At 66.9% G+C, this 99,265-nt stretch carries 99 protein-coding genes, 5 tRNA genes and 2 pseudogenes; 78 read left to right on the top strand and 28 right to left on the bottom strand.

Translation table 11 applies throughout. The features are described 5' to 3' along the window. Positions 1–764: 764 nt before the first annotated feature. From DX912_RS15680 to DX912_RS15660, 5 genes are all read right to left on the bottom strand, one after another. Positions 765–1,901 (bottom strand): NAD(P) transhydrogenase subunit alpha, encoded by a 1,137-nt coding sequence (locus DX912_RS15680; RefSeq protein WP_115843972.1) that lies wholly within the window; start codon positions 1,899–1,901, stop codon positions 765–767. A gap of 149 nt (positions 1,902–2,050) precedes the next feature. After that, positions 2,051–2,512: a DUF3106 domain-containing protein gene (locus DX912_RS15675; protein WP_115843970.1), complete on the bottom strand. Its 462-nt coding sequence runs from the start codon at positions 2,510–2,512 to the stop codon at positions 2,051–2,053. Between the two features lies 1 nt (position 2,513). Continuing rightward, entirely contained in the window at positions 2,514–2,906 is a 393-nt protein-coding gene (locus DX912_RS15670; protein ID WP_115843968.1) for a hypothetical protein, read from the bottom strand. 19 nt (positions 2,907–2,925) lie between these two features. After that, a complete protein-coding gene (locus DX912_RS15665; RefSeq protein ID WP_232338579.1) occupies positions 2,926–3,441 on the bottom strand; it encodes an RNA polymerase sigma factor in 516 nt (171 codons plus the stop codon). 126 nt (positions 3,442–3,567) lie between these two features. Continuing rightward, positions 3,568–3,924 (bottom strand): hypothetical protein, encoded by a 357-nt coding sequence (locus DX912_RS15660; RefSeq protein WP_147298661.1) that lies wholly within the window; start codon positions 3,922–3,924, stop codon positions 3,568–3,570. 129 nt (positions 3,925–4,053) lie between these two features. Between DX912_RS15660 and DX912_RS15655 the strand changes: the two genes are divergently transcribed. Together DX912_RS15655 and DX912_RS15650 are read left to right on the top strand one after the other, a co-directional pair. Next, the gene (locus tag DX912_RS15655; RefSeq protein WP_115843961.1) at positions 4,054–4,368 is read left to right on the top strand and encodes an NAD(P) transhydrogenase subunit alpha part 2; all 315 of its coding nucleotides are present in this window, start codon (positions 4,054–4,056) and stop codon (positions 4,366–4,368) included. After that, a complete protein-coding gene (locus tag DX912_RS15650) occupies positions 4,365–5,756 on the top strand; it encodes an NAD(P)(+) transhydrogenase (Re/Si-specific) subunit beta (protein ID WP_115843959.1) in 1,392 nt (463 codons plus the stop codon). Before DX912_RS15655 ends, DX912_RS15650 begins: the two co-directional genes overlap by 4 nt. 227 nt (positions 5,757–5,983) lie before the next feature. Here DX912_RS15650 and DX912_RS15645 read toward each other — a convergent pair whose 3' ends face one another. From DX912_RS15645 to DX912_RS15630, 4 genes are all read right to left on the bottom strand, one after another. Next, a complete protein-coding gene (locus DX912_RS15645) occupies positions 5,984–6,466 on the bottom strand; it encodes a hypothetical protein (RefSeq protein ID WP_115843957.1) in 483 nt (160 codons plus the stop codon). Between the two features lie 98 nt (positions 6,467–6,564). Further along, positions 6,565–7,086 (bottom strand): hypothetical protein, encoded by a 522-nt coding sequence (locus DX912_RS15640; protein ID WP_115843955.1) that lies wholly within the window; start codon positions 7,084–7,086, stop codon positions 6,565–6,567. Beyond that, on the bottom strand, positions 7,074–7,913 hold the full coding sequence (locus tag DX912_RS15635) for a helix-turn-helix transcriptional regulator (RefSeq protein ID WP_181902861.1): 840 nt from the start codon (positions 7,911–7,913) through the stop codon (positions 7,074–7,076). The genes DX912_RS15640 and DX912_RS15635 overlap by 13 nt, the downstream gene beginning before the upstream one ends. 265 nt (positions 7,914–8,178) lie before the next feature. After that, positions 8,179–8,694, bottom strand: coding sequence for a hypothetical protein (locus DX912_RS15630; RefSeq protein WP_147298660.1), 516 nt, complete (start codon positions 8,692–8,694; stop codon positions 8,179–8,181). A gap of 122 nt (positions 8,695–8,816) precedes the next feature. On the opposite strand from DX912_RS15630, the gene pdxR reads away from it, so the two are divergent. Next, positions 8,817–10,262, top strand: coding sequence for a MocR-like pyridoxine biosynthesis transcription factor PdxR (pdxR, locus tag DX912_RS15625; RefSeq protein ID WP_115843949.1), 1,446 nt, complete (start codon positions 8,817–8,819; stop codon positions 10,260–10,262). A 54-nt stretch (positions 10,263–10,316) separates the two neighbouring features. On the opposite strand, the gene DX912_RS15620 is transcribed toward pdxR, so the two are convergent. Beyond that, complete coding sequence (locus tag DX912_RS15620; protein ID WP_147298659.1) at positions 10,317–10,736, bottom strand: hypothetical protein; 420 nt, start codon at positions 10,734–10,736, stop codon at positions 10,317–10,319. A gap of 178 nt (positions 10,737–10,914) precedes the next feature. Between DX912_RS15620 and sufT the strand changes: the two genes are divergently transcribed. From sufT to DX912_RS18735, 5 genes and pseudogenes are all read left to right on the top strand, one after another. Beyond that, complete coding sequence (gene sufT, locus DX912_RS15615; RefSeq protein WP_115843945.1) at positions 10,915–11,472, top strand: putative Fe-S cluster assembly protein SufT; 558 nt, start codon at positions 10,915–10,917, stop codon at positions 11,470–11,472. A 507-nt stretch (positions 11,473–11,979) separates the two neighbouring features. Then, positions 11,980–13,716, top strand: a pseudogene (locus DX912_RS15610) (S8 family peptidase); the annotation flags it as partial. Further along, positions 13,696–14,079, top strand: a complete 384-nt coding sequence (locus DX912_RS18710; RefSeq protein ID WP_267896527.1) for a proprotein convertase P-domain-containing protein — start codon at positions 13,696–13,698, stop codon at positions 14,077–14,079. The pseudogene DX912_RS15610 and the gene DX912_RS18710, both read left to right, overlap by 21 nt. A 212-nt stretch (positions 14,080–14,291) precedes the next feature. Further along, a pseudogene (locus tag DX912_RS15605) lies at positions 14,292–15,539 on the top strand (M12 family metallo-peptidase); the annotation flags it as partial. 90 nt (positions 15,540–15,629) lie between these two features. Beyond that, a complete protein-coding gene (locus tag DX912_RS18735; RefSeq protein WP_325050591.1) occupies positions 15,630–15,902 on the top strand; it encodes a proprotein convertase P-domain-containing protein in 273 nt (90 codons plus the stop codon). Positions 15,903–16,010: 108 nt separating this feature from the next. Here DX912_RS18735 and DX912_RS15600 read toward each other — a convergent pair whose 3' ends face one another. The 3 genes from DX912_RS15600 to wrbA are packed head-to-tail and all read right to left on the bottom strand — an operon-like array spanning position 16,011 to position 17,463. Next, complete coding sequence (locus DX912_RS15600; protein WP_115843941.1) at positions 16,011–16,499, bottom strand: asparaginase domain-containing protein; 489 nt, start codon at positions 16,497–16,499, stop codon at positions 16,011–16,013. Between the two features lie 41 nt (positions 16,500–16,540). Beyond that, positions 16,541–16,873, bottom strand: coding sequence for a DUF2069 domain-containing protein (locus DX912_RS15595; protein WP_115843939.1), 333 nt, complete (start codon positions 16,871–16,873; stop codon positions 16,541–16,543). Then, entirely contained in the window at positions 16,870–17,463 is a 594-nt protein-coding gene (gene wrbA, locus DX912_RS15590; RefSeq protein ID WP_115843937.1) for an NAD(P)H:quinone oxidoreductase, read from the bottom strand. The genes DX912_RS15595 and wrbA overlap by 4 nt, the downstream gene beginning before the upstream one ends. 184 nt (positions 17,464–17,647) lie before the next feature. Here wrbA and DX912_RS15585 point away from each other — a divergent pair, with 184 nt between their 5' ends. From DX912_RS15585 to DX912_RS15570, 4 genes are all read left to right on the top strand, one after another. Next, a complete protein-coding gene (locus DX912_RS15585; protein WP_115843935.1) occupies positions 17,648–18,913 on the top strand; it encodes a YihY family inner membrane protein in 1,266 nt (421 codons plus the stop codon). Between the two features lies 1 nt (position 18,914). Then, the gene (locus DX912_RS15580; protein ID WP_115843933.1) at positions 18,915–19,523 is read left to right on the top strand and encodes a TlpA family protein disulfide reductase; all 609 of its coding nucleotides are present in this window, start codon (positions 18,915–18,917) and stop codon (positions 19,521–19,523) included. Then, positions 19,520–19,789 carry an acylphosphatase gene (locus DX912_RS15575; RefSeq protein WP_115843931.1) on the top strand — a complete coding sequence of 90 codons (270 nt, stop codon included), beginning with the start codon at positions 19,520–19,522 and terminating at the stop codon, positions 19,787–19,789. The genes DX912_RS15580 and DX912_RS15575 overlap by 4 nt, the downstream gene beginning before the upstream one ends. 159 nt (positions 19,790–19,948) lie before the next feature. Continuing rightward, on the top strand, positions 19,949–23,422 hold the full coding sequence (locus DX912_RS15570) for an autotransporter outer membrane beta-barrel domain-containing protein (RefSeq protein ID WP_181902860.1): 3,474 nt from the start codon (positions 19,949–19,951) through the stop codon (positions 23,420–23,422). Between the two features lie 4 nt (positions 23,423–23,426). Here DX912_RS15570 and ppk2 read toward each other — a convergent pair whose 3' ends face one another. The 7 genes from ppk2 to hemA all read right to left on the bottom strand — a co-directional run bounded on the left by ppk2 (position 23,427) and on the right by hemA (position 29,931). Next, on the bottom strand, positions 23,427–24,212 hold the full coding sequence (gene ppk2, locus DX912_RS15565) for a polyphosphate kinase 2 (protein ID WP_115843927.1): 786 nt from the start codon (positions 24,210–24,212) through the stop codon (positions 23,427–23,429). Next, positions 24,212–24,601: a helix-turn-helix domain-containing protein gene (locus DX912_RS15560; protein WP_115843924.1), complete on the bottom strand. Its 390-nt coding sequence runs from the start codon at positions 24,599–24,601 to the stop codon at positions 24,212–24,214. Before DX912_RS15560 ends, ppk2 begins: the two co-directional genes overlap by 1 nt. Before the next feature lie 65 nt (positions 24,602–24,666). Beyond that, positions 24,667–25,188 carry a molybdenum cofactor biosynthesis protein B gene (gene moaB / locus DX912_RS15555; RefSeq protein ID WP_115843922.1) on the bottom strand — a complete coding sequence of 174 codons (522 nt, stop codon included), beginning with the start codon at positions 25,186–25,188 and terminating at the stop codon, positions 24,667–24,669. Between the two features lie 15 nt (positions 25,189–25,203). Beyond that, positions 25,204–26,898, bottom strand: a complete 1,695-nt coding sequence (locus DX912_RS15550; protein WP_115843920.1) for an O-linked N-acetylglucosamine transferase, SPINDLY family protein — start codon at positions 26,896–26,898, stop codon at positions 25,204–25,206. Then, positions 26,895–27,356: a GNAT family N-acetyltransferase gene (locus DX912_RS15545; protein WP_115843918.1), complete on the bottom strand. Its 462-nt coding sequence runs from the start codon at positions 27,354–27,356 to the stop codon at positions 26,895–26,897. Before DX912_RS15545 ends, DX912_RS15550 begins: the two co-directional genes overlap by 4 nt. A gap of 136 nt (positions 27,357–27,492) precedes the next feature. After that, positions 27,493–28,578 (bottom strand): peptide chain release factor 1, encoded by a 1,086-nt coding sequence (gene prfA, locus DX912_RS15540; protein ID WP_115843916.1) that lies wholly within the window; start codon positions 28,576–28,578, stop codon positions 27,493–27,495. Between the two features lie 57 nt (positions 28,579–28,635). Then, complete coding sequence (gene hemA, locus DX912_RS15535; protein ID WP_115843914.1) at positions 28,636–29,931, bottom strand: glutamyl-tRNA reductase; 1,296 nt, start codon at positions 29,929–29,931, stop codon at positions 28,636–28,638. 104 nt (positions 29,932–30,035) lie between these two features. Between hemA and DX912_RS15530 the strand changes: the two genes are divergently transcribed. The 54 genes from DX912_RS15530 to DX912_RS15265 all read left to right on the top strand — a co-directional run bounded on the left by DX912_RS15530 (position 30,036) and on the right by DX912_RS15265 (position 72,897). Further along, entirely contained in the window at positions 30,036–31,718 is a 1,683-nt protein-coding gene (locus tag DX912_RS15530) for a tetratricopeptide repeat protein (RefSeq protein WP_115843911.1), read from the top strand. Further along, positions 31,715–32,350 carry a lipoprotein insertase outer membrane protein LolB gene (gene lolB, locus DX912_RS15525; protein WP_115843909.1) on the top strand — a complete coding sequence of 212 codons (636 nt, stop codon included), beginning with the start codon at positions 31,715–31,717 and terminating at the stop codon, positions 32,348–32,350. The genes DX912_RS15530 and lolB overlap by 4 nt, the downstream gene beginning before the upstream one ends. Then, a complete protein-coding gene (gene ispE, locus DX912_RS15520; protein WP_115843907.1) occupies positions 32,347–33,240 on the top strand; it encodes a 4-(cytidine 5'-diphospho)-2-C-methyl-D-erythritol kinase in 894 nt (297 codons plus the stop codon). Before lolB ends, ispE begins: the two co-directional genes overlap by 4 nt. Positions 33,241–33,253: 13 nt before the next feature. After that, positions 33,254–33,330: transfer RNA gene (locus DX912_RS15515), tRNA-Gln, on the top strand. Between the two features lie 108 nt (positions 33,331–33,438). Next, the gene (locus tag DX912_RS15510; RefSeq protein ID WP_115843905.1) at positions 33,439–34,398 is read left to right on the top strand and encodes a ribose-phosphate diphosphokinase; all 960 of its coding nucleotides are present in this window, start codon (positions 33,439–33,441) and stop codon (positions 34,396–34,398) included. A 106-nt stretch (positions 34,399–34,504) separates the two neighbouring features. Further along, a complete protein-coding gene (locus DX912_RS15505) occupies positions 34,505–35,158 on the top strand; it encodes a 50S ribosomal protein L25/general stress protein Ctc (RefSeq protein WP_115843903.1) in 654 nt (217 codons plus the stop codon). 54 nt (positions 35,159–35,212) lie between these two features. Then, the gene (gene pth, locus DX912_RS15500) at positions 35,213–35,791 is read left to right on the top strand and encodes an aminoacyl-tRNA hydrolase (protein ID WP_115843901.1); all 579 of its coding nucleotides are present in this window, start codon (positions 35,213–35,215) and stop codon (positions 35,789–35,791) included. A 77-nt stretch (positions 35,792–35,868) separates the two neighbouring features. Beyond that, on the top strand, positions 35,869–36,960 hold the full coding sequence (gene ychF, locus DX912_RS15495; protein WP_115843899.1) for a redox-regulated ATPase YchF: 1,092 nt from the start codon (positions 35,869–35,871) through the stop codon (positions 36,958–36,960). A 128-nt stretch (positions 36,961–37,088) separates the two neighbouring features. Next, positions 37,089–37,174, top strand: a tRNA-Tyr gene (locus tag DX912_RS15490). Positions 37,175–37,259: 85 nt separating this feature from the next. Beyond that, positions 37,260–37,333 (top strand) — tRNA-Gly (locus tag DX912_RS15485). A 35-nt stretch (positions 37,334–37,368) separates the two neighbouring features. Further along, a tRNA-Thr gene (locus DX912_RS15480) sits at positions 37,369–37,444 on the top strand. A gap of 48 nt (positions 37,445–37,492) precedes the next feature. After that, a complete protein-coding gene (gene tuf / locus DX912_RS15475) occupies positions 37,493–38,683 on the top strand; it encodes an elongation factor Tu (RefSeq protein ID WP_115843879.1) in 1,191 nt (396 codons plus the stop codon). Between the two features lie 156 nt (positions 38,684–38,839). Then, positions 38,840–38,915, top strand: a tRNA-Trp gene (locus tag DX912_RS15470). A gap of 88 nt (positions 38,916–39,003) precedes the next feature. After that, positions 39,004–39,381, top strand: coding sequence for a preprotein translocase subunit SecE (secE, locus tag DX912_RS15465; protein WP_115843981.1), 378 nt, complete (start codon positions 39,004–39,006; stop codon positions 39,379–39,381). Between the two features lie 4 nt (positions 39,382–39,385). Further along, positions 39,386–39,955, top strand: coding sequence for a transcription termination/antitermination protein NusG (gene nusG / locus DX912_RS15460; protein ID WP_115843897.1), 570 nt, complete (start codon positions 39,386–39,388; stop codon positions 39,953–39,955). Positions 39,956–40,131: 176 nt separating this feature from the next. Continuing rightward, on the top strand, positions 40,132–40,560 hold the full coding sequence (gene rplK, locus DX912_RS15455) for a 50S ribosomal protein L11 (RefSeq protein ID WP_115843895.1): 429 nt from the start codon (positions 40,132–40,134) through the stop codon (positions 40,558–40,560). Positions 40,561–40,563: 3 nt separating this feature from the next. Further along, complete coding sequence (gene rplA / locus DX912_RS15450; protein WP_115843893.1) at positions 40,564–41,262, top strand: 50S ribosomal protein L1; 699 nt, start codon at positions 40,564–40,566, stop codon at positions 41,260–41,262. A gap of 379 nt (positions 41,263–41,641) precedes the next feature. Next, positions 41,642–42,172, top strand: coding sequence for a 50S ribosomal protein L10 (gene rplJ / locus DX912_RS15445; protein ID WP_115843891.1), 531 nt, complete (start codon positions 41,642–41,644; stop codon positions 42,170–42,172). A gap of 60 nt (positions 42,173–42,232) precedes the next feature. Continuing rightward, positions 42,233–42,604: a 50S ribosomal protein L7/L12 gene (rplL, locus tag DX912_RS15440; RefSeq protein ID WP_115843889.1), complete on the top strand. Its 372-nt coding sequence runs from the start codon at positions 42,233–42,235 to the stop codon at positions 42,602–42,604. Between the two features lie 362 nt (positions 42,605–42,966). Further along, positions 42,967–47,136 carry a DNA-directed RNA polymerase subunit beta gene (gene rpoB / locus DX912_RS15435; protein ID WP_115843887.1) on the top strand — a complete coding sequence of 1,390 codons (4,170 nt, stop codon included), beginning with the start codon at positions 42,967–42,969 and terminating at the stop codon, positions 47,134–47,136. 95 nt (positions 47,137–47,231) lie between these two features. Next, complete coding sequence (gene rpoC, locus DX912_RS15430) at positions 47,232–51,461, top strand: DNA-directed RNA polymerase subunit beta' (protein WP_115843885.1); 4,230 nt, start codon at positions 47,232–47,234, stop codon at positions 51,459–51,461. 316 nt (positions 51,462–51,777) lie between these two features. Next, positions 51,778–52,152, top strand: a complete 375-nt coding sequence (gene rpsL / locus DX912_RS15425; protein ID WP_115843883.1) for a 30S ribosomal protein S12 — start codon at positions 51,778–51,780, stop codon at positions 52,150–52,152. Positions 52,153–52,208: 56 nt separating this feature from the next. Next, positions 52,209–52,676 carry a 30S ribosomal protein S7 gene (rpsG, locus tag DX912_RS15420; RefSeq protein WP_055902462.1) on the top strand — a complete coding sequence of 156 codons (468 nt, stop codon included), beginning with the start codon at positions 52,209–52,211 and terminating at the stop codon, positions 52,674–52,676. 147 nt (positions 52,677–52,823) lie between these two features. Further along, positions 52,824–54,944, top strand: a complete 2,121-nt coding sequence (fusA, locus tag DX912_RS15415; protein WP_115843881.1) for an elongation factor G — start codon at positions 52,824–52,826, stop codon at positions 54,942–54,944. A gap of 81 nt (positions 54,945–55,025) precedes the next feature. Continuing rightward, positions 55,026–56,216, top strand: a complete 1,191-nt coding sequence (gene tuf, locus DX912_RS15410) for an elongation factor Tu (RefSeq protein ID WP_115843879.1) — start codon at positions 55,026–55,028, stop codon at positions 56,214–56,216. Positions 56,217–56,619: 403 nt separating this feature from the next. Beyond that, positions 56,620–56,931 carry a 30S ribosomal protein S10 gene (rpsJ, locus tag DX912_RS15405; protein WP_036137876.1) on the top strand — a complete coding sequence of 104 codons (312 nt, stop codon included), beginning with the start codon at positions 56,620–56,622 and terminating at the stop codon, positions 56,929–56,931. A gap of 10 nt (positions 56,932–56,941) precedes the next feature. Continuing rightward, positions 56,942–57,595, top strand: a complete 654-nt coding sequence (gene rplC, locus DX912_RS15400; protein ID WP_115843877.1) for a 50S ribosomal protein L3 — start codon at positions 56,942–56,944, stop codon at positions 57,593–57,595. Positions 57,596–57,607: 12 nt separating this feature from the next. Next, on the top strand, positions 57,608–58,213 hold the full coding sequence (rplD, locus tag DX912_RS15395; protein ID WP_115843979.1) for a 50S ribosomal protein L4: 606 nt from the start codon (positions 57,608–57,610) through the stop codon (positions 58,211–58,213). After that, positions 58,210–58,506, top strand: coding sequence for a 50S ribosomal protein L23 (gene rplW / locus DX912_RS15390; RefSeq protein ID WP_115843875.1), 297 nt, complete (start codon positions 58,210–58,212; stop codon positions 58,504–58,506). The genes rplD and rplW overlap by 4 nt, the downstream gene beginning before the upstream one ends. A gap of 10 nt (positions 58,507–58,516) precedes the next feature. After that, positions 58,517–59,344, top strand: a complete 828-nt coding sequence (rplB, locus tag DX912_RS15385) for a 50S ribosomal protein L2 (RefSeq protein WP_115843872.1) — start codon at positions 58,517–58,519, stop codon at positions 59,342–59,344. Positions 59,345–59,350: 6 nt separating this feature from the next. Beyond that, positions 59,351–59,620: a 30S ribosomal protein S19 gene (rpsS, locus tag DX912_RS15380; RefSeq protein ID WP_057943874.1), complete on the top strand. Its 270-nt coding sequence runs from the start codon at positions 59,351–59,353 to the stop codon at positions 59,618–59,620. A 10-nt stretch (positions 59,621–59,630) separates the two neighbouring features. Beyond that, positions 59,631–59,966: a 50S ribosomal protein L22 gene (gene rplV, locus DX912_RS15375; protein WP_115843977.1), complete on the top strand. Its 336-nt coding sequence runs from the start codon at positions 59,631–59,633 to the stop codon at positions 59,964–59,966. A 14-nt stretch (positions 59,967–59,980) separates the two neighbouring features. Beyond that, positions 59,981–60,709, top strand: a complete 729-nt coding sequence (gene rpsC / locus DX912_RS15370; protein WP_115843870.1) for a 30S ribosomal protein S3 — start codon at positions 59,981–59,983, stop codon at positions 60,707–60,709. Positions 60,710–60,712: 3 nt separating this feature from the next. After that, the gene (gene rplP, locus DX912_RS15365; protein WP_055902334.1) at positions 60,713–61,126 is read left to right on the top strand and encodes a 50S ribosomal protein L16; all 414 of its coding nucleotides are present in this window, start codon (positions 60,713–60,715) and stop codon (positions 61,124–61,126) included. Further along, positions 61,126–61,311 carry a 50S ribosomal protein L29 gene (gene rpmC, locus DX912_RS15360; protein WP_115843868.1) on the top strand — a complete coding sequence of 62 codons (186 nt, stop codon included), beginning with the start codon at positions 61,126–61,128 and terminating at the stop codon, positions 61,309–61,311. Before rplP ends, rpmC begins: the two co-directional genes overlap by 1 nt. A gap of 10 nt (positions 61,312–61,321) precedes the next feature. Continuing rightward, entirely contained in the window at positions 61,322–61,591 is a 270-nt protein-coding gene (rpsQ, locus tag DX912_RS15355) for a 30S ribosomal protein S17 (RefSeq protein ID WP_115843866.1), read from the top strand. Between the two features lie 14 nt (positions 61,592–61,605). Then, positions 61,606–61,974 (top strand): 50S ribosomal protein L14, encoded by a 369-nt coding sequence (gene rplN / locus DX912_RS15350; RefSeq protein ID WP_056136003.1) that lies wholly within the window; start codon positions 61,606–61,608, stop codon positions 61,972–61,974. A 13-nt stretch (positions 61,975–61,987) separates the two neighbouring features. Further along, complete coding sequence (gene rplX, locus DX912_RS15345) at positions 61,988–62,302, top strand: 50S ribosomal protein L24 (RefSeq protein WP_115843864.1); 315 nt, start codon at positions 61,988–61,990, stop codon at positions 62,300–62,302. An 11-nt stretch (positions 62,303–62,313) separates the two neighbouring features. Continuing rightward, positions 62,314–62,856, top strand: coding sequence for a 50S ribosomal protein L5 (gene rplE, locus DX912_RS15340; RefSeq protein ID WP_115843862.1), 543 nt, complete (start codon positions 62,314–62,316; stop codon positions 62,854–62,856). Positions 62,857–62,871: 15 nt separating this feature from the next. Beyond that, complete coding sequence (gene rpsN / locus DX912_RS15335; protein ID WP_115843859.1) at positions 62,872–63,177, top strand: 30S ribosomal protein S14; 306 nt, start codon at positions 62,872–62,874, stop codon at positions 63,175–63,177. A gap of 159 nt (positions 63,178–63,336) precedes the next feature. Beyond that, the gene (gene rpsH / locus DX912_RS15330) at positions 63,337–63,735 is read left to right on the top strand and encodes a 30S ribosomal protein S8 (protein ID WP_115843857.1); all 399 of its coding nucleotides are present in this window, start codon (positions 63,337–63,339) and stop codon (positions 63,733–63,735) included. Between the two features lie 13 nt (positions 63,736–63,748). Beyond that, the gene (rplF, locus tag DX912_RS15325) at positions 63,749–64,276 is read left to right on the top strand and encodes a 50S ribosomal protein L6 (protein WP_115843855.1); all 528 of its coding nucleotides are present in this window, start codon (positions 63,749–63,751) and stop codon (positions 64,274–64,276) included. Positions 64,277–64,305: 29 nt separating this feature from the next. Next, complete coding sequence (gene rplR / locus DX912_RS15320; protein ID WP_115843852.1) at positions 64,306–64,659, top strand: 50S ribosomal protein L18; 354 nt, start codon at positions 64,306–64,308, stop codon at positions 64,657–64,659. 161 nt (positions 64,660–64,820) lie between these two features. Further along, positions 64,821–65,363 (top strand): 30S ribosomal protein S5, encoded by a 543-nt coding sequence (rpsE, locus tag DX912_RS15315; protein WP_115843850.1) that lies wholly within the window; start codon positions 64,821–64,823, stop codon positions 65,361–65,363. Next, the gene (rpmD, locus tag DX912_RS15310; protein WP_115843848.1) at positions 65,356–65,556 is read left to right on the top strand and encodes a 50S ribosomal protein L30; all 201 of its coding nucleotides are present in this window, start codon (positions 65,356–65,358) and stop codon (positions 65,554–65,556) included. The genes rpsE and rpmD overlap by 8 nt, the downstream gene beginning before the upstream one ends. Next, a complete protein-coding gene (gene rplO, locus DX912_RS15305) occupies positions 65,556–65,999 on the top strand; it encodes a 50S ribosomal protein L15 (protein WP_181902862.1) in 444 nt (147 codons plus the stop codon). Before rpmD ends, rplO begins: the two co-directional genes overlap by 1 nt. A gap of 7 nt (positions 66,000–66,006) precedes the next feature. Beyond that, on the top strand, positions 66,007–67,371 hold the full coding sequence (gene secY / locus DX912_RS15300) for a preprotein translocase subunit SecY (RefSeq protein ID WP_115843843.1): 1,365 nt from the start codon (positions 66,007–66,009) through the stop codon (positions 67,369–67,371). Between the two features lie 234 nt (positions 67,372–67,605). Next, positions 67,606–67,962, top strand: a complete 357-nt coding sequence (gene rpsM, locus DX912_RS15295) for a 30S ribosomal protein S13 (RefSeq protein WP_115843841.1) — start codon at positions 67,606–67,608, stop codon at positions 67,960–67,962. Positions 67,963–67,973: 11 nt separating this feature from the next. After that, positions 67,974–68,366 carry a 30S ribosomal protein S11 gene (gene rpsK / locus DX912_RS15290; RefSeq protein ID WP_115843839.1) on the top strand — a complete coding sequence of 131 codons (393 nt, stop codon included), beginning with the start codon at positions 67,974–67,976 and terminating at the stop codon, positions 68,364–68,366. A 14-nt stretch (positions 68,367–68,380) separates the two neighbouring features. After that, entirely contained in the window at positions 68,381–69,010 is a 630-nt protein-coding gene (gene rpsD, locus DX912_RS15285; RefSeq protein ID WP_115843837.1) for a 30S ribosomal protein S4, read from the top strand. Between the two features lie 19 nt (positions 69,011–69,029). Beyond that, on the top strand, positions 69,030–70,028 hold the full coding sequence (locus DX912_RS15280) for a DNA-directed RNA polymerase subunit alpha (protein ID WP_115843835.1): 999 nt from the start codon (positions 69,030–69,032) through the stop codon (positions 70,026–70,028). A 282-nt stretch (positions 70,029–70,310) separates the two neighbouring features. After that, positions 70,311–70,685, top strand: coding sequence for a 50S ribosomal protein L17 (rplQ, locus tag DX912_RS15275; protein ID WP_115843833.1), 375 nt, complete (start codon positions 70,311–70,313; stop codon positions 70,683–70,685). Between the two features lie 201 nt (positions 70,686–70,886). Beyond that, the gene (locus DX912_RS15270) at positions 70,887–71,390 is read left to right on the top strand and encodes a disulfide bond formation protein B (RefSeq protein WP_115843831.1); all 504 of its coding nucleotides are present in this window, start codon (positions 70,887–70,889) and stop codon (positions 71,388–71,390) included. 118 nt (positions 71,391–71,508) lie between these two features. Further along, a complete protein-coding gene (locus DX912_RS15265; RefSeq protein ID WP_115843829.1) occupies positions 71,509–72,897 on the top strand; it encodes a class II 3-deoxy-7-phosphoheptulonate synthase in 1,389 nt (462 codons plus the stop codon). Between the two features lie 70 nt (positions 72,898–72,967). Here the strand turns inward: DX912_RS15265 and DX912_RS15260 are convergent, their stop codons facing one another. From DX912_RS15260 to typA, 3 genes are all read right to left on the bottom strand, one after another. Further along, entirely contained in the window at positions 72,968–74,620 is a 1,653-nt protein-coding gene (locus DX912_RS15260; RefSeq protein WP_115843827.1) for an amidase, read from the bottom strand. A 62-nt stretch (positions 74,621–74,682) separates the two neighbouring features. Continuing rightward, positions 74,683–75,150: a DUF2127 domain-containing protein gene (locus tag DX912_RS15255; RefSeq protein ID WP_115843825.1), complete on the bottom strand. Its 468-nt coding sequence runs from the start codon at positions 75,148–75,150 to the stop codon at positions 74,683–74,685. Positions 75,151–75,182: 32 nt separating this feature from the next. Further along, on the bottom strand, positions 75,183–77,012 hold the full coding sequence (gene typA, locus DX912_RS15250; protein WP_115843823.1) for a translational GTPase TypA: 1,830 nt from the start codon (positions 77,010–77,012) through the stop codon (positions 75,183–75,185). A 205-nt stretch (positions 77,013–77,217) separates the two neighbouring features. On the opposite strand from typA, the gene DX912_RS15245 reads away from it, so the two are divergent. From DX912_RS15245 to prpC, 6 genes are all read left to right on the top strand, one after another. Further along, a complete protein-coding gene (locus DX912_RS15245; RefSeq protein WP_115843821.1) occupies positions 77,218–77,715 on the top strand; it encodes a peptidylprolyl isomerase in 498 nt (165 codons plus the stop codon). A gap of 323 nt (positions 77,716–78,038) precedes the next feature. Next, on the top strand, positions 78,039–79,244 hold the full coding sequence (locus DX912_RS15240) for a pyridoxal phosphate-dependent aminotransferase (protein WP_115843819.1): 1,206 nt from the start codon (positions 78,039–78,041) through the stop codon (positions 79,242–79,244). A 48-nt stretch (positions 79,245–79,292) separates the two neighbouring features. Further along, the gene (locus DX912_RS15235; RefSeq protein ID WP_115843817.1) at positions 79,293–80,276 is read left to right on the top strand and encodes a malate dehydrogenase; all 984 of its coding nucleotides are present in this window, start codon (positions 79,293–79,295) and stop codon (positions 80,274–80,276) included. Between the two features lie 152 nt (positions 80,277–80,428). Further along, on the top strand, positions 80,429–82,321 hold the full coding sequence (gene prpE / locus DX912_RS15230) for a propionate--CoA ligase (RefSeq protein WP_115843815.1): 1,893 nt from the start codon (positions 80,429–80,431) through the stop codon (positions 82,319–82,321). A gap of 96 nt (positions 82,322–82,417) precedes the next feature. Next, positions 82,418–83,305 carry a methylisocitrate lyase gene (gene prpB / locus DX912_RS15225; RefSeq protein WP_115843813.1) on the top strand — a complete coding sequence of 296 codons (888 nt, stop codon included), beginning with the start codon at positions 82,418–82,420 and terminating at the stop codon, positions 83,303–83,305. Between the two features lie 254 nt (positions 83,306–83,559). Continuing rightward, complete coding sequence (gene prpC / locus DX912_RS15220; protein ID WP_115843811.1) at positions 83,560–84,711, top strand: bifunctional 2-methylcitrate synthase/citrate synthase; 1,152 nt, start codon at positions 83,560–83,562, stop codon at positions 84,709–84,711. Positions 84,712–84,789: 78 nt separating this feature from the next. On the opposite strand, the gene DX912_RS15215 is transcribed toward prpC, so the two are convergent. Further along, positions 84,790–87,393 (bottom strand): TonB-dependent receptor plug domain-containing protein, encoded by a 2,604-nt coding sequence (locus DX912_RS15215; RefSeq protein ID WP_233433613.1) that lies wholly within the window; start codon positions 87,391–87,393, stop codon positions 84,790–84,792. Between the two features lie 375 nt (positions 87,394–87,768). On the opposite strand from DX912_RS15215, the gene DX912_RS15210 reads away from it, so the two are divergent. Continuing rightward, a complete protein-coding gene (locus DX912_RS15210) occupies positions 87,769–88,320 on the top strand; it encodes a hypothetical protein (RefSeq protein WP_115843809.1) in 552 nt (183 codons plus the stop codon). Between the two features lie 72 nt (positions 88,321–88,392). Here DX912_RS15210 and DX912_RS15205 read toward each other — a convergent pair whose 3' ends face one another. The 4 genes from DX912_RS15205 to DX912_RS15190 form a co-directional block, all read right to left on the bottom strand. Beyond that, positions 88,393–89,004: a glutathione S-transferase N-terminal domain-containing protein gene (locus DX912_RS15205; protein WP_115843807.1), complete on the bottom strand. Its 612-nt coding sequence runs from the start codon at positions 89,002–89,004 to the stop codon at positions 88,393–88,395. A 136-nt stretch (positions 89,005–89,140) separates the two neighbouring features. After that, positions 89,141–89,599: a cell wall hydrolase gene (locus DX912_RS15200; RefSeq protein ID WP_115843805.1), complete on the bottom strand. Its 459-nt coding sequence runs from the start codon at positions 89,597–89,599 to the stop codon at positions 89,141–89,143. A 466-nt stretch (positions 89,600–90,065) separates the two neighbouring features. Continuing rightward, positions 90,066–92,135 (bottom strand): NADPH-dependent 2,4-dienoyl-CoA reductase, encoded by a 2,070-nt coding sequence (locus DX912_RS15195; RefSeq protein ID WP_115843803.1) that lies wholly within the window; start codon positions 92,133–92,135, stop codon positions 90,066–90,068. Between the two features lie 404 nt (positions 92,136–92,539). Next, positions 92,540–92,899: a hypothetical protein gene (locus tag DX912_RS15190; RefSeq protein WP_115843801.1), complete on the bottom strand. Its 360-nt coding sequence runs from the start codon at positions 92,897–92,899 to the stop codon at positions 92,540–92,542. 190 nt (positions 92,900–93,089) lie between these two features. Here DX912_RS15190 and DX912_RS15185 point away from each other — a divergent pair, with 190 nt between their 5' ends. The 5 genes from DX912_RS15185 to DX912_RS18525 form a co-directional block, all read left to right on the top strand. Further along, positions 93,090–94,613 carry a hypothetical protein gene (locus DX912_RS15185; RefSeq protein ID WP_115843799.1) on the top strand — a complete coding sequence of 508 codons (1,524 nt, stop codon included), beginning with the start codon at positions 93,090–93,092 and terminating at the stop codon, positions 94,611–94,613. Next, positions 94,610–95,353: a hypothetical protein gene (locus DX912_RS15180; protein WP_115843797.1), complete on the top strand. Its 744-nt coding sequence runs from the start codon at positions 94,610–94,612 to the stop codon at positions 95,351–95,353. The genes DX912_RS15185 and DX912_RS15180 overlap by 4 nt, the downstream gene beginning before the upstream one ends. Next, positions 95,346–98,153 (top strand): AAA family ATPase, encoded by a 2,808-nt coding sequence (locus DX912_RS15175; protein WP_181902859.1) that lies wholly within the window; start codon positions 95,346–95,348, stop codon positions 98,151–98,153. Before DX912_RS15180 ends, DX912_RS15175 begins: the two co-directional genes overlap by 8 nt. Before the next feature lie 10 nt (positions 98,154–98,163). Next, positions 98,164–98,943: a fructosamine kinase family protein gene (locus DX912_RS15170; protein WP_181902858.1), complete on the top strand. Its 780-nt coding sequence runs from the start codon at positions 98,164–98,166 to the stop codon at positions 98,941–98,943. A gap of 104 nt (positions 98,944–99,047) precedes the next feature. Then, a partial coding sequence (locus DX912_RS18525; protein ID WP_220340816.1) for a hypothetical protein occupies positions 99,048–99,265 on the top strand: 218 nt, incomplete at its 3' end.

The raw sequence follows: 99,265 nt of genomic DNA, 5'->3' as shown, positions 1-99,265 counted from the left end.
CGTCATCCCGGCGAAAGCCGGGATCCAGGCCCGTAACATCCGGGCACTCCGGCAGCGGTGAGTTACATCACCGTCATCCCGGCGAAAGCCGGGATCCAGGCCCGTAACATCCGGGCACTCCGGCAGCGGTGAGTTACATCACCGTCATCCCGGCGAAAGCCGGGATCCAGGCCCGTAACATCCGGGCACTCCGGCAGCGGTGAGTTACATCACCGTCATTCCAGCGAAAGCTGGAATCCATCTTGATCTTGTCGTTGCGGTTGCGCGTTGCTCTTGCTCGTCATTCCCGCGAAGGCGGGCCGCTTCTGGGCCGCCGAATGGCGGCACCATCCAGGGACTTTCCACGCTTTCCCGGTAACGTTCGAAGAGCAAAGAAGAATCACCAGCAAGCTTCCGATCGCCTGCGGCGCTCGGGTCACTTTTCTTTGCTCGCACAAAGAAAAGTAACCCAAAGAAAGTGCGTACAAGTCCAACCCAGTCCTACGACCGTAAAGCGAAAGGGCGCGTTCGCGATTCGTTTAGCCCGCGCTTGCGGCGCGGGCGTTCGGGCGATGCGCGAGCCAGTGGCTCGCAAGCACGCATCGCCCTCACTCCATGGCTCAGCGCTCACCGCCGCACGTCCTGTGCGGCGCCCTTCGGGGCTAGCAACGAACAGGCTGTTCGACAGCAGCAGCAAAAACAGCGACGCACCTCGGTCGAGGCGACGCCGCCAGATCGGTGATGTTTGATTCGCCGCCGAACGCGATGGTTCGACGCAGCGCTTCCTACGTCGTCGCAGCTGCCACCGGCGCCACGACCCGCTCCGGCCATACCGTTCTGGCCAGCAATTCGTCGTCCCAATCGAAGGCAAGCCGTCCTTCGCGCGACGCCTCTTCGGTGACGAACAGGCTCACGAAATTGAGGACGTTGCGTGCGTACATCTCGCTGGCGTGCACGGCGCCCATGCTGGCGATATTGAGCGGGCCTGAGATGGTGACGCCGCCGCTGTCGACGGTTTCGCCGGGACGGGTGAGTTCGCAGTTGCCGCCGGTCTCCGCGGCGAGGTCGACGATCACACTGCCCGGACGCATGCCGGCAACCATTGCGGCGGTGATGATCTTCGGCGCCGGGCGGCCCGGGACCGCGGCGGTGCAGACGATGACGTCCACGTTCTTGAGGTGTTCGGCCAGGCGACGCTGCTGTTCGGCGCGTTCCTCGTCGGTGAGCGCGCGCGCGTAGCCGCCTTCGCCCGCCGCGCTCACGCCCAGATCCAGGAAGCGGCCACCCAGCGATTCGATCTGCTCGCGCGTTTCCGGGCGCACGTCGAAACCTTCGACCTGCGCGCCCAGGCGCTTGGCGGTGGCGATCGCCTGCAAGCCGGCGACGCCCGCACCGACGATCAGCACCTTCGACGGCCGGATCGTGCCCGCCGCGGTGGTGAGCATCGGGAAGAAACGCGGCGCGAGTTGCGCGGCGATCAGCACCGCCTTGTAACCGGCCATGCCGGCCTGCGAACTGAGCACGTCCATCGCCTGCGCGCGCGTCGTGCGCGGGAGGCGTTCGAGCGGAAAGGCGAGCAGGTGGCGTGCGTTGATCGCTTCGCCGCGCGCGGCATCGGCTTGCGGCGCGAGCAGGCCGACGAGCGCCGCACCCTCGCGCAGGCCCATCAACGTCGCCGATGACGGCGGCTGCACGCACAGCACCAGGTCGGCATCGCGCAGTGCGGTATCGGCATCGTCGACGAGTTCTGCGCCCGCATCGGCGTACGCATCATCGGTGAAAGCGGCCTGCTGGCCGGCGCCGCGCTGCACGCGCACCTTCGCGCCGCGGGCGACAAGTTTCTTGCAGGTTTCGGGCGTCAGTGCGACGCGGCGCTCGCCGCTTGCGGTTTCGCTTGCCACGCCAATGGTGATGCCCGCCATCGCTGCTCCCCGTCCCGGTTGTTTCCGCATCGTAGCGGAAGGTCCGGCGGGGCGGGGAAGGCTGGGCTGTCAGATGGATCGTGGGCGGTGCGGGCCTGGGTCCCGGCTTTCGCCGGGATGACTTCGGTTCGGAAGGCAGTGCAGCCCGATCAATCGCGATCGCGCGGCGGCGGGCCGGGGGGCATGTCGGCCGGGGCGGGGTTGGCCTGCACCCACGCCTTGCGTTCCTCGGGCGACATCGCGCGCCACTTCGCCTTGAGGTCCCGACGCTGCGCGTCGTCGAGCGTGCGCATCTTCGCGAACAGCGCACGCGTCTGCTCACGTTGCTCGGGGCTCATGCTTTCCCAGCGCTGCATGCCGTGGCGCGCGCGCTTGCGCTGCTCGGGCGTCATCTGTTGCCAGCGCTGGGCGCGTTCGAGCATGCGCGCGCGTTCGTCGGGCTGCGTGTTCCAGCGGTCGCGGATCGGCGCCATCAACGTCTCGCGCTGCGCCGGCGTCAGCTGTTCCCACGCCGGCAGCGGCTTGGCGGGAGTGGTCGGCGGATCGGCCGCGAGCGCCGGCGCGCTGGCGATCAGCAGGGCGAAGGCGAGGGAAGTCAGGGCGTTGCGCATGTCACGGCTCCAGGGACGGCACGGCGTCGTCGTTCGACGCCAGCCAGAGGTAGAGATCGGGGTTCTCGTCGAGCGCGGCGATGGCCGTGTCGGCGTCGAAGGACGTGGCATTGGCCGGCGTACCGGTCGTCGCCACCAGCGGCGGTGCCGATGCCGTCGGCGCGGGCGCCTGCGCCGGACGCAACTGCAGGCCGATGGCGACGGCGAACACGGCTGCCAGGCCGCTGCCCAGCACCCAGGTGAAGCCGCGTCGCGGCTCGCGTTCGCCCGTCGGGCGCGCGGCCGCGTGGCGAGCAACACGCAGGCGTGCGCGCGTCGCGGAAGACACCTGCGAGACCGCCTGCGCGTGCAGGTCGCGCATGGCGTTGTCGAAGCGGTCGTCGGAAGTGTTCATCGTGTCGTCTCGCGGGATGTCATCGCCAATCCTCCAATTGCCGCTGCAGCGCTTCGCGCGCACGCGACAGATGGGTCTTCACCGCGCCTTCGCTGCAACCCATCGCCCGCGCGGTCGTGGCAACGTCGAGTTCTTCCAGCACGCGCAGCGTGAACGCCTCGCGCTGCCGGGCCGGCAAGGTCGCCAACGCATCGGCGAGCTTGCCGTAGGCCTCGCGGCCCTCATGCGCACGCGAGGGATCGGGCGCGTCGTCGGCCCAGTCGATCGCGCTTTCCTCGCGCTCCGGCGCCGGCATCAACCAGCGCAGGCGGAACGTGCGGCGACGCTGCACGTCGATGATGCGGCTGCGCAGGATGCTCCAGAACAGCGGTGTCCATTCCGCCGCCGGGCGCTCGCGGTAGGCGAGCATCTTCATCATCGCGTCCTGCACCGCATCGAGCGCGTCGTCGCGATTGCGCAGGCCGAGTTCGGCGAAGCGGAACGCCCGCGTGCCGATGCCGGCGAGGAATTCCTCCAGCGACGCGGGCAGCCGCACCGGGGCCGCTTCGTCTTCGGACGAAACGGCTTCGGCGGCGCCACGGGCGTGCGCGTCGGCCGCCGACAGCGGCGGCAGCTCGTCTTCGATCTCGCGATTCACGCGTCGGAGCATACGGGGTCGGCGTCAATGGCCGCGCCAACGGTCCCAGCGGCGCTCGACGCGATCGCCGCGACGATCCCATCGCGCGTCGGCCAGGTCGCCGCGGCGGTCCAGGCGTTGATCGATCCGGTCGCCCTTGCGGTCCAGGCGCACGGCGTTGTTCCCGTGCCCGAGTGCGGCCTGGCGATCGGCGCGCAGATCTAGGCGATGGTCGATGCGGTCGCCCTTTCGGTCCAGGCGCGCCTCGATGCGATCGCCATGCCGGTCGAACCGGCGATCGACGCGATCGCCGAAATCCCCCGCGCTGGCCGCCGACACGGCGCCCAGCGCGCACACGCCCAATACCGCCATCAGCACACGACTGCGCAATGCGTGGTTCATGGGTTTCCTCCGGTGGGCCCGGTCGGGCCTTGCGGAGGGGGAAACGCCCCGGATCCCGCCCGGTTGACACGACTGGCGCCGCATTCATCCGCGGTTATGATGCGGAAGACAACTCGATGGGGATGATCGATGGGCGACGGGTTCGTGGCTTTGTACATCTTCATGCTGGCGGCCATCGCCGGCCACGTGATCATCTCGCGCGTGCCAGTCATCCTGCACACGCCGCTGATGTCGGGTTCCAACTTCATCCACGGCATCGTGCTGATCGGTGCGATGGTGGTGCTCGGGCACGCCGACACCACGCTGGAGAAGGTCATCGGCTTCATCGCGGTGCTGCTGGGCGCCGGCAACGCCGCCGGCGGTTACGTCGTCACCGAGCGGATGCTCGACATGTTCAAGAGCAGCCGGAAGCCGGCCGGCGGCACGTCCGGGGGCAAGGCATGAGCGCGCTCGCCTGGGTCGCGTCCGCCAGCTACTTCGTCGCCGCCACGCTCTTCCTGCTGGGCCTGCAGCGCATGGCGTCGCCGGTGACCGCGCGCAGCGGCATCCGGTGGGCGGGGCTGGGCATGGTGATCGCCACCGTCGCCACTTTCCTGCTGCCGGGGCTGCACAACCTGCCGCTGATCGTGACCGCGCTGGTGATCGGCACCGCCGCCGCGTGGATCTCCGGCAAGAAGGTCGCCATCACCGACATGCCGCAGATGGTCGCGCTCTACAACGGCATGGGCGGCGGCTCGGCGGCGGCGATCGGCGCGGTGGAACTGCTGCGGTTCTCCGCGCTCGGTCAGGCGCCGTCGGGGACCGCGCTGGTGCTGGCGGTGATCGGTGCTGCCATCGGCGCGATCTCGCTGTCGGGTTCGATCATCGCGTGGGCGAAGCTCGACGGCCGGCTCGACAAGCGCGTGGTGTTCCCGGGGCAGCAGCTGTTCAACCTCGCGGTGTTCGTCGCGATGCTCGTGCTCGGCGGCATCGTCGTGCAGTCACTGAGCGTGCCGGCGATCATCGGTTTCTTCGTCCTCGCGCTCGCGCTGGGCGTGCTGATGACGTTGCCCATCGGCGGCGCCGACATGCCGGTGGTGATCTCGCTCTACAACGCGCTCACCGGCCTCGCGGTGGCGTTCGAAGGCTACGTGCTGGGCAACGAGGCGCTGATCATCGCCGGCACCATGGTCGGCGCGGCCGGCACGCTGCTCACGCAGCTGATGGCCAAGGCGATGAACCGCCCGATCCGCAACGTGCTGTTCGGCAGCTTCGGCGGTGGCGGGCAGGCTCAGGAAATCAGCGGCTCGCAGAAGCCCATCGAAGCCGGCGACGTCGCCGCGATGATGGCCTACGCCGAACGCGTGGTGATCGTGCCCGGCTACGGCATGGCCGTGGCGCAGGCGCAGCACAAGATCTGGGAGCTTACGCAGAAGCTGATGGAGCGCGGGGTCAAGGTGAAGTTCGCCATCCATCCCGTCGCCGGCCGCATGCCGGGTCACATGAACGTGCTGCTCGCCGAAGCGGGCGTGCCGTACGACCTCATCGCCGACATGGACGACATCAACCCCGAGTTCCCCAACACCGATGTATCGCTGGTGATCGGCGCGAACGACGTGGTGAACCCGGTGGCCAAGACCGATCCGGCCTCGCCGATCTACGGCATGCCGATCCTGGACGTCGCCAATTCGAAGAACACCATCGTGATCAAGCGCGGCAAGGGCACGGGTTTCGCGGGCATCGAGAACGCGCTGTTCTACCAGGACAACACGCGCATGCTCTACGGCGACGGCGCGGAAATGGCCAGCGCGCTGGTGAGCGAGTTGAAGGCGCTGGATGGGGGCGGGCACTGAGGTGCATGACGGGCGGCGATTCTTCGCTCGTCATTCCCGCGAAGGCGGGAATCCATGGACTTTTCACGCTTCACCGGTGAGCGTCGAAAGCACGAACGCGCGCGCCGGAAGCCGAATGCCGTCGGGAAAACATGTAACGTCGCTGGATTCCCGCCTTCGCGGGAATGACGAGCAGGAGCAAACGCTCCCGCTCGCCATGTACGTATCGGCACCCGCAGCGCAACGCGTCACCGCGCCCCGCAGATCTCCCCGTTGACGAACGTCTCCACCGTCCCGCCGGTCTTGTGCCCGCTGACAAAGAAATGGCCCGTCGCGCCGGCGAAGTCGCCGGTGCCCGACACGATCTGCTGGTACGCCGTCACCACGCCTTCGCTGCCGCGGGTGGTCACGCCGGTTTCGCGAACCGTGATGTTGCCGCGGCCGGTGCGGTATTCGAACGGGCCGCTGTAGATGAGGAAATTCGGCGAGGTCGACGGGCTCGTCGACACCGCGCTGTCGGCGGCGAAATGCGTGGTGCCGCGCAGGCCGTGGTTGCCGTCGACTTCGCCCAGGAAGCAGCTGGTCAGACCGGGATTGCAGCCTTGCGAGGACTGGATCTCGTCGAGGTCGGCGTGGATCTTCTTGCATCCATCGCCGCCGGCGCGAACCGGCGTGGTGGCGAGCACAAGCGAAACGGCGAGGACGAGCAGGGCAGGCTTCACAACGTTCATGTCGAAACTCCATGCGTGTGCGGGCCGCAGCGCGCAGTGCGGCGCCGCGCGTGCTCCCTGCGGGCGCGCGAGCGAAGGTGGAGCGCGATGTGGGTGCGTCAGATCGCCGGGTCGGCGAGTACCGGCGAAGGCGATGTTCGCGACGATCGCCAGCGGCCGTCCCAGCCGCGGCGCGCGAACCACGCGCATGGCCAGCCCACGAGCACGACGTGCGCGATCACGCTGCACACCGTCCACGACATCGGCAGCGCACCGCCGCGCGGCGATGCCGACAGCGGCACGACGACGAAATTCATGAAGGCGTACAGCGCCAGGCCGTAGAGCGCGCCGTAACGCCACGGGCGATCGCGCAGCGGTGGGACGTCGCGCGCGGCGAACGCGTACGCCACGCCCATCGCGGCGGCGATCAGGTAATGCAGCGACAGTCCGAGCATCGCCGTCGGCCAGCCGCCGGTGAAGGCCGCACGCCCCAGCGCGCCCGCGGCGATGCTCTGGAAGATGCGCTGCGCCGGCACATCGCGCAGCGCCCAGAAGCTGGTGGCGTAGAGGATGTCGAGCGTCCCGGCGAGGAGCCCGCCGAACGCGCCCCACGCCAGCGCGCGTGCCGTCATGCCGCGCATGCGTCGGCCTCCCGGCGCGCCTGCGTCGCGGTCATCCCGAAGGCGTGCTTGAACGCGCGGCAGAACGCGCTCTGGCTTTCGAAGCCGAGCCGGTGCGTGATCGTCGCCACCGGCATGTCGGTTTCGCGCACCAGCTCCCACGCGCGTGCCTGGCGAAGCCGCGTGAAGTAGTCGCTCGGCGTTTCGCCGAACACGGCGCGATGCAGCCGGATCAGGTGGCCCGGCGAGTAATGCGCGCGCGAGGCGAGCCACGGCACGTCGATGCTCGCGTCATCGTCCGCTTCGACATGGCATTGCATCAGGTGCCGAAGATTGAGCAAGCGCAGCAGCGCCTGGCGGCGATGAGCGAGCGTGCGTCCGCGACAGCGCGGCAGGCATGCGGCGACGTCGCGCTGGCGGTCGATCAGCGCGGGGACCAGTATCGCGAGCGCATCGTCGTCGTGCGCGAGGGCTTCCATTGCCTCGTGCACGCCGTCGCCCGGATCGCCGCGCCACGGCAGCGGCTCTTCGTCGTGGGCCGAACTGGCGAACGCGGCGTTCCACACGGTCGGCGCGGCGACGAGCGCGAGCCAGCGCGATTCGTGCGAGGCCTGCACGTTCAGCGCGCCCGCGCGCCACAGCTGGCCTTCGCCGCCGAAGAGCGTCCAGTGTGCGTCCTGCGCCTGCATCGAAAGTCGACCGCGCATCGGAAGCCACAGCGACGGCCAATGCGCCGGAAGCTGCAGCGTGGCCGCACCGCGCCCGGCGATCACATGCCAGCCGTCGGCGGCAAGCGCATCGCCATGCGGCGGAAGCGAGAACGGCGGGACGTAGCGATGCAGCATCATGTCGTCATTCCGGTCGGCGCATCGCGCCATTGGCTCCACGCTAGTCGCGCGTGCGATGCGTTTGGAGAACCAATCCACTGCGCGGCGAAGGAGCCATTCGCGCGGTCGACGCAAGACGAAGCCGCCGGCCCCACGGCCGGCGAATGCTTAGATCAAGCTCATGTCGCGCGCTCTTGTAGCAGGGGACGAGGTATCCGAGAGCGGAAGGCGAACCCCGATGCGCTTCGCCTATCCGGTCTGCAAGCGCATCGCGGTCGGGAGGCGCTCAGCGCATGCCGTACCAGCGACGCGACATCCACGCGGCGGGAATGCCGATCAGCACCATGTGCGCCAGCAGGCAGGCGAGGTACCAATCGGGGATGAAGCGCTTGGGCGGTGCCGCCGAGAACAGCGGCACGACGATCAGGTGCAGCAGCACGAACCACGCCGCGCCATACAGGGCGCCGAGCAGGATCGGGCGTTCGCGCAGCACGCGGTGCTCGCGCGCCGCGGCGTGGTAGATCGCGACGATCGCCGACATCAGTACGAAGTAGAGCGCCGCACCGGCGAAGGCGGTCGCGGCTCCGCCGCCGAAAGCCGCCTCGCGGCCGACGATCCATGCCCAGACCGACTGCAGGATCCGCGCCGGCGGGGTGTCGGACTGCGCCCACCAGGCCATCGCGAACAGCATGTCCGCGCTGCCGACAGCCAGGCCGCCCAGGGCAATCCAGGCCCACAGGGCCGGGCGCGAGGACGCCGCGCGGACGCGGGACGGGGCGAACGGGCGGGCACTGGCTTTCATCGACGCACTCCGGCGGGCGAATGGCCCTATGAGGCCGCGCGCAATTGGCACTGGCAAGGGCCAATTCAGGGGGGTTGAATGGGGCCATTCGACCGACGCCACATTCATCCGGAGAGTCCGCCATGCACCTGCAGCTCGACGGCCGCGGCCCGCTCCACGCACAACTGACGCGGGCGCTGAAGAGTGCCGTCTTCGCGGGGCGCGTCAGCGAGGGCGCGCGACTGCCGGCGACGCGCCAGCTCGCGCGCGAACTCGGCCTGTCGCGCAACACCGTGCTCGCCGCGTACGAACAGCTGCGGGCGGAAGGCTTCGTCGATGGCCGCGTCGGTTCCGGCAGCTACGTGACGCCGCCGCTGCAGGATGCCCGCCCGCTGCACGCGGTGGACTCGCCGCTGCCGGCGCAGTCGCAGTTCGCCCGACGCGCGCGCATCGTGCACGACCACCTGCGCATTCCGGGCCGCGCGATTCCCGGCGTGCGCTACGCCTTCCAGTACGGCGTGCCGCTGACCAACCCCGCGCTCACGAGCGCGTGGGCGCGCGAACTCGCGCATGCGGCCGCGTACACCTCGACGAACTATCCCGCCTCCCAGGGCGTGCCGGCGCTGCGCGAGGCGGTGTGTGACTACCTCGCGCGGCGGCGCGGCATCCAGGCCGAACCGCAGGACGTGGTGATCGTCGCCGGCACGCAGCAGGCCGTCGCGCTGACCGCGCGCGTGCTGCTCGACCAGAACGACGAGGTGTTGCTGGAGGAGCCGCACTACTCGGCGATGCGCGAAGCGCTGCAGATCCACGGCGCGAAGGTGAGCACGCTCGACGTCGACGAACACGGCCTGAAGGTCGATGAGCTGCCGTCTACGCCTCCCAAGCTCATCTGCGTGACACCGTCGCACCAGTTCCCCACCGGCGCCGTGCTCTCGCTGCCTCGCCGGCTGCAGTTGCTCGACTACGCGCGACGCAACGGCAGCTGGATCCTCGAGGACGACTACGACGGCGAGTTCCGCTACGACGCGCGCCCGCTGGCGGCGCTGCGATCGCTGGACGATGCCGACCGCGTCATCTACGTCGGCACGTTCTCCAAGGCGATGTTCCCGTCGCTGCGGCTGGGTTACCTCGTGGTGCCGGCGGGCCTGCGCGGCGATTACGTCAACGCCAAGTGGCAGGACGATTTCGGCTCCTGCGGCATCGAGCAGGCAGCGCTGGCGCGGTTCATCGTCGACGGCGGTTTCGAACGCCACCTGCGCCGCGCGTGGAAGACGCTGAAGGAACGGCGCGACGCGCTGCTCGACGGCCTGCATCGCTGCAGCCGAGGGCGGCTGACGATCAACGATTCGCATGCGGGCATGCATCTGGTCGTGTGGCTGACCGATCGCACCGCGGCCGACGGCGAAGCCTTCATCGCCCGCGCGCGCAGCCTGGGCCTGGGGCTGTACCCGATCGCGCCGTACTACCTCGCGCCGCCAGACCGCGCCGGCCTCTTGTTGGGCTACTGCGGGCTGTCGGTGGCGGAGATCGAGCAGGCGGTGTCGGTGTTCGAGACGTGCCTGGACGAGTTCGACGCCGTGAACTAGCCCTCTCCCGCTCGCGGGAGAAGGGCTAATCCTCTGGTCGCAAGGATGGAGGCCTCAGCGCGACAACCACGCCGCGACGAGCAGCCCCACCGTGATCCAGACCGCGTCCATCGCGTGGTTCGCCAGCGTCACCAGGATCCACGCGTGGTGCCAGCCCAGGCGCATTGCCGAGTCCCACGGATCCAGTCCGAGCATCCCGCCCAGCTGCGTGGCGGCGATGAACCAGTTCGAGGCGATCACGATGGCGGCCGTCGCGCCGACGCCGGCGAGCATGCGTCCCCACCCGCGCTGCCAGCCGCCCAGGCGCAGCATCCAGGCGATGTCGAGCGCGCCGAGCACCGCCATCCAGCCGAGCTGGCGGCCCGTGTAGAGGCTCGCGAGGACCCAGACCGCCGCGAAACCGAAAGCGCCCAGCAGCAACAGCAGCCACGAGAACCAGGTGGCGCGGCGGGCGGGCGGGGCAACTGCGGTCATCGAACGCTCTGGCGGCGGGAGGCCGCACAGCATAGCCGGCAAGCCCCCAGCGCACGGCAGGAACCGGCGGAAACCGCATCCGGCACGCTGCGTCGCGCTGGCGGGCGGTCGTGGCGCGGGTGCTGCCGGTAGAATGCGCGCTCTTGTGCCGCCACCGCGCACCCCCAATCTTCCCGGCATGTATTCCCGCAGCAGCGAACCCGTCCGATTCGAGCGCGATTGCGCCGTTGTCATGGTGCCCCAGGGCGAGCAGGTGACCCTGCCGGCCGGCAGCGTCGGTTACATCACGCAGGGTCTGGGCGGCAGCTACACCGTCTTCGTCGAAGGCAACCTGTTCCGTGTGGCCGGGCGCGATGCCGACGCCATCGGCAAGGAACCGCCCGAACCGCTCGAACTGCCCGAAGGCGCCGACGACGAGGCAGTCGAGCAGATGGTGTGGCGCCAGCTGCGCACCTGCTTCGATCCGGAAATCCCGATCAACGTCGTGGACCTGGGCCTGGTGTACGAGGCGCGCATCCTTCCGCATCCGGAAAACCCCGGCCAGCGCCGCGTCGAAGTGCGCATGACGCTGACCGCGCCGGCCTGCGGCATGGGCGACATCCTCGTCGCCGACGTGCGCGACAAGCTGGAGATGATCCCGACCGTCGCCGAAGCCGACGTCGACCTGGTGTTCGACCCGCCGTGGAACCGGACGATGATGTCCGAGGCGGCGCGGCTCGAAACCGGCATGTTCTAGCCCGATTCCCGACCCGTTCGACGGCCCGCCTTCACGCCGCCGTCATGCTGCAACGCAGAGCGCCCCGCACCGCGGGGCGTTCGCGTTTGTGATGTCCACCGGGCGCACTCTTCACATCCCGACCGCTGAACAGTGACGCCGTCCGCAGTTGGCGACTTTGCGTTAACAGTTGCTTCGATGAACGGTGGGGCGTCGGGTACATGTCGCGTTGTGTTGAAACGCCCTCCGGTTCCGGCCAAGGGCGGACCCCATCCGGTACCGGGCCGGAGAAGGGTGAAGTCCCGGCAACTGCGCAGGCAGGGTCGCGGAACAGGGGGCGGGAAACCGCCGAGACCCCGGATTGCGTGATGCCGGGCTGTCGCAGTCTCTGCGGCACCGGGGGTGTCAGCTGGAAGAACGGTCGACCGCCTCGATGCGGCGCCCGTACACAAGGCCGGCCGCACGGCGCGTTCGCGCGCCGGTAGGCGGGCCTTCCATCACGCAGTCCAACTTCGGGGGTTCCACCAGATGTCTTCGAATGACCGTCGTCGTAACCGTGGTCTCCGCGCGCACGCGCTTTCGATCGCCACCGCCATCGCCCTGTCGTCCGCGCTGGCGGCGCCGGCGCTTGCGCAGCAGGCCCGCGTCAACCTGTCCGGGCTGGATGCCCAGGCCGGGAGCGACCGCTTCATCGTGAAGTACAAGGACGGCAGCGCCGAACGCGCCAACGTCTCCACGCTGCAGAGCGCCCTCAGCTCCGCCGCCCGCACCGCCGGTGCCGGCAAGGCACTGGGCGTGCGCCACGTCCGACGCATCGCCACCGGCGCCGACGTCGTGCGCGCCGACCGCAAGCTGGACCGCGTCGAGGCCGAAAGCCTGATGCGCCAGATCGCCGCGGACCCCAACGTCGAATACGTCGAGGTCGACAAGCTCAACAAGCCGTACCTCACGCCCAACGACACGCGCTATTCCGAGCAGTGGGGCTATTCGGGCACCTACGGCATCAAGGCCAACCAGGCGTGGGACGTGACCAATGGCGCGGGCTCGGTCGTCGCCGTGCTCGATACCGGCATCACCAGCCACAGCGACCTGTCGGCGAACGTGCTGCCGGGCTACGACTTCATCATCGACACCACCGTCTCCAACGACGGCAACGGCCGCGACAGCGACCCGAGCGATCCGGGCGACTGGGTCAGCGCGAACCAGTGCGGCGGCTCGCACGCCGCGCAACCGTCGAGCTGGCACGGCACGCACGTGGCCGGCACGATCGCCGCGGTGACCAACAACGCCAAGGGCGTGGCCGGCGTGGCATACGGCGCGAAGATCGTGCCGGTGCGCGTGCTGGGCACCTGCGGCGGTTACGACTCCGACATCGCCGACGCGATCATCTGGGCCTCCGGCGGCACCGTCAGCGGCGTCCCGGCGAACGCGAACCCGGCCGAGGTCATCAACCTCAGCCTCGGCGGCAGCGGTGCCTGCGGCACCACCACGCAGACCGCGATCAACGGCGCCGTCTCGCGCGGCACCACGCTGGTGATCGCCGCCGGCAACGACAACACCAACGTGTCCAATGCCTCGCCGGCGAACTGCAACAACGTCATCGCGGTGGCGTCGATCACCAGCACCGGTGCGCGTTCGAGCTTCTCCAACTACGGCTCGCTGATCGACATCGCAGCGCCCGGCTCGAACATCCTGTCCACGCTCAACAGCGGTTCGACGACGCCGGGCGCGGAAACCTACGCGTCCTACAACGGCACCTCGATGGCGACGCCGCATGTCGCGGGCGTGGTCGCGCTGCTGCAGGCCGCGGCGACGACGCCGAAGACGCCGGCGCAGGTGGAGTCGATCATCAAGGCGAACGTCACCCCGTTCCCGTCCACGCCGTCGCAGTCGATCGGTCCGGGCATCCTCAACGCGAAGGCCGTGGTTGATGCCGCCAACGGCACCACGCCGCCGCCGACCGGCACGCTCACCAACGGCACGCCGGTGACCGGGCTGTCGGGCAGCGCCGGCACCGAACTGCGCTACACGCTGGCCGTGCCGGCCGGCGCCACCGGGCTGAAGTTCGTCACCTCCGGCGGCAGCGGCGATGCGGACCTGTTCGTGAAGTTCGGCAGCGCGCCGACCACGACCAGCTACGACTGCAAGTCGGAAGGCAGCACCAACGCCGAGACCTGCAACATCGCCACGGCCCAGGCTGGCACGTACCACGTGCTGGTGCGCGGCTACTCGACGTTCTCCGGCCTGAGCCTCACCGGCAGCTACACCGCCGGCGGTGGCGGCGGCACGCAGACCTACAGCAACGCCACGGACTACACGATCAGCGACAACGCCACGGTCGACAGCCCGATCACGGTCTCCGGCCGCACCGGCAACGCGCCGACCAACGCGTCGGTCACCGTCGCGATCGTGCACACCTACCAGGGCGACCTGAAGGTGGACCTCGTCGCGCCGGACGGCAGCCTCTACAACGTGCACAACCGCACCGGCGGCAGCGCGGACAACGTCAACAAGACGGTGACGTTCAACCTGTCCACCGAGCCGCTCAACGGCACGTGGAAGCTGCGCGTGAACGACAACGCGGCCGGCGACACCGGCTACATCAACAGCTGGTCGGTGACGTTCTGATCGACCGATAGATGCCAGTGCGACACCCGCTCCCGGAGTTCACAAAGTTCCGGGAGCGGTCTCTCTGCCGCAGCGCTTTGGTTTGCTTGAGCCCCTCTCCCTCCGGGAGAGGGGTTGGGGTGAGGGTCGGCGAAGTGTCGACGCCAGCACTCGAGCGAACCCCTGGAAGCGCCGCGGGAAAGGACATCCCATCCCAGCAGGAGAACGCATCCATGAACCGCAACGCTTCGCTTCGCGCACGGCTGGCGATCGCCGCCGGCGCCTTCCTCGTATCCGGCGCGGCCTTCGCCGCCCAACCGCTGTTCCTCGGCCCCGCGCAGGTGCAGGCCGAATCGGCGCGCACCGCCGGCGCGCTCGCAGCGCGACCGGCGTCCACGTCGGTGCGCGCGCTGCGTGCCGATCCGAACGCCGTCGCCGCGCAGAACAGCGAAATCGGCCTGGACCTCGGCCTGAAGAACGTCACCGCCGTGCTTGAGAAAGCCACGGCCAATCCGGACGGCAGCCTCACCTGGATCGGCCATGTGCGCGAGACCAGCAAGGCCCGCAACATGACCGCGCGCGAAGTGCGCCATGACGAGAACAACTCGGTGATCCTCGTCCGCCACGGGCAGGGCGTCACCGGCAACGTGCGCGTGAACGGCCAGCTGTACCGCATCCGCCCGCTGCCCGATGGCAGCCACGCGGTGATCGAAGTCAACGAACGCGCGATGCCGCCGGATCACCCGGCCGCGTTCCGCGACCTGCCACAGATCAACATGGCCGCGCCGTCGGGCATGGTCGGCGCGCTCGCCATCGATCCCGGCGCCACCGCGACCATCCGCGTGCTCGTCGTCGCGACGAACGCCGCGGTGTCCGCCTATGGCGGCGACATGCAGGCGCTGGCGCAGCTGGCCGTGGCCGAATCGAACCAGGGCTACGTGAACTCCAACGTCGGCATCAACATGGAACTGGCCGGCTACACCGCCGTGACCTACAGCGAAGTGGGCATGAGCACCGACCTGTCGCGTTTCCGCGGCACGTCGGATGGCTACATGGACAACATCCACGCATTGCGCGACAGCACGGGTGCGGACGTCGCCGTGCTGATCGGCAACGACGGTTCCGCGTGCGGCCTCGCGTCGGGCATTGGTTCCACCGCGACGACGGCGTTCGCCACCGCGTACTGGGATTGCGCGACGGGCTATTACTCCTTCGCGCATGAAGTCGGCCACCTGCAGTCGGCGCGCCACGATCCGGCAACCGATCCGAGCACGTCGCCGTACGCGTACGGCCACGGCTATCGCGCGCCGAACAACGCCTGGCGCACGATCATGGCCTACGACTGCACCGGCGGCTGCCCGCGCCTGAACTACTGGTCGAATCCGGACGTCACCTATGGCGGCGTCGCGATGGGCACGGCAGCCACCAGCCACAACCAGCGCGTGCTGGTGAACACCAAGGCGACCATCGCCGCGTTCCGTGGCGGCAGCACCGGTGGCGGCACGCAGACCTACAGCAACGCTGCCGACTACACGATCAGCGACAACGCCACCGTCGACAGCCCGATCACCGTGTCCGGCCGCACCGGCAACGCGTCGGCGACCTCGTCGATCAACGTCAACATCGTCCACACGTATCGAGGCGACCTGAAGGTGGACCTCGTCGCGCCGGACGGCACGCTCTACAACATCCACAACCGCACCGGCGGAAGCGCCGACAACCTCACCGGCACGTACTCGAAGAACCTGTCGAGCGAGGCGCTCAACGGTACGTGGAAGCTGCGCGTGAACGACAACGCGGCCGGCGACACCGGCTACATCAACAGCTGGTCGATCACGTTCTGAGGAAGACGCTCAAAGCGCGCCTGCACACGCCATCCTCCCGGCCGCGATCTCCGCGCGGCATTCAGCCCCGGCAACCGCCGGGGCTTTTCTTGTCGGGCGATCGGACGATCAGGCGTTCGGTTCGAAGCGGTTCGCTTCAACATTCTTGCGGACCTTGGTCGGGTCCCAGATGCGGCCGTTCATGGCGATGTACACGCCCGGCGGCAGCGACTGCACCGCGCCGACGGCGCAGCCGACGTTGAATTCGGCATCCGAACCGCGGAAGCGCGCGGGGCTCAATGCGCCGGTCAGCACGATGGTCTTGTCCGTCAGGCTCGACAGCACTTTCGCGGTTTCGACCATCGTGTCGGTGCCGTGCGTCAGCAGCACGTGCTTGGCCGGCTGGGCGGCGATCGTCGCGCGGATGAGCTCGCGATCCTCGGCGGTGATGTGCAGCGAATCCTTGCGCAGGATCGGGATCACGTTGAAGCGGAACGCCACGCCCAGTTCGCGCAGGATGCCGCCGATCTGCGGCTCGCCGATCTGGTAGTCCGACTTGTCGTCGAAGTAGATCTTGTCGATCGTGCCGCCGGTGGTGACGATGCAGAGCTGGTCCATCGAAGTGCGCGCGCTGTGGATTGCGCGCAATTGTACAGGCGCTACGCCTTCTTCTTCGCGAACCGCGCCCGCAGCCCGGGCAGGCTCGCGGCGAAGATGACCACCAGCGCCAGCAGGACTTCGGCCAGCGCGAAGCCGCGTTCGGCGGGGCGCGACCAGGCGACCATCACGCCGTGGCTGAACCACGCCAGCCCCAGCACGCCGGCCCAGAACGGCGCCGTCCGCCTGCGGCGCAGCACGCCCATCGCCAGCGCCAGCGGCGGGAAGGCGAAGACCAGCAGTTCGGCGACGGGCGAGGGATGCGGCGCGAACCAGGCGATGAACAGCGCCGCCAGCGCGAGCAGCCCGATCACCAGCACGTGGCGGGCGTTCACGACGACACCTTGGCGACCAGCGTCGCCAGCCGGCGACCGAGCGCGCGTGCGAGCTGCGCTTCCTCGTCGGTGGGTTGCGGGTCGTCGGAATTGCCGGCCACGTGCGATGCGCCGTACGGCGTGCCGCCGCTGCGGGTGGTGCTCAGCGCCGGCTCGGTGTAGGGAATGCCCATCAGCACGCAGCCGTGGTGCAGCAGCGGGACCATCATCGTCAGCAGCGTGGATTCCTGGCCGCCATGCATCGTCGCGGTGGAGGTGAACACCGCCGCCGGCTTGCCGACCAGCGTGCCGCTGGTCCATTCGCCGACCAGGCCATCGAGCCAGTACTTCACCGGCGCGGCCATGTTGCCGAAGCGCGTCGGGCTGCCCAGCGCCAGGCCGGCGCATTCGACCAGATCGCGCGGCTCGACGTAGGGCGCGCCGTCTTCGGGCACCGGCGGCGCGGCCGACTGGGTCACCGCCGATACCGGCGGCACGGTGCGGATGCGCGCGGACATGCCGTCGACCTCGCCGATGCCGCGCGCGATCTGCCGCGCCAACCGCGCCACCGAACCGCCGCGGCTGTAATAGAGCACCAGGATCTCGGGCATTGCGTCCTCCTCATCGAGACGGGAAGGATAGTGGGAGCGGGGAGCGGTGTGGAAACCAGAGCGTTGCGAGCGCATGGGGACGTCGATGCCGTCTCTTCGTCGCCCCTCACCCCAACCCCTTTCCAATGGGAGAGGGGCTGGACGCTGACTCCGCAGCGCAGTCCCATCGGTTACCCTCCGCCGAATGGAGCCACTGGATTCCCTGTATCGCTGGAGCGAACGCGCGCGCGACCGCGCCCGCGTGGGCACGTTCTTCCGTTTCCTCGCGCGCCGCTTCCTCGAGGACAACCTGTTCCAGGCCGCGGGCGCGCTGGCCTACACGACAGTGTTCGCGCTGGTGCCGCTGTCGATGGTGGTCTTCGGCGTGCTGTCGGCGTTCCCGGTGTTCGGCGAGTGGAGCGACCGGCTGAGCGATTACATCTTCTCGAACTTCGTGCCCAGCGCGGCGCGGTCGGTCGAGGCGTACCTGAAGCAGTTCTCGGCCAATGCCGGCCAGCTCACCGCGGCCGGCATCATCGCGCTGGTGGTGTCGCTGCTGATCACGCTCAACGGCGTGGAGTCGGCGTTCAACCGCATCTGGCGCGTGGAGTCCGCGCGGCCGCGCATCGGGCGCTTCCTCGTCTACTGGACGGTGCTGACGCTGGGCGCGCTGATGGCCGCCGCGAGCCTGGCGCTGTCGGCGAAGTTCTTCGCGATGTCGATGTTCGAGACCGACGCCGGCCGCACGCTGCAGACGCTGATGCTGCGCCTGTCGCCGATGACGCTGGAGTGGCTGGCGTTCGCGGCGATCTACCGCGTCGTGCCGCATCGCACGATCCACTGGCGCCACGCGTTCGCCGGCGCGGCGCTGGCGGCAGTGCTGTTCGAGATCGTGAAGTGGGGCATCGGCCTGTACCTGGGCAACTTCAATTCGTATTCGAAGATCTACGGCACGCTCGCGTTCGTGCCGATCTTCCTGCTGTGGATCTACCTCAGCTGGGTCGCCATCCTGCTCGGCGCGTCGCTGGCCTCGTCGATGTCGGAATTCCGCTACCAGCCGGTCGGCATGCGCCTGCCGCTCGGCTTCGAGATCTACGGCCTGCTGCGCCTGCTCGCGCGCTTCAACGACAGCCGCAAGCAGGGCCGCGGCCTGCACAGCGACGAGATCGAGGAAATGGAGCCGATGCTCACCGATGCGCTGGTGCAGCAGATGCTCGCGCAACTGAACACCATCAACGTCGTGCGCCGCGCCGAAACCGGCGAATGGCTGCTCACGCGCAACCTGGACGAACTTTCGCTGGCCGAGTTGTACGAAGCCTGCCAGCTGCGCATTCCGGTGACCGAGGCGGTGCTGCCGTGCCGCGACGATGCACTGGGACGCTCCGCGATCGCCGCGCTCGACGAACTGCGCCTTCCCCTGCGCGAGCTGCTCAAGCGGCGCGCGTCCTCCATCCAATCCGACGAGGTCTGACATGCACAGCCGCGCGAACCCGCGTTCCTTTCTTGCCGCTGCCGTCGTCACGGCCGCGCTGCTGGCCGGCTGCCAGAAGGACAAACCCGCCGACACCGACCTCGCCGCGCCGCAGACCCCGTCCGACACCGGCGCCCTGACGCTGCCGCAGACGGCCGACCATCCGCTCAGCGAAGGCGGCGTGGAGGTGCCCAAGCTCGTCATCGCCACCGTCGACGGCAAGCAGTACGACCTCGCAACGCGCCGCGGCAAGTGGGTCGTGGTGAACTTCTGGGCGACGTGGTGCAAGCCGTGCCTCAAGGAAATGCCCGAGCTCTCGGCGCTCGATGCGATGCGCGAACACGTCGAGGTGCTCGGCCTCGCGTACGAGGACATCAGCGCCGACGACATGAAGGTGTTCCTGAAGCTGCATCCGGTGGTGTATCCGATCGCGGTCGTCGACACGTTCAATCCGCCGGCCGATTTCGCCACGCCGCGCGGCTTGCCGATGACCTACCTGATCGCGCCCGATGGCCGCGTCGCCGACAAGTTCCTCGGCCCGGTCACCGCGAAGGACATCGAAGCGGCGATCGCGAAAGCAGGCGGCCCGCAGGCGGCCGGTCAGTCATGAGCGCCGCGCGCTTCGTGGTGAGCGGCAAGGTGCAGGGCGTGTTCTTCCGCGCGTCCGCGCGCGATCGCGCGCTGGCGCTGGGGTTGCGCGGTTTCGCGAAGAACCTGCCCGATGGCCGCGTCGAAGTGCTCGCCGCCGGCGATGACGCGGCGATCGATGAACTCGCCGCCTGGTTGCGCGAAGGCCCCCCGATGGCGCGCGTGGACGACCTGGAGCGCATGCCGGCGCGCGACGACGAAGCCGGCGAGGGCTTCGTGACCGGCTGAGCCCGGTTCGGTTTTGTGAGGCCCGGTTTCACCGAACCTGCTGGACACTGACTGCGCGACGACCACGCCGGTCGCCACGGATCGAGGGATCGCTCCATGGAACAGGCCCCGGTGCCGCGCGCGCATGCGACGCGGACACAGCGACGTTTGAGTCTCGCGATGCACACCGCGCTTCGGAATCGGCGAAAGGATTGGGCAGGCGCCCTCCTGTTCGCGTGCGCGCCGCCCGCGCTGGCGATCGGGCCGGGCGCGATCACCGGGCCGGTCAACGTCACGGATGGTTCCGAACAGGTCGTGGTCAGCGGCACGACCGTGACATCGACCGGAAGCAATACAGGTGCCAACGTCACCAACGGCACGCTGCGCATCGACTCGTCGATCGGCGGTTCCGGCGCGATCCGCTTCATCACCGCCAGCGGCAACGCGCTGCAGGCCAGCGGGACGGGCCAGATTGTCACGACGGGATCGCTTGCGCTGACGACCACCAGCGGTCATGCAGTGCTCGCGAACGGAGCCAATGCGTTCGTGTCGCTGACCGGCGCGAACATCGTCGGCAGCGGCGTCGGCGGCGGGCTGATCGCAATCGGGGGGCGCATCGACGCGTCCGACAGCGCATACCTCAACAACGCGACCGCATCCAATCCCGTGTTGAACGGGCAGGGCGCCATCGCCGAAAGCGGCGGGCGCATCAACCTGCTGGGCAACGTCAGCATCGAGTCGCGCGCGACGCAGGCCGTCGGGCTAGGCGCATCGGGGGCGGGCAGCGTCATCACCGTATCCGCACCGACACTGCTGACCTTGAGCGGCGGCAACGCGATGGGCGTGTATCTGCACGACGGCGGCCAGTTGAACCTGCCCACCGGCTTCAACATCCGGATGTCCGGCACGGGCGGCGTGGGCGTCACGGTGGACAACACCACCGCCACGCTCGCCAGCGGGCTGACGCTCGATTTCCCCACCTCTCCCGCGTCAGTCGGCACGACGTCGAACTCCGGTCTGGGCGTGATCGCCGTGAACAACGCCGACGCCTCGTTCTCGAACCTCACCGTCCAGGGTCCCGGCCTCGGTGCCGGCGTGTGGGCCTTGTCAGGCAGCCAGGGGGCCGGCGGCAATACGTCCGCCGATGCCACCGTCAGGATCACCGGCAACAGCCGGATCGCGCTCGGCGACGTCTACGTCAGCAACAACGAAACGCACAACCCGGCGTATCGCATCCTGTCGCCGTCGAGCCCGAACCTCGTCAATGCCAACCCCTCGCTCGGGCCTTCCTTCCAGGCGTTCGCCGCGAGCCAGATCGCCGCGCTGCGCGCCAGCACCGGCAACGGCGGCGGAACCGCCGATGCGCAGGCGCTGATCGTCAGCAACGGGACGACGATCACCGTGCCCACCATCACCGGTGTGGGCGCATACGCGGGGCAGAACGGTGCGGGCGACAGTCGCATCGAACTGACCAACAACACCATCACTACGACCGGCACCAATTCGCGCGGCCTGATGGTGATTTCCAACGGCACGATCGATGCCACCGGCACCACGGTGAACACCTCCGGCGGCAGCGCGGCGTTGCGACTGGAAACCTTCACCGCGCCGGGCGTCATCAACCTGACGAACAGCACCGTGCGCGCGACGGGCGCGAACACGCGCGGCATCTCGTCCACGGGCCTGGGCGCTGCGAACGTCAATCGCGTCACGATGAGCGGCGGCACGCTGTCGAGCCAGCTCGGCAACACCCTCGTGGCCGACGGCCTGTTCGACATGGCGATGTCAGGCGGCGCGAGCGTGGCATCCGACGCCGGCTTCGTGCTGTATTCGGTGGCGCGCACGACGGGCACGCAGACGCTGGTGAACCTCGGTCTCACCGGAAACAGCCGCCTGCGCGGCAACGCCTATGCCGATGCCGGCGCGGAGACGAACATCTCGCTGGCCGACCGGTCGCAATGGAACGGCGCGGCGTATCGCGTCACCGACGTGACCGTCGATGCGAGCAGCCAGTGGACCGTCACCGCCGATTCGCTGCTGACCGGCGACCTGAGGAACACCGGCGTGGTGGCGTTCGCGCCGCCGGTGAACGGCAATTTCAAGCGGCTCGCCACGCACAACTACTTCGCCGGCAGCGGCACGCTCGCGGTGAACACGTTCCTCGACACGGACGGCTCGCCATCGGACGTGCTGATCATCGACGGCGGTCAGGCGACGACCGGGACCGCGAGCCTGATGGTCGCCAACGCCGGCGGCGCCGGCGCGCTGACGTCGGGCGACGGCATCCTGGTGATCGATGCCGTCAACGGCGGCATCACCGGTACCAACGCATTCGCGCTCGGCTCGCTGGTGCTGGCCGGCGCGTACGAATACACCTTGCAGCGCGGCAGTCGCGACGGTTCCAGCCCGTCGAACTGGTACCTGCGCTCCACGCTGGACTGCACACTCGATCCCTCCGCGCCCGGGTGCGACATCCCGCCGGATCCGCCGCCGCCCGACCCCGATCCGCCGGATCCGGACCCGCCGGACCCGCCGCCGACGCCCCCGGATCCACCCGAGCCGCCGACACCGCCCACGCCGCCGGATCCCCCGGTGCCGCCGACGCCGACGCCGCCGGATCCGCCCACGCCGTTCCCGCCGGTGCCGAACTATCGCGCCGAAGTGTCGCTGTACGCCGCGTTGCCGGCGATGGCGCTGCGCTTCGGCTGGACGACGCTGGGCAACCTGCACGAGCGCGTCGGCGAGGAAGAACAACTACGCGACCGCGACGACCTGCAATCGCGCACGTCGTTCAACGGCGCGTGGGTGCGCGTGATCGCCGAGGACGGCGACGTCGAAGGCGACCGTCGCGGCATCCTCGGCACCGGACCGAAGTACGAATTCGACGTGCTCGCGCTGCAGATCGGTACCGACGTGTGGCGCGAACAGCACGACGACGACCATCGCGACCACGCGGGCCTCTACGTCGGGCAGGGGCGCATCAAAAGTGAAGTGACGCACTACAACCGCCTGCGCGTGGGCAAGGACAAGGTCGAAGGCACGTCGCTCGGCGGCTACTGGACGCATTTCTGGCCGTGCGGCAGCTACGTCGACACCGTCCTGCAGGGCACCTGGAGCGACATGGAATCGCATTCGGTGCGCGGCCTGCGCCTGAAGTCCGACAGCTTCGGCTGGGCGGCGTCGGTCGAAGGCGGCATGCGGCTGAAGTGCGAACGCGCCGAGGAGGAATCGCGCTTCGAACCGCAGGCGCAGATCGTCTACCAGCGCGTGGACGATTTCGAAGGCGACGACGTCGTCGCGCAGGTGCGCTTCCGCGAGGCCGAATCGCTCGCCGCACGCCTGGGCGTGCGCTGGGCGCGCGACTGGCGGCTGGAGCCGGCCAGCGACGGCGCGCCACGCCTGATGAGCGGCTGGCTGCGCGCGAACGTGTGGCACGAGTTCAAGGGCGAGCCGTTGACGCTGTTCTCCTCCGGCAACGGCGACCTGCCGTTCCAGGCCGACATTTCCGGCACGTGGTGGCAGTTGAACGCCGGCATGACGCGCGAACTCGGTCGCACTACGTCGCTCTACGCGAACATCGGCTACCAGCGCAGTTTCGGCGGCAACCGCTTCGACGCGTGGGACGGCAAGCTCGGGCTGCGCTGGAACTGGTGACCGCTCAGTCGGCGTCGTCGTCGTCCGGGACGATCGGCTTGATCACCGAGTAGCGTTCCTTCTTCGGCTTGCCTTCCAGCGGCGGGAACTCGATGCAGTGCTCCGGCGTGCGCTTGTCCGGGACGCGCGAGAGCAGGTCGCGGATCAGCGCGAGCCGGCCGCGACGCTGGTCGTTGAAATCCACCAGCGTCCACGGCGCGTGCTCGGTGTGCGTGGCCTTGAGCATCGCCTCGCGGGCCTTGGTGTAGTCGTCGTAGTGCTCGCGCGAGGCGGCATCGATCGGCGAAAGCTTCCAGCGCTTGAGCGGATCCTGCAGCCGTTCGGCGAAGCGTTCCTCCTGCTTGGCCTGGTCGCAGCACAGCCAGTACTTGAACAGCAGCACGCCGTCGTCGACGAGCAGCTGTTCGAACACCGGCGTCTGGCGCAGGAAGGTGCGCACCTGTTCGGCGTCGGCGTAGCCCATGACCCGCTCGACGCCGGCGCGGTTGTACCAGCTGCGATCGAACAGCGCGATCTCGCCACCCGCCGGCAGGTGCGGCACGTAGCGCTGGAAGTACCACTGCGTCTGTTCGCGGTCGGTGGGCTTGGGCAGCGCGACGATGCGGCACTGGCGCGGGTTGAGGTGTTCGGCGATGGCCTCGATCGCGCCGCCCTTGCCGGCGGTGTCGCGGCCTTCGAACAGCACCACCAGCCGCTTGCCGGTGTCGCTCAGCCAGCGCGCCATCTCGACCAGTTCGATCTGCAGCGGCTCCAGTGCCGCTTCGTATTCCTTGCGCTTGAGCTTGGCCATCACGTCGTGCTCCGGCGGGTGCGGGCGCGCGACGTGCCGCCCGCGTTGGACTTCGGCGTACTGCGGCGACGCGTGCCGGCCATGCTGCGCGCGACTTCCAGCAATGCGCCCTGCTGGCGCGTGTCGAGCGCGCGATAGGCGGCGAGCAGGTCGTGTTCGCCCTGCGTGCGCGCCGGATCCAGCGTGCTCGCCAGTTCCGAGAGCAGCGCGCCAGCGGGCACGCCGAACGCGCGCGCCAGTGCGTCGAGCTGTTCGCGGCCGGGAAGCTTCTCGCCGCGAAGCCAGGCGCTCACCGTTGCAACGCCGGCGCGCGGGATCGCGGTGGCGATGTCGGCGGCGCTCATGCCGCTGGCCTTGGCGAGCAAACGCAGGGTGGTGTCCAGCGACATGTCTCACTCCGGCTTGATGTGGATCGAACAATGGCGACGGTGACGCCGCGCCGGTGACGCGCGCGTCAGCGCTCGCGCAGGCGCGGACGCAGCGTCGCGAGGTTGCAGGGTTTCGTACGCGAATCCAGCTGCGCGCGGATGATCTTCTCCCACGCGGTGCGGCAGGCCGACGTCGAGCCCGGCAGCGCGAACACGAACGTGCCGTTCGCCAGCCCGGCGAACGCGCGCGACTGCAGCGTCGAGGTGCCGATCTCGTCGAAACTCACCGCGCGGAACAGTTCGCCGAAGCCATCCATCTGCTTGTCGAGCAGCGGAAGCAGCGCCTCGGGCGTGGAATCGCGGCCGGTGAAACCGGTGCCGCCGGTGACGAGCACGCCGTCGACGTTCTCGTCGGCGATCCAGCGCGATACCACGGCGCGCAGCTGGTAACGATCGTCCTTGAGCAGGGCGCGTTCGGCCAGGCGATGTCCCGCCTCGACAAGCGACTGCACGAGGTAATCGCCCGAACTGTCCTCGGCCAGCGTCCGCGTGTCGGACACGGTGAGCACGCACAGGTTGAGCGGGATGAGGTCGGCGGTGGCGGTCATGGGGGCAGGGTACTCCTACGTACTGGAGGAACGCGCCATGCGTTGCACGGCGTCGGTGAAATCTCGCGCGAAGCCGGCCATGTCGAACAGGCCGCTCTCGCGACGACGCTGCGCGAGCTGCGCACGCAGGGCCTGCAAGGACGCCGGATCGCGGCCCAGCGCGACGCCCCGCGCGACGAAGGCCTCGTCGCTGTCGACGTTCATCGCGTCCAGGCCGAGATGGTGGTTCAGGCTGCCGGCGACGCGCGCGGCGAACGTCGCGCCCGGTCGTGTCAGCACCGGGCAGCCGGCCCACAGTGCATCGGATGCGGTGGTGTGCGCGTTGTACGGTTCGGTGTCGAGGAACAGGTCCGCGTGCTGCAGGCGCGCCATGTATGCGGCGTGCGGCTGCTTCAGCATGAACACCAGACGCTGCGGGTCCACGCCGCTGGACTGGGCGGCCGCTCGCAGTCGCGCATCCGCGTTTCCCGGACCCGAGAGCAGCCAGAGCACGCTGCCGGGGACCTCGCGCAACACCGCGAACGCACGCGCCATGCTGCGGGGGTTGAGCTTGTAGCTGTTGTTGAAGCAGCAGAACACGACCGCGTCCTCGGGCAGCCCGCACTCGGCTCGCGTGGGCGGCGGCAGGATGGCGCGCGTCGTGTCCGACGGCTGGAAGCAGCGCGGCAGTCGCACGACGCGTTCGCTGAAATCGCGCTCGATGCCGTCCGGCAGCACGAATGCATCGGCCAGCACGAAGTCGATCCACGGCGCGCCGGACGTGCCGGGATAGGCGAGCCAGTTCACCTGCACGCGCGCCGGACGCATCGCGAGCACTTCCGGCGTGCCGCCGCCGCCCCAGCCGCGCAGGTCGAACAGCACGTCGATGCCGGCGTCGCGTATGCGCTGCGCCACCCGCGCATGCGGCTGCTGCGCGACGTCGTGCAGTGCGTGCGCCGCGGCCTGCAGGCGCGCGCGGATCGGGCTGCCATCGTCGGCATTCAGTGCGAACAGGTGAACGTCCAGTTCGTCGAGTTCGCGCAGCTGCTCGAACAGCGCGGCGGTCAGCAGTCCGGTGGGATGCGCGCCGAATCCGTTCGATAGGAAACCCACGCGAAGGCGCTCGTGCGTGCGCGGCGGCGCGGGCGGCATCGGGCGTATCTGGCGGGCGAGCATGTCGGCGCGAAGGCGCGCGCAGCGCAGCTGTTCGGCGGCGCTGGCGTCCTCGCTCAGAAAGGCGAACGGCTCGACCGACGCCGTGCCGTCGTTCACCGCGGCACGCACCTGCGCGGCGAGTGCGTCGAGATCGCGCCAGTCGCACAGCTTGCGCCGCCACGCCAGCAGGTACGCAGCGATCTGCGGCTCCTGCGGCGCAAGCGCATACGCGCGGGCATACGCGTCGGACGCGGCCTCTGCTTCGCCGACATCCTCGAGCACGTGGCCGAGCCACAGCGCGATGCCGGGGTGATCCGGTGCATTCGTGGCCGCGGCCCGCAGGCTCGCCGCAGCGTCGCTCTTGCGACCGAGCATCCACTGCGCACGGCCGAGGCGCGCAAGCGCTTCCGGATGCCCGGGACGCAACGCGAGCGCGCGTCGCGCCGCGGCTTCGCCGGCCGCCGCGTCGCCGCGATCGAGCTCGTGTTCGGCCAGCAGGATCCACGCGAAGCCGTCGCCCGGATTGCGCTCCAGTGCGCGGCGCAGCTCGGTGCGTGGATCGACGGCGTGGTTCATGCGTTCGAATGCGCCGTGAAGGACAGCGAGTACCACTGCGTGTCCGCTTCCTCCCAGCCCGCGCCGCGATAGAGCGCGCGGGCTGTGGCGTTGTCGCGCGTGGTTTCCAGCACGATGCCGACCGCGCCGTCGTTTTGCGCGAACGCGGCGGCGGCATCGAGCAGGGCGCGGCCCGCGCCGCTGCGACGCGCGCCGGCATCGACGTAGAGATCATTGAGGATCCACAGTCGCCCGGTTCGCACGGACGAGAACATCGGATAAAGCTGGGTGAAGCCGACGGCACGGCCTTCGTCGGTGGCGAGCAGGATCACCGACTCGTCCGCGCGAAGTCGTGCTTCGAGGAACCCGCGACCGCGCGCTTCATCGGACGGCTGTTCGTAGAAACGACGGTAGGCGTCGAACAGCGGTACGACGGCGTCCAGGTCGTCCAGCGTGGCGCGTTTGATCGCGAGGGGCATGGGGCGGGTCCGTGCTCGGGGGTTTCGCGATTGTAGTCAACGCGCGAGGGAGCGCCTGGCGTCGATCGTATCGGTGCACGGTTTCCGGTTTGCCTCACCCCAGCTGTCCAGCAGGCGGAGAGGGGCTGAAGCAGGATCAACTTTCCTGCGTGAGCCGCGCCAGTTCGTCGGCCTGATGCTCGTGCTGCAGGCGCGCGACGAGCTCGTCCAGGTCGCCCTGGATCACGTTGGGCAGGTCGTACAGCGTCAGGCCTTCGACGCGATGGTCGGTGATGCGGCCCTGCGGAAAGTTGTAGGTGCGGATGCGCTGGCTGCGGTCACCACTGCCGACCTGCAGCTTGCGCATCGACGCCTGGGCCGCCGCGGCCTTCGCCGCCTGCGCTTCGGCCAGGATCGCGGTGAGGCGCTTCATCGCCTTGTCGCGGTTGGCGTGCTGACTGCGTTCGGTCTGGCTTTCGACCACGACACCGCTGGGCACGTGCGTGATGCGGATCGCCGATTCGGTCTTGTTGACGTGCTGGCCGCCCGCCCCGCTGGAGCGGAACGTGTCGACCTTGAGGTCGGCGGGATTGATCTCGATCGGCTCGCCTTCGGCTTCCAGCGGGATGATCGCCACCGTCGCGGCCGAGGTGTGGATGCGGCCCTGCGATTCGGTTTCCGGCACGCGTTGCACGCGATGCGTTCCTGACTCGAATTTCAGCTTCGAATACGCGCCGCGGCCTTCCACGCGCGCGATGACTTCCTTGAAGCCGCCGTGTTCGCCCGGGCTGCCCGACTCGATCTCGACCTTCCAGCCCTGCCGTTCCGCATAGCGCGCGTACATGCGGAACAGGTCGCCGGCGAAGATCGCCGCTTCGTCGCCGCCGGTGCCGGCGCGCACTTCCAGGTACAGGTCGCCTTCGTCGCGCGGGTCCTTCGGGATCAGGTGCGCGAGCAGTTCGGCGTCGAGGCGCTCAAGGCGTTCCTGAGCCGCGGCGATTTCGTCCTGTGCGAGTTCGGCGAGTTCGGGGTCGTCGCGCATTGCCTGCGCAGCGGCCAGGTCGTCCTTCGCCTGTGCTTCGGCCTTCAGCGCGTTCGCCACCGGTTCGAGCTGCGCGAACTCGCGCGAGAAGCGGCGGAAGCGGTCCGCATCGCCGATGACGCCGGGATCGGACAGCAGGCGTTCGAGTTCGTCGCGGCGTTCGGCGAGGGCTTCGAGTTTGCGGCGCAGGCTGGGTGTCATGGGCGAAGACCGGTGCGAGGAACGAGAGGCGGGCGAAGCGGACGCGGTTGCGCGTCGCTAGGCCTCGCGCTTGTCGTGTCCTTCGACCGGGGTTTCGTTGCGCGCGACGTCGCCCTCGGCGAAGAGCTTTTCCGCCGCGCGCGCCAGTTCCGCGTTGCCGGTGAGCGCCGCCTCGCGCAGGGCGATCGTCGGCGCGTGCAGCAGGCGGTTGGTCAGCGTGTGCGCGAGGTAGTTCAGCACTTCGGCCGGATCCTGGCCGGCGGCGAGCTGCTGCTGTGCGCGCGAGAGCACGTCGGCTTTTGCCGCCTCGCCGTGCGCGCGCAGGCGCTTGAGCGGCTCGGTGCGCGTGCTGGCGACCATCGATTCGGTGAAGCGCGCAACCTGCAACTCGACGATCGCCTCGGCTTCCGTCGCGGCTTCGCGGCGGCTGCGGCGGTTGTCCTCGATGGCGCGTTCCAGGTCGTCGACCGTGTAGAGGAACACGTCTTTCAGCTCGGCCACGTCGGGCGCGATGTCGCGCGGCACGGCGAGATCGAGCAGCAGCATCGGCCGGTGCTTGCGCGTGGCGAGCGCGGCGGCGACGTGCGGGCGCTGCAGGATCGGATCGCGGCTGGCGGTGGCGGAAATCACCACGTCGGCCTCGCCCAGGTGTTTGTCGATCTCGCTTAGCGGTAGCGCGAAACCGCCGTGCCGGCTGGCCAGTTCCTGCGCGTGGGCGAGGGTGCGGTTGGCGACGAGCAGCCGCTTGGCGCGCGCCTGCACGAGGTGGCGCGCTGCCAGCTCGATGGTCTCGCCGGCGCCGATCATCAGCACCGTGGAATCTTCCAGCCGGGCGAAGGATTCCTGCGCCAGGCGCACCGCGGCGGAAGCGACCGACACCGGATTGGCGCCGATGCGCGTGTCGGTGCGCGCGCGCTTGGCGGTGGTGAAGGCGTGCTGGAACAGGCGGTCGAGCTGGCTGCCCAGCGTGCCGGCGTGGCGCGCGGTGGCCCATGCATCCTTCACCTGGCCGAGGATCTGCGGCTCGCCCAGGACCAACGAATCGAGCCCGGTCGCGACGCGGAACAGATGACGCACCGCGTCGGCGTCGCGATGGCGGTAGAGGTAGGCGTGCAGATCGCCGATGTCGTCCGGATGCGTGGCAAGCCAGTCGGCCAGCGCCTGGCCGTCGTCGTTCGAAACGGCGTAAAGCTCGGTCCGGTTGCAGGTGGAGAGTAGGGCGACTTCCTGCACCTGCGGAAGCGTCTTCAGGGCATCCAGCGCGGCCGGCACCGTCTCGGCCGAAAACGCCACGCGCTCGCGCAGGCTGACCGGCGCGGTCTGGTGATTGATGCCTAGTACGAACAAACTCATTGACGCCGGACCTTCGTTCAGGTGCTTGCGATAAGCTGCTGGCTACCCGGAGGCCGATATTCTACCGGCCCCGTTCCGTCCCGGCTTCCATCAGGCCCGTTCGAATGCCCGCTGCCTCGCGCACGCTCTGTTTCGCCCTTGTCGCCGCCCTCGTCTTCACGCCGCTGCTCGCGGCCGAGAAGGCGTCACCTACCTCCCCGGACGATCCCACCAGCGCCTCGCTGGAAGCCTTGCTGGCGGGCGAGTTCGCGCTGCAGTCCGGCCGCCTGGACGACGCGGCGCAGGCGTACTTGGACGCCGCGCGGCAGGCCGACGACGTCGCCCTGGCCGAGCGCGCGACGCGCATCGCATTGCTCGCGAAGGACGACAAACGCGCCGCGCAGGCGCTGGACCTGTGGCGCAAGCAGGGCGGGGAGGGCTTGAACCTGGCCGCCGCCGAAGCCGTGCTGGCCATCCGCCGCGGCAACGAGCGCGAGGCCCGCAAACATCTGACCGAGCTGCTGCAGACCCCCGGCGACGCCGGCTGGCGGCAGGCGCTGGGCGTGCTGTCCGGTGGTGCGCGCGATCCGAAGCAGGCGGCGCGCCTGCTCGACAAGCTCGTCGACAGCGGCCGCATCCCGAACAAGCTGCAGGCGTGGCTGGCCTTCGGCGGACTGGCGCAGGCGCTGGAGCAGCCGGAGCTCGTCGAGCGCATCGTGGCCGAGGTCGTGGAGCGCTTCCCGGGCGAGGCGCGCGTGGGCCTGCTTCGTGCGAGCCAGCTCCGCGAGAACGGCAAGACCGACGAGGCCCGCAAGCTGCTCGAGTCGCTTGCCGCACAGGCCGGCGACGACGCCGAGCTGCGTCGTGCGATCGCCGACGAATACCACCGCATGGCCGATTACGCCGCCGCCGAGGCCGTGCTGGCGAAGGGCCCGCAGGACGACCAGAGCTACTCGCTGCGCGCGGCGCTGCTCGCCCAGGCCGAAGACAAGACCTCCCTCGCGCGGCTCTACGACGAACTGCGTGCGCGGTCGAACGATCCGGATCCGCAGCGTCGCCTGTTGCTCGGCCAGATCGCCGAGTTCCTCGAGCGCTACGACGAAGCGCTGACGTGGTATCGCGGAGTTCCCGGCGGAGGCCAGCGCTGGTCGGCGCGCCTGCGCGCGGCGAACGTGCTGCACGAACTCAAGCGCGGCGACGAAGCCTACAAGTCGCTGCGCGAACTGCAGTCCGATGCGTCGGCCGACGACGAAGCGCGCCGCGATGCCTATCTGCTGGAAGCCTCGCTGCGCTCCAAGGACGACGATGCCGCCGGCGAGATGGAAGCCTTCGCGCGCGGGCTTGCGGCCTTCCCGGACGATCCTGAAATCCTCTACGCGCGCGGCCTGAGCTGGGAGCGCCGCGACGACATCCCGCGCGCCGAGGCCGACCTTCGCAAGATCCTCGTCGCCGAGCCCGACAACGTCGCCGCGCTCAACGCGCTGGGTTACACGCTGGCCGATCGCACGACGCGCTACCAGGAAGCGCTGCAGCTGATCGAGCGCGCGCGCACCGCCGAACCGGACAACGCCGCGATCATCGACAGCTACGGCTGGGTGCTCTATCGCATGGGCCGCAAGGAAGAGGCGCTGGTCGAACTGCGTCGCGCGCTGACCTTGCAGAAGGATGCGGAAATCGCCTCGCACGTGGGTGAGGTGCTGTGGTCGCTGGGTCGCAAGGACGAGGCGCGCAAGTACTTCGAACAAGCCCGCAAGATCGATCCCGACAACCGCTCGCTCAAGCGCGCGCTGGAGAAGACCGGCGCATGAGGCTTCGCAACCTTTTCGCGCCGCTGGTTGCTGCGGTGCTGCTCGCCGGTTGCGTCTCGCAACCGACCCGTGTGCCGTCCGTGCCCGTCGACGAGGCCCAGGCGCGCGCGCAGGACGAGCGTCGTGCGGCGCTGACCGAGTGGTCATTGTCCGGGCGAATTGCGGTGTCGAATGGCAAGCAGGGCGGAAGCGGGCGCATCGACTGGCAGCAGTCGGGCGATCGCTATGCCGTGTCGCTCAGCGCGCCGGTCACCCGCCAGAGCTGGCGCCTGAGCGGCGACGACAGCGGCGGCCGACTGGAGGGCATCGAGGGTGGTCCGCGCGAAGGCGCCGACATCGAGGCGCTGCTTCGCGAGACCACCGGCTGGAACATCCCCGTGCGGGCGCTGGCCGACTGGGTTCGCGGCGTGGGCGCCGACCCGAACCGTTTCGGCGAAGCGCGGATCGTCTACGGCGAAGGCAATCGTCCGGTCCGGCTGGCGCAGGCCGGCTGGGTCATCGACTACGCGCAGTGGCAGCCGGATGCGGCTGCCGCGCCGGGACCGGTCCTCCCGGCCCGCCTGACCGCGACGCAGGGCGACGCCAAGGTTCGGCTGATCGTCGACGAGTGGAAGCCGGGCGCCTCCCCATGAGCGACGCCGATCAGGCGGCGGCGTGGACCTCCTGGCCCGCGCCCGCCAAGCTGAACCTGTTCCTGCGGATCACCGGCCGCCGCGACGACGGCTACCACCTCCTCCAGACGGTGTTCCGCATTCTGGAGTGGGGCGATTCGGTTCGACTTCGCATCCGGGACGACGGGCAAATCCGGCGGCATGGACCTTCAGCGCCCGGCGTCGATGAGGCCGACGATCTGACGGTTCGTGCGGCGATGATGCTGCAATCGGCGACCAAGTGCGCGCAAGGTGCCGACATCATCGTTGATAAACACATTCCGGCTGGCGGCGGCTTCGGCGGCGGTTCGTCGGACGCGGCGACCGTGCTGGTCGGCCTGAACGCGCTCTGGCGCACGGGCTTGGATGTAGATCGACTCGCCGAGCTCGGCCTGACGCTGGGCGCAGACGTGCCAGTCTTCGTGCGCGGTGAGAATGCGTGGGCTGAGGGGGTGGGGGAGGAGCTTTCTCCGGTCGATCTGCCGCCCGCTTGGTACCTGCTCGCGGACCCGGGCGTCCATGCGCCCACGGCGACTTTGTTCAAATCCCCTGAATTGACGCGTGATGCCCCGCCCGCGACAATGTCGGACTTCGTTTCGGGCGTGCCGCTCGGGAATGCGTTCGAGCCGGTGTTGCGCGCGCGCGAACCAGCCGTCGAGGCTGTTTTCGCTGCGCTGTCGCAGGTCGGTTCGCCGCGCCTGACCGGTTCCGGCAGTGGGTGTTTCGTCGAATTCGCAACGCGCGAGTCCGCCGAGGCGGCGCTGGCCGCATTGCCGACCGGGCTTCGCGCCTGGGTGGCGGAAGGGGCGCAAGCCTCGCCGCTGCACCGTGCACTGGCGGACTGGACGAAGCAGGCAATACCGGCGCCCTGACGGGCTCCACTGCAGGGGCGTCGCCAAGTGGCCCAAGGCACCGGGTTTTGATCCCGGCATTCGTAGGTTCGAATCCTACCGCCCCTGCCAACTCCATCGAAGAACATCCAGCTTGAGGATCGGGCATTCGGGATTGGGGATTCGCTTCAGACGGCCGAATCCCCAATCCCGAATCCTTGATCCCCGACCGGCCAGACCATGCAGAACGACCGCAACCTGCTGATTTTCAGCGGCAACGCCAACCGCCCGCTCGCCGATTCGGTGTGCAAGGAGCTCGGTATCCGTCTGGGCAAGGCGCTGGTCGGCCGTTTCTCCGACGGCGAAGTGCAGGTGGAGATCGAGGAGAACGTGCGTCGCCAGGAAGTGTTCGTCATCCAGCCGACGAATGCCCCGACGGCGGAGAATTTCATGGAACTGCTGGTGCTGGTGGACGCGCTCAAGCGCGCCTCGGCCGCCAGCGTGACCGCGGTGGTGCCGTACTTCGGCTACGCCCGCCAGGATCGCCGCCCGCGTTCCTCGCGCGTGCCGATCACGGCCAAAGTCGCGGCGAAGATGTTCAGCGCGGTCGGTACCGACCGTGTGCTGACCGTGGATCTGCATGCCGACCAGATCCAGGGCTTCTTCGACATCCCGGTCGACAACGTGTACGCCTCGCCGCTGCTGCTCGCCGACATCTGGCGCGCGCACGGTACGGAGAACATGGTGGTGGTCTCGCCCGACGTCGGCGGCGTGGTGCGCGCGCGAGCGATCGCCAAGCGCCTGGACGACGCGGACCTGGCGATCATCGACAAGCGCCGTCCGCGCGCCAACGTCGCCACGGTGATGAACATCATCGGTGACGTCGCCGGCAAGACCTGCGTCCTCGTCGACGACATCGTCGATACCGCCGGTACGCTGTGTGCCGCGGCGAACGCGCTCAAGGCGCAGGGCGCGACCAAGGTGGTCGCGTACTGCACGCATCCGGTGCTGTCGGGTGCGGCGATGGACAACGTGACCAGGTCGCAGCTCGACGAGCTGGTGGTCACCGACACCATCAAGCTGTCCGACGCGGCGCGGGCCTGCGGCAAGATCCGCCAGCTCAGCGTCGCCGAGCTGCTGGCCGAGACGATCCGACGCGTCGCGTTCGGCGAGTCGGTCAGTTCGCTGTACGTGGATTGAAGTTTTCCGGGGACGGTTTCCGGCCCTGTCCAAGGCTCTTCTGGTCGCGGAAGAGTCACATCGCCGCCGCGAGGCGGCATAACGCAGTAGAAGTGAGTAAACGAAAATGTCCGAACATACCCTCAAGGCCACTGGCCGCAAGGTTGAAGGGAAGGGTGCGAGCCGCCGCCTTCGCCACGCCGCCAGCATCCCGGCCATCGTCTACGGCGGCAAGTCCGAGCCGAAGGCGATCCAGCTCGACCACGAGAAGATCTGGCTGGCCCAGCAGAACGAGTGGTTCTACTCGTCGATCCTGAACCTCGACATCGACGGCACCACCGAAGCCGTGCTCCTGCGCGACATCCAGCGCCATCCGTTCAAGCAGATCATCATGCACCTGGACTTCCAGCGCGTTGATCTGAACGCCGCGCTGAAGGCGTCGGTGCCGCTGCACTTCATCGGCCAGGAAGGTTCGCCGGCCGGCAAGTCGGCCGACGTGGTCATCACGCACGAGCTCAACGAAGTCACCGTCAGCTGCCTGCCGCGCGACCTGCCGGAGTTCATCGAGATCGACCTGTCGAACCTGAAGGTCGGCGACATCGTCCACCTGTCGGACGTCAAGCTGCCGAAGGGTGTCGAGCTGCCGGAACTGAAGCTGGGCAAGGAACACGACGTCGCCGTCGTGATCGCCAAGCACGGTCGCGTCGAGGCGGAAGAGACCGCCGAGGCTCCGTCGGCCGAAGTGCCGGCGACCAAGGCCGCCAAGAAGGACGAGAAGTAATCGCGTCCCGACGACCTGCCCGCGCGAGCGGGCAGGTTGCGGCGTGACTTCACGATGGACGGTTTGCGCCTCATCGTCGGCCTGGGAAATCCCGGTGCCGAACATCTCCGGACCCGGCACAACGCCGGGTTCTGGTTTGTGGACGCCCTCGCGTTGCGCCAGGGTGTCCGCTTCGGGCTCGAATCCAAGCTGTTCGGCGAGACGGCGAAGATCGACGTCGCCGGTCGCCCGATCTGGCTGTTGAAGCCCGCCACCTTCATGAACCTTTCTGGCAAGTCGGTCGCCGCCGCGCTGCGGTACTGGAAGATCGAGCCGGAACAGATGCTGGTCGTCCACGACGAACTGGACCTCGCGCCCGGTACCGCGCGCCTGAAGTTCGACGGCGGCCACGGCGGCCAGAACGGCCTGCGCGACATCACCAAGCTGCTCGGACACGGCAAGTACCACCGCCTGCGCATCGGCATCGGTCATCCGGGCCACAAGGACCGCGTGACGTCGTGGGTGCTGGGCAAGCCGGGCGCTGACGACGAAGCCTCCATCCTGCGCGCCATCAGCGACGCCGACGACGTGCTTCCGCTCGCCGTTTCCGGCGACTTCAACGAAGCCATGAAGCGCCTGCACACCAGCCGATGATCCGCGATTGGTGATTGTCGATTCGCAGCCGGTGCCGCGAGTCGCCAATCACGAATCCCGAATCACGGAATACCGCCATGGGCATCAAATGCGGCATCGTCGGCCTGCCGAACGTCGGCAAGTCGACCCTCTTCAACGCCCTGACCAAGGCCGGCATCGCCGCGGCCAACTTCCCGTTCTGCACGATCGAGCCGAACGTCGGCGTCGTGCCGGTGCCGGATCCGCGCCTCAATGCGCTGTCGGAGATCGTCAAGCCGCAGAAGGTCATTCCGACCGCGGTGGAGTTCGTCGACATCGCCGGCCTCGTCGCCGGTGCGGCGAGCGGTGAAGGCCTGGGCAACAAGTTCCTCGCGCACATTCGCGAAGTCGATGCGATCACGCATGTCGTGCGCTGTTTCGAAAACGACGACGTCATTCACGTCAGCAACCGCATCGATCCGATTTCCGACATCGACACCATCGATACCGAGCTTGCGCTCGCCGACCTGGAGTCGGTGGAGAAGGCGCTGCAGCGCGCCGAGCGTTCGGCCAAGACCGGCGACAAGGACGCGAAGCTCCGCGTGGAAGTGCTGGGTCGCGTCCGCGCCGGCCTCGACGACGGCAAGCCCGCGCGCGCGCTGGGTCTCTCGGACGACGACAAGCTCGTGCTGCGCGATCTTTTCCTGCTGACGCTCAAGCCGGTGATGTACGTCGCCAACGTGCTCGAGGACGGCTTCGAGAACAACCCGCATCTGGACGCCGTGCGCGCCCGCGCAGTGACCGAGGGCGCCGAAGTGGTGCCGGTGTGCGCGGCGATCGAGGAAGAGCTGAGCCAGCTCGACGACGCCGACCGCGATGCGTTCCTCACCGACCTCGGCCTGGACGAGCCGGGACTGAATCGGGTGATCCGCGCCGCCTACAAGCTGCTGGGCCTGCAGACGTACTTCACCGCCGGCGTGAAGGAAGTCCGCGCCTGGACCGTGAAGGCCGGTTCGACCGCGCCGCAGGCCGCTGCGGTGATCCATACCGATTTCGAGAAGGGCTTCATCCGCGCCGAAACCATCGCCTACGACGATTTCATCAAGTACAAGGGCGAATCCGGCGCGCGCGATGCTGGCCGCCTGCGCCTGGAAGGCAAGGAATACCGCGTACAGGAAGGCGACGTGCTGCATTTCCGCTTCAACGTGTAAGCCGCCTGTCCGCCTTCCATCGGCGGGCGAGGGCGGTGCGGGAAACGGCGCAGGACGCCCCGCGTGAAAATTGATGTGTGAAACGCGTTGACAACCTCGCCGGCCAGTCCCAAAATTGCGGGCTCTTTGGAGGGATACCCAAGCGGCCAACGGGGGCAGACTGTAAATCTGCTGGCTTACGCCTTCGGTGGTTCGAATCCACCTCCCTCCACCAGTTCCAACCCGGTCGCAAGGTCTGGTGGATGCAACACCCGGTGACTTACCACCACCGGTGCAGTACCCAAGCAGGTTTGTCCGGCGCGGGAGTAGTTCAATGGTAGAACCTCAGCCTTCCAAGCTGATGGTGCGGGTTCGATTCCCGTCTCCCGCTCCATTGATGCCGCGACAGACAGACTGCTGGAACAACTTGCTCACGTAGCTCAGTCGGTAGAGCACCTCCTTGGTAAGGAGGAGGTCGAAGGTTCGATTCCTTTCGTGAGCACCATCTTTTCCGTATCACCCGTATACCGTCCTAAAGCGAGAGTCGACTGTCATGGCCAAGGGTAAGTTTGAGCGCACCAAGCCGCACGTGAACGTGGGCACGATCGGTCACGTCGACCACGGCAAGACCACGCTGACGGCGGCACTGACGAAGGTGGGTGCGGAGCGTTTCGGCGGCGAGTTCAAGGCGTACGACGCGATCGACGCGGCGCCGGAAGAGAAGGCGCGCGGCATCACGATCTCGACGGCGCACGTCGAGTACGAAAGCCCGACGCGTCACTACGCGCACGTGGACTGCCCGGGCCACGCCGACTACGTGAAGAACATGATCACGGGTGCGGCGCAGATGGACGGCGCGATCCTGGTGTGCTCGGCCGCTGACGGCCCGATGCCGCAGACGCGCGAGCACATCCTGCTGTCGCGCCAGGTCGGCGTGCCGTACATCGTCGTGTTCCTGAACAAGGCCGACATGGTGGACGACGCCGAGCTGCTGGAGCTCGTCGAGATGGAAGTGCGCGAGCTGCTGAGCAAGTACGAGTTCCCGGGCGACGACACCCCGATCATCCACGGTTCGGCCCGTCTGGCGCTGGAAGGCGATCAGTCGGAGATCGGCGTGCCGGCGATCCTGAAGCTGGTGGAAGCGCTGGACACGTTCATCCCGGAACCGCAGCGTGACGTCGACAAGCCGTTCCTGATGCCGGTGGAAGACGTGTTCTCGATCTCCGGCCGCGGCACCGTGGTGACCGGTCGTATCGAGCGCGGCATCATCAAGGTCGGCGACGAAATCGAAATCGTCGGCATCCGTCCGACGCAGAAGACGACGGTCACCGGCGTCGAGATGTTCCGCAAGCTGCTCGACCAGGGTCAGGCGGGCGACAACGCCGGTCTGCTGCTGCGCGGCACCAAGCGTGACGACGTCGAGCGCGGCCAGGTGCTGGCCAAGCCGGGTTCGATCACGCCGCACACCACGTTCGAAGCCGAGGTGTACGTGCTGTCGAAGGACGAAGGCGGCCGTCACACGCCGTTCTTCAAGGGCTACCGCCCGCAGTTCTACTTCCGCACCACCGACATCACCGGTGCGGTCGAGCTGCCGGAAGGCGTCGAGATGGTCATGCCGGGCGACAACATCAAGATGGTCGTCACGCTGATCAACCCGGTCGCGATGGACGAAGGCCTGCGCTTCGCGATCCGCGAAGGCGGCCGCACCGTCGGCGCCGGCGTCGTGGCGAAGATCCTGAAGTAATAAAACCGGCCCCGTGCGCCTCAGGCGCGCGGGGCACTCCCGCTTCAGCGGGATCCGACGACCCGGACGCGCCCTGCGGCCGGGCGACGCCGGAAAGGCAGCAGGGCGGACTTCGGTCCGCCTTTGCCGTCTGAGAAAGCCCTACACTAGTTCCATACGCCAGTAGCTCAATTGGCAGAGCAGCGGTCTCCAAAACCGCAGGTTGGGGGTTCGAGTCCCTCCTGGCGTGCCACCCATGCGGGTCCTCCGCAGAAGTCCGGTCAGACGTGGTCGGTCTTTACCCACAACAGACGCGGCTTGGCTGCCGCGCGATGGATCGGATGAACAGCAAGGTCGAACAACCCGGATCCGCCTCCGCCGGCGATATCGTCAAGTACGCACTCGCAGTGCTGCTCGTCGCCGCTGGCGTTGCCGCGTACATCTATTTCGACCAGTGGGCGGGCCCGCTCCGCGCGCTGGCCGTTGCTGCCGGCCTGGTCCTCGCCGCCGTCGTGTTCCTGACCAGCGGCAAGGGTCTGCAGACCCGCGAGTTCCTCTCCGAGTCGCGCTTCGAGCTGCGCAAGGTGGTCTGGCCGACGCGCCAGGAAGCCATGCGCACGACGTGGGTGGTGATCATTGCCGTGGCAGTGCTCAGCCTGATCCTCGCCGCCATGGACCTGTTCATCCAGTTCCTGGTCAAGTTGATTCTGGGGCAGTAAGCAAATGACCGAAGTGCACAAGCGCTGGTACGTAGTCCACGCCTATTCGGGCTTCGAGAAGTCCGTGGCCCAGACGCTGCGCGACCGCATCGTCCGTGACGGCATGCAGGACAAGTTCGGCGAAGTGCTCGTCCCGACCGAGGAAGTGGTCGAGATGCGCTCCGGCCAGAAGCGCCGCTCCGAGCGCAAGTTCTTCCCGGGCTACGTCCTGGTCCAGATCGCTACCCATGACGAAGCGGGTATCCCGCGCATGGACAACGAGAGCTGGCACCTGGTGAAGGAAACCCCGAAGGTGATGGGCTTCATCGGCGGCACCGCCGATCGCCCGCTCCCGATCGCCGACCGTGAGGCCGATGCCATCCTGCAGCGTGTTCAGGAAGGTGTGGAGAAGCCGAAGCCGAAGGTCCTGTTCGAGCCGGGCGAGATGGTCCGCGTCATCGACGGCCCGTTCAACGACTTCAACGGCGTGGTCGAGGAAATCAACTACGAGAAGAGCCGCCTGCGCGTCGCAGTGCTGATCTTCGGCCGCTCGACCCCGGTCGAGCTGGAATTCGGCCAGGTCGAAAAGGCCTAAAACCCTGCTATACTTGCTGGCTCGCTGCCTTGGGCGCGGGCCGGAACGCCGGCCGCCTTGGGGCGGCCGTTGCCGTGTCAGCGGCATATCCAGATCCAACGTGATGTCGGGACACGTGATTTTCCCGGCGCGATGGGGAGCCTGACGTCCAGGCGCTTGCACCCGGAGAGAGAGCAATGGCTAAGAAAGTAGTTGGTTACATTAAGCTGCAGGTGAAGGCCGGTCAGGCCAACCCCTCGCCGCCGGTCGGCCCGGCCCTGGGTCAGCGTGGCCTGAACATCATGGAGTTCTGCAAGGCCTTCAACGCCGCGACCTCCAAGCTTGAGCCGGGTCTTCCGACCCCGGTCATCATTACCGCGTACTCCGACCGTACGTTCACCTTCGTCACCAAGTCGACCCCGGCTTCGGTGCTGCTGAAGAAGGCCGTGGGCATCACCTCCGGCTCCAAGCGCCCGAACACCGAGAAGGTGGGCAAGGTCACCCGCGCCCAGCTGGAAGCCATCGCCAAGCAGAAGGAAGCCGACCTGACGGCGGCTGACCTGGATGCGGCGGTGAAGACGATTGCGGGTTCGGCCCGCAGCATGGGTCTGGTGGTGGAGGGTTAAGACATGGCAATGACCAAGCGCGAAAAGGCCATCAAGGCCGCCGTCGTTCCGGGCAAGGCGTACGCCTTCGACGAAGCGATCAAGATCATCAAGTCCGCCACCAAGGCTAAGTTCGTCGAATCCGTCGACGTGGCCGTGCGCTTGGGCGTGGACGCGAAGAAGTCCGACCAGCAGGTCCGCGGTTCGACCGTGCTGCCGGCCGGTACCGGCAAGTCCGTGCGCGTGGCGGTGTTCGCCCCCGCGGGTGCGAAGGCTGACGAAGCCCTGGCTGCTGGCGCCGAAGCCGTCGGTATGGACGACCTGGCCGAGAAGATGATGGCCGGCGACCTGAACTACGACGTCGTCATCGCCACGCCGGACGCCATGCGCGTCGTCGGCAAGCTTGGCCAGGTGCTCGGCCCGCGCGGCCTGATGCCGAACCCGAAGGTCGGTACCGTCTCGCCGAACCCGGCCGAAGCGGTCAAGAACGCCAAGGGCGGCCAGGTGCGTTACCGCACCGACAAGGCCGGCATCATCCACTGCACCATCGGCAAGGCCTCGTTCGAAGACGCCTCGCTGAAGGACAACCTGCACGCCCTGCTGCTCGACCTGATCAAGGCCAAGCCGGCGACTGCGAAGGGTCAGTACCTGCAGAAGATCTCGATCAGCTCGACCATGGGTCCCGGCGTGACTGTGGACCAGGCTTCGCTGACGCTGAAGTGATGTAGCGACGTCCTCGCGCCTCGCGCGAGGACGTCCGATGAATCAAACGTCCCCGATCCGCGCGTCGAATCGACGGACGAAACTTTTGAGGGCGTCGCAAGGACTCGGGTCCGCGCGGCAGCCGTCAAAGACCGCAGGTGCGGTCAGCGCCTACCGGCGACGGGCACGGATGCTCGACATGGCAGGGAATCGCCGTCGGTGGAAGCGGGGCTGCTTAATCCGGACCTTTCCGGGTCGGCCTGCGTAGATGGTGCCTTCTGGAAATCTTTCTGGATTGGCCACCACCGGGATGCTTCGACATCCCCGGCGCCAGGGATCCGGTGCCGCCCAGGACCGCAAGCGGCTGGAGCCGTGAGCGGAGTTCATTTGGAGGAGTGCAATGGCTCTCAATCTGTCCCAGAAGCAAGAAGTAGTCGCCGAACTGGCGGAAGTCGCTTCGAAGGCGCACTCCTTGGTCGCTGCCGAGTACGCAGGCACCACGGTCAGTCAGATGACCGCGATGCGCAAGAAGGCTCGCGAAACCGGTGTGTTCTTGAAGGTTGCAAAGAACACGCTGGCTGCGCGCGCCGTCGAAGGTACCGACTTCGAGTGCACGAAGGATGCACTGGTCGGTCCGCTGCTGTATGCGTTCTCGTCGGAAGACCCCGGTGCTGCCGGGCGTCTGATCAAGGAATTCGCCAAGACCAACGACAAGCTGCAGGCGAAGGTCGTTTCCATCGACGGCAAGCTCTTTCCGGGCGAGCACGTCGAGTTCCTCGCTGCCCTGCCGACCCGCGAACAGGCCCTGGCCATGCTGGCCCGCGTCCTGGCCGAGCCGGTTACCATGTTTGGCCGTGCCGTCAAGGCCGTGGCCGACAAGCAGGGTGGTGGCGAAGAAGCAACTGCCGAGGCCGCAGCCGAGCCGGCATAAGCCGCTCGTCGATGCGACTGAACCGATTCGTACGTTCAAATATTTCCAGAGGTTAACAACATGTCCCTTACCAACGAACAGATCGTCGACGCCGTTGCCGGCATGACCATCAGCCAGGTCATGGACCTGGTCAAGGCGATCGAAGACAAGTTCGGCGTCTCCGCCGCTGCCCCGGTCATGATGGCCGCTGGCCCGGCCGCTGCCGGCCCGGCCGTCGAAGAGCAGACCGAGTTCAACGTCATCCTGAAGGATGCCGGTGCGAAGAAGGTCGACGTCATCAAGGCCGTCCGCGCCATCACGGGCCTGGGCCTGAAGGAAGCGAAGGACCTGACCGAAGCCGGCGGCGTCGTGAAGGAAGGCGCTTCGAAGGAAGAAGCCGACAAGTTCAAGAAGGAACTCGAGGCCGCTGGCGCGACCGTCGAGCTGAAGTAAGCAGTACCCGCGTCGCCAGCTCTTGACCGAGAGCGCAGTACCGGCGACCACCTGAAGGCTGGGGACGAAAGTCCCCGGCCTTTGGCCGTTCCAGAGGGAATGCGGAATTTCGCGCTCCCCGCAACAAAGAAAAACCCAACCGAGTTGGTAGTTGGAAGCAGCACTAGAGGGCGTGCGGGTGCCGGCAATACCCGCGGCTTCCAACTGACAGTTCATTCCCCTGAGGGGTCGAGTTTCGAGACAAACGGAAACGCCGCAAGCGCAGCACGTCAGTCCGACCGGAATGACATCGCCCGCAAGCCCCGCGAATCCGCCCTCGATCCGATTCTTCGATCCAGAGAAAACCGAGGCGGCAGCTCATCATGACCACGGCTTCCACGACGAATTATTCGTTCACCGAAAAGAAGCGCATCCGCAAGGACTTCGGCAAGCGCAAGTCGATCCTTGAAGTGCCCTTCCTGCTGGCCATCCAGGTCGATTCCTACCGCGAGTTCCTGCAGGAACACACCGATCCGGCCAAGCGTGCCGATCGCGGCCTCCATGCCGCGCTGAAGTCGGTGTTCCCGATCGTCAGCTACAGCGGCAACGCTGCGCTGGAGTATGTCGGCTACAAGCTCGGCGAACCCCCGTTCGACGAGCGCGAGTGCCGCAACCGCGGCCTCTCCTACGGCGCGCCGCTGCGCGTGACCGTGCGCCTGGTGATCTACGACCGCGAGTCGTCGACCAAGGCCATCAAGTACGTGAAGGAGCAGGAGGTCTACATGGGCGAGATCCCGCTCATGACCGAGAACGGCACCTTCATCGTCAACGGCACCGAGCGCGTCATCGTCTCGCAGTTGCACCGCTCGCCGGGCGTGTTCTTCGATCACGACCGTGGCAAGACGCACAGCTCGGGCAAGCTGCTGTACAGCGCCCGCATCATTCCCTACCGCGGTTCGTGGCTGGACTTCGAGTTCGACCCGAAGGACGCGCTGTTCACCCGTATCGACCGTCGCCGCAAGTTGCCGGTGACCGTGCTGCTGCGTGCGCTCGGTTACAACAACGAGGAAATGCTGCGCGAGTTCTTCGAGGTCAACACGTTCCACATCGATCCGAACGAAGGCGTGCAGCTGGAGCTCGTGCCGGAGCGCCTGCGTGGCGAAACGCTGAACTTCGACCTCGCCGACGGCGAGAAGGTCATCGTCGAAGCCGGCCGCCGCATCACCGCTCGCCACGTCAAGCAGCTTGAGCAGGCCGGCGTGGCCGCGCTCGCCGTGCCGGACGAATACCTGGTCGGCCGCATCCTGTCGCATGACGTCGTCGACACGAAGTCCGGCGAACTGCTGGCCACGGCCAATGACGAGATCTCCGAAGACCATCTGGTCGCCTTCCGCAAGGCGGGCATCGAAACTGTCGGCACGTTGTGGGTGAACGACCTCGATCGCGGTGCGTACCTCTCGCACACGCTGCGCATCGACGCGACCAAGACGCAGCTGGAAGCGCTGGTCGAGATCTACCGCATGATGCGTCCGGGCGAGCCGCCGACCAAGGACGCCGCTCAGAACCTGTTCCACAACCTGTTCTTCACCTTCGAGCGCTACGACCTGTCGGCCGTGGGCCGCATGAAGTTCAACCGTCGCCTCGGCCGCAAGGAAACCGAGGGCGCGTCGGTGCTGTACGACGCCAAATACTTCGCCGAGCGCAAGGACGAAGAGTCGGTGCGCCTGCGTGGCGAGTGCGGCAACACGTCGGACATCCTCGACGTCATCCGCGTGCTGACCGAGATCCGCAACGGTCGCGGCACCGTCGACGACATCGACCACTTGGGCAACCGTCGCGTGCGTTCGGTCGGCGAAATGGCCGAGAACGTGTTCCGGGTCGGCCTGGTCCGCGTCGAGCGCGCCGTGAAGGAGCGCCTGTCGATGGCCGAGTCCGAAGGCCTGACGCCGCAGGAACTCATCAACGCCAAGCCGGTGGCCGCCGCGATCAAGGAGTTCTTCGGCTCCTCGCAGCTGTCGCAGTTCATGGACCAGAACAACCCGCTGTCGGAAGTCACGCACAAGCGTCGCGTGTCGGCCCTCGGCCCGGGCGGCCTGACCCGCGAGCGCGCCGGCTTCGAAGTGCGCGACGTGCACCCGACCCATTACGGCCGCGTCTGCACCATCGAGACGCCGGAAGGCCCGAACATCGGCCTGATCAACTCGCTGGCCGTGTTCGCACGCACCAACAAGTACGGCTTCCTCGAGACGCCGTACCGCAAGGTCGTGGACGGTCGCGTGACCGACGACGTCGAGTACCTGTCGGCGATCGAAGAGAACGAGTACGTCATCGCGCAGGCCAACGCGCCGCAGGACGAGAAGGGCACGATCACCGCCCAGTTCGTCGCGTGCCGTTACCAGGGCGAGTCGATGCTGCGTCCGCCGAACGAGATCCACTTCATGGACGTCTCGCCGATGCAGACCGTGTCGGTCGCGGCGGCGCTGGTTCCGTTCCTGGAGCACGACGACGCCAACCGCGCACTGATGGGCGCGAACATGCAGCGCCAGGCCGTGCCGACGCTGCGTGCGCAGAAGCCGCTGGTCGGCACCGGCATCGAGCGCGCCGTGGCGCGCGACTCGGGCGTGACGGTGAACGCGCGTCGCGGTGGCGTGATCGAGCAGATCGACGCGGGCCGCATTGTGGTGAAGGTGAACGAGTCGGAGATCGTCGGTGAGACCGACGCCGGCGTCGACATCTACACGCTGATCAAGTACACGCGTTCGAACCAGAACACCTGCATCAACCAGCGTCCGCTGGTCAACGTGGGCGATGTGGTCGCGCGCGGCGACGTGCTGGCCGACGGTCCGTCGACGGACATTGGCGAGCTCGCGCTCGGCCAGAACATGCTGGTCGCGTTCATGCCGTGGAACGGCTACAACTTCGAAGACTCGATCCTGCTCTCCGAGCGCGTGGTCGAGCAGGATCGTTACACCACGATCCACATCGAAGAGCTGACCTGCGTCGCGCGCGATACCAAGCTGGGTCCGGAGGAAATCTCCGCCGACATCCCGAACGTCTCCGAGCAGGCGCTGAACCGCCTCGACGAGTCGGGCGTGGTGTACATCGGCGCCGAAGTGCGTGCGGGCGACATCCTCGTCGGCAAGGTCACGCCGAAGGGCGAGAGCCAGCTGACGCCGGAAGAAAAGCTGCTCCGCGCGATCTTCGGCGAGAAGGCGTCCGACGTTAAGGACAGCTCGCTGCGCGTGCCGCCGGGCATGGACGGCACCGTCATCGACGTGCAGGTCTTCACCCGCGACGGCATCGAGAAGGACAAGCGCGCCCGCCAGATCGAGGAATCGGAAATCCGTCGCGTCAAGAAGGACTTCGACGACCAGTTCCGCATCCTCGAAGCGGCGATCTACGATCGCCTGAAGTCGCAGCTCGTCGGCCGCATCGCCAACGGCGGCGGTGGCCTGAAGAAGGGCGACACCGTCACCTCGCTGGTGCTCGATGGCCTGTCGCGCAAGGACTGGTTCACGCTGCGCATGAAGGACGACGAAGCCGTCGAGGCGATCGAGCGCGCGCAAAAGCAGATCGAAGTGCACAAGGCGGAGTTCGAGAAGCGCTTCGCCGACAAGCGCGGCAAGATCACGCAGGGCGACGACCTCGCTCCGGGCGTGCTGAAGATGGTGAAGGTGTTCCTCGCGGTGAAGCGCCGCATCCAGCCTGGCGACAAGATGGCCGGCCGTCACGGCAACAAGGGTGTCGTGTCGACCATCGTGCCGGTGCAGGACATGCCGTACGCGGCCGACGGCCAGACCGTCGACATCGTCCTGAACCCGCTGGGCGTGCCGTCGCGTATGAACATCGGCCAGATCCTCGAAGTGCATCTGGGCTGGGCCGCCAAGGGCCTGGGCCAGAAGATCCAGCGCATGCTGGAAGCACAGCAGGCGATCGGCGAGCTGCGCAAGTTCCTCAACGACATCTACAACCACGACAACTCGGTGGTGGGTGAGCGCGTCGACCTGACGCAGTTCACCGACGAGGAACTGCTGCGTCTGGCGAAGAACCTCACCGACGGCGTGCCGATGGCGACGCCGGTGTTCGACGGTGCGGCCGAGTCGGAGATCAAGCGCATGCTGGAACTGGCGGATCTTCCGTCCAGCGGCCAGACCGAACTGTTCGACGGTCGCACCGGCGAAGCGTTCGAGCGCAAGGTCACCGTCGGCTACATGCACATGCTGAAGCTGAACCACCTGGTCGACGACAAGATGCACGCGCGTTCGACCGGTCCGTACTCGCTCGTCACCCAGCAGCCGCTGGGCGGCAAGGCGCAGTTCGGCGGCCAGCGTTTCGGCGAAATGGAAGTCTGGGCGCTGGAAGCCTACGGCGCGGCCTACACCCTGCAGGAAATGCTGACGGTGAAGTCCGACGACGTGCAGGGCCGCAACCAGATGTACAAGAACATCGTCGACGGCGAGTACGAGATGGTGGCCGGCATGCCGGAATCCTTCAACGTCCTGGTGAAGGAAATCCGCTCGCTCGCGATCAACATGGAGCTGGAAGAAAACTGATCGGCTGGCGGGAAGCGCCGCGGAACGCGCGCTTCCCGCTGCATTGATTAAGCGATCTACAGCCCATCGACGAATTCCTCCGATTGGAGAAAGACATGAAAGATTTGCTCAACCTCTTCAACCAGCAGCGCACGGCGATCGACTTCGACGCCATCAAGATCGCGCTGGCTTCGCCGGACCTGATCCGTTCGTGGTCCTACGGCGAAGTGAAGAAGCCGGAAACCATCAACTACCGCACCTTCAAGCCCGAGCGCGACGGCCTGTTCTGCGCCGCGATCTTCGGTCCGATCAAGGACTACGAGTGCCTGTGCGGCAAGTACAAGCGCATGAAGCACCGCGGTGTGGTGTGCGAGAAGTGTGGCACGGAAGTGACGCTGGCCAAGGTGCGCCGTGAGCGCATGGGTCACATCGACCTGGCTTCGCCGGTCGCGCACATCTGGTTCCTGAAGTCGCTTCCGTCCCGCATCGGCCTGATGCTGGACATGACGCTGCGCGACATCGAACGCATCCTGTACTTCGAAGCCTACGTGGTGACGGAGCCGGGCCTGACCGCGCTCGAGCGCGGCACGCTGCTCACCGAAGAGCAGTTCCTGCAGGCGCGCCAGGAGCACGGCGATGACTTCGAGGCCGCGATGGGCGCCGAAGCCGTCTACGAGCTGCTGCGCACGATCGACCTGCAGTCGGAAATGGTCACGCTGAAGGAAGAGATCGCCGCGACCAACAGCGAAACCAAGCTCAAGCGCCTCACCAAGCGCATCAAGCTGGTCGAAGCCTTCCTCGAATCCGGCAACCGTCCGGAGTGGATGGTCATGACCGTGCTGCCGGTGCTGCCGCCGGACCTGCGCCCGCTGGTTCCGCTGGACGGCGGCCGCTTCGCGACCTCCGACCTGAACGACCTGTACCGCCGCGTCATCAACCGCAACAACCGCCTGCGTCGCCTGCTCGAACTCAACGCGCCCGACATCATCGTGCGCAACGAGAAGCGCATGCTGCAGGAATCGGTCGACGCGCTGATGGACAACGGCCGTCGCGGCCGTGCCATCACCGGCACCAACAAGCGCCCGCTCAAGTCGCTCGCCGACATGATCAAGGGCAAGCAGGGTCGCTTCCGCCAGAACCTGCTCGGCAAGCGCGTGGACTACTCGGGCCGTTCGGTCATCGTGGTTGGTCCGACCCTGCGCCTGCACGAGTGCGGCCTGCCGAAGAAGATGGCGCTGGAGCTCTTCAAGCCCTTCATCTTCGCCAAGCTGCAGCGCCGTGGCCTGGCCACGACGATCAAGGCCGCCAAGAAGCTCGTCGAGCGCGAAGAGGCCGAGGTGTGGGACATCCTCGAAGAGGTGATCCGCGAGCATCCGGTCCTGCTGAACCGCGCGCCGACGCTGCACCGCCTGGGCATCCAGGCGTTCGAGCCGGTGCTGATCGAAGGCAAGGCGATCCAGCTGCATCCGCTGGTCTGCACCGCGTTCAACGCCGACTTCGACGGTGACCAGATGGCCGTCCACGTGCCGCTCTCGCTGGAAGCCCAGCTGGAAGCGCGTGCGCTGATGATGGCGTCGAACAACATCCTGTCGCCGGCGAACGGCGAGCCGATCATCGTGCCGTCGCAGGACGTCGTGCTCGGCCTGTACTACATGACCCGCGCCCTGGAGAACAAGGCGGGCGAGGGCATGGCGTTCGCGAACGTCGCCGAAGTGAAGCGCGCCTACGACAACCGCGTCGTGCAGTTGCACGCCAAGTGCAAGGTGCGCATCACCGAGACGGTGAAGAACGAGGACGGCACCACCGAGCAGAAGACCTCGATCGTCGACACGACCGTGGGTCGCGCCCTGCTGCGTGAAATCCTGCCGGAAGGCCTGCCGTTCGCACTGGCCAACGTCGAGCTGACCAAGAAGAACATCAGCCGCCTGATCAACTCGTGCTACCGCATGCTCGGCCTGAAGGACACGGTCGTGTTCGCCGACAAGCTGATGTACACCGGCTTCGGCTACGCAACGCGCGCCGGCGTGTCGATCGGCATCGACGACATGCTCATCCCGGTCGAGAAGAAGGGCATCCTGGACGAGGCCGAAGCCGAAGTCCTGGAAATCCAGGAGCAGTACCAGTCGGGCCTGGTCACCGCCGGCGAGCGCTACAACAAGGTCGTCGACATCTGGTCGCGCACGAACGAGCGCGTGGCCAAGGCGATGATGGACGCGATCGGCACCGAGAAGGTGCAGAACGCGAAGGGCGAGACCATCGACCAGAAGTCGATGAACTCGATCTACATCATGGCCGACTCCGGCGCGCGTGGTTCGCAGGCGCAGATCCGTCAGCTGGCCGGTATGCGCGGCCTGATGGCCAAGCCGGACGGCTCGATCATCGAGACGCCGATCACCGCGAACTTCCGCGAAGGCCTGAACGTTCTCCAGTACTTCATCTCGACCCACGGTGCCCGTAAGGGTCTGGCCGATACCGCGCTGAAGACGGCGAACTCGGGTTACCTGACCCGTCGCCTCGTCGACGTGGCGCAGGACGTGGTGATCACCGAAACCGATTGCGGCACGTTCGAAGGTCTGACGATGACCCCGATCGTCGAAGGCGGCGACGTGGTCGAACCGCTGCGCGACCGCGTGCTGGGTCGCGTCGTGGCCGAGGACGTGTTCCTGCCGGGCAACGACGACGAGCCGATTGTCACGCGCAACACCCTGCTCGACGAAGCCTGGGTGCAGAAGCTCGAGGACGCGAGCGTCCAGTCGATCAAGGTGCGCTCGACGATCACCTGCTCCAGCTCGTTCGGCGTGTGCGCGCACTGCTACGGTCGCGATCTGGGTCGTGGTCACCTGGTCAACCACGGCGAAGCGGTCGGCGTCGTCGCCGCGCAGTCGATCGGCGAGCCGGGTACGCAGCTGACGATGCGTACGTTCCACATCGGTGGTGCGGCGTCGCGTGCGGCGGCCATCGACAACGTCACGGTCAAGACCACCGGTACGATCAAGTTCAACAACCTCAAGCACGTCGAGCACGCCACGGGCAACCTGGTGGCGGTCTCGCGTTCGGGCGAACTGTCGGTGCTCGACGGCCACGGCCGCGAGCGCGAGCGCTACAAGCTGCCGTACGGTGCGACCGTCAACGTGAAGGACGGCGCGGACATCAAGGCTGGCCAGACGGTCGCCAACTGGGATCCGCATAACCACCCGATCGTCTCGGAAGTGGCGGGCTTCGTGCGCTTCATCGACTTCGTCGACGGCGTCACCGTCATCGAGAAGACCGACGAACTGACCGGCCTGGCCTCGCGCGAGATCACCGATCCGAAGCGTCGTGGCTCGCAGGGCAAGGACCTGCGTCCGATCGTCCGCATCGTCGACAAGAACGGCAAGGACCTGTCCATCCCGGGTACCGACCTGCCGGCGCAGTACCTGCTGCCGCCGCGCTCGATCGTCAACCTGCAGGACGGCGCGCCGGTGGGCGTGGGCGACGTGGTCGCAAAGATCCCGCAGGAAGCGTCGAAGACCCGCGACATCACGGGCGGTCTGCCGCGCGTGGCCGACCTCTTCGAAGCCCGCAAGCCGAAGGATCCGGCCGTGCTGGCCGAGCGTTCGGGCATCGTGTCGTTCGGCAAGGACACCAAGGGCAAGCAGCGCCTGATCATCAAGGACACCGACGGCAACGAGCACGAAGAGCTCATTCCGAAGTACCGCCAGATCATCGTGTTCGAAGGCGAGCACGTGGAGAAGGGCGAGACCGTGGTGGACGGCGAGCCGAGCCCGCAGGACATCCTGCGCCTGCTGGGTGTCGAGCCGCTGGCCGTGTACCTGACGAAGGAAATCCAGGACGTCTACCGCCTGCAGGGCGTGAAGATCAACGACAAGCACATCGAGGTGATCGTTCGCCAGATGCTGCGCAAGGTCGAGATCACCGACCAGGGCGACAGCAAGTTCCTCAACGGCGAGCAGATCGAGCGTCAGCGCCTCATCGAGGAGAACGCACGCCTGGCCGCCCGCGGCGAGATCGTGGCTGGCTTCGAACCCGTCCTGCTGGGCATCACCAAGGCCTCGCTGGCGACCGAGTCGTTCATCTCGGCGGCTTCCTTCCAGGAAACCACCCGCGTGCTGACCGAGGCCGCCGTGCGCGGTACCCGCGACGGCCTCCGTGGCCTGAAGGAGAACGTGATCGTGGGTCGCCTGATCCCGGCCGGTACGGGTCTGGCATACCACACCCAGCGCCGTCGCGGCGCCACGGGCCTGACGGAGTCGGAACTGGAGGCCCTTGCCACCCCGGTGACGACCGCCGCCGAGCCTGCGGCCGAAACGGCCGACGTGCAGGGCGAGGAGTCGAGCGCTTCCTAAGGAGTGCATGCCGGGCGGGTTCCCACCCGCCCGGTTTGCCGGTACAATTCCGGCGCTTTCGCGGACCCTCGTGGTCCGCCCAGATCACGAAATGAGGTCGCAACGGATGCGCCTCGTGTTCGGCCCAGGAAGGGCGGGATCGCAGTGAAGCCCATGCGTTGTGCCGCCATAGCGGCCGGGCAGGGCATCCGGTTTAGTCCGCGTTGACGGTAACGTCAAGCGCGGGCTATACTTTTTCGTCTCGGTATGCCGGGTTGTTCCGGCGTGCCGTTTGTGTTTTTCCACGGGCCGTACGGCCTTCCTCAAAGAGTTCCAGATGGCGACGATCAATCAGCTGGTCCGCAAGCCGCGGCAGGCGACCACCTACAAGAGCGCCTCGCCGGCGCTCGCGAACTGCCCGCAGCGTCGTGGCGTTTGCACCCGCGTGTACACCACCACCCCGAAGAAGCCGAACTCGGCGCTGCGCAAGGTGGCCAAGGTTCGCCTCACCAACGGTTACGAGGTCATCTCGTACATCGGCGGCGAAGGCCACAACCTGCAGGAGCACTCGGTCGTGCTGATCCGCGGCGGCCGCGTCAAGGACCTGCCGGGTGTGCGTTACCACACCGTGCGCGGTTCGCTCGATGCCGCCGGCGTGACCAAGCGTCGCCAGAGCCGCTCCAAGTACGGCGCCAAGCGTCCGAAGTCCTAATCCGGTCGGTCGCTACAACGGCCCTTCGTACAAGAATCACAGAATAGGTACGCACCATGTCGCGTAAAGGTTCCACCCCCCAGCGTTCGGTCCTGCCGGACCCCAAGCACGGCAGCGAGACCATCGCCCGTTTCATCAACATGGTCATGCAGAGCGGCAAGAAGTCGGTCGCCGAGAAGATCGTCTACGGCGCGATGGATGTCATCGGCGAGAAGAACCCGAACGCCCTCGAGCTCGTCGAGAAGGCGCTCGGCAATGTGTCTCCGGCCGTGGAAGTGAAGTCGCGTCGCGTCGGCGGCGCCACCTACCAGGTGCCGGTCGAAGTGCGCTCCTCGCGCCGCATGGCGCTCGCGATGCGCTGGCTGATCGAGTCGGCCCGCAAGCGCGGTGAAAACACCATGCCGCGCAAGCTCGCGGCGGAACTGCTGGACGCCTCGGAAAACCGCGGCGGCGCCATCAAGAAGCGCGAAGAAACCCACCGCATGGCGGAAGCGAACAAGGCGTTCGCTCACTACCGCTGGTGATCTGAGCGAGGCGACCCCATATCGGGGTCGCCGGCCCCGGCAGCCTACTGAGCTGCCGCGGCGGCAAAAGAGCCGCCATGCGAACCGGACGCCGGCCCAGTGCCGGCATCTGGCCATCTGGAATTCCAAAATTTACGAGAGGGTCCCGTGGCTCGCACCACTCCCATCGAGCGTTACCGCAACTTCGGCATCATGGCCCACATCGATGCCGGCAAGACCACCACGTCCGAACGCATCCTGTTCTACACCGGTGTCAGCCACAAGATCGGCGAAGTGCACGAAGGTGCCGCGACGATGGACTGGATGGAGCAGGAGCAGGAGCGCGGCATCACGATCACGTCGGCCGCGACGACCGCGTTCTGGAAGGGCATGGACAAGTCCCTGCCGGAGCACCGCTTCAACATCATCGATACCCCCGGACACGTGGACTTCACCATCGAAGTCGAGCGTTCGCTGCGCGTGCTCGACGGCGCGGTGTTCGTGCTGTGCGCCGTCGGTGGCGTGCAGCCGCAGTCCGAGACCGTTTGGCGCCAGGCCAACAAGTACTCGGTGCCGCGCATGGCGTTCGTCAACAAGATGGACCGCACCGGTGCCAACTTCGACAAGGTCGTTGAGCAGCTGAAGGCCCGTCTGGGCGCGTACGCCGTGCCGATGCAGGTGCCGATCGGCGCCGAAGACGGCTTCGAAGGCGTGATCGACCTGCTCAAGATGAAGGCCATCCATTGGGATGTCGCCTCGCAGGGCACGAAGTTCGAGTACCGCGACATTCCGGCCGAGCTCCAGGCGAAGTCCGAGGCTGCGCGCAGCTTCATGGTCGAAGCCGCTGCCGAAGCGAACGAAGCGCTGATGGACAAGTACCTGTCCGAAGGCGAGCTGACGGAGGCCGAGATCATCGCCGGCCTGCGCGAGCGCACCCTGCGCGTTGAAATCGTGCCGGTGTTCTGCGGCTCGGCGTTCAAGAACAAGGGCGTGCAGGCCATGCTCGACGGCGTGATCAACCTGCTGCCGTCGCCGGCCGATCGTCCGCCGGTCCAGGGCATCGACGAGAACGAGAAGGAAGACAGCCGCAAGGCGTCGGATTCCGAGCCGTTCTCCGCGCTCGCGTTCAAGATCATGACCGACCCGTTCGTCGGTGCGCTGACGTTCTTCCGCGTCTATTCGGGCGTGCTGAACTCGGGCGACCAGGTGTTCAACCCGGTCAAGTCGAAGAAGGAACGCATCGGCCGCATCCTGCAGATGCACGCCAACCAGCGCGACGAAATCAAGGAAGTCCGCGCGGGCGACATCGCCGCGGCCGTGGGCCTGAAGGACGTGACGACCGGCGACACGCTGTGCTCGGGCGATCACATCATCACCCTTGAGCGCATGACGTTCCCGGAGCCCGTCATCTCGATGGCGGTCGAGCCGAAGACGAAGTCGGACCAGGAAAAGATGGGCATGGCCCTGTCGCGTCTCGCGCAGGAAGATCCCTCGTTCCGCGTCCGTACCGACGAGGAATCGGGTCAGACCATCATCGCCGGCATGGGCGAGCTGCACCTGGACATCATCGTCGACCGCATGCGTCGCGAGTTCAACGTGGAAGCGAACGTCGGCAAGCCGCAGGTGGCCTACCGCGAAACGATCCGCAAGTCGGACGTCAAGTCGGACTACAAGCACGCCAAGCAGTCGGGTGGTAAGGGTCAGTACGGTCACGTCGTGATCGAGCTGTCGCCGATGACCGAGGCCGATCGCGCCAATCCGGACGTCGAGAACGATTTCCTGTTCGTCAACGACATCACCGGTGGCGTGATCCCGAAGGAATTCATCCCGGCGGTCGAGAAGGGCCTGCGCGAAACCATCACCAGCGGTCCGCTGGCTGGCTTCCCGGTCGTGAACGTCAAGGTCAAGCTCGTCTTCGGTTCGTACCACGACGTCGACTCGTCCGAAATGGCGTTCAAGCTCGCTTCGTCGATGGCCTTCAAGGAAGGCTTCCGCAAGGCCGATCCGGTCCTGCTGGAGCCGATGATGAAGGTCGAGATCGTGACGCCGGAAGACTATGTCGGCGACGTCATGGGCGACGTGAGCCGTCGTCGTGGCCTGCTGTCCGGCCAGGACGACAGCCCGTCGGGCAAGGTCATCAACGCGATGGTGCCGCTGGGCGAAATGTTCGGCTACGCCACCTCGCTGCGTTCGATGTCGCAGGGCCGCGCCACGTTCACGATGGAATTCGACCACTACGCCGAAGCCCCCACCAACATCGCCGACGCGGTGATGAAGAAGGGCGGCTGATAGCCGGATCCCGGATGCCGGCCCCCGCCGGCATCCGTTACGCCAGATCAACTAGCAACAACTTTTTAAAGAGAGATAGCCATGGCCAAGGGTAAGTTTGAGCGCACCAAGCCGCACGTGAACGTGGGCACGATCGGTCACGTCGACCACGGCAAGACCACGCTGACGGCGGCACTGACGAAGGTGGGTGCGGAGCGTTTCGGCGGCGAGTTCAAGGCGTACGACGCGATCGACGCGGCGCCGGAAGAGAAGGCGCGCGGCATCACGATCTCGACGGCGCACGTCGAGTACGAAAGCCCGACGCGTCACTACGCGCACGTGGACTGCCCGGGCCACGCCGACTACGTGAAGAACATGATCACGGGTGCGGCGCAGATGGACGGCGCGATCCTGGTGTGCTCGGCCGCTGACGGCCCGATGCCGCAGACGCGCGAGCACATCCTGCTGTCGCGCCAGGTCGGCGTGCCGTACATCGTCGTGTTCCTGAACAAGGCCGACATGGTGGACGACGCCGAGCTGCTGGAGCTCGTCGAGATGGAAGTGCGCGAGCTGCTGAGCAAGTACGAGTTCCCGGGCGACGACACCCCGATCATCCACGGTTCGGCCCGTCTGGCGCTGGAAGGCGATCAGTCGGAGATCGGCGTGCCGGCGATCCTGAAGCTGGTGGAAGCGCTGGACACGTTCATCCCGGAACCGCAGCGTGACGTCGACAAGCCGTTCCTGATGCCGGTGGAAGACGTGTTCTCGATCTCCGGCCGCGGCACCGTGGTGACCGGTCGTATCGAGCGCGGCATCATCAAGGTCGGCGACGAAATCGAAATCGTCGGCATCCGTCCGACGCAGAAGACGACGGTCACCGGCGTCGAGATGTTCCGCAAGCTGCTCGACCAGGGTCAGGCGGGCGACAACGCCGGTCTGCTGCTGCGCGGCACCAAGCGTGACGACGTCGAGCGCGGCCAGGTGCTGGCCAAGCCGGGTTCGATCACGCCGCACACCACGTTCGAAGCCGAGGTGTACGTGCTGTCGAAGGACGAAGGCGGCCGTCACACGCCGTTCTTCAAGGGCTACCGCCCGCAGTTCTACTTCCGCACCACCGACATCACCGGTGCGGTCGAGCTGCCGGAAGGCGTCGAGATGGTCATGCCGGGCGACAACATCAAGATGGTCGTCACGCTGATCAACCCGGTCGCGATGGACGAAGGCCTGCGCTTCGCGATCCGCGAAGGCGGCCGCACCGTCGGCGCCGGCGTCGTGGCGAAGATCCTGAAGTAATGAACGAAGCCCGGCGCCTCGCGCGCCGGGCTTTAGTCTTGTCGGACCCCGTGCTTGCACAGGCTGTGGATATCCGGTTAGAATGCACGACCACTGCGGCGCTTTCCTTCGGGAAGGGGCCGCAACCAGCGAAATGAGGTGCAGGAAGCGCCTCGTGTTCGCCAGACAGGGACATGTCGCACGGCGCGCTCCGTACGTTCCGGGCCTTCGGGCTTCCAAGGAACGCTAAACGGGGCTCTTCGTGCGTTCTACTCCGTCTGGGCGGGCCGGGTAACCGGTCTGCCTTGTTTTTTGAGGCATGGAAGCTCCGGGGCGAGGGTGCAGCTCCGGGGTATTTGCATTTTTCAGGGGTACGGCACACCCAGAGGCCGGCCCGTCGCTCTTTTAACCAAGGAATTCCGTCATGGCGGACCAAAAGATCCGAATCCGGCTCAAAGCGTACGATCATCGCCTGATCGACCGCTCGGCCAGCGAGATCGTCGAGACGGCTAAGCGCACCGGTGCCCAGGTCAAGGGCCCGATTCCGCTGCCGACCAAGATCGAGCGCTACACCATTCTCGTTTCGCCGCACGCCGACAAGGACGCGCGCGACCAGTACGAGACCCGCACGCACAAGCGCGTGCTCGACATCGTCGATCCGAACGACAAGACCGTGGACGCGCTGATGAAGCTCGAACTCGCGGCTGGCGTCGACGTCCAGATCAAGCTGACCTGAGGCTCCCACCATGACCGCGAAGAAGTATTCGTTGGGCATCGTCGGTCGCAAGGCCGGCATGAGCCGTTTCTTCACTGAAGACGGCAAGTCGGTTCCGGTGACGCTGATCGAAGCGACCCCGAACCGCATCACCCAGATCAAGACCGACGACACCGACGGCTACAGCGCCGTGCAGGTCACCGTCGGCGTGCGCCGCGCCGCGCTCGTCAACAAGCCGGAAGCCGGTCACCTCGCCAAGGCGAAGGTCGAAGCCGGTCGTGGCCTGTGGGAGCTGCGCGTGGAAGCCGACCAGATCGGTGGCTTTGAAGTGGGCGGCGAGATCAAGGCCGACATCTTCAGCGCCGGCCAGCTGGTCGACGTCCAGGGCGTGACGAAGGGCAAGGGCTTCCAGGGCACGATCAAGCGCTGGAACTTCACGATGGGCGACGCGACGCACGGTAACTCGCTGTCGCACCGTTCGCCGGGCTCCATCGGCCAGCGCCAGACGCCGGGCCGTGTGTTCCCGGGCAAGAAGATGTCCGGCCACATGGGCGACGAAACCCAGACCACGCAGCGCCTGGAAGTGGTGAAGGTCGACGCCGAGCGCGGCCTGATCGCCATCAAGGGTGCCGTGCCGGGTGCGCCGGGTGGCGACGTCATCGTGCGTCCCTCGAGCAAGGCATAAGGAGAGATGACGATGGAACTCGCCATCACCAACAGCAGCAAGACTGTGTCGGTTTCCGACGCGATCTTCGGCCGCGAATTCAGCGAAGACCTGGTCCACCAGGTTGTCGTTGCGTATCGCAACGCCGGTCGCGCCGGCACCAAGGCGCAGAAGACCCGTTCTGAAGTCAACGGTACGACCAAGAAGTCGAAGAAGCAGAAGGGCGGCGGTGCGCGTCATGGCGCGCTGACGGCTCCGATCTTCGTCGGCGGCGGCGTGACCTTCGCGGCCAAGCCGCGCAGCTTCGCGCAGAAGGTCAACCGCAAGATGTACCGCGCCGCGATCGCCGCGATCCTGTCCGAGCTGAACCGCCAGGGCCGCATCAAGGTTGTCGAGTCGTTCGATCTGGACGCTCCGAAGACCTCCGGCCTGATCTCCAAGCTGAAGGGCCTGGAAGTCGGTCGTCGTCCGCTGATCGTCACCGAAGACGCCACCGAGAACCTGTACCTCTCGGCGCGCAACCTGCCGTACGTCGAAGTGCGTGACGTCCAGGGCCTGGATCCGGTTTCCCTCGTGGGCGCCGACTCGGTCGTGGTCACCGCCGACGCGGTCAAGAAGATCGAGGAGTGGCTGGCATGAACGAGGCCAAGCTCTACAACATCATCCGTGCGCCGCGCGTGTCCGAAAAGACCGCCCGTCTGCAGGAAGTTTCCAACCAGTACGTCTTCGAAGTCGCGACGGACGCTACCAAGGCCGACATCAAGGTCGCCGTGGAAAAGCTGTTCGAAGTGAAGGTTGAAGCGGTCAACGTCGTGAACGTCAAGGGCAAGAACAAGTCCTTCCGTTTTCGCGCCGGTAGCCGCGGCAGCTGGCGCAAGGCGTACGTGACGCTGGCCGAAGGCCAGTCGATCGACGTGATGGCCAAGGCCTGAGGAAAGACCCATGGCATTGATGACTTTCAAGCCCACCTCCGCCGGCCGCCGCAGCGCGGTTCGCGTGGTGACCCCGGGCCTGCACAAGGGCGCGCCGCACGCGGCGCTCGTCGAGAAGCAGGGCAAGACCGGCGGTCGTAACCACCACGGCCGTATCACCACCCGTCACATCGGTGGTGGTCACAAGCAGCACTACCGCATCATCGATTTCAAGCGCGACAAGGAGGGCATCCCCGCCCGTGTCGAACGCATTGAATACGATCCGAACCGCACCGCGCACATCGCGCTGCTGTGCTACGTCGACGGTGAGCGCCGTTACATCATCGCCCCGAAGGGCCTGAAGGATGGCGACCAGGTGATCGCGGGCCGTGACGCCCCGATCCGCGTGGGCAACACGCTCCCGCTGACCAACGTTCCGGTCGGTACGACGGTGTGCTGCGTCGAAATGAAGCCGGGCAAGGGCGCCCAGCTGGCCCGCGCGGCCGGCGCCAGCGCCTATCTGGTCGCTCGCGAGCAGGGCTACGCCACGCTGCGTCTTCGCTCCGGCGAAATGCGCAAGGTGCCGGCCGAGTGCCGCGCCACCATCGGCGAAGTCGGCAACGACGAGCACAACCTCGAGAAGCTGGGCAAGGCCGGTGCGGCGCGTTGGCGCGGCATCAAGCCGACCGTCCGCGGTGCGGCCATGAACCCGGTCGACCACCCGCACGGCGGTGGTGAGGCCAAGGCCGGCCAGGGTAACCCGCATCCGGTCACCCCGTGGGGTGTGCCGACCAAGGGTTACAAGACCCGCAAGAACAAGCGCACCCAGCAGTTCATCGTGCGCGATCGCAGGAGCTAATCGGCCATGGCACGTTCACTGAAGAAAGGCCCGTTCGTCGACCACCACCTGATGAAGAAGGTGGAGACCGCGGGCAACAACAAGAAGCCGATCAAGACCTGGTCGCGTCGCTCGATGGTGCTGCCGGAGATGGTGGGTTTCACCATCGCGGTGCACAACGGCAAGAACCACATCCCGGTGTTGGTCAACGAAAACATGGTTGGCCACAAGCTTGGCGAATTCGCCCTGACCCGTACGTTCAAGGGTCACGGCGGCGACAAGAAGTCGGGCAAGTAAGGAGATGACCATGGAAGCGAAAGCCATCCTGCGCACCGCGCGCATCTCCCCGCAGAAGGCCCGCCTGGTCGCTGACCAGGTGCGTGGTCTGTCGGCCGAGCGCGCCGTCAACCTGCTGAAGTTCTCGGACAAGAAGGCTGCCCACCTGATCAAGAAGGTGGTGGAGTCCGCGATTGCCAACGCCGAGAACAACCAGGGCGCCGACATCGACGAGCTCAAGGTCAAGACCATCATGGTGGACGAGGGTCCCGCACTGAAGCGCTTCATGGCGCGTGCGAAGGGCCGCGGCACCCGCATCCTCAAGCGCACCAGCCACATCACTGTGGTTGTGGGCGCGGGCAAGTAAGGCGGAGTCAGACAATGGGTCATAAAGTACATCCCACCGGCATCCGCCTGGGCATCGCCAAGGACTGGAACTCCAAGTGGTTTGCCAACAAGAAGCAGTACGCCGGATTCCTGGCGGCGGACCTGAAGGTCCGTGATCTGCTGCGCAAGAAGCTGGCTCAGGCCGGCATCTCGAAGATCTTCATCGAGCGTCCGGCGAACAACGCCCGCGTGACGATCCACACCGCCCGCCCGGGCGTGGTGATCGGCAAGCGCGGCGAGGACATCGAGAAGCTGCGCAAGGAAGTGAGCGACGTGATGGGCGTTCCGGCGCACATCAACGTCACCGAGGTCCGCAAGCCGGAACTCGACGCGCAGCTGGTCGCCGAGTCGATCGCGCAGCAGCTCGAGCGCCGCATCATGTTCCGTCGCGCGATGAAGCGCGCCGTGGGCAATGCGATGCGCCTGGGCGCCCTGGGCATCAAGGTCAACGTTGGTGGTCGTCTGAACGGTGCGGAAATCGCGCGTTCGGAGTGGTACCGCGAAGGTCGCGTGCCGCTGCACACGCTGCGTGCCGACATCGACTACGGCTTCGCTGAAGCCAAGACGACCTACGGCATCATCGGCATCAAGGTCTGGATCTACAAGGGCGAGGTGTTCGACTTCTCGCAGGTGGGCCAGGAGAAGCAGGAAGAAGCGCCGCGTGCAGAGCGCAGCGAGCGTCCGGCCCGTCCGGCGCGCGCCAACCGCGAGGCGAGGGACTAAGCCATGTTGCAACCCAAGCGAACCAAGTACCGCAAGGTACACAAGGGCCGCAATGAAGGCCTGAGCTGGAACGGCAACGCCGTCAGCTTCGGCGAGTACGGCCTGAAGGCGACGGCGCACGGTCAGCTGACCGCGCGCCAGATCGAGGCCGCGCGTCGTTCCATCAGCCGCTACGTCAAGCGCGGCGGCAAGATGTGGATCCGCGTGTTCCCCGACAAGCCGATCACCAAGAAGCCGATCGAAGTCCGAATGGGCTCCGGTAAGGGCAACGTCGAGTACTGGGTCGCCCAGATCCAGCCCGGTCGCATGATTTACGAGATCGAAGGCGTGGCAGAGGACGTGGCGCGTGAAGCGTTCCGTCTGGCCGCCGCCAAGCTCTCGGTGACCACCACTTTCGTTACCCGGACGGTGCGCTAATGGAACTCAAGCAACTGCGCGAGAAGTCGGCCGACGAACTGAAGGCCCACCTGGCCGAGCTGCACAAGGAGAGCTTCGCCCTCCGCATGCAGAAGGCCACGGGCCAGCTCGCCAAGACCCATGAGTCCCGCCGCGTGCGCCGCGAGATCGCTCGCGTGAACATGCTGCTCGGCGAGAAGAAGTAAGGACCCTGTCATGACCGACAACAATACAGAGAAGGCTGTCCGCACGGTTGAAGGCCGGGTCGTCAGCAACAAGATGGACAAGACCGTCACCGTGCTCGTCGAGCGCCAGGTCAAGCACGCGCTGTACGGCAAGTACATCCGCCGCTCGACCAAGCTCCACGCCCACGACGCCGACAACGCCTGCAAGGAAGGCGATGTCGTGCGGGTGAAGGAAATTGCGCCGATGTCGAAGACCAAGAACTGGAGCGTGGTTGAGATCGTCAGCCGCGCGGCCGAATAAGAGGAGGCTGAGTCATGATCCAGATGCAGAGCTACCTCGATGTGGCTGACAACTCCGGTGCCAAGGAAGTGATGTGCATCAAGGTGCTGGGCGGCTCGAAGCGCCGTTATGCCGGCATCGGCGACATCATCAAGGTCACCGTCAAGGACGCGATCCCGCGTGGCAAGGTCAAGAAGGGCGACGTCTACGACGCCGTCGTCGTGCGCACCCGCAAGGGCGTGCGTCGTCCGGACGGTTCGCTGATCCGCTTCGACGGCAATGCCGCCGTGCTCCTGAACAACAAGCAGGAACCGATCGGTACCCGCATCTTCGGGCCTGTGACCCGCGAGCTGCGTACCGAGAAGTTCATGAAGATCGTCTCGCTCGCTCCTGAAGTGCTCTGAGCGGAGGAATTATATGAACCGTATCCGCAAGGGCGATCAGGTGATCGTCACCACCGGCAAGGACAAGGGCAAGAAGGGCGAAGTGGTGCGCGTGCTCGGCGAGAAGGTCGTCGTGTCGAACATCAACGTCGTCAAGCGCCACACCAAGCCGAACCCCCAGGCTGGCCAGCCGGGCGGCGTGGTCGAGCGCGAAGCGCCGATCCACATTTCCAACGTGATGCTCTTCAACCCGGCCACCGGCAAGGGTGAGCGCATTGCTTTCAAGGTGCTGGAGGATGGACGCAAACTGCGTGTGTTCCGCTCCAGCGGTGAGGCGGTTGACGCCTGAGGAATGCTGAAATGACCACCCGTCTCGAAAAGTTCTACAAGGACGAAGTCGTCCCGGCCCTGACCAAGAAGTTCGGTTACACGAACCCGATGGAAGTGCCGCGCCTGACCAAGATCACGATCAACATGGGCGTCGGCGAAGCCGCGACGAACAAGAAGATCCTGGAGAACGCGGTCGCCGACCTGACGAAGATTGCCGGCCAGAAGCCGATCGTGACCAAGTCCCGCGTGTCGGTGGCTTCGTTCAAGATCCGCGACGGCTGGCCGATCGGCTGCAAGGTGACGCTGCGTCGCGCCCACATGTTCGAGTTCCTCGACCGTCTGATCAACATCTCGCTGCCGCGCGTGCGTGACTTCCGCGGCGTGTCGGGTCGTTCGTTCGATGGCCGTGGCAACTACAACATGGGCGTCAAGGAACAGATCATCTTCCCGGAAATCGACTTCGACGCCGTAGACGCGATCCGCGGCATGGACATCGCGATCACCACGACCGCGAAGACCGACGCCGAAGCCAAGGCGCTGCTGGAAGCCTTCCGCTTCCCGTTCCGCAACTAACTCGAGGATTGAACAATGGCTAAGACCTCCATGGTCAACCGCGAGATCAAGCGGGCGAAGCTGGCCAAGCAGCACGGTGCCAAGCGCGAAGCGCTGAAGAAGATCATCTCCAGCCAGACCGCTTCGTACGAAGAGAAGCTTGACGCGGTCACCAAGCTGCAGAAGCTGCCGCGCGACTCCTCGCCGAGCCGCCAGCGCAACCGCTGCGAGCTGTCGGGCCGTCCGCGTGGCGTCTATCGCAAGTTCGGCCTCGGCCGCAACATGCTGCGCAAGGCGACCATGAACGGCGACGTTCCGGGTCTGCGCAAGGCGAGCTGGTAACACCGGGCGCCGGCAAGTCTGCTAGACTTGTCGGCTCGCTCGCGTCAGGCCCCGGCCGACAGGGCGGGGCGCCTGTAGGGAACTTCCACGTTCCCGCGGGCACTACAACTGAATTCGCAATCCCGCGGATATCGGTGCTACTCATAGGTGCATTAATTCATGAGCATGACTGATCCCATTGCCGACATGCTGGTCCGCATCAAGAATGCGGCGGCTGTCCGGAAGCAGACGGTGAAGATGCCGTCTTCGAAGATCAAGGTGGCCATCGCCAAGGTTCTGCAGGACGAGGGCTACATCCTGGATTCCCGCGTGACCGACGTCGGCGCCGGCAAGTCCGAACTCGAAATCTCGCTGAAGTACTACGAAGGCAAGCCGGTGATCGAGCGCCTCGAGCGCTACTCCCGTTCGGGTCTGCGCCAGTACCGCGGCAAGGCCAAGCTGCCGAAGGTCCTGGGCGGCCTCGGCATCGCCATCATCTCCACCTCGAAGGGCATCATGACCGACGCGCAGGCGCGCCAGCAGGGCGTCGGCGGTGAAGTCCTGTGCTTCGTGGCCTAAGGGAGGAATAGACATGTCCCGAGTTGCCAAGAAGCCGGTCGCCCTCCCGAAGGGCGTCGAACTCAACATCCAGGCCGATTCGATCAGCGCGAAGGGCCCGAAGGGCACCCTGAGCGTCGCGAAGCCGGCCGGTATCAACGTCAACGTCGACAACGGTACCGCCACGTTCTCTTCCGAGGACGCGGCGCTGATCCCGCTGGCCGGCACGCTGCGCGCGATCCTGGCCAACATGGTCAAGGGCGTCTCCGAAGGTTTCGAGCGCAAGCTCGAGCTCGTCGGCGTCGGTTACCGCGCCTCGATGCAGGGCAAGGACCTGAACCTGGCGCTGGGTTTCTCGCACCCCGTCGTGCTCGCGGCTCCGGCCGGCATCACGATCGCCACGCCGACACAGACCGAAATCGTCATCGCCGGTGCCGACAAGCAGGCGGTGGGTGAGTTCGCTGCCAAGATCCGCGCTGTTCGTCCGCCGGAGCCCTACAAGGGCAAGGGTGTGAAGTACGCCGGCGAAGTCATCATCCGCAAGGAAGCCAAGAAGGCCTAATCGGCGCTTCAGCTTTCGGAGATACGCAAATGAACAAGAACACCGCCCGCCTGCGCCGCGCCAAGTCGACCCGTGCGCACATCCGCGAACTCGGCGTGCCGCGCCTGTCGGTGCTGCGCACCGGCCAGCACCTGTACGCCCAGGTCTTCACCTCCGACGGTTCCAAGGTCCTGGCTTCGGCTTCGACCGTGCAGTCCGACGTGATGGAAGGCCTGAAGAACGGCAAGAACGCCGACGCCGCCGCCAAGGTCGGTCGCATGATCGCCGAGAAGGCGAAGGCTGCCGGCATCGAGAAGGTCGCGTTCGACCGCTCCGGCTACCGTTACCACGGCCGCATCAAGGCCCTGGCTGACGCCGCCCGCGAAGGTGGCCTGCAGTTCTGATGTCTTGAAGGCGTGGGGATCCGTCCCCACGCCTGGATTTCTGCCCGCCGGCATGGGGAATGCCGGGCGCGACCATGGATTCCCATGTTCGCGAAACATCCGCACCACCTCACAACGATAAGCGGCCACGCCGCAAATCCCTTAACTACCGAGCAATCGAAATGGCAGAAGAACAACGTGCACCGCGGGGTCGTGATCGCGACCGCAACCGCGAAGAGATCGACGACGGCATGATCGAGAAGCTGATCGCGGTCAACCGCGTCAGCAAGACCGTCAAGGGCGGTCGCCAGTTCACCTTCACCGCGCTGACGGTGGTGGGCGACGGCAACGGCAAGGTCGGCTTCGGTTACGGCAAGGCGCGCGAAGTGCCGGTCGCCATCCAGAAGTCGATGGAGTACGCCCGCAAGTCGATGGCGAACGTCGACCTGAACAACGGCACCCTGTGGCACTCGGTCAAGGCCGGCCACGGCGCTGCCCGCGTGTTCATGCAGCCCGCCTCCGAAGGTACCGGCGTGATCGCCGGTGGCGCGATGCGCGCCGTCCTGGAAGCCGTCGGCGTGAAGAACGTGCTGGCCAAGGCCGTCGGTTCGCGCAACCCGATCAACCTGGTTCGCGCCACGCTGAAGGGCCTGTCCGACATGCATTCGCCGGCGAAGATCGCTGCGAAGCGTGGCAAGAAGGTGGAGGACCTGATCAATGGCTAAGAACGAAGCAGTCGCCGGCGGCACCGTGAAGGTGCGCCTGGTCAAGGGTCTTCGTGGCACCCAGTCGCGTCACCGCCTGTCGGTGCGTGCGCTGGGCCTGAACAAGCTCAACGATGTGCGTGAACTGAAGGACAGCCCGCAGGTTCGCGGCCTGATCAATCAGCTCCATTACCTCGTCCGAGTCGAGGAGTAATCAAGATGCGTCTCAACACTCTGCAGCCCGCCGAGGGCGCCCGCACCGAGCGCACCCGCGTCGGTCGCGGTATCGGTTCCGGCCTGGGCAAGACCGCGGGTCGCGGCCACAAGGGCTCGTTCGCGCGCTCGGGCAAGGGCAAGATCAAGGCCGGCTTCGAAGGCGGCCAGATGCCGATGCAGCGCCGTCTGCCGAAGATCGGTTTCCGTTCGAAGCTGTCCAAGGACACGGCCGAAGTGCTGCTGTACCAGCTGGACAAGCTGCCGGCCGGCGACGTCGATTTCGCTGCGCTGAAGGCTGCCAAGCTGGTCCCGAGCACCGCGAAGCAGGCCAAGATCGTGGTGAAGGGCGAGCTGACCAAGAAGTTCGTGCTGAAGGGCGTGGCCGCCACGGCCGGCGCCAAGGCCGCGATCGAAGCGGCCGGCGGCAAGGTCGAGGAGTAATCGACGGATGGCGCGCAGCGGTAGCAACGCGGTAGCCGGCCTCGGTGGCGGACTCGGTAAGTTCACCGAGCTCCGCCAGCGCCTGCTGTTCGTGGTCGGTGCCCTGATCGTCTACCGCATCGGCTGCTACATCCCGGTGCCGGGCGTCAATCCGGAAGCAATGCTCCGGCTGATGGAAACCCAGAAGGGCACCATCGTGGACATGTTCAACATGTTCTCAGGTGGCGCCCTGCATCGCTTCAGCCTGTTCGCGTTGAACGTGATGCCGTACATCTCGGCGTCGATCATCGTGCAGCTGCTGGTGCAGATCGTGCCCAGCCTGAAGGCCATCCAGAAGGAAGGCGAGTCGGGCCGTCGCAAGATCAACCAGTGGTCGCGCATGGGTGCGATCCCGCTGGCCGTGTTCCAGGCTTGGGGTATCGCGACCGCGCTTCAGGCCGGCGGCGCAAGCCAGGGCATCGCGGTGGTCTACAACCCGGGCCCGGGCTTCATCCTGACTGCGGTGATCGCCCTGACGGCGGGCACCATGTTCCTGATGTGGCTAGGCGAGCAGGTGACCGAGCGCGGTATCGGCAACGGTGTGTCGCTGATCATCTTCGCAGGCATCGTGGCGGGTCTTCCGGCAGCGGTGTTCGGCATGTTCGAGCAGATCCGCAACGGCGACATGAGCGCGCTGGTAGCCATCGTGGTGGTGGCGATCGTGCTGGGCTTCACGTACTTCGTGGTGTTCGTCGAGCGCGGTCAGCGTCGCATTACGGTCAACTACGCCCGTCGACAGGGTGGCCGTAGCGCGTACATGAACCAGTCGTCGTTCCTGCCGCTGAAGCTCAACATGGCCGGCGTGATCCCGGCGATCTTTGCCTCGAGCATCGTGATGTTCCCGGCGACGGCGGCCAACTGGTTCAGCCAGGGCAATTCTGGATCGACCCTCCACCGTGTCAGCCAGTGGCTGAACCCGGGAGAGCCGCTCCACATGATCCTGTACGCAGGTCTGATCATCGGTTTCGCGTTCTTCTACACGGCGCTGGTGTTCAACTCGCAGGAAACGGCCGATAATCTGAAGAAGTCGGGCGCGCTGATTCCGGGTATCCGTCCGGGCAAGGCGACCGCCGACTATATCGATGGCGTCCTCACCCGTCTGACGGCGGCCGGCGCGATCTACCTGGTGCTGGTGTGCCTCCTTCCGGAGGTCATGCGCACCGAACTGGGCACCTCGTTCTACTTTGGCGGCACCTCGCTGCTGATCGTGGTCGTGGTGGTCATGGATTTCATCGCCCAGATCCAGGCTCATCTGATGTCCCATCAGTACGAGAGCCTGCTGAAGAAGGCGAACTTGAAGGGCGGCTCGCGCGGCGGTCTCGCGCGCGGGTGATCCCGGACCTTACGCGCGCCAGAGTAGCGCGCGGGGTCGGGCAGGGCGGTTCGCCGCAAAGTCCGACCAGTCCGGTTTCGTCGCCGGAGCATGGGCACACTCCCCATGCCGGGCACTGCCGCGTCCTCCGGGATGCGGCAGGGCTTCCTATTAACCCGAGACCTTGTTAAACTTTCCAGTTCACTCCGCCGGGATTAATCCGTCCTGGCCGCCAATCAGTTGGAGATCGCCGTTATGGCGCGTATTGCGGGCGTCAATCTGCCTGCCCAGAAGCATGTCTGGGTCGGCCTGCAAAGCATTTACGGCATTGGCCGTACCCGTTCGAAGAAGGTCTGTGTGGCCGCCGGCGTTACGTCGACGACCAAGATCCGTGATCTGTCCGAGCCCGAAGTCGAGCGTCTGCGCGCCGAAGTCGGCAAGTACGTGGTTGAGGGTGACCTCCGCCGCGAAGTCGGTATCGCGATCAAGCGCCTGATGGACCTGGCCTGCTACCGCGGCCTGCGTCACCGCCGCGGCCTGCCGCTGCGTGGCCAGCGTACCCGTACCAATGCTCGTACCCGCAAGGGTCCGCGCAAGGCCATCAAGAAGTAAGGACTTAGACCATGGCTAAGCCGGCTGCTACCAAGACCAAGAAGAAGATCAAGCGTGTCGTCACCGACGGCATCGCCCACGTCCACGCTTCTTTCAACAACACCATCGTCACGATCACCGACCGCCAGGGCAACGCGCTGTCGTGGGCGACCTCGGGCGGCGCGGGTTTCCGCGGCTCGCGCAAGTCGACCCCGTTCGCTGCCCAGGTCGCCGCCGAAAAGGCCGGCCGTGCCGCACTGGACTACGGCGTGAAGTCGCTGGAAGTCCGCATCAAGGGCCCGGGTCCGGGCCGTGAATCCGCCGTTCGTTCGCTGAACAACGTCGGATACAAGATCATCAACATCATCGACGTGACGCCTATCCCGCACAACGGGTGCCGTCCGCCGAAAAAGCGTCGCGTCTGAGGAGCTGAAAGAACATGGCTCGTTATATCGGTCCCACCTGTAAGCTCGCCCGTCGCGAAGGCGCTGACCTTGGCCTGAAGTCGTCGGCTCGCGCCCTCGATTCCAAGTGCAAGCTCGAGCAGAAGCCCGGCCAGCACGGCCCGACCGCCCGCAAGGGCAAGCTGTCGGACTACGCCACCCAGCTGCGCGAGAAGCAGAAGGTCAAGCGTATTTACGGTCTGCTGGAGCGTCAGTTCCGCAACTACTACAAGAAGGCCTCGACCAAGAAGGGCAACACGGGTGAAAACCTGCTGCAGCTCCTCGAGACCCGCCTGGACAACGTCGTCTACCGCATGGGCTTTGCGGTGACCCGTCCGGCCGCCCGCCAGCTGGTTTCGCACCGCGGCGTCACGGTCAACGGCAAGCCGGTCAATCTGCCGTCGTACCAGGTCAAGGCTGGCGACGCGATCGCGCTGGCCGAGCGCGCCCAGAAGCAGCTGCGCGTGCAGGAATCCCTGACCGTCGCATCGCAGATGGACCTCTCGCCGTCGTGGGTTGAAGTCGACAGCAAGAAGTTCTCTGGCGTGTTCAAGGCCGTTCCGGATCGTGCCGACCTGCCGGCCGACATCAACGAAGCGCTGATCGTCGAGCTGTACTCGAAGTAATCCCAGGAGACGCCAACACATGACGGTTACCGCAAACCAGGTGCTGCGCCCGCGCGGCCCCCAGATCGAGCGCCTTACGGGCAACCGTGCCAAGGTCGTGATCGAACCGCTGGAGCGTGGCTACGGCCATACGCTCGGCAATGCGCTGCGCCGTGTGCTGCTGTCGTCGATTCCGGGCTTCGCAATCACGGAAGTCGAGATCGATGGCGTGCTGCACGAGTACACCACGGTCGAAGGCCTGCAGGAAGACGTGCTTGAGGTTCTACTGAACCTCAAGGACGTGGCGATCCGCATGCACACCGGCGAGTCGGCGACGCTGTCGCTGGCGAAGCAGGGCCCGGGCATCGTGACCGCCGGCGACATCAAGACGGACCACAACGTCGAGATCCTCAACACCGAGCACGTGATCGCGCACCTGACGAAGGACACCGCGCTCAACATGCGTCTGAAGATCGAACGCGGTTTCGGCTACCAGCCGGCTGCCGCGCGTCGTCGTCCGGATGAGGAAACCCGTGCCATCGGCCGCCTGATGCTGGACGCCAGCTTCTCGCCGGTCCGCCGCGTCGCGTATGCCGTGGAAGCGGCCCGCGTCGAGCAGCGCACCGACCTGGACAAGCTGGTCCTGGACATCGAGACCAACGGCACGATCGACGCCGAGGAAGCCGTCCGCACTGCGGCCGACATCCTCACCGACCAGCTTTCGGTGTTCGGCGATTTCACCCACCGCGATCGCGGTGCGGCGAAGCCGGCGACCAGCGGCATCGACCCGATCCTGCTGCGTCCGATCGACGACCTCGAGCTGACCGTGCGTTCGGCCAACTGCCTCAAGGCCGAGAGCATCTACTACGTCGGCGATCTGATCCAGAAGACCGAAGTCGAGCTGCTCAAGACGCCGAACCTCGGCAAGAAGTCGCTCACCGAGATCAAGGAAGTCCTCGCCCAGCGTGGTCTTTCGCTCGGCATGAAGCTCGAGAACTGGCCGCCGGCAGGCATCGCCTCCCACGGCATGATGGGGTAAGCATCGGCGCTTGCGCGGCACTGCCGCGCGCCGATGCGAACGCCCGGGCAGGAAGCCCGGGCCGGGCTCTCCGGGGCCGCCCACGTAGCGCCATGGATGGCGGCAGCGAAGCAACAAGCGCGGCGCTTCTGAGAAGAAGCGTCGCGTTTTCGCCGACAGGGGCCAAGCCCCGCGGCATGGCCGGCAACGGAGCGCCGGTTCGGACCATCCGCAGTCCAGGTAACAACGCCGGGATGGCGACAGCGAACCTCAACGTTTCAACATTCCACAGGAATCACCGTCATGCGCCACCAGAAAGCCGGCCGTAAATTCAGCCGTACCAGCGCCCATCGCGATGCGATGTTCACCAACATGGCCGCGTCGCTGATCAAGCACGGCATCATCCGCACCACGTTGCCCAAGGCGAAGGAACTTCGTCGCGTTGCCGAGCCGCTCATCACGCTCGCCAAGGTCGACGGCGTCGCCAATCGCCGCCTCGCCTTCTCGCGCCTGCGCGACAAGGAAGCCGTGGGCACGCTGTTCACCACGCTCGGCCCGCGCTACCAGGCGCGTCCGGGTGGCTACCTGCGCATCCTCAAGTGCGGTTTCCGCGCTGGCGACAACGCGCCGATGGCCTATGTCGAACTCGTCGACCGTCCGGAAGCCGCTGCGGAGTAATCCGCCGGCGTGAGCGGCCCAGGCCGCTCACGGACGATCCAGCAGAAACCCCGGCTTCGGCTGGGGTTTTTGTTTTCTGGAGTTCCTGATGGCAGGCACGCGCATGACGATGCGTGCGTATGCGCCGAAGCGTGTGCCGTTTGCGGGCAGCCGAATGGCTGTCGTGCACTTGAGCGGGAAGGGCGGTTAAGCTCTCCCGCCATGACGACCCAACTCCTGCGCGGCTCGTTCCGCTTCCAGTTCTTCCTCGGCTTCCTCGCGTGTGCGGGGCTGCTGGCGTACGCCATCTATCTGCAACTGCACGACGGACTGGAGCCGTGCAATCTCTGTATTTTCCAGCGGATCGCGTTCGCGGCGCTGGGCATCGTGTTCCTGATCGGCGCGCTGCATGGCCCGAAGCGTCACGGTGCGCGCACGGCGTACGGCGTAGGTGCGCTCATCGCATCGATTGCCGGCATCGCAATCGCCGGCCGCCACGTGTGGGTGCAGATGCAGCCGGCGGGCGAAGTGTCGTGCGGTGCGCCCCTGTCGTTCATGCGCGAAACCATGTCGACGTGGGACGTCGTGCGCAAGGTGATGACGGCGACGGGCAACTGCGGAGACGTCGACTGGACCTTCCTCGGCCTGTCGATGCCGTGGTGGAGCTTGATCTGGTTCGTGCTGCTCGCCCTGTGGGCCGGCTACGCGGCCTTTCGTCGCGCCTGAGCGCGTTCTATCCGGTATCCCGGACCCGTGAAGGGCGTTCCGGCTCGGTTGCCGCTGTAACGGTTGCAGCGCGCCGGGCGAGCGCCCATAGTGGTTCGCCGCATTGCAGCATCGTGTCATGCCTACGCCAGACCGCACCCTCCGCGCCGTGAACCTGCCCGCCGACTGGTCGCCCGAGTCCTGGCGCACCCGCACCGCGATGCAGTTGCCGCAGTATCCCGACGCGCGGGCGCTGGAGGAGGCCCTCGCCGAGCTGCGCACGCTGCCGCCGCTGGTTACGTCCTGGGAAATCCTGTCGCTGAAGCAGCAGCTTGCCGACGCGCAGGAAGGCAAGCGCTTCCTGCTGCAGGGCGGCGATTGTGCCGAAACCTTCGACGGCTGCCGTTCCGATGTCATCTCGAACCGGCTCAAGGTGTTGCTGCAGATGAGCTTGGTGCTCGTGCACGGCCTTCGCAAGCCGGTCGTGCGCGTTGGTCGTTTCGCCGGCCAGTACGCGAAGCCGCGTTCGGCCGACACCGAGACCATCGGCGAGGTGACGCTGCCCAGCTATCGTGGCGACATGGTCAACGCGCCGGACTTCACGCCCGAGTCGCGCACGCCCGATCCCCGCCGCATGATCAAGGCGCATGCGCGCTCGGCGATGACGATGAATTTCGTCCGGGCGCTGATCGATGGCGGGTTCGCCGACCTGCACCACCCCGAATACTGGAACCTCAGCTGGGTCGGCCATTCGCCGCTCGCCGACGAATACCGCCGCATGGTCACCGCGATCGGCGATGCGGTGCGCTTCATGGAGACGCTGTCGGGCAGCGAGGTCCACAACCTCAACCGCGTCGACTTCTACACCTCGCACGAAGCGCTGCTGCTGCCGTACGAGGAGTCGCTGACGCGCCAGGTCCCGCGCCACTGGGGCTGGTTCAATCTCAGCACGCACTACCCGTGGATCGGCATGCGCACGGCGCAGGTCGATGGCGCGCATGCCGAATACTTCCGCGGCATTCGCAACCCGATTGCGCTGAAGGTCGGCCCGTCGGTCACGCCGGACCAGCTGCTGCGCACGATCGACCTGCTCAATCCGGAAGACGAACCGGGCCGCCTGACCTTCATCCACCGTATGGGCGCGACCGGCATCGCCGAGAAGCTCCCGCCGCTGCTCGATGCCGTGCGCCGCGATGGGCGTCGCGTGCTGTGGGTCTGCGATCCGATGCACGGCAACACCGAGAGCACGAGCAACGGGTACAAGACGCGCCGCTTCCGCAACATCCGCAGCGAGCTGGAACAGGCATTCGAGCTGCATGCCGCGGCCGGCACGCGGCTGGGCGGCGCGCACCTGGAGCTGACCGGCGAGGACGTGACCGAGTGCCTCGGCGGCGCACGCGAACTCACCGAGAGCGATCTCGAACGCGCCTACAAGTCCACGGTCGATCCGCGCCTGAACTACGAGCAGGCGCTGGAGATCGCGATGCTGATCGTGCGCAAGCAGGCGCAGATCGCCGCGCCGGCGTAAGCGGTGTAACGCGCCGGATCCGGACGGCCTCTCCGCACGCGGGGAGGCCGTTTTCGTTACGGCGCGGGCCTCAACCCTTCGTCGTGCCCAACGGCGCGGTAGCCAGGAACTGCGGCGCCTTGCGCGCCTTGGTCTTCTGCTCGAATGCGTAGGCCAGTTCGATCAGGCGCGGTTCGCTCCATGCGGTGCCCATGAAGACGATGCCCATCGGCAATCCGAAGTAATCGCCCATCGGCACGGTGATGCTCGGCGTGCCGGCAACCGCAGCGGCGCCATAGCCTTCGCCGAGGAAGTGGTCCCCGTTGACCGGATCGATCAGCCACGCCGGCGCCGTCGCTGGTGCGACGATCGCGTCGAGCGAGGACGTAGACAGCACCGCTTCGAGCCCCTCCGCGCCGGCCAGTCGCCGCGCCTTGCTGCGCGCGTCGATGTAGGCCATCTCGTCCAGCGTGCCCTTCGCCTGCGCGCGCTCGAACAGCTCCTGCGCGAAGAACGGCATTTCCGTCTTCGCGTTGCGGCGGTTGTATTCGATCAGCGCGGCGAGTGAATTCACCGGCGCGCCGCTGCGCGACAGGTAGCCGTCCAGGCCGTGCTTGAACTCGTACAGCAGCACGTCCATCTCCGCGTCGTTCCACTGGCCCGCGGTGGGGAGCTCGACGTCGACGATTTCCGCGCCCGCCTGGCGCATCGCGTCGAGGCTACGCTCCAGCGCCGCGTCGGCCGCGGGATGGAAGCCCATCGACTTGCGCAGCACGCCGATGCGGGCGCCGCGCAGGCCCTCGCGGTTGAGACGGGCGTGATAGTCGAAGATCGCGCGCCCCGTGCTTTCGGAGGTCGCCGGGTCGGTATCGTCGCGGCCGACCATGGCCGACAGCAGCGTTGCCGCGTCGGCCACGCTGCGCGCCATGGGGCCGGCCGTGTCCTGGCTGTGCGAGATCGGGATGATGCCGCTGCGGCTCACCAGGCCGACCGTCGGCTTGATGCCGACCAGGCCTGCGACCGACGACGGGCATACGATGCTGCCGTCGGTTTCGGTGCCGATCGCTGCGGCCGCGAGGTTCGCGGCGACGGCGGCGCCGCTGCCGGAACTGGAGCCGCAGGGCGAGCGGTCGAGCGCATACGGATTGCGCGTCTGCCCGCCACGCGCGCTCCAGCCGGAGCTCGAGCGCGAGGAGCGGAAGTTCGCCCACTCGCTGAGGTTCGTCTTGCCCAGGATCACCGCGCCCGCTTCGCGCAGGCGTGCGACGACGAAGGCGTCGGTACGCGGATGGTGCGAGGCGAGGGCGAGCGAGCCGGCGGAGTTCGCCATCGGCGTCGCATCGATGTTGTCCTTCAGCAGGACCGGCACGCCGTGCAGCGGGCCGCGCACGCGGCCGGCCTTGCGCTCGGCATCGAGCGCGTCGGCTTCCTTCAGCGCGGCGGGATTGAGTTCGATGACGGCGTTGAGCGTCGGGCCGGCGTCGTCGATGGCGGCGATGCGATCGAGGTAAGCCTGCGTCAGCGCGTGGCTGGTGAGTTCGCCGCGACCCATCCGGGCCTGCAGTTCGTCGATGCCCACTTCGGCGAAGGCGAACCCGTCGCGTGGCGCCGCAGCGGCGGCAGCCGGCTTGGCGGTAGTCGTGACGCCCGCGCGGGCGGTGCCGGGTGCGTCGGCGCGCTGGCAGGCAGGCAGCAAGGCGAGCAGCGTCGCCAGCGGCAACGTCTTGACGATCAAAGAGCGCATTGCGATTCCCCGGTCGCAGGTGGCTGACCGGAGAATACGCCATTCAGGTTCGCGCGCGAGGCTTAGCGGCCGCGCTTGAAGATGTCGCGTGCCAGCACTGCGACGACGATCAAATTGACCACCAGGACGGCGACGGACATCCAGCCCGGATGCCGGAAGAGGGCGTAGACGTCGAGCGGCAGGTAGATCGCGGCGCTGATGCAGCCCAGCCACGACGCCCAGACCTTCACTCGCCACAGGCCCCAGGCTTCGATCATGCGCAGCACGCCGTAGGCGAAGATCAGCGCCGCGGCCAAGTGCACGCTGTCGGGATTGATGGCGTTGGACAGCCACGCCAGCGCACCGTGGTCGGTGCTGATCTGGAAGCGCAGCGTGAGTTCGCGCAGCCAGCGCAGCAGCGGCGCCGGCCCGAGCAGTTCGAGGCCGAAGGCAGCGGCAAAGGCCAGCAGGCCCTTGCCGGCCTCGAAGATCGCGATGAGATGCAGCCCCGGATGCGCATGCGGATCCGGGTTGTAGTGGGCGTCGGTCATGGCCTCGTCAGACATGGCGACGCCCCGTTGGTTCACGCAGCACGCGACGCGCGCTTGCGTTCGCTTTCCGTCAGCTGCTTCTTGCGCAGGCGGATTTCCTTCGGGGTGACTTCGACCAGCTCGTCGTCCTCGATGAAGTCCAGCGCCTGCTCCAGCGAGTACTTGATCGCCGGCGTCAGCTTGATCGCGTCGTCCTTGCCCGAAGCGCGCATGTTGGTCAGCGGCTTGGTCTTGATCGCGTTGACGGTCAGGTCGTTGTCCTTCGAATGGATGCCGACCAGCTGGCCTTCGTACACGTTGTCGCCTTCGGCCGCGAACAGGCGGCCGCGCTCTTCCAGCGGGCCCAGCGCGTAGGCAGGGGTGACGCCGGCGGCGTTGGCGATCATCACGCCGTTGAGGCGCTTGGCGATCGCGCCGGTTTCCTTCGGACCGTAGTGGTCGAAGACGTGGAACAGCAGGCCCGAGCCCTGGGTCAGGGTGCGGAATTCGTTCTGGAAGCCGATCAGGCCACGCGCCGGGATCATGTAATCAAGGCGCACGCGGCCCTTGCCGTCCGGCTCCATGTTCTTGAGCTGGCCCTTGCGGATGCCGAGCTTTTCCATGACGCCGCCCTGGTGCTGCTCCTCGATGTCGACGACGAGCTGCTCGATCGGCTCCATCAGCTGGCCGTCGATTTCCTTGATGATCACTTCCGGGCGCGACACGGCCAGCTCGAAGCCTTCGCGGCGCATGTTCTCGATCAGCACCGACAGATGCAGCTCGCCACGGCCGGAGACCAGGAACTTGTCCGGATCCGAACCTTCCTCGACCTTCAGCGCGACGTTGTGCAGCATCTCGCGCTCCAGGCGCTCGCGCAGCTGGCGGCTGGTGAGGAACTTGCCGCCGCTGTAATCCTTGTGCCCGGCGAACGGCGAGTTGTTCACCTGGAAGGTCATGCTGATTGTCGGCTCGTCGACCGTCAGCGCCGGCAGCGCTTCCGGAGCGTCCAGCGCGCACACGGTGTCGGAGATCGACAGGTCGGTGATGCCCGCGATCGCGACGATGTCGCCCGCGCTGGCCTCTTCGGTCTCGATGCGCTCAAGGCCCATGAAACCGAGCACCTGCACGATCTTGCCCTGGCGCTTCTTGCCGTCACGGCCGACCACGCTCACCGGCATGTTCTTCTTCACCTTGCCGCGCTGGATGCGGCCGATGCCGATCAGGCCGACGAAGTTGCTGTAGTCCAGCTGGCTGATGCGCATCTGGAACGGGCCTTCCTCGTCCACCTGCGGCGGCGCGACGTGCTTCATGATCGCTTCGTACAGCGGGGTCATGTCGCCCGAACGCGCGGCGTCGTCGAGGCTGGCGTAGCCGTGCAGCGCCGAGGCGTAGACGATCGGGAAGTCGAGCTGCTCGTTGGTGGCGCCGAGCTTGTCGAACAGGTCGAACACCTGGTCGATGACCCAGTCCGGACGCGCGCCCGGACGGTCGATCTTGTTGACCACGACGATCGGCTTGAAGCCCATCGCGAAGGCCTTCTGCGTCACGAAGCGCGTCTGCGGCATCGGGCCGTCCATCGCGTCGACCAGGATCAGCACCGAGTCGACCATCGACAGCACGCGCTCGACCTCGCCGCCGAAGTCGGCGTGTCCGGGGGTGTCGACGATGTTGATGCGGTTGCCCTGCCAGGTGATGGCCGTGTTCTTGGCCAGGATCGTGATGCCACGTTCCTTTTCCTGGTCGTTGCTGTCCATCGCGCGCTCGGCAAGCACCGTGCGCTCGGACAGGGTGCCGGACTGCTTCAGGAGGCAGTCGACGAGGGTGGTCTTGCCATGGTCGACGTGGGCGACGATGGCGATATTGCGCAGGCGTTCGATGGACATGCGGACAGGCCGGCAGACCGGCGCTCGAGCGAGGGGTAGCCGAATATTATACCTGTCAAACATGGCGGTTGCTTGTTCAGCCAACCGGTCGGCGGAGCAGGCGCGAGGGCCCTTGTGAAGGGTCGCCGCCGCCGCCATCTGAACGGCGAAGCCTTTCCCCATCCTTGTCCCGCATTACTTCCCCGAACGTCCAGGAGACGGATTCATGAGCGTCATTGCCACCTTCGACACCGACCGCGGCCCGATCCGCGTGGAACTGGCCGCCGACAAGGCGCCCCTTACCGTCGCCAACTTCGTGAACCTGGCCCAGCGCGGCTTCTACGACGGCCTGAGCTTCCACCGCGTCATCAACGATTTCATGATCCAGGGCGGCTGCCCGCTGGGCACCGGCACCGGCGGCCCGGGCTACCGTTTCGAGGATGAAACGCGCAACGGTCTGAGCCACGAGCGCGGCGTGCTCTCGATGGCCAACGCCGGCCCGGGCACCAACGGCAGCCAGTTCTTCATCACGCACGTCCCGTGCCCGTGGCTGGATGGCAAGCACACCGTGTTCGGCAAGGTGCTCGAAGGCCAGGAAATCGTCGACAGCGTGAAGCAGGGCGACACGATCAAGTCGGTGAAGATCGAAGGCGACACCGCCGGCGTGCTTGCGGCGAAGGCCGACCGCGTCGCCGAGTGGAACAAGACCTTGGACGCGCGATAACCGGCGTTGCCGGTTTCCCCCAAAGTTTGCTGCGCAAACTTCGGGCCCCGCGGCACGGCTTCCAAATCCCGCGCTGCCGCGTAGCCCCGTTACCAAAGGGGCTTGTGACTCCGGCTGGATCCGCCAAACACCGCCCGCTCCGGCTTTCCGGAGCGGGCGTTTTCGTTTCAGCGGCGGCGGGCAGCGCGCCCCTGCGTGTTAACATCCTGAGGCTCGATGGCCGACGTTCGCGGCGCGTCTTTTGCGGACCGATCAGCCCCGAATCAACGGACCGATCGGGCCGCGAGCGCACACCCCACATCCGACTCCCACGAGGTTCCGCGATGCCCCAGCTTGCCCGGCGCATCGGTCGCGCCAAGCCCAGCGCGATCATGCAGGTTGCCGAGAAGGCCAAGCGGCTCAAGGCCGAAGGCCGCGACATCATCAGCTTCTCGATTGGTGTTCCCAACTTCCTGCCCGGCGAGCACGTCTACGCCGCCGCACGCGAGGCGCTGTCGAAAGACAGCGGCCAGTACGGCAGCAACCGCGGCCCCGACGCGCTGCTCGACGCCTTCGTCGAGCACATGGCGAAAATCGGCCTGACCGGCTACGGGCGCGTCAACTGCGCCACCGGCATCGGCGCCAAGCACGTCATCTACAACCTCGCCGAAGCGCTGCTCGACGAAGGCGACACGATCGCGTTCCCGACGCCGTACTGGACCAGCTACCTCGACATCGCCGAGATCGTCGGCGCGAAGATCGACCTGCTGCCGTGCCCGCCGGAACAGGACTACAAGCTCAAGCCCGCGCAGCTCGATGCCGCGCTCGCGAAGAAGCCTAAGGTGTTCCTGTTCAACAACCCGTCCAACCCGACGGGCATGGTGTACACGAAGGAAGAAATCGACGCGCTGGCCGACGTCGTGGCGAAGTATCCGGACACCTGGATCATCACCGACGACATCTACAACCGCATGGTGTTCGACGGCCTCGGATACCACAACTTCGTGCATTCGCGCCCGGAGCTGAAGGACCGCGTGATCTTCCTGGACTCGCTGTCCAAGACCTATGGCATGCCGGGTTGGCGCGTGGGTTTCATGGCCGGTCCGGAAGTCGTGGCGCAGGCGCTGGTGACGATGAATTCCAACCACATCACCAACGTGCCGGAAGTCGTCTGCGCCGCCGCCATTGCCGCGTTCAACGGTCCGCAGGACGTCCCGACGCAGAAGTGCGCCGAGTTCCAGGCCAAGCGCGACCAGGTGATGGACGTGATGAACTCGATCCCGGGCGTCGTCTGCCCGCGTCCGCAGGGCGCGTTCTACGTGTTCCCGGACATCAGCGTCGCCTTCGGCAAGACGCACACGCCCAGCGGCATCAAGATCGGCAACGACGTCGACGTCTGCAACGCGCTGCTGGAAACCAAGGGCGTGGCCTGCGTGCCGGGCTCGGCGTTCGGTGAGCCGCGCGCGCTGCGCATCAGCTACACCTGCCCGACGCCGCAGCTCGCCCCGGGCCTGCAGCGTTTCCAGGAATTCTTCGCCGAACTTTCGTAATCCAGTGCGGGACGCGTGGCGCCCCGTTTTTTCGTCCAGGAGTTACACATGAAAACCCCCGTCCGCGTTGCCGTCACCGGTGCTGCCGGCCAGATCGGTTACTCGCTGCTGTTTCGTATCGCGTCCGGCGAAATGCTCGGCAAGGACCAGCCCGTCATCCTGCAGATGCTCGAGCTGCCGATGGAGAAGGCCCAGGCCGCGCTCAAGGGCGTGATGATGGAGCTGGAAGACTGCGCGTTCCCGCTGCTGGCCGGCATGGTCGGCACCGATGATGCGGAAGTCGCGTTCAAGGACGCGGACATCGCACTGCTCGTCGGCGCGCGTCCGCGCGGCCCGGGCATGGAGCGCAAGGACCTGCTGCTGGAAAACGCCAAGATCTTCACCGCCCAGGGCGCCGCGCTGAACAAGGTCGCCTCGCGCAACGTGAAGGTGCTCGTCGTCGGCAACCCGGCCAACACCAACGCCTACATCGCCATGAAGTCGGCGCCGGACCTGCCGACGAAGAACTTCACCGCGATGCTGCGCCTGGACCACAACCGCGCGCTGTCGCAGCTGGCGAACAAGGCCGGCGTCGCCGTCGGCGACATCGAGAAGCTCGTCGTGTGGGGCAACCACAGCCCGACGATGTACCCGGACTACCGCTTCGCCACCGTCAATGGCCAGTCGCTGAAGGACAAGATCAACGACGCCGACTGGAACGCGAACGAGTTCATCCCGAAGGTCGGCAAGCGCGGCGCGGCGATCATCGAAGCGCGCGGCCTGTCGTCGGCCGCCTCGGCCGCCAACGCCGCCATCGACCACGTGCGCGACTGGGTGCTGGGCAGCAACGGCAAGTGGGTGACGATGGGCATTCCGTCCGACGGCAGCTACGGCATCCCGAAGGACGTGATGTTCGGTTTCGCCGTCACCACCGAGAATGGCGAGTACACGATGGTGCGCGATCTGCCGATCGACGACTTCAGCCGGAAGGCGATCGACAAGACGCTGGCCGAGCTGGAAGAAGAGCGTTCGGGCGTCGCCCACCTGCTCTGATCCATCGCGATCGTGTTGCACCGCGGGGCGGCCACTGGCCGCCCCGTTGCGTGTGGGGAGCCGTGTCTAACCCGGCCGCTTCGACCAAGGTCGTAACGCGTTCCTTCCCCGCGCGGCGCTAGCCTCGACACATCGTCGTCGGAGGCATCGCCATGCAGTACGAAGACTTCTACCGCCGCTCGATCGAGCAACCCGAGGAGTTCTGGGGCGAGCAGGCGAGGGCGATCCACTGGCGCAAGGCGCCGGAGCAGATCCTCGACTACTCCAAGCCGCCGTTCCGTCGGTGGTTTTGTGGCGGCGAAACGAACCTGTGCTTCAACGCGATCGATCGTCACCTGCACGAACGCGCCGACCAGCTCGCGCTCGTCGCCATTTCCAGTGAAACCGGCATCACGCGCGAGATCACGTATCGCCAGCTGCATCGCGAAGTGAACACCTTCGCCGCCGTCATCCGCGCGCTCGGCGTCGGGCGCGGCGATCGCGTGGTGATCTACATGCCGAACATGGCCGAAGCGGTGTTCGCGATGCTCGCCTGCGCGCGCATCGGTGCGGTGCACTCGGTGGTGTTCGGCGGTTTCGCCGCGCACAACCTCGCGCTGCGCATCGACGATGCGACGCCGAAGCTGCTCATCTGTGCCGACGCCGGCATGCGCGGCGGCAAGGTGATCCCGTACAAGCCGCTGGTCGATGCGGCATGCGACGCGGCGAAGACGCCGCCGCCGAAAGTGCTCATCGTCGAACGCGGGCTCGATCCGCAGCACGCCGTCGTCGAAGGCCGCGACGAACACTACGCGCCGTTGCGCGAGCAGTACGACGGCGCCGAAGTCGACGTCGAATGGCTAGAGTCGAACGAGCCGAGCTACCTGCTCTACACCTCCGGCACCACGGGAAAGCCCAAGGGCGTGCAGCGCGACGTCGGCGGCTACGCGGTGGCGCTCGCGCTGTCGATGTGGTCGATCTACGACGTGCGCGCGGGGCAGGTGATGTTCTCCACGTCCGACGTCGGCTGGGCGGTCGGCCATTCGTACAACGTGTACGGGCCGCTGATCGCGGGTGCGACATCGGTGTTGTACGAAGGCCTGCCGATCCATCCCGATCCGGGCATCTGGTGGAAGATCTGCGAGCAGTACGGCGTGCGCACGATGTTCTCCTCGCCCACCGGCATCCGCGTGCTGAAGAAGCAGGACGCGGCGTTCCTGAAGAAGCACGACCTGTCGAAGCTGCAGTGGCTGTTCCTCGCCGGCGAACCGCTGGACGAACCGACCGCGCAGTGGATCACCGACGGCATCGGCAAGACCATCATCGACAACTACTGGCAGACCGAAACCGGCTGGCCGGTGCTGTCGCTGATGCCGGGGCTGGAGCTGAAGCCGGTGAAGTTCGGCTCGCCCGGTCTGCCGACGCCCGGCTACAGGCTGCGCGTGATCGACGATGTCACCGGCGATGACGTGCCGGCCGGAACGAAGGGCGTGCTGGTGATTGAGCCGCCGCTGCCGCCCGGGTGTCTCACGACCGTGTGGAACGACGATGCACGCTTCCTGTCGAGCTACTTCAGTCATTTCAGGCAACTCGTGTACAGCTCGCTCGACTGGGCGATCCGCGACGAGGACGGCTACACGTTCATCCTCGGCCGCACGGACGACGTCATCAATGTCGCGGGGCATCGACTCGGCACGCGCGAGATCGAGGAGTCGTGCTCGACCCATCCCAGCGTCGCCGAGGCGGCGGTGATCGGCGTGCACGACGAACTGAAAGGGCAGGTGCCGGTGGTGTTCGCCACGCTCAAGCGGCAGGACGAATCGGCGTCGGATGCGGCGACCGGCATGCAGCAGCGCGTGGTCGAGCAGCTGGGCGGCGTCGCGAAGCCGGCACGCGTGTACGTCGTGAACGCGCTGCCGAAAACGCGCTCGGGCAAGCTGCTGCGCCGCTCGTTGCAGGCGCTGGCCGAAAGCCGAGACCCCGGCGACCTGTCCACGCTGGACGACCCGGCCGCGCTGGAGGAAGTGAAGCGCGCGCTGGAGCGCGGGGCGGACGCGGGCGGGTGAATGGGTGAGGCTTCATTCCCGAAGGCCACGCGTCCTGCGGCGCAAACCCCTCGAAATCCCCCGTCGGCTAAAATGTCCGTCTCACCAGGAGACGCCATGAATCCCTCGAACTCCGCCGGCGCCCGCTTCCGCGCCGCGCTCTCCGAAGAAACCCCGCTGCAGGTGATGGGCGCCATCACCGCCTACGCCGGCCTGATGGCCAAGCGCACCGGCTACAAGGCGCTGTACCTGTCCGGCGGCGGCGTCGCCGCGAACTCGCTGGGCATGCCGGACCTGGGCATCAGCACGATGGAGGACGTCCTCACCGACGCCCGCCGCATCGTCGATGCCACGCAGATGCCGCTGCTGGTCGACATCGACACCGGCTGGGGCGGCGCGTTCAACATCGCGCGCACGATCCGCTCCTTCATCAGCGTCGGCGTCGCCGCCGTGCACATGGAAGACCAGGTCGGACAGAAGCGTTGCGGTCACCGTCCGGGCAAGGAAGTCGTGCCGAAGGACGAAATGGTCGATCGCGTGAAAGCCGCCGTGGACGCGCGCACCGACGCGGGCTTCGTGATCATGGCGCGCACCGACGCCGCCGCCACCGAAGGCGTTGACGCCGCCATCGAGCGCGCCGTCGCCTACGTCGAAGCCGGCGCCGACATGATCTTCCCGGAAGCGATGAATTCGCTCGACGATTACCGCAGGTTCAAGGCCGCGGTGAAGGTGCCGATCCTGGCGAACCTGACCGAGTTCGGCTCCACGCCGTTCTTCACCACCGACGAGCTGCGCGATGCGAACGTCGACATCGCGCTGTACTGCTGCGGCGCGTATCGCGCGATGAACAAGGCGGCGCTGAACTTCTACGAGACGGTGCGCCGCGAAGGCACGCAGAAGAACATCGTCGACACGTTGCAGACGCGCGCGCAGCTGTACGACTTCCTGGGCTACCACGCCTACGAGGACAAGCTCGATTCGCTGTTCGCGAGCGGCAAGAAGTAAGGCGCTGCGGAAAAGGTCGGCCGACGGAGCGTACAGGGCCTTCGACGTGAGTCCCCCTGTCCCCATCTCCGCCGGCGCGTCCGTCGCCCTGCGACCGTGGCGGGCGCGATCCGGCCCACCACGGTCGGCTGCGACCCGTTCGTCGCAGGCTGGCTTTGTTCGAATGACCCCACTGTTACCCCTTCAGTCCTGACAACGTCGCACCCCGGCCCGACCGGTCACCACCGGCCCGGCCACGCACGAGGAGAACCCCGATGACCGATACGCCCCAGGTCCTGCCCAAGGCCAAGAAATCCGTCGCGCTCAGCGGCACCGCCGCGGGCAACACCGCACTGTGCACCGTCGGCCGCAGCGGCAACGACCTGCATTACCGCGGCTACGACATCCACGACCTGGCGACCAAGTCGACCTTCGAGGAAGTCGCCCACCTGCTCGTGCACGGCGCGCTGCCGACGACCTCGCAGCTGAAGCAGTACAAGGCCAAGCTCAAGCGCCTGCGCGGCCTGCCGGCGATCGTGTCCGAAGCGCTGGAACTGGTTCCCGCCAACGCGCACCCGATGGACGTGCTGCGCACCGGTTGCTCGGTGCTGGGCACGGTGCTGCCCGAGCGCGAAGGCCATCCGGCGTCCGAAGCGCGCGACATCGCCGACAAGCTGATCGCGAGCTTCGGTTCGATGCTGCTGTACTGGTGGCACTTCACGCGCAACGGCCGTCGCATCGACGTGGAAACCGACGACGATTCCGTCGCCGCGCACTTCCTGCACCTGCTGCACGGCGAGGAGCCGTCGAAGCTGCACGCCGATTCGCTCGACAAGTCGCTGATCCTCTACGCCGAGCACGAGTTCAACGCGTCGACCTTCACCGCGCGCGTTATCGCCGGTACCGGTTCGGACCTGCATTCGTGCATCACCGGTGCGATCGGCGCCCTGCGCGGCCCGAAGCACGGCGGCGCCAATGAAGTCGCGATGGACATCATCGCCCGCTACGGCACCGCCGACGAAGCCGAAGCCGACATCCGCGCGCGCATGGAGAAGAAGGAAATCATCATCGGCTTCGGCCACCCGGTGTACACCATCGGCGATCCGCGCAATCCGATCATCAAGGAACTCTCGCGCAAGCTGTGCGCCGACGGCGGCAACCAGACGCTGTTCGACGTGTCCGAGCGCATCGAGAACCTGATGATGGACACCAAGAAGATGTTCCCGAACCTCGACTGGTACAGCGCGTCGGCCTATCACATGATGGGCATCCCGACGCCGATGTTCACGCCGCTGTTCGTCATCGCGCGCACCACCGGCTGGAGCGCGCACGTGATCGAGCAGCGCGAGGACGGCAAGATCATCCGCCCGAGCGCGAACTACGTGGGTCCCGAAGACCGCGAGTACGTGGCGATCGACAAGCGCTGATTGCTCGCAACAGGCACCACGGAAAAGGCCGCGCATTGCGCGGCCTTTTCCTTTTCGGCATATCAATCGCGTAACGCGTCAGAACTTGTAGTCGAAACCCACCGTCACGTAGCGGCCGCGCAGGTCGTACTGCGTGATCTCGTACGGTACGCGCAGCCCGGCGAAGCCGGCCGGATCGTACGGCGGTTCCTCGTCGAACACGTTCTGCACCTTCGCGAAGAGCGTCCAGCCTTCGAAGCCCTTGTAGCCGAAGTAAAGGTCGAACTGGTTGCCCGCATCCACACGCCTGGGAACGTTCGCGGCGGTGACGGTGCGCTGGTCGTAGCCGCCGGTGTAGTACCAGGTGAGGCTCGTGCTCACGTCGCCGATGTCCCAGCCCAGCGTCGTCGTCGCCTTGTTGCGCGGCAATGCCGGGCCGAGGTTGCTGCCGGCGTAATCCACGCTCGGGCCGCCGACGGTCGCCGGACGCTTGTACTCCAGCACGTGCGTGTAGACGCTCGACAGGTTGAAATCGCCCGCCGAGACCGTGCGCCAGCGCTGGCTCAGTTCGACGTCGAAGCCGCTGGTTTCCAGTTCGCTGAGGTTCTGGTAGCGGTTGTAGATCGCGACGAGCTTGCCGTCGGCATCGCGGATCACGTCGGCCGGATCGTTGCGGTTGACGATGGCGGTGGTGTTGTTCGTGCCGATGAGGTTGTCGAGCTTGATGCGGTAGTAATCGACGCTCACGCTCGTGTCGGCCAGCGGCGACAGCACGAACCCGAGGTTGTAGCTGCGCGTGCGTTCCGGATCCAGGTCGCTGTTGCCGACGGTGAAGAAGGTCGGGCGCTGCGTGGAGTTCGGCAGGTCGGGATCGAAGGGATCGACCACGGCGCCGTAGGAAATGTTGGTGCTGTTGGCGTTCTCCGACAGCGACGGCGCGCGGAAGCCGCGCGACGCCGCCGCGCGCACGAGCAGCCAGTCCAGCGGCTGCCAGCGCAGGCTCGCCTTGGGCGAGAACGCGCTGCCGAAATCGCTGTAGTAGTCGCCGCGTCCGGCAAGCTGCAGCTCCAGTCCGGTGGCCACCGGTACGTTGAACTCGGCGTACAGCGCGCTCACGTCGCGCTTGCCGTCGACTTCGGCGATGGCCGGGCGGATCTGCAGGCCCGCGTCGATCTGCCACGGGTTCGTCGACTGCAGCTTTTCCTGTCGCCACTCCGCGCCTGCGGCGAAGCCGACGCTGCCGGCGGGCAGGTCAAACAGGTTGCCGCTGAACTTGAAGTCCACGCCGTTGAGTTCCGATTCGGCCGGACGCACCGTACGCAGGTTGATCGAATCGAGCACCGACTGCGGCGTCGCCGAAGGATCGAGCAGGTTGTAGGTGCCATCGGCCAGCGCGGCCGCAAGGCCGTAACGGTTGGCGAAGCCGGCTGTGACCGTTTCGCGCTCGGTGCTGCGCGAGGTGAACACGCCGGTTTCCCAGTCCCAGCGCTTGGTGCGGCCGCGCACGCCGCCGAGCACGCGGTAGAAGCGTGAGGTGTTGATCTTCTGCGACTGGCCGAGGTTGAAGAAGGTGTACTCGATCGGCGTGTCGACGCCGTACGGGTTGTACGGATTGTTCGCCGGCAGCACGGCGGGAACGGGCTCGGCGAGGCCGGTGTCGGCGTTGAGCGCGAAGCGGCCGCTTTCGAGCGTGAAGTAGGGGCTGGAACCGAAGATCGAATCGCCGCGGATGTAGCTGTAGAGCGCTTCGCCGAACGCTTCGACGTTGTCGGTGATGCGATAAGTGCCCGCGACGTACGCCTGGTAGCGCTCGGTGCCGGGAATCAGCGTCGTGTACGGCGCGAGGTTGAATGCGCAGGTGTTGCCGGCGCGGCCGTCGATCGGCGCGCTCGCCGTCAGCACCGTGCCTTCGGGGCAGTTGCCGTTCGCGTCGAGCAGCGGAATCGACGCACCGTTCGCGCCGAGCAGTCGCGCGCCCTTCGCCGACCAGCCGTTCCAGCGGCCGCCCGGCAGGTCGGTGTAGATGCCGGACTTCGTGAGGTCGCGTTCGTCCTGGTCGAGGCGGTCGCGCTTGAAGTACTCGAAGCTGTACAGCACGTTGTAGCGGTCGGTATCCAGGTCGCCCGTGCCGCCCACCAGCGTGAAGTGGTGCTGGTCGGCGCCGCCTTCGGTGGACGTGCCGACGTCGGCGCCGATCTCCAGTCCGCTCGCGTTCTGGCGCGTGATGATGTTCACCACGCCGGCCACTGCGTCGGAGCCGTACACGGCCGACGCGCCGTCCTTCAGCACTTCGATGCGCTCCACCGCGACCAGCGGCAGCGCGTTGAGGTTGACGAAGGTGTCCGACAGGCCGCCCTGCGGGAATCCGTAGTTCGCCAGGCGCCGGCCGTTGAGCAGCACCAGCGTGTTCTTCTGCGACAGCCCGCGCAGGCCGATGCCCGCCGCGCCCGACGCCCAGCCGTTGTTGTACGTCTCGTTGTAGGCGTTGCCGGTGTTGGCCGAGATCGAGCGCAGCACGTCGGCGACGGTCTGCTTGCCGGATTGTTCGAGCTGCACGCGATCGATCACCTGCACCGGGCTCGGGCCTTCGGCGTCGGTGCGCTTGATGTTGGAACCGGTGACGACGACGGCGTCGAGCGTCTTCCCGTCATCGGTGGTCTGCGCGAAGAGGATTCCTGGAGCGAGTGCCACGGCGATCGCCATGGTCAGAGGTGCGACGTTGCGCATGCGGAAGCGTGAGGTGAGGGCGGCACAGTAGGGCACGCACGTTTCGTCGCCCGAAATGAAGGAACGGAATGGCGACAGTCGGATCGGAAAGAGCACGAGGCATGTCACGCGCATCGACGTGGAAGCGTGTTGCGCGATAGCGCGTGATTTGCAGTGCGTCGCGAGCGAAGTCGCGATGCGTCCGGCGTTCGTCGGCGCGCCGGACTCGTCAGGCGCCGCTGGACGCGCCTCGCGATAACGCCAGAGTCGGCAAAGTCGTGCCTGTTCAGCCGCTTGACCGCCGTCCGTACACGGGGTCGCCAACCGTGGCATAGTCGGGCGGCTTTCGCAGCCAATGGTCCGGGGGGAACCATGCGCGACGACGAAGTGCCGAACAAGACCGATGCCGGGCGCGATGAAATCACCAGTCGCGCGCTGAAGCTGCCCAACGGGCTCCGGTCGATCCTGCTGATGGTGGACGGCCAACGCACCGTGGCGCAGCTGCGCGGCGTCATGGCCGGACTGAAATCGCCGGACGATGCGCTCCAGCAGCTCGAAGCGCTGAAGCTGATCGCCGTGCCGCAGAGTCTGGCCGCAGCCGCCGCGGCGACGATCCGCGATTCCGCGCGACCACCGACGCCCGCAGCGCCGGCGCCGGACTACAACGCGCCCGCCGTTGCGCCGGCCGCGACGCCTTCGGCCGGAGCCTCGGGTTACTCCGCGCTCTACACGCTGATGTCCGACACCGTGCGCGAGCACCTCGGCCTGCGCGGCTACTTCCTTCAGCTGAAGGTCGAACGCTGCACCGACGTCGGCGAACTGATGGCCCTGTTGCCGGACTTCAGCACCGCGCTGGGCAAGGCACGCGATTCCGCGTTCGCGGCCGAAATGGAAAGCCGCTTCCGGATGCTCGCGCAGGCCTGAGTTTCGCCGGGCCCTAAACGCATGAAGGCGGCCTGGGCCGCCTTCATGCGTATCAGCGTGTTGCGCCGCGGCTTACGCCAAGCCTTCGATCTTCAGCGCCTTCTGCACGGCCGGATCGGCTTCCATGCGCGCCTTGAACGCGGCCAGGTGGTCCAGGCCCGAGAGGTCGATGGAGAGGCCCTGCGCCCAGCGCAGCGTGATGTAGAGGTAGGGGTCGGCGTAGCTGCGGAAGCCCGCCAGCCACTGCTTGCCGGCCAGCTGCCGGTCGGCCGACTCGAACAGCGAGCGCAGGCGCTTGCGGGCGGCCAGCTTCACGGCCTCGTGCTGGCTCTCGTCGCCGATAAACGCCGCCGGGCCGAACAGCGGCTTGAAGGCCGGATGCAGGTCGGAATTGACGAAGGCGAGCCACCGGGCCGCCTCGGCGCGCTGGCGCGGGCTGCCGTCGCCGGCGAGGCCGGCTTCGGGGAAGGAATCGGCGATGTAGCCCATGATCGCGGCGTTCTGCGTCAGCACGAAATCGCCGTCGACGATCGCCGGCACTGCGCCGGCCGGATTGATCGCGAGGAAGGCGGGCGCCTTCATCGATTCCTTGTCCAGGATCTCGAGCTGGAACGGCTGGCCCGTCCACTGCAGCGCGATGTGGTCGGCGGTCGAGCACGCGCCGGGCTTGGTGTAGAGCTTCATTGCGGGGATCCCTTCAAGGAAAGCGAATCCCGACACTATGGCCGACGCGCGGGGCGCGGCTCAACGTCGCGGCATGCAACGGACCATTGCCATCGACGCACCCGGACGACGCGCGTCCGGGTTCGGAAAGCCGCGCTTACGAACGACGCGGCTTGAGCGATTGCACCTTATAGAAGGTGTGATCGCCGATCGTCGCCACCTGGTACGCGGTGCGCCACGACGGGCTGGCGATCGCGTGGGCGGCGAAGTGGCTCGCGCCGGGCACGATCTCCTTGCGCTCGCCGGGCGGCAGCGCCCAGTTGCGTTCGGCGTCGAGGGCGATGGTGACGGCCTCGGCCCAGGCGTCGGTGTTGCTCAGGCGCGTGCCCGGCGACACCAGGGTGGGGGCGAACTGCTTGCGCGCGGTCACCACGTCGCAGACGGTGTTGCCCCACAGCCCGCTGTCGCGGCGACGCAGGGCGACCTCGGCGACCGCCTTCTGGCCGCGGACCGACTGGTCGCGCGCTTCCAGGTAGACGGTGGTGCTCAGGCACAGCGAGTCGGCGGTTTGTGGCGGAAGCACGGAGGCCAGCCACAGGATCCAAGCCAGTTTCATCTAATCGGACTCCTTGCTCCGTTGCGCCGGTCCGCTTCATGGCCGCTTCCCGGATGGGGAGGCGGGCCACGGCACGTGCCGGCATGGCGTACTGGGGAGGGCAGCGCACTCTGCGGCGCGCTTTTGCCCATTCACCAAATCCGCGCGCAGGTCGTTGGATGCGCGGGCGGTGAGGGTCGCCACCAAGAGGGGTGGCCGAAAAAGTTGGCGCAAGGTAGCGGCGCCAAGATAAACACGGGGTGAATGCCGGGGGCTTGACCGGGCCTCCGGGATCCGGCTGGATTTTTCCCGCGCCGAATGCAACTTGTTGTCTGTAAACGGAATTCAGGCCGGCGATCCGGCCATCCAAAACCCGAACGCCCATTCAGGAAGGACCGGCCCGGCCGGGCACCAGCGTGAAAGCGGGCTCCTCCGTCGGGCCCGCAACACCCCTGCAGCCCTTGCCCGGCAAGGGCTGCGCAATTCGCTACAGCATGGTCGCGACGCGGCTTCCCTGGGCGATGGCGCGCTTGGCGTCGAGCTCCGCGGCGACATCCGCGCCGCCGATGACGTGCACCGTCGCGCCCTTCGCAGCCAGCTCGTCGGCCAGCGGCTTGAAGGGTTCCTGGCCGGCGCAGATCACCACGTGATCGACCGGCAGCACCTGTTCGCTACCGTCCACGCGCACGTGGAAGCCCTCATCGTCCACGCCGAGGTATTCGACGCCGCCGAGCATCCGCACCTTCTTCGCCTTGAGCGTGGCGCGGTGGATCCAGCCCGTCGTCTTGCCCAGGCGGGCGCCGGGTCGGCCGGGGCTGCGCTGCAGCAGCCAGACCTCGCGTGCGGGCGCCTCGGGCTTCGGCGCGGCGAGACCGCCCCGGTTGCCGTCGTAACCCAGGTCGACGCCCCACTCGGCGCGCCAGCGGGCAGCATCGAGCGCGGCGCTGGGGCCGTGTTCGACCAGGAACTCCGCCACGTCGAAGCCGATGCCGCCGGCGCCGACGACCGCCACCTTGCGGCCCGGCACGACGCGGCCGGTCAGCACATCCAGATAGCTGACGACCTTGGCGTGGTCGGCGCCGGGGAAGTCCACCTCGCGCGGGCGGATGCCCGAGGCCAGCACGACCGCGTCGAAGCCGGCCAGCATCGCGGCATCGGCGTAGGTGCCCAGCCGGACGTCGACGCCGGTCTGTTCGAGCTTGCGGCCGAAGTAGCGGAGCGTCTCGTGGAACTCCTCCTTGCCCGGGATGCGCTTGGCGAGGTTGAACTGGCCGCCGATCTCGCCCGTCGCTTCGAACAGCGTGACCTGGTGGCCGCGCTCGGCCGCGACCGTGGCGGCCGCGAGCCCGGCCGGACCGGCGCCGACGACGGCGATGCGCTTGGGGTTCTTCGTCGGCAGGTAGTTCAGCTCGGTCTCGGCGCAAGCGCGCGGATTGACCAGGCAGCTGGCGGTCTTGTTCTCGAACACGTGGTCCAGGCAGGCCTGGTTGCACGCGATACATGTATTGATGTCGAGCGCGCGCCGCGCGCGCGCCTTGTTCACCCACTGCGGGTCGGCCAGCAGCGGTCGCGCCATCGACACCATGTCTGCCTCGCCGCGGGCGAGCACGCCCTCGGCCACCTCGGGCATGTTGATGCGGTTGGTCGTCACCAGCGCCACGCCGACGTGCGGCTTCAGGCGCGCGGTGATCCCGGTGAACGCCGCACGCGGCACCGACGTGGCGATCGTCGGTACCCGCGCCTCGTGCCAGCCGATGCCGGTGTTGATCAGCGTCGCACCGGCCGCCTCGATCGCCTTGGCCTGCTGCACGACCTCATCCCATGCCAGGCCGTCGTCGACCAGGTCCAGCATCGAGAGCCGGTAGACGATGATGAAATCCGGCCCGCAGGCCTCGCGGATGCGGCGGACGATCTCCACCGCGAAGCGCATGCGCCTGGCGGCATCGCCGCCCCACGCGTCGTGACGTTTGTTGGTGCGCGGTGCGGTGAACTGGTTGAGCAGGTAGCCCTCCGAGCCCATGACTTCCACGCCGTCGTAGCCGGCCTCGCGCGCCATCGTCGCGCTGCGCACGAAGGCACGGATCTGCCGCTCGACGCCACCGGCCGAGAGCGCGCGCGGGGTAAAGGGATTGATCGGCGCCTTGAGCCGGCTCGGCGCGACCTGCAGCGGGCTGTAGCCGTAGCGGCCGGCGTGCAGGATCTGCAGGCAGATGCGCCCGCCGTGCGCGTGTACCGCGCTGGTGACCTGCCGGTGCCGGCGCACTTCCCACGGGAAGCGCATCGTCCCGCCGAACGGCTTGAGCCAGCCGGCGAGGTTCGGCGAGAACCCGCCCGTGACGATCAGCCCCACGCCGCCGGCTGCGCGCTCGGCGAAGTAGGCGCCGAGCTTCGGGAAGTCGGCCGCCTTGTCCTCCAGCCCCGTGTGCATCGACCCCATCAGCACGCGGTTGGGCAGGGTGCAGAAGCCCAGGTCCAGCGGCGCGAACAGGTGGGGGTAGAGCGGATGCGGCTCCGCTTCGTCGAAGTGGAGCGGCCCGGCCGGGTTGGCGATCGTCATGTGAATACGCTGGCGTACGGAAGCCGGCACGATGCCGCGAATGGCGGCGGGGTTCAAGCGCGTTCGTCGGGTTGTGTGGCCACGGCGCGCGCTGCCGGGCTTGGAGCCCGGAACGCCGGGCGTTTTGCTCCACGTGCCGGGCTCGGAGCCCAGACGTCCGAGCGTTTCGCTCCACACGCCGAGCTCTGAGCCCGGGACGCCGGGCGTTTTGCTCCACACGCCGAGCTCTGAGCTCGGGACGCCGGGCGTTTTGCTCCACACGCCGAGCTCGGAGCTCGGGACGCCGGGTGTTTTGCTCCACGCGCCGAGTTCGGAGCTCGGGACGCCGAGCGTTTTGCTCCATGCGCCGAGCTCGGAGCTCGACGAAGCCCCCCTACCGCGTGCGGGAGAGGGGCTTCAATCCGCTATTCCTTGGGTGCTTCCGGCATCGGCAGACACTCCATCACCTCCACCGCATCGCCGGGGAAGATCGAGAAATGCGGGTGGCCTTCGAACATCCGGGCCGCCGCGTCGTGGGAGTCGGCCCCGACCACCGTCCAGGCGGCCAGCTCGTTGCGGATGTCCGAGATGCCCCTGGCATCGATGCGCTTCGTCTTCCCGAGCGGGCTGCCGTGGTCGACGATCGCCTTCTCGTGCTTCTTCACCCAGTCGCCCCAGGCGGCCATGCCGTCCTGCTCGCGGCGGTTGCGTTCGTCCTCGGGCAGGGCCTTCCAGGCGTCGAGGGACGCCGGGGTGCCCAGGAAAACGGCAAGGAATCGCTTCATCGGTGGCTCCTGATCAGTGGGGCGACGGGTCGCCGGCCCTCCCTGATACGACGAATCGCGCCTCCCCGGATCGACATCGCCGGACCTTCCGACGGACGTCGCCGCCACTGCCTAAAAAAGGCCCCAGCGCAAGAGTTGTCTCGCGCCCGGCGCTCACCCACCATGGCTCACCCGTAGTTTCCGGTCCTGTATGGACGACGCTTCCGCACCCCTGCAGGACTATCTCCGCGCCGGCATCGTCGCGGCCGACCTGCCCGACCTGCACCCGCTCCTTTCCGCCCGCGACCTGCTGCGCGCCTTCTCGACCCTGTTCCACGGTGGCGAGGAGAGCGTGATGGTGCGCCTGCTGGTGCTGCGCGCCATTGGCGAGCGCGGCGCCGCGCCGGACTGGAGCCCGCAGGAGCTGCGCGACCACTTCGCCTACCTGGACCCGGTGAAGTTCGACACCGTGCTGGGCCGCCTTCGCGAGAACGACCTGCTGCGCTGGGACAACGACACGCAGCGCTACCGCATCAGCCCGGTTGGGCGCCAGGCGCTGTCGTCGATCGGCCTGCTGCTGCAGTTCAACCGCGAGGGCGACGAGCTGGCCTACGTCACCGCGCAACTCGCCGCCGGCCAGGCCGTGGGGCGCGTGCGCGGCGACGACCTGCAGCACCTGCTGTCGCGCCTCAACGAATACCGCGAGGACTTCGACCAGGCCGTGCTCAGCGGCTCCGAGCACCGCATCCAGCGCGCCGCCGGCACGCTGCAGCAGGTGTGGCAGTGGGTCGAGAAGGGCACGGCGATCGTCAAGGAGATCGCCGCCGACGAGGAACTCGACGCCGCCACGCATCGCGTCGCGCAGCAGATCGGTCGCGCGCAGAGTTCGATGCTGCGTCAGGCGTCGGTGTTCCAGCGTGCGCTGAACCAGCTCGACCGCCATCGCGTACACATCGGCGCGAGCGGTCTTTCGTCCACCGACGTCAACCGCTTCCTGCGTGGCATGGACACCGACGCGCTCGCCGCGCTGGCGGACGATGCGCTCGCGCGCGTGGTCGCGCCGGCCTTCATGCTGGCGCCGATCGCACTGGACATCGCCGAATACGAACTGGTCGAACGCGAGCGCGAGGCGCAGGAAGACGCCTCGCTGCCGCCCGCGCAGGACGCGCCCGACGACACACAGGTGCCGGTCGCCGAGAACGACTACGCGCACGCGGAGCAATGGCTGTCGCAGCTGGCGGCGCTGGAAAGCGACGTTGATACCGCCCTGTCCGACTGGGTGCCGCAGGACGGCTTCGCCGTCAGTGCGTACCGGCTGTCGCTGCTGGGCCTGATCGGCGACCCCGGCGCGGAGAACCGCAACGGCGTCAGCGCGTCCATCGCCCAGTTGCCGCTGCGCTGGAAGGTCGGCACGCAGTTCGAGCAGGTCAACCGCGCGGGCGTGGCGTACATGAGCCGGGCGTGGCTGACGGGGAAGGCGGAGGGTGCTGGCGTCGAAGCCATCGTGACGAGCGACGGAGCCGAGGCGACCGACGTCGAACACGAGCACTCTCCCGAAGCGCACGATGCGGCCGCCCCCTCTACGTCATCCCCGCGAAGGCGGGGATCCAGCGACTTGAGGCCTGCAAGCTCGCCGAAGGCGAAGACACTGGATTCCCGCGTTCGCGGGAATGACGAGCCGAAGCAGAAACCAAAGCGGAAGAAAAAATCCGCCGCAACAACGGAAACCCCATGAGCGATCCCACCGCCACCCTCATCGCCCGCCTGCTCGCCGAGCGCTGGCTGCCGCGCGACGACCACGCGGTGCGCCAGGTCCTGGTCGACGCCGAACTGCGCGATGAACTCGATCGCCGCCTTGCCGGCGCCGGCTTGCGCCTGCTTGAACATCCCTTCGCCGCGCATGTCGCCGTCGGCGTGGCGCGCGCGCAGGAGAACGACGTGTTCGGCAGTGCGCGCGCATGGGCCGCGAGCAACCTGCAGCTGGATCGCGATGCGCTCGCGCTGCTGGTCGTGCTGTGGTCGCTGCTGGTGCTGCCCAAGCGCCAGCGCCAGATCGCGCGGCAGGAAAGCGAACGCCAGCAGGACCAGGAGCAGATGTTCGCCGAACTCAAACCGGTGCCGGTCGGGCAGGACATGGTCGAACCGATCAACGAACGCACGCTGGTGGCCGACTTCGGCGACAAGCTCGGCGGCAAGTTCCGCATCAATCTTTCACTCGGCGCATTGCAGCGACACGGCTTCGTCGTGCGCCGGAAGGAGCGCATTGCCGAAGGTCCGCTGCTGGATCTCGCCTTCGATTACGAACGCATCGCCAGCCGCGTGATGGATGGCGCGCTGTCGTTCGTCGTCGAACAGGCGCGCGCGACGCAGGCGGCCAACGCCGACAGCGTCGACGACGATGCGTACGACGCACCGCTCGACGACGACCTCCACGAAAGCAGCGACACCACCGAAGAGGCGCAGGCCGATGTTTGAGTTCCGCAGCCTGGAAGTCGTGCACTGGGATTACTGGCAGCGTTTCCAGCTGCCGCTCGATGCCTCGGTCATCACCGTCGTCGGTCCGAACGGTTCGGGCAAGACGACGCTGCTCGACGCGCTGCGCACGCTGCTCGCCATCGAGGACCGCGAAACCGCGCGCGACTACAAGACCTACCTGCGCCACAACGGCAAGGGCCAGGCGTGGCTGCGCGCGGTGGTGAGCAATCGTCCGGATCGCCGCGGCGGTCGTCCGTTCTTCCCGATCAAGGACGAGACCGTCACGCTCGCATGCCGCATCCGCAAGCGCGGCGGCGACTGGTCGCGCGATTACCAGATCCTCGCCGGCGACGTGCCGGTCGAGCAGATCGAAACCGGCGGCGAATGGCTCGGCGTGCGCGACTATCGCGTGCGGCTTGCCGGCGCCGGACTCACGCGCGCGATCTGCCGCGTGCTCACGCTGGAGCAGGGCGCCACCGACAAGCTCTGCCAGCTTTCGCCGCGCGAACTGCTGCAGCTGGTGTTCGACGTGTTCGAGGACAAGGCGGTGCTGGACGACTACCAGCGCGCCAAGAGCGAACAGCTCGACGTCGAGAAGGAAATCGAACAGCTGCGACACGGGCTGGGTGAGCTGCATTTCAAGCTCGAATCGGCGCGCGTGGACGTTCGTTCGTTCGAGGAAGGCCAGGCGCTGCGCAACCAGCGCCAGCGACTGCAGGCCGAAATCGCGCCGAAGATCGAACTGGCCGACCTGCGCGCCACGCTGGAAGGCGCGCGCCCGCGCCTGACCGGCCTGCGTCGCGCGCTGCGCGAGCGCGAACGCGTGTTCGACAACCTGCGCACGCGTGAAGCCAACGCCGTCGGTCAACGCGACGAACTGCGCGCGGCGATCGAACGCGCCCGCGCCGACGTGCGCGCCTGCGAAACCGAATTCACCGCCGCGCGCGACCACGCACGCGATGCCGAGATGCTGGTGCGTCGTCGCGACGAACTCGCGCGCATGCAGGCGCAGCGCGGCGCGGTCGACGTGGAAGCACTCAGCCGTCGCGTCGAGGAAGGCCGCCGCCGTCAGGCCGAACTGAAGCTGGAAGCCGAACGCGATCGCCAGCGCACCGGCGAAATCGCCGCGCAGGTGGCCGCGCTCAGCGGTGGCGGACGCATCGTCGAGCCCTTCGAGCGCGATTTCCGCACCGCGCTCGACAACGCGGGCATCGAACACCGCGTGCTCACCGAACTGGTCGACATCGTCGATCCGAAGTGGTCGGTCGCCATCGAAGCCGTGCTGGCGCCGTATCGCCACCTCATCGTGCTGGAGAATCCGCGCGACGAAGGTGCCGCGTGGAAGCTTGGCGAGAAGATGCAGTACCGCCATTTCGTGGTGTCCACGCGCACACTGGTGGAGAAGGCGACGAAGGGGTCGCTGCTGGAAGTGGTGAAGTTCTCCGCCGAGCCGCCGTCGTGGCTGCCCAAGCAGCTGGACAAGATCCAGCGCGTGGAGGACATCGAGGACGGCCGTCGCCTGCCGAAGGGGCAGGACTGGATCACGCTGAAGGGCTACCTGCGCGAACATCGCGGCGGTCGCCACATCGGCGGCGGCGCACCGCATTTCGGCAGCGGCGCGCGGCAGGCGCGACTGGACGAACTGCGCGCCGAGCAGATCGACATCCAGCAGCGTGCGCATGCGCGCGAGGACGAACTGAGCGAACTGGGCAAGCGCGTCGACGCGGAACAAGCGCGACTGCTTGGACTCGATGCCGGCCAGGAACTGGTGACGCGTGCGGCGGAATTCGCCGACGCCGCCGAACGACTTCCCGCGATGGCCGAAGCCGCGCAGCAGGCGGCGGTGGCGCTGTCGGACGCGCGTTCCCGCCTCGATGGGCTCGAAGCGGAAGACAAGGCCGAAAGCATCGCCGACGCCACGCGCGCGGGCGAGATCCGTTCGCTCGACAACGAAGTGCGCGAGCGGGCGCAGCAGATCGCGCAGGAACGCCAGCAGCTGGTGCAGCGCATCGTGGAGTTCCGTCGCAAACGCGCGCTGATGCCGCACGCGTGGCGCAGCGCCGACGCCTTGCGCCAGGCGCGCGAGGAATACGAAAGCGCGGGCGCCGTGCGGCGTGAGCTCGAACGCATCGACGAGCGCCTGCAGCGCGGCGGCTACATCGAGGACGAAGGCTGCATCGCGCTGCGCGACAAGTTCGCCGCCGACCACGACGGGCTGGAATCGACCATTGGCAAGCGCGAGGCGCACCTGCATCGCGCGCGCCGTATCACCGAGGAAGCGCGCGGCGCGTACATCAACGTGCTGCGCGCCACGGTGCGCCGTTACAAGAAGAACCTCGCGGCGCTGGGCGAACTCGCCGGCATCGGCGTCGATGTCGAAATGCCCGAGCTGGTGAACGAGGATGTCGCGCTCGCACAGGCGGGGCTCACGGTAAAGTTCGACTTCGACCGCAAGGGCTGGATCGGGCTGGACGACGGCGAAGCGTCGGGCGGCCAGCAGGTGATGAAGTCGCTGCTGCTGCTTGTCGGCCTGCTGCGCGACGAGGACCAGCCGGGCGGCTTCGTCTTCATCGACGAACCGTTCGCGCACCTGGACGTGTTCAACATCGAGAAGGTCGGCCGCTTCCTGCGTTCGACCGACGCGCAGTACATCCTGACCACGCCGATCACGCACAACCTCAACGTGTTCGAGCCGTCCGACCTGGTGTTGGCGACGAGCAAGCGCCGTGGCGGCAACGCGTGGGCGGAACCCGTCGCGGTGCTCAAGCGCGATCGTCGCGACGACGCGCAGGCGGCGTAAGGCGACGCGCGTGACGACCGGCCGCCAGCAGATCCAGCACACGACGTACCGCAACCTTGCGGTCGTCGTGAAGCGCTGGCCCGGCGCGCCGGCGGAGTTCTTCACCGCCGAAGCGACGGGCCTGGCGACGCTGGCCGGCGCAGGTGCGATGCGCGTGCCGCGCGTGCTCGCGCTGGAACCGGAACGGCTGGTGCTGGAAGACCTCGGCGAAGGTACGCCGAAGGAAAAGTTCTGGACGCTCGCCGGCGAAGGCGTCGCCGCTCAGCATGCGTTGCGCAATGCGCGGTTCGGTTTCAAGCGCGATGGCTTCTGCGGCCCGACGCCGCAGGCCAATCCGTGGACGGACGATGGGTGGACCTTCTTCGCTGAGCACCGCCTGCGTCCGCAGGCGCGTCGCGCGCTGGACGGCGGGCATCTGGCTGCCGATGACGTCGATGCGGTCGAGCGCATCTGCTCGCGACTGCACGATCTGATTCCCGCGCAGCCGGCATCGTTGCTGCACGGCGATCTATGGCTCGGCAACCTGCATTGCTGTGCCGACGGCACGCCGGCATTGATCGACGCCGGCGCGGTGCATTTCGGTTGGGCCGAATCGGAACTGGCGATGCTCACGCTGTTCGGTTCGCCGCCGGATGCGTTCTGGCGTGCGTACGATTCGGTCGCGAAGCCTGTGTCGGATTGGCGCGAGCGCGCGCCGGTGTACAACCTGTACCACCTGCTCAACCATCTGAATCTGTTTGGCGTGAGTTATCTGGGTGGCGTGCGGGATGTGTTGCAGCGGTTCGGGTGATCTTCGCTGCGCGACTAGCTGCCGGCAGTATTCAGTTACACAGACACCGTCATGCCGGCGAAAGCCGGGATCCAGGCCCGTACCATCGGGGCACTCCGGCAGCGGTGAGCCACATCACCGTCATTCCAGCGAAAGCTGGAATCCACTTTGATCTTGATCTTGCCGCTGCCGCTGCCGCTGCCGTTGCCGTTGCCGTCGCTGTTGCTCTTGCTCGTCATTCCCGCGAAGGCGGGAATCCATGGACGTTGCACGCTTTACCCGTGATGTTTACGAGCAAAAGAAGAATCACTAGCCAAGCTTCCGATCGCCTGCGGCGCTCGGG

The organism is Lysobacter soli (genome assembly GCF_003382285.1).
GTDB classification, from domain to species: domain Bacteria; phylum Pseudomonadota; class Gammaproteobacteria; order Xanthomonadales; family Xanthomonadaceae; genus Lysobacter_J; species Lysobacter_J soli.
The sequence above is the reverse complement of the archived record's forward strand: the minus strand, read 5'-3'. Positions and strand labels throughout refer to the sequence as shown.

Excerpts from the sequence above, each read along its gene's own strand:
- rpoC (WP_115843885.1), top strand. The coding sequence starts at position 47,232 with ATGAAAGATTTGCTCAACCTCTTCAACCAGCAGCGCACGGCGATCGAC.
- rpsK (WP_115843839.1), top strand. The coding sequence starts at position 67,974 with ATGGCTAAGCCGGCTGCTACCAAGACCAAGAAGAAGATCAAGCGTGTC.
- rpsD (WP_115843837.1), top strand. The coding sequence starts at position 68,381 with ATGGCTCGTTATATCGGTCCCACCTGTAAGCTCGCCCGTCGCGAAGGC.
- DX912_RS15260 (WP_115843827.1), bottom strand. The coding sequence starts at position 74,620 with ATGCGCTCTTTGATCGTCAAGACGTTGCCGCTGGCGACGCTGCTCGCC.
- rpsL (WP_115843883.1), top strand. The coding sequence starts at position 51,778 with ATGGCGACGATCAATCAGCTGGTCCGCAAGCCGCGGCAGGCGACCACC.
- wrbA (WP_115843937.1), bottom strand. The coding sequence starts at position 17,463 with ATGCCCGAGATCCTGGTGCTCTATTACAGCCGCGGCGGTTCGGTGGCG.
- rplR (WP_115843852.1), top strand. The coding sequence starts at position 64,306 with ATGAACAAGAACACCGCCCGCCTGCGCCGCGCCAAGTCGACCCGTGCG.
- lolB (WP_115843909.1), top strand. The coding sequence starts at position 31,715 with ATGAGGCTTCGCAACCTTTTCGCGCCGCTGGTTGCTGCGGTGCTGCTC.
- rplL (WP_115843889.1), top strand. The coding sequence starts at position 42,233 with ATGTCCCTTACCAACGAACAGATCGTCGACGCCGTTGCCGGCATGACC.
- secY (WP_115843843.1), top strand. The coding sequence starts at position 66,007 with ATGGCGCGCAGCGGTAGCAACGCGGTAGCCGGCCTCGGTGGCGGACTC.
- DX912_RS15205 (WP_115843807.1), bottom strand. The coding sequence starts at position 89,004 with ATGAAGCTCTACACCAAGCCCGGCGCGTGCTCGACCGCCGACCACATC.
- DX912_RS15620 (WP_147298659.1), bottom strand. The coding sequence starts at position 10,736 with ATGACCGCAGTTGCCCCGCCCGCCCGCCGCGCCACCTGGTTCTCGTGG.
- rplW (WP_115843875.1), top strand. The coding sequence starts at position 58,210 with ATGAACGAGGCCAAGCTCTACAACATCATCCGTGCGCCGCGCGTGTCC.
- rplE (WP_115843862.1), top strand. The coding sequence starts at position 62,314 with ATGACCACCCGTCTCGAAAAGTTCTACAAGGACGAAGTCGTCCCGGCC.
- secE (WP_115843981.1), top strand. The coding sequence starts at position 39,004 with ATGAACAGCAAGGTCGAACAACCCGGATCCGCCTCCGCCGGCGATATC.
- rplP (WP_055902334.1), top strand. The coding sequence starts at position 60,713 with ATGTTGCAACCCAAGCGAACCAAGTACCGCAAGGTACACAAGGGCCGC.
- DX912_RS15630 (WP_147298660.1), bottom strand. The coding sequence starts at position 8,694 with ATGAAAGCCAGTGCCCGCCCGTTCGCCCCGTCCCGCGTCCGCGCGGCG.
- tuf (WP_115843879.1), top strand. The coding sequence starts at position 37,493 with ATGGCCAAGGGTAAGTTTGAGCGCACCAAGCCGCACGTGAACGTGGGC.
- ispE (WP_115843907.1), top strand. The coding sequence starts at position 32,347 with ATGAGCGACGCCGATCAGGCGGCGGCGTGGACCTCCTGGCCCGCGCCC.
- rplK (WP_115843895.1), top strand. The coding sequence starts at position 40,132 with ATGGCTAAGAAAGTAGTTGGTTACATTAAGCTGCAGGTGAAGGCCGGT.
- hemA (WP_115843914.1), bottom strand. The coding sequence starts at position 29,931 with ATGAGTTTGTTCGTACTAGGCATCAATCACCAGACCGCGCCGGTCAGC.
- DX912_RS15180 (WP_115843797.1), top strand. The coding sequence starts at position 94,610 with ATGAGCGATCCCACCGCCACCCTCATCGCCCGCCTGCTCGCCGAGCGC.
- DX912_RS15280 (WP_115843835.1), top strand. The coding sequence starts at position 69,030 with ATGACGGTTACCGCAAACCAGGTGCTGCGCCCGCGCGGCCCCCAGATC.
- rpsE (WP_115843850.1), top strand. The coding sequence starts at position 64,821 with ATGGCAGAAGAACAACGTGCACCGCGGGGTCGTGATCGCGACCGCAAC.
- rpsJ (WP_036137876.1), top strand. The coding sequence starts at position 56,620 with ATGGCGGACCAAAAGATCCGAATCCGGCTCAAAGCGTACGATCATCGC.
- DX912_RS15675 (WP_115843970.1), bottom strand. The coding sequence starts at position 2,512 with ATGCGCAACGCCCTGACTTCCCTCGCCTTCGCCCTGCTGATCGCCAGC.
- DX912_RS15215 (WP_233433613.1), bottom strand. The coding sequence starts at position 87,393 with ATGGCGATCGCCGTGGCACTCGCTCCAGGAATCCTCTTCGCGCAGACC.
- DX912_RS15580 (WP_115843933.1), top strand. The coding sequence starts at position 18,915 with ATGCACAGCCGCGCGAACCCGCGTTCCTTTCTTGCCGCTGCCGTCGTC.
- rpoB (WP_115843887.1), top strand. The coding sequence starts at position 42,967 with ATGACCACGGCTTCCACGACGAATTATTCGTTCACCGAAAAGAAGCGC.
- DX912_RS15545 (WP_115843918.1), bottom strand. The coding sequence starts at position 27,356 with ATGCCCCTCGCGATCAAACGCGCCACGCTGGACGACCTGGACGCCGTC.
- rplN (WP_056136003.1), top strand. The coding sequence starts at position 61,606 with ATGATCCAGATGCAGAGCTACCTCGATGTGGCTGACAACTCCGGTGCC.
- DX912_RS15185 (WP_115843799.1), top strand. The coding sequence starts at position 93,090 with ATGGACGACGCTTCCGCACCCCTGCAGGACTATCTCCGCGCCGGCATC.
- DX912_RS15200 (WP_115843805.1), bottom strand. The coding sequence starts at position 89,599 with ATGAAACTGGCTTGGATCCTGTGGCTGGCCTCCGTGCTTCCGCCACAA.
- prpC (WP_115843811.1), top strand. The coding sequence starts at position 83,560 with ATGACCGATACGCCCCAGGTCCTGCCCAAGGCCAAGAAATCCGTCGCG.
- DX912_RS15195 (WP_115843803.1), bottom strand. The coding sequence starts at position 92,135 with ATGACGATCGCCAACCCGGCCGGGCCGCTCCACTTCGACGAAGCGGAG.
- DX912_RS15240 (WP_115843819.1), top strand. The coding sequence starts at position 78,039 with ATGCCCCAGCTTGCCCGGCGCATCGGTCGCGCCAAGCCCAGCGCGATC.
- pth (WP_115843901.1), top strand. The coding sequence starts at position 35,213 with ATGGACGGTTTGCGCCTCATCGTCGGCCTGGGAAATCCCGGTGCCGAA.
- DX912_RS15650 (WP_115843959.1), top strand. The coding sequence starts at position 4,365 with ATGAGCGCGCTCGCCTGGGTCGCGTCCGCCAGCTACTTCGTCGCCGCC.
- rplQ (WP_115843833.1), top strand. The coding sequence starts at position 70,311 with ATGCGCCACCAGAAAGCCGGCCGTAAATTCAGCCGTACCAGCGCCCAT.
- DX912_RS15530 (WP_115843911.1), top strand. The coding sequence starts at position 30,036 with ATGCCCGCTGCCTCGCGCACGCTCTGTTTCGCCCTTGTCGCCGCCCTC.
- DX912_RS15560 (WP_115843924.1), bottom strand. The coding sequence starts at position 24,601 with ATGTCGCTGGACACCACCCTGCGTTTGCTCGCCAAGGCCAGCGGCATG.
- DX912_RS15235 (WP_115843817.1), top strand. The coding sequence starts at position 79,293 with ATGAAAACCCCCGTCCGCGTTGCCGTCACCGGTGCTGCCGGCCAGATC.
- typA (WP_115843823.1), bottom strand. The coding sequence starts at position 77,012 with ATGTCCATCGAACGCCTGCGCAATATCGCCATCGTCGCCCACGTCGAC.
- DX912_RS15210 (WP_115843809.1), top strand. The coding sequence starts at position 87,769 with ATGCGCGACGACGAAGTGCCGAACAAGACCGATGCCGGGCGCGATGAA.
- nusG (WP_115843897.1), top strand. The coding sequence starts at position 39,386 with ATGACCGAAGTGCACAAGCGCTGGTACGTAGTCCACGCCTATTCGGGC.
- prpB (WP_115843813.1), top strand. The coding sequence starts at position 82,418 with ATGAATCCCTCGAACTCCGCCGGCGCCCGCTTCCGCGCCGCGCTCTCC.
- DX912_RS15655 (WP_115843961.1), top strand. The coding sequence starts at position 4,054 with ATGGGCGACGGGTTCGTGGCTTTGTACATCTTCATGCTGGCGGCCATC.
- DX912_RS15600 (WP_115843941.1), bottom strand. The coding sequence starts at position 16,499 with ATGGACCAGCTCTGCATCGTCACCACCGGCGGCACGATCGACAAGATC.
- rplX (WP_115843864.1), top strand. The coding sequence starts at position 61,988 with ATGAACCGTATCCGCAAGGGCGATCAGGTGATCGTCACCACCGGCAAG.
- DX912_RS15635 (WP_181902861.1), bottom strand. The coding sequence starts at position 7,913 with ATGATGCTGCATCGCTACGTCCCGCCGTTCTCGCTTCCGCCGCATGGC.
- rpsH (WP_115843857.1), top strand. The coding sequence starts at position 63,337 with ATGAGCATGACTGATCCCATTGCCGACATGCTGGTCCGCATCAAGAAT.
- DX912_RS15510 (WP_115843905.1), top strand. The coding sequence starts at position 33,439 with ATGCAGAACGACCGCAACCTGCTGATTTTCAGCGGCAACGCCAACCGC.
- DX912_RS15640 (WP_115843955.1), bottom strand. The coding sequence starts at position 7,086 with ATGCGCGGCATGACGGCACGCGCGCTGGCGTGGGGCGCGTTCGGCGGG.
- tuf (WP_115843879.1), top strand. The coding sequence starts at position 55,026 with ATGGCCAAGGGTAAGTTTGAGCGCACCAAGCCGCACGTGAACGTGGGC.
- DX912_RS15570 (WP_181902860.1), top strand. The coding sequence starts at position 19,949 with ATGCACACCGCGCTTCGGAATCGGCGAAAGGATTGGGCAGGCGCCCTC.
- rpsG (WP_055902462.1), top strand. The coding sequence starts at position 52,209 with ATGTCGCGTAAAGGTTCCACCCCCCAGCGTTCGGTCCTGCCGGACCCC.
- rplJ (WP_115843891.1), top strand. The coding sequence starts at position 41,642 with ATGGCTCTCAATCTGTCCCAGAAGCAAGAAGTAGTCGCCGAACTGGCG.
- rpsN (WP_115843859.1), top strand. The coding sequence starts at position 62,872 with ATGGCTAAGACCTCCATGGTCAACCGCGAGATCAAGCGGGCGAAGCTG.
- DX912_RS15585 (WP_115843935.1), top strand. The coding sequence starts at position 17,648 with ATGGAGCCACTGGATTCCCTGTATCGCTGGAGCGAACGCGCGCGCGAC.
- rpmC (WP_115843868.1), top strand. The coding sequence starts at position 61,126 with ATGGAACTCAAGCAACTGCGCGAGAAGTCGGCCGACGAACTGAAGGCC.
- rpsQ (WP_115843866.1), top strand. The coding sequence starts at position 61,322 with ATGACCGACAACAATACAGAGAAGGCTGTCCGCACGGTTGAAGGCCGG.
- sufT (WP_115843945.1), top strand. The coding sequence starts at position 10,915 with ATGTATTCCCGCAGCAGCGAACCCGTCCGATTCGAGCGCGATTGCGCC.
- ychF (WP_115843899.1), top strand. The coding sequence starts at position 35,869 with ATGGGCATCAAATGCGGCATCGTCGGCCTGCCGAACGTCGGCAAGTCG.
- DX912_RS15255 (WP_115843825.1), bottom strand. The coding sequence starts at position 75,150 with ATGACCGACGCCCACTACAACCCGGATCCGCATGCGCATCCGGGGCTG.
- rplA (WP_115843893.1), top strand. The coding sequence starts at position 40,564 with ATGGCAATGACCAAGCGCGAAAAGGCCATCAAGGCCGCCGTCGTTCCG.
- prpE (WP_115843815.1), top strand. The coding sequence starts at position 80,429 with ATGCAGTACGAAGACTTCTACCGCCGCTCGATCGAGCAACCCGAGGAG.
- DX912_RS15505 (WP_115843903.1), top strand. The coding sequence starts at position 34,505 with ATGTCCGAACATACCCTCAAGGCCACTGGCCGCAAGGTTGAAGGGAAG.
- ppk2 (WP_115843927.1), bottom strand. The coding sequence starts at position 24,212 with ATGGCCAAGCTCAAGCGCAAGGAATACGAAGCGGCACTGGAGCCGCTG.
- DX912_RS15245 (WP_115843821.1), top strand. The coding sequence starts at position 77,218 with ATGAGCGTCATTGCCACCTTCGACACCGACCGCGGCCCGATCCGCGTG.
- rplB (WP_115843872.1), top strand. The coding sequence starts at position 58,517 with ATGGCATTGATGACTTTCAAGCCCACCTCCGCCGGCCGCCGCAGCGCG.
- rplF (WP_115843855.1), top strand. The coding sequence starts at position 63,749 with ATGTCCCGAGTTGCCAAGAAGCCGGTCGCCCTCCCGAAGGGCGTCGAA.
- rpsM (WP_115843841.1), top strand. The coding sequence starts at position 67,606 with ATGGCGCGTATTGCGGGCGTCAATCTGCCTGCCCAGAAGCATGTCTGG.
- DX912_RS15575 (WP_115843931.1), top strand. The coding sequence starts at position 19,520 with ATGAGCGCCGCGCGCTTCGTGGTGAGCGGCAAGGTGCAGGGCGTGTTC.
- moaB (WP_115843922.1), bottom strand. The coding sequence starts at position 25,188 with ATGACCGCCACCGCCGACCTCATCCCGCTCAACCTGTGCGTGCTCACC.
- DX912_RS15550 (WP_115843920.1), bottom strand. The coding sequence starts at position 26,898 with ATGAACCACGCCGTCGATCCACGCACCGAGCTGCGCCGCGCACTGGAG.
- rplV (WP_115843977.1), top strand. The coding sequence starts at position 59,631 with ATGGAAGCGAAAGCCATCCTGCGCACCGCGCGCATCTCCCCGCAGAAG.
- prfA (WP_115843916.1), bottom strand. The coding sequence starts at position 28,578 with ATGACACCCAGCCTGCGCCGCAAACTCGAAGCCCTCGCCGAACGCCGC.
- DX912_RS15190 (WP_115843801.1), bottom strand. The coding sequence starts at position 92,899 with ATGAAGCGATTCCTTGCCGTTTTCCTGGGCACCCCGGCGTCCCTCGAC.
- DX912_RS15270 (WP_115843831.1), top strand. The coding sequence starts at position 70,887 with ATGACGACCCAACTCCTGCGCGGCTCGTTCCGCTTCCAGTTCTTCCTC.
- DX912_RS15175 (WP_181902859.1), top strand. The coding sequence starts at position 95,346 with ATGTTTGAGTTCCGCAGCCTGGAAGTCGTGCACTGGGATTACTGGCAG.
- DX912_RS15645 (WP_115843957.1), bottom strand. The coding sequence starts at position 6,466 with ATGAACGTTGTGAAGCCTGCCCTGCTCGTCCTCGCCGTTTCGCTTGTG.
- rpsS (WP_057943874.1), top strand. The coding sequence starts at position 59,351 with ATGGCACGTTCACTGAAGAAAGGCCCGTTCGTCGACCACCACCTGATG.
- DX912_RS15680 (WP_115843972.1), bottom strand. The coding sequence starts at position 1,901 with ATGGCGGGCATCACCATTGGCGTGGCAAGCGAAACCGCAAGCGGCGAG.
- rpsC (WP_115843870.1), top strand. The coding sequence starts at position 59,981 with ATGGGTCATAAAGTACATCCCACCGGCATCCGCCTGGGCATCGCCAAG.
- rplD (WP_115843979.1), top strand. The coding sequence starts at position 57,608 with ATGGAACTCGCCATCACCAACAGCAGCAAGACTGTGTCGGTTTCCGAC.
- DX912_RS15265 (WP_115843829.1), top strand. The coding sequence starts at position 71,509 with ATGCCTACGCCAGACCGCACCCTCCGCGCCGTGAACCTGCCCGCCGAC.
- pdxR (WP_115843949.1), top strand. The coding sequence starts at position 8,817 with ATGCACCTGCAGCTCGACGGCCGCGGCCCGCTCCACGCACAACTGACG.
- rpmD (WP_115843848.1), top strand. The coding sequence starts at position 65,356 with ATGGCTAAGAACGAAGCAGTCGCCGGCGGCACCGTGAAGGTGCGCCTG.
- DX912_RS15660 (WP_147298661.1), bottom strand. The coding sequence starts at position 3,924 with ATGAACCACGCATTGCGCAGTCGTGTGCTGATGGCGGTATTGGGCGTG.
- DX912_RS15670 (WP_115843968.1), bottom strand. The coding sequence starts at position 2,906 with ATGAACACTTCCGACGACCGCTTCGACAACGCCATGCGCGACCTGCAC.
- rplC (WP_115843877.1), top strand. The coding sequence starts at position 56,942 with ATGACCGCGAAGAAGTATTCGTTGGGCATCGTCGGTCGCAAGGCCGGC.